This is a genomic window from Paenibacillus sp. N3.4, assembly GCF_008017805.1.
In the GTDB taxonomy this organism is placed as follows: domain Bacteria; phylum Bacillota; class Bacilli; order Paenibacillales; family NBRC-103111; genus Paenibacillus_E.
Map to the genome: position 1 here is coordinate 1 of NZ_VRTT01000011.1, position 115,343 is coordinate 115,343.

The window sequence follows — 115,343 nt, forward strand, 5'->3', positions numbered from 1 at the left end:
TATAACCCATATGCACCTTTTTCACTCCTGCTTCAACCGTGCGTTCCCATATTTGCTCCTGCTTCATAAATCCCATGTTAACTCCTCCTCAGTCCCCTATTCTCCTGCCTGGTCGTTTAAGTCGCTAAGGATTTGGTTAGCAAGCGGGAAAACGATCTCCTCCTCCGACAGTAGTTGTTCCAAGCATACCGAACAGGCTAAGCTAAGCAGCGAAATCGCTTTTTTAAATTTGGTTGCATCTGCTCCTTCGCACTGCTCCGCATCGTGGAGAAAGGAGTGGACGAATCGTTCTACTCGTTTATGATCTTCTTCCAAAACCCAAGTTGAAGTCAGAAAGGTGGGTTCCATCCCCTGATTTGCATATTCCGTAAGGATGGGCAAAATCATCTTTTCCTCCCAGCTTTCATGAGCCTCAAACTGCTGTATGAAAACTTCCATTTGTTTGCAAATTTCTTGAAGCAAGCACTTTGATTCTTCCGCTCCAAGCATGGCAATCATATGCCCTGTCATCTCTTGTACATGGTCAAGGGCTTTTTTTAATGCCTCATGTTCGTCCTTTAAGCGTTCCAGAACCTGCTGAAGATTGTTGTTATCTAACGGCAATCCAAGATCCATAACCATTTAATGACTCCTCCTTTGCTTACCTTGTATAAATTGTAGGCCTTTATTTCAGAAATTGCTGTGAAGAGAATCACAGCCGCTTTATTATTTCGTGATTTTCATCACTGCGGCATAGTCCATCTTGGTTTACCATGAGATTAGGAAGGATTTAATTATGACGATGGAGGTAATGGTTTTGGCTAATGAAGATAATGCTGCTTCAACGACATTGATGTTAAACGCTAAGTTTTTGCTCATTTTAACTGTGGTTATCGCCAACTGCGCGGAGCCGCTAATCCATCAAAATGCAGCTTTTTATTCCCTGTATTTGGGTATTTATACGTTTCATATCCCTATGTTTGTTATGGTAACCGGATATTTTTCTAAAAATTTTCGTCTTGATGTACCCGGGATCAAAAGTCTGCAAATGATTTTTTATCACTATCTGATCTTTCAAAGCCTTTACTCGCTGCTAGATCTATTGGCCTTCCACGCACCCGGCGTTCACTATTCTTTTTTCGTTCCGTATTCGTTATTGTGGTTTTTATTCAGTCATTTTTGTTGGCGTCTCCTTCTTTTGCTCTTTACTAGAATGCGGCATCCCCTTGTGTTTTCGGTTATTCTCGGAATACTTGTCGGATATGCTCCGTTTACCGGAACGATGCTCAGCTTTTCCAGAACCATCGTATTTTTCCCTTTCTTCTTGGCCGGATATTATTTTCACCTCGGTATGGTCCCAAAATCCTTTGCACATAGTAAAAAATGGGTGGGTGTGCTTGGCTTCTTAGCTATTTTGGCCTTTCTGAACAAAATCTCGGTGGACCCCAAATGGTTATACAGCAGTTTCACTTACAGGGAATTGGGATCCACGCAGTGGTATGCAGGCATTTACAGGATAGGCATGTATGGACTTGAGGTAATGGCTTCCCTTTGCTTTTTGATCCTTGTTCCCCGAAAATATACCATCCTTACCGAATGGGGAAAATATACCGTCTACGTGTTTTTGCTGCACGCACTTATTACGAAAACAGCCATTTCAATGGGACTGTTTACACATGTGCACACCACTGTACAAATGATTCTCGTCCTGCTGCTCGCTGTTGGACTGACCTGTTTGCTATCGCAAAAATGGGTACGCCGCTTCAGTCGTCCTCTTATTGAGCCGGATTTATACTTTTGGGAACGATGGATAGCCGGAAAGCACAAAACCTCTAACCCACGATAAGTGGATTAGAGGTTTTGTTTAGGCTGTTGTAATAAGGCCATAAGTACCGTCATTGCGGCGATAAACAAGCTCTGTTTTATTGGAATCCCTGTTAAAAAACAAGTGAAAGTTATGGTCTAGCATATTCATTTGTAGAATAGCTTCCTCGATATCCTCCGGTTTATTGGGAACTGTTTTCATGCGCGCTAATTCAAATGGGGATTCATTTTCTCTGTTTAATGGCTCCACGTTTTCAAATAGGTGAGCTTTAATCCCCGTTTGATGCCGCAATCTTTGTTTGATCTTGTCTTTAAACTTATGGGTCTGCCTTTCTAATTTATCCGCTACGACATCAATAGATGCGTACATATCATCTCGTTTTTCCTCAGCCCGAAGCACAATCCCTTTGCATGTCATCATCACTTCAGCAACATGAAGTTGTTTATGTCCTTGAACAGATAGGGTAACATGCATATCACAAGCTTCTTCAAACCATGATTCCAGTCGTCCCAATTTACGTTCCACATATTCTTGCAAAGCAGGGGTCACTGTTACGTTTTTACCATGTACAATTAGTTTCATACTGTTCATCTCCTATGAGAAAATATGCAAGCTGGTAGCGCGGTGGATGAATTAATGCTGACTCCCGTGATCCCTTATTGCTGCATCTTCTGTCTGGCTTGCAAGAATTCCCGTATCAATGAGCTCCCTTGCTCGGGCCATTTCCCCATCTGTTGGGGTAGGACAATGTTCGAGCGGATATTCTTTCCCCATTTGCTGCCATTTGTAGACGCCCATTCTGTGATAGGGAAGCAGCTCTAATTTTTTCACGTTATCGAGTGTACCGATGAACATGCCAAGCTCGATGAGATCTTTGTAATCATCCGTCCATCCCGGTACTAACACATGGCGAATCCAAACATGTTTATTTATCTCTTTCAGATAATGAGCGAAGCGCTTCATACGATCATTAGGCTGAGCCGTGAGAGCCATGTGCTTATCGGGATTTATCTGTTTCAGATCCAGCAGCACCAGATCGGTCACTTTCAAAAGCTCCTGCGCATAGCTCGGCTCACAAAACCCATTCGTATCCAACACGGTATGCAGCCCCCAACGTCTCTTGCACTCGGCAAACAAACGGGCTAGGAAAGGAGCCTGTAAAGTCGGCTCCCCACCCGTTACTGTAATCCCCCCGCCTGAACGGCGATAGTATTCGAGGTATGGCTCGATCTCTTCCATAATCTCCTCTACATCCATTTGCCTGCCCGTATTCATTTCCCATGAATCCGGATTATGACAGTACTTACACTGGAGCGCACAGCCCTGCATGAAAAGAACAAAGCGGATGCCCGGACCGTCAACCGTGCCAAAAGTATCGAAGGAATGTATGCGTCCTTTCATCGGTTTATTCCCCTCTCTTTTTACATGGTGCCGTGGAAAGTACGATGAATCACATCAAGCTGCTGTTCCCTAGTCAGCTTAATAAAGTTTACGGCGTAGCCAGAAACGCGAATCGTTAATTGCGGATATTGCTCTGGATGCTCCATAGCATCCAGAAGCTGCGCACGATCAAAAACATTAATATTTAAATGATGACCTTGATTTGCCATATATCCATCGAGCATGGAAACGAGATTCGAAATACGCGTTTCTTCTTCACGACCAAGAGCTTTCGGTACGATGGAAAACGTATTGGATATGCCATCCAAGCAATGTTCATAAGGAATCTTAGCTACGGAAGCAAGCGACGCTAACGCCCCTTTTCGGTCACGTCCATGCATGGGATTGGCTCCGGGTGCGAAGGGCTCTCCCGCTTTGCGACCATCTGGCGTACTTCCTGTCTTTTTCCCGTATACAACATTCGATGTAATGGTCAGTACGGACATCGTTGGCACAGCGGCGCGATACGTCTTATGTTTCCTGATCTTATTCATAAATGTTTCTGTTAATTGAACGGCGATTGCATCTACACGCTCATCATTATTGCCATACTGCGGATATTCGCCTTCAATTTCAAAATCGACGGCAATCCCATTTTCATTGCGAACCGGGCGGACCTTCGCATACTTTATCGCGCTAAGCGAGTCAGCGACGACGGATAATCCTGCGATGCCTGTAGCCATCGTGCGTACAATTTCACGATCGTGCAGAGCCATTTCCAAACGTTCGTAGCAGTACTTGTCATGCATATAGTGAATGACGTTAAGGGTATTCACATACAGCTTCGCCAACCACTCCATTACCGTATCAAAATTGTCCGCTACTTCTTCCATATCCAGAATTTCCGAAGTCAAGGGAGCTAATCGGGGTCCTACTTGTATACCCAGCTTCTCATCCACGCCTCCGTTAATCGCATAGAGCAAAGCTTTTGCCAGATTGGCGCGGGCACCGAAAAATTGCATCTGTTTGCCAATGCGCATCGCAGATACACAACAAGCTATCCCGTAGTCATCCCCATAATAAGGGCGCATCAAATCATCATTTTCGTATTGAATCGAGCTGGTTTCGGCCGATACCTTGGCACAGAAAGCCTTGAACCCATCTGGCAATTGAGTCGACCACAGTACGGTCAAGTTTGGCTCAGGGGCAGGACCCAGATTGTATAAGGTATGCAGGAAGCGGAAGGAATTTTTGGTCACCCGCGGTCTGCCGTCCAGCCCCATGCCGCCAATTGATTCGGTCACCCAAGTAGGGTCTCCGCTAAAAAGTTCATTGTAATCTGGTGTACGCAGAAATTTAACGAGCCGAAGCTTCATCACGAAATGATCAACAAGCTCCTGCGCTGCTGCTTCCGTCAACGTCCCCTCACGTAAATCCCGCTCCATATAAATATCAAGAAAGCTGGATACGCGTCCAAGGCTCATTGCCGCGCCGTTCTGCTCCTTAATCGCCGCTAAATAAGCAAAGTACAACCATTGCACGGCTTCAGAGGCATTCATCGCCGGTTTGGCAATATCATAGCCGTAGGTCTTAGCCATCATCTTCAACTCGCCCAGACTGCGGATTTGTTCGGAGAGTTCTTCACGCAGTCGGATAACATCTTCGGTGATCGAATCGACTTCCAACTGCAGAAGATCCTTCTTTTTTTCTTCGATCAGGCGATTTACGCCATACAAAGCAACGCGTCTGTAATCGCCAATAATGCGACCACGTCCATAAGCATCGGGTAAGCCTGTAATGATAGCAGCCTTACGTGCTGTTTTCATCTCCGAGGTATAGGCATCGAACACGCCTTGGTTATGCGTTTTGCGAATATCTGTAAACACGTGTATCATTTCTTCCGGCAGCTTAAACCCGTATGCCTCACAGGCGTCGATGACCATGCGAATGCCGCCAAAAGGTTGTACGGAACGCTTGAGTGGAGCATCGGTCTGTAAACCAACAATTTTCTCTTTATTCTGTGCCAGATAACCCGGCGCATGTGAGGTAATCGTGGACACCGTCTGGACATCGATATCCAATACACCGCCATTTTCTCTCTCTTTGCGAGTTAACATACTGACCATTTGCCATAGCTCATTCGTAGCTTCTGTAGGACCTGCCAGAAAGGAATGATCACCTGTATAGACGGTCATATTTTTGTCGATAAAATCTTTAACATCAATAGATGTTTTCCATTTCCCCTTAACAAACCCGCTCCAGCAACTACCTGTCTGGATATCTTCTTCTCGTATTGCCATGATGGCACCTCCTAGAGTTCGCGGAGCAAACTTACTTCCAAAGATTCAGCTTGTGAGCTTCCTGCACGATTAAAACTTACCGTAAAAAGCGTTTCGATACACATCAGCCAACTCTGTCACTAATGGCATCCGAGGATTCGCGGTTGTACACTGATCTTCAAATGCTCGATCCGCTAAGTAGTTGACACGCGTCTCGAATTGTTCGGGATTGAACCCAAGATCCTGAAATTTTTCAGGAATACCCAAGGTTTTATTCAGTTTACGGATGGCCTCGATAAGGCTATTCACGCCTTCTTCCGTTGTCTTAGCGGGAAGCCCCAGCATACGCGCAATTTCGGCATAACGTTGATCGGCAATGAAGTGATCGTATTTCGGGAACGAAGTGAATTTTGTCGGCTTTTGGGCATTATAGCGAATCACATGCGGCATCAAAATGGCGTTTGTGCGTCCATGAGCAGTGTGGTATTCTCCGCCCCATTTATGCGCCAAGCTATGATTAATACCCAAGAACGCATTTGCAAAGGCCATTCCTGCGATTGTTGAAGCATTATGCATCTTCTCACGGGCCACAGGGTCTGCGGTGGCAAACGATTTCTCTAAGTTTTGGAACACCAATTGGATGGCCTTCATCGCTAAACCATCGGAATAATCATTAGACATAACGGACACATACGCTTCAATCGCATGGGTCAGGACGTCCATACCCGTGTCGGCTACCGCAGTCTTCGGCAAGCTGTACACATAATCTGGATCAATGATCGCTACGTCAGGTGTAAGCTCATAATCGGCAAGCGGGTACTTGGTATTGCCCTTCTCTTTATCTGTAATGACAGCGAAAGATGTCACTTCCGAGCCTGTACCCGAAGTCGTAGGAATCGCCACAAATTTCGCTTTGCGCCCCAGACGCGGATATTTGTAAACCCGTTTGCGAATGTCCATGAATTTTGCTTCAAGGCATCAAAGCTGGTATCCGGATATTCATAGAACAACCACATCGCTTTAGCTGCATCCATCGGCGACCCGCCGCCTAAGGCAATAATGCAATCCGGCTGGAAGCTTGCCATCTGTACGCGACCGCGTTCCACCGTTTCAACGGATGGGTCTGGCTCCACATCAGAGAACACTTCAATATAGACAGGCAGTTGTCGCTTGCGAAGATAATATTCCACACGCTCAACGTAACCGAGCTTCACCATCATCGGATCTGTGACAATCATGACTCGTTTAATATCAGGCATTTTCTCTAAGTACTGCGTAGCGCCTTTTTCAAAATAAATCTTCGGTGGTATTTTGAACCACTGCATATTGACAGTGCGGTAAGCAACGCGCTTCACATTGATCAGGTTCACGGCGCTCACGTTAGAAGTAGTCGAGTTATGACCATATGAGCCGCAGCCTAGTGTCAAGGAAGGTAAGTTTGTATTGTAAATATCACCAATTGCACCGTGAGTAGATGGTGAATTAACAATGATACGTCCAGTTTGAAGCTTATTAGAGAATGCCTGGATGACCTCTGTATCTTGAGAATGTATGACGGAGGAATGTCCCATGCCGCCAAATTTAACTACTTCCGCAGCTCGATCAATCCCTTGCTCAGCGTTCTTCACTTTGTAGCAAGCAAGCACAGGGCTTAGCTTCTCCGCGGATAATGGAAATGCCTCACCGACACCCGCTAATTCCGCAACTAATATTTTTGTCGTCACAGGCACCTTAATCCCAGCCATCTCCGCGATTTTCGGGGCAGATTGACCAACAATAACCGCGTTAACGACACATTTCTCAGCATTAATGACCAACTTAGAAACAGCTTCTGTTTCTTCTTTATTCAAGAAGTAACACCCCTGATCAGCCATCAGCTTCCTTGTTTCCGCGTATACCGATTCCTCAATAATGACAGCTTGTTCAGAGGCGCATATCATACCGTTATCAAACGTCTTCGATAGGATCAAATCATTGACAGCCTGCTGCAAATTGGCCGTTTTCTCAATAAAGCAAGGTACGTTGCCAGGTCCAACGCCCAGTGCCGGCTTGCCCGTGCTGTAAGCTGCTTTCACCATCGAAGACCCTCCAGTTGCCAGAACAAGCGCCACATCTGGATGATTCATCAGCAGTTGAGTTGCTTCCACGGATGGATGTTTCACCCATTGAATGCAATGTTCGGGTGCCCCTGCCTTAACGGCTGCTTCCAGTAATGTTGCTGCTGCCGCGCTGCTTGATTGCTGAGCAGACGGATGAAAAGCGAAGATGATCGGGTTTCGGGTTTTCGTCGCAATTAATGATTTGAACATCGTCGTCGAAGTGGGGTTCGTGACCGGCGTAACACCAGCGATAATACCAACAGGTTCAGCCACCATTTGGTAATTTTCATACGCATTTTCCTCAATCACGCCAACTGTTTTGTTATTTTTGATACTGTGATAAATATATTCCGTAGCGAATAAATTTTTGGTGATTTTATCCTCGTAGACACCACGACCGGTTTCTTCCACTGCCAGCTTGGCAAGAACCATATGCCGATCGATGCCGGCTAATGCCATTTGCTGTACAATGTGGTCTACCTGACTTTGATCCAGCTTAAGAAATTGCTGCTGCGCTTGCTTGGCTCTAGCTACCAGTTGGTTAACTTCGTCTTGAGCAGAAATTTGATCTAATGTTTTCGCTTCCTTGGTTGTCATACTTTCATCCACTCCTCTATTTTTCAATAATGTGTGGCTGTTAACTTGTTGTTCTATCTTTAGATTAAACTTAATCAATAAGCCTCACTATGATAAAAATCACAAACCAAGTGTTTATAAATTCCGTATCCTTGAACACATTATGAATGATTTCACATGATTATTATAAAAAAATACCTATTCTTAATCTCAGAGCATACTGAGAGAATAGGTATTGTTTATGAATATCTTCTTATCTAAGAGCTATTGGTTGACTGGTTGCAACTGCAATACAACGAAACTCATATTGTCCTTCAAATATTTTCAGCTTTGTCAGGTCTCCGACTTTATCATGCCTGCACGCGCAATAAAAATGATACAGCACGCCATTCCAATAAATAACACTAGACTTATGGGCATGAATTTCGTCAAGTTCTCCTTGCTCTCCGTATGGGATTAATGGCTCTTCCCCACATCGCCAATCTGTTAAATCGTCAGATACTGCCAGAGCACTCTGCGCGTGATTGCCATCGAAACCAAAGGCAAAATTTACATGTAGTCAGCAACGTGCTTTTGTCCATGACTTATCCTTTGACAAATATGATGTTTCCATGGGTGCATCACATGAATATCGATCTTCGACATGATGAACCACCTATCTTTCGTATTTTGTAATAAAAACACCTGCCCCCATGGAGGAGCAAGTGTTCAGTCAATCTTGTTATTTCAAATCATTCACAAACTTCAGCAAGTAATTCGCAGCTTCTTCAGGAATTTTCTTGCCTTTCTGCGCGTGGACTTCGTTGATGAAGGCACCAAACTGTTCATGCCGGAGCTTCGTTCCAAGCGAGTTAACAATACCTTGGCTGCCATTGCCGGTGACCCAAGCCTCGACGAGCCGGATCAGGCTATCCACTGTCACCTTGACGATAACAGTGGTTGCCGCCGTTCCGGAATTGCCGGCAGCATCGGTCGCATATGATGAAACGGCATTGTCACCTATGTTCAACAGATAGGCCGGGCTGTTCAGCAAAGGAGCCGAGCGGGAGCTGTAAACAACGCTGGATACGGCGTCCGTAGCGGTGCAGGTGACCGTTACCGTCTGATTGATGGTATATGTTCCCCCTCCGCTGATTTGAACGGTCGGCGCGGTTTGATCGATTGAGAAGGTAGCTGTTTGGGACTGTTCCTTATTCCCAAACTGATCGGTCGATCGGAACGACAGCGTATAGAATCCATCTTCTTTTAAAACAAGCGCGTTCTGATATTTCGTCCAAGTGGCTCCTCCATCTAGGCTGTATACGGTTTCCGTAACGCTGGACTTGTCGTCCGTAGCACTCAGATTTACTTTAACATCGGTGACGTACCAACCGTTCTGCTTCGTCCCTTCCAAAGCGGCTACGGTAATCGGAGGTGTATCATCCGTTACGATCCATTGAACCGTTCTGAATTTATTGGGATCTTTCGTTTCACCAATGCCGGAGCCCCACTCGATATACCCTTTGCGACCGGTGCCATCGTTATCATTAACAAGCAGCGAGAAGCTGAAGGCTCCCTGTTTTTCCGGCTTGATTGGTGCAAGCTCAGACCATGGAAGCGCGAGCTCATAGACCGTAACCTTCTGCACTTCATCACGCGAAACCTGCAAGGAACCGTTCGTTATAAGCTCCCTGACACTGGTATTAGGCGATGAATAACGAAAGATTTGCGGCCCTTGTGGCGTCTGGGATAGCCCGTATTCATACCATCCCAAATTCTCTCCAGGAATACCCGCCATTGCAGCAAACTGGAGACTGTCATTTTTCCAAATTTCCGCTCCGCTTGTAGGCGTGTAATGCACATCGTCTTTGACTGTCGCAGTTAGATAGAAATGATCTGAATCCCAGTTCACCCATACGCTGCCGTCCAAATCCGAGGGTCCAGTATAATTTTGCATTTTTACCGTCCCTTGCGATAATTTAGCGACCGGCGGCGACGCTATGATCGCAGGGTCTGCCAAACCGTCAAGTTGTAATGTTCCGGGAAGAATCGGATTGAAATCCAACTTCCCTGCATAAACGAAAGATGCTTTTCCGTCAAATTGGACAGTCACTTGCGCTTGGTTACTGACACCGTAATTAAAACCGCTCAGCGGAATATCAAACGTCTTGGTGGTGTCTGGGGGAATCACATTGTTCAAATTCTGTGTGCCTGACTGGGTGCCGAACTGCCAATCGGCTTTTCGGACAGTTAGACCTTGCTGTTTGGAAAAGTTCTGAATTTGTATCTTCAATGCTTCAGCCTTCGTATTCACATCGGTAATAACAGGAATGATTCGCGCGCGGTAAGAAGGGAGTGTCTGAATGGCATGCTTCAGTCTTCCGATTCGGTTCCCGTTCACGGTCAAATCGCCTGTTACATAGCGAATGCCTTCCTGTCTCAATCCAGGCAGGGCGAACTGCTGCGACGTATTCTGACCTGCTCCCGCGTACAATGGATATGTCGCTCCTTCCACCGTAAATGAGGCGGCGAGAGGCGATGCGGATGTATTATTCGCTTCTACCTTAAGCGCAACAGGCTCGCCGGTTACCGCCTCTGTCCCCGTCACGGCGAACGTCGAATCAAGCGCAATGCCGTCGATGTCGCTTTGGATGTAAATGGGTTCGGCGGTTAACGTTATATACACCTTGCCGTGAAGCGGTGTGAAGGTTTCCGTGTTCCCCATGATATCCGTGATTTGTATCGGCAAATTCGTTTGAATGGCTGCCTGCACAGGGCTATTAGCCCAGACGATCCTTAGCTTCCGGCCGTCTTTATCAAATCGGTAGCTGGTAATGCCCGTGTCGACGGCTTCCTGTTCAACGAACGAGGCGCCTAGCAATTCTCGAGTCATCGCCCCATAAGCCGCATAAGCGGGTTTTGGCGAGAACTGCCCTTTGAGGTCATCCTGATGGCGAATGAGGCCGAAATTATCTTCGCCATAGTCGGCTTGCATGCCATCATTCATCAAATCATACCAGAATATTTTCTCGACACCGGCACTCAACGCTTGCACATATGCTCGCACCAAATAATCCGCTTGTGCTTTTTCGTCTACTCCCCTTGTGTCGGTATGCCAGCCGACTTCCGTAATCCAAACCGGTTTGTCTTGTCCCTGATTATATTTCCGGATTAAGCTTTGCGCATCGAGCACGGCTTGCAACATGCCATCCGGCGTTCGATTGTACGGATGGATGGAAACGGTGTCCATGTACTGGAGCCCGCCGAGCCGGAATACCTCCTCCATCCAGGGGATGTCTACGTTCGATGCCATTCCGACAACCGTCACGTCCGATCTGGCGGCTTTCACCGTCTCGTAGGTCTTCTTCAGCAGCTTAAAATAATAGTCCGGACGTGAGTCAGCGGGGCCGTTCCCTCGATCACCGAACCCTCCGTTAAACTCATTATAGACTTCCACCCATTCCATCTGGTTGCCATATAGGTCCAGCAAAGCCTTGCCATAATTGGCAAAACCCTGACGGCCTTCGTCCGAATAGGGCGTACTGTCCTGATCGTAAAACGGATTCGTAAAGTCAAGGGTGATGAACGGCTTTAGGCCGTCTTGCTGCGTTTTCCGCATAAAGGCATCGCGGCCTGGCGGCTTCTGGTATTTCCCTTTTTCGTATTCGACATCTACCCAAGTAATTTCGTCACGGAAATTTTTGGATCCGACGCGTTTCAATAATGTACTTAACTCAGGCGTCCATCCAGTACTTGTTCTTGCTAGGTGAGTGGATACCCCGAATGGAGAGTTGTTCGCCAAAGTGGGGTCATCCGAGGCTAAGCGGGCAAACGAAATTTCTGCATTTTTGATCGTTTGACCATCCTTCTTCGCAGCAAGCGAAAGCTTATAATAACCAAGCTGCTGAATAGGAATCGTCAAATTCAATTGCCCATCCTGCACCCCCTCACTGCCTGCCAATACTTGATGATCCAAGTGGTCATATACGCTCCAACTTACAGTATCTCCCCTTGTTACAAGAGGAAAAGCTGCAGACTCGTTCGCCAGAAAGATATTTCCCATTCGGGACTGCTCGATGGATAAATCCGGGAAGGTGGATGTGGTCACGATATTGTCCAAGCGAATGTCTCCGCTCGTTTTGCCCGCGATCAAGCCGGTCTTTTCTAGAATAAATCCGATTCTCTGGGCGGGACCATGCCATACCCCGTCGTTTGCCCCGTTATAATGTAGATAGCTCGTGCCGCTGTTGAACTTAAATATTTCTATTTTTTTCCAATTCCCAGTTGGCGTCACAGCGATTTTCTGCTGATGCACCTGCCCGGTCGAATCCGTCAACAGAACCAGAATGGCAGCAGCATCCGTTGTTTTCACCCAAAATCCAAGCTTCTTTATCTCCCGAGGAGAAAAATTTCTTCCTATCGAAACACTTTTGCCGGTACCGCTAAAATCTCCGCTCAACTTACCCGAAAAGCTTCCCTCCTTAAACACGGACGAATCCCGGACATATTCGCCTTTAGCTCCTGTTCCCAAGGTTGGTTTCCATATGTCAAAGGCGTTCTCGAAATTGCCGATCGCGGAATCCCATAGAGGCTCTTGCTGCGGAACCGTCGCAGATACATCATCGATCCATACATTCCCGCTTATTTTTCCACCGCTCAAACCACTCTTCTCTAACAAAAGCCCGATTCCCTGGGCAGGTCCATGCCACACCCCATCGTTGGCTCCGCCGAAATGAAGATAGCTTGTGCCTCCGTTAAATTTGGTGATCTCCATCTTCTGCCAGTTGGCATTTGACGCCACTGCAAGCTTCTGCTGATGCACCTGCCCGGTCGAATCCGTCACCCGAAGCACGATCGCAGAGGCGTCAGCTGTTTTAACCCAAAATTCAAGTTTCTGTATATCCATAGGAATAAAGTTTTTACTCACCGAGACATATGTGCCGCCGGCGCTAAAATCCCCGCGCAGCTTACCCGAATAGGTCCCCGACCTAAATACGGACGTATCCCGCACATATTCGCCTTTGGCTCCGGGAAACTCGGTTCCCAGGTTAAAATTCCAAAGCTCTTCATCGCTTTCAAATCCGCCAATCGTTGCATTTTGTAACGTATCTGCCGCATAAGCTGTTATATTTCCTAACGATAGTACTCCATTCCAAGACGAGATACACAAAAGCAGGACCAGCATCGAGCTTACTATCCACTTTTTCGTTAACAAATTAACCCACTCCCTCACATGGCACCTAAATGAATACGCTTACCTACCTAGGATTTGAAAACTCTCCGTTACCCCTTCTACAAACTGTCCGCGAGCCTGCAGCACATGCCGGATATGGGCCGCCCGTACGTCGCGCGTATTTTTGGCGTCGTTGCAACCATAATAGCCGCTGCTGTTCCTGCCGCCTCTCCAATGGCGCTGATCCCTGACATCACGCGGTATGAGCTATGCGCTTCATGCGTGCCGCTTATACATCGGGAGCTTAATAGAAGATTGCTAAAGCCTTTCGCAATGATAGAGCGATAAGGGATATGATAATATCCCGCTCCTCCGATCGGTACGAGCTTGGCTCCCCCGCCAAGCGGATCGTGAATATCCAGCTCATAAGCGCAGGCAGCCACCATGTCATCGAAGGTTTTGGCTGAGAGGCAATCTTCCTCCGTCAGCACGTAGTCTCCTGTAACTCGCCGCCCCTCGCGAACCCCCAGCTTAGAAGCCATGAAATCTACCTGTGCCTCGCAAAATGCCGGGTGCTGCCGAATGGCTTCCACCAACTCTCCGGCTTGTTTGATCCCTTCCTTCATGCCCGATTTAATTAAATCCTCAGACGTCGGATCCACTTCCGTTACTGCGGTTGAATTAAAGAGCAGCGCCTTTCCGTCCGGATAAGGAAAACACAATACGCTGAGTCTCGTATTGCTCGTGCGTCCTTCTTCCTTCATTCGCTGATAGATAACAGTAAGCTCCTGCCGAAGCGAGCGGATGCCTCCCCATGTCGTGAATGCCGGAATTCGCAGTAATTCCGGATCAAAGCCGCTCAGCTTGAAGGTAACGGTTGCAGACTGCATTCTCCCATCCAGCTCGCGTCCTATACGGTATTCCGCTCCAGCTAACGCGCTTAGGTTTCCATCGGCCGTAGCATCTAGAAATACCACCCCTCGCACTATTTCTTGCCGATTACCGTCAAGAAGCAGACTTTCTATGGTTCCGTCTTCCACATATACTCGCTTCACCGTTGTACCAGTCCAGACCGTTAACGTCGTTTCAGCCTCCAGCAACGCTTCGTAAGTTGCCTTCAGCTCCCCTTCATCATAAGTGGGGACCATCTCTTCTTCACCGAACAGGCCGATATGGCGATATGCTGAAGGAAAGAGCTCTCGATGAATACCATTATTGATGACTCGACCGCTGTAATCCCTAAACTTGCATACAAGAGAAACCGCGGAATGAACGCCGGTCCCTCCGATTTCATTCATTTGTTCAATGAGAAGCACCTTCGAACGCATACGCGCAGTAGCCAAAGCCGCACAGATGCCTCCTACTCCTGCTCCAACCACAATGACGTCATAATCATGACCTACTTGACCCATACTTCCCTCCCAAGTCTCATTCATCATTATTAAAAAAAGCTACTGACACATGCCTGTATACCCATAGCAAAATAACTCCCTACCAAACCATCATATTTACATGCACGGTTTGATTTCGGAAATCGCTTTCTTTTTTGGGTTGTAGCCTTCACTGTCCCTCGCTCCCGCATGCTCCTTGATCATGCGGGTACCCCTGCATAGAACTCATGACTCACTCTACTTACGATCATTTATGTCCATAATGCCGACCCAGAGTACATCATGCTCATCCGAAAATGTGAAGGTGACCTTCCGGCTGTCCGGACTAAACGATGGATGCGGGTGTCCAGGATGCATCCCACGACAGGGCAGCTCGCATAGCAGCTCGGACTGTTTCGTAGCCATGTTGATAAGCACGATTTTGGAAATACCAGGCTCCTGTGTATCCGCCGCCGCATATCGGCCGTCTGGACTGATGCCCACATGCCAATACCTGTAATCTCCGTTAATGAACTCGTACCGCTCGCCCCCGCGATCCACGAAATATACGCCTGTCGGTTTATCCGGGCTATGCGGATATTTCACGAAGTACAGTCCGCTGCCGTCGAACGCCCACATCTCGTGCCCAACATATTCAACTGGCCGTCCGCTCTCCTCCTTCTTCTGCGAAAAAAGGTTGCGCTTGTCTCCTGTTCGCGTATCGACCACCCAGATCCGATCCGGAATATGCTCCGTAGCGCCCTCATGGGAAAAGAATACCTGACCCGGATCAACTGGATTGATCATGGCATGATTCGCCACCGGATAAGGCCCCTCAAATTGCGGACAAGCTACTTCGCGCACCTCCCCGCTCGCCGTATGGACGGTGCCAATCACCCAATTGGCTTCCCGAGACGAAGCATCCTCGGATGGACGAAGCTGCTCCTTCCAGTAGACGCCAAGCACCTTGCCATCATTCGTAATCGATAGGGGCCCAAAGAACGCGCAATGCTCTTCCAGCTTGCAAATCGTACGCCGTTCCCCGCTCCACGCATCAATTGCATACAACTCATTCTTGTCAAATAGATACAAGATATCATCACACGAAACGACCCCGCGTCCCCATTTCAGGCTTTCCTCCAGCAACTGCACATCACCCGTTTCCGTATCGAAACGCACGATGTTACCTGTCCACGTCTCCCGGTCCATATCCGTGTGTACGATCACATGTCTGCTGTTCGACAACCACGACATCGCCGTATAGTAGTGATGTCCCGTATCACCTCCTTCAGACCCAATCGCGAGGATTGGCAGCCCCGTGATTGTATCTGTAAACGATGTACTCTTCAGCATCGTCCGTACCTCCTGTTGCATTCTTATTCGGCACCATCAACTTCGTCGGTTTCATTAGCACCATCGGCTTCTCTTAGCGACGCTTGCTCCCGCTCCCGATATTCACCTGGGGTAAATCCTGTACTTTTCTTAAAAATCCGCACGAAGCTGTTGACGTTCGTATAGCCGACCGCCCCCGATACATCGCGGATCAGCATATCGGAACCGGCGAGCAACTCCTTCGCTTTCCTCATGCGGATATCCATCAAATAATCAATGAAATTTCTTTCGCTCCTTGAATATGCGGCTCACATGCGACACGCTCAGCTTGAACTCGCTTGCCAAATAATTCAATGATAAATCGCTGTGCATATAGTGGGCGTCAATAAAAGCGGTGATCCGCTCGACAACGTCATTTCGCTCTCTACTGCTTCGTCTCTCCTCAATTAGCACTGCATATCGGCCAAGCTGCTCGATGACGTAATCCGACAACTCATGGATGCTTTTATACTGGCTCAGCAGATCAAATAGTCGATGCGATGGCGCCTCTTCAAGCAGTGTCGGATCGATCTCGCCTACCGCTTTAGCTGCCTTCATCATAAAATGCACAACAAGCTGGCGAATCATATCAGGCGCAGCGCCGCTGCCAGCCATTTCGCCGAACCAACGCTCCGTCTGCTACGTCATCTTCTCGCCATCTGTCAGCCGCAGCGAGTCAACAATCCCATCCGTCATGCCAAGCAAGCGCATAAACTCCCCTCTCGCTGGCTCGCGAATATCTTCGCTGGAGATAATTGTGTTGCCGCCGAGAATCATTTTGTACGACAGTGCCGACATCGCGTCGTGAAACGAATGCTGAAGCGCGCCCAAATCTTGCGTCATGCGGCCTAATCCGATCGAAATCGTCTGTTTGAATTGTTCTTCCACATAGCTCTTGATCATCTCAGCAACCGCCAGCGCCCGCAGTAGATTCGCTTCCCCGTCCTCATCGTCAAAGCTGAGCACGATAACGACCATGCCGTCCCGCGCTTCAATGGCGATCCCTCGGTACTCGGTGTTGATGATCTCCTCCGCCACATTACATAGCGCGTAGCTATATAAATGAAGATCCTGCGGAGTGGCAATCCCCGATTTCCGATCGAACTCAGCAGCCATAGCGATATATTGCATCGCGTGCAGCGGAAATCCGATCGCTTCAAGGCTGGGCAACAGCTCGCCCGGATTTTTGCGCGCGCCGATCAGCGCATCCATCACAAGCCGCCATTTGATAACCGGCTGTGTTTCACGCATTTGCCTGTACATGCGACTGCTGTCCGCCAAAATGTACGACAAGGAAACTTCGATGCCGCTGAATTCGTCGTCTGCCGTATGCTCATCTTTTCTTTCATATACGCCATACGCCTGCAGCTGTTTCGTCACACTCGAGAGAACCCGTTTCACAGGCCGGAACATCCAGCTGTTTAATACCATCGCCATGCCGCCTGCTAGAAGCAGAAGAATGATCGAAATGCCAAACAATGTGTTTCGCACCTGGACCAGCGGCTTACTGAGCTCAGAATCGGACACCACGCTAATGATTTCCCAACCCGTATACGGACTCTTCATATAAAAGACGGTTCTGTTGATCCCATTTATTTTCGTACGGAACTGCCCTTCATCCCGCTCGTTCATTTCTTTCGACCAAAGCAACTCGCCTGTTTGCTTGCCAATCAACAATTTATCAGAATGACTGAGGACCGTTCCTTGCGCATCCGCCAGAAATAAATAACCGAGAGAAGGATTGATCGCGCTTTTGATCAAATTATAAATGGATCGCTCATCGACATTGAAAGCAACCGCGCCTTTCCGGTATCCTTCCCCATGTGTAAGCGGATAGAGCGAATGAGCGTCATGACGTTGTGCCGAATGTTGCCCGATTCGTCGATGGACAGCTTTCGTGTGCCGATCCACTGATAAAAGCCTTTGTATCGCTCGAATGCACTAATCCATTGATAATCGGGGCCTGGATCCGGCGTTTGAAACGAGTTCGTCTGCGACCAGCGCTTCTTCGCATAGGAATACAGATCGATTGAAAAAATGGTATCATTGCTCATCAGCATATCGCCGATTCGGTTGTTGATATTGATCGTATCCTGCTGGTCAGCAGCATCATCCTCCATAAACGTCCTCATATCACGGCTGCGCAAAAATTGCATCGCCTCCGAGTCGATCGCCTTCAGCACCAACAGCAGCTTACCGTTTACCTCGTGGAGCAACGACATGTTCGTTTGCTCGACTTCTGCCTGCAGATGATCGGTCGTGATGAAATAGCCACATTATTTCTTGGCCTGCTTCGTATACAGTTCCGTATAATCCTTTATAATCTGGTCTCCGCCCTGAGAGCGCCACTTCTCCACTTCTTTATTGAAGCCGGCTTCATCAAGGATTCCCATAATGAATTTGACACGGGCATCGGCAATGATCTTGTTCAGCTCCGTTCCCTTCTCCACAGCTGTCTGAGAGATCAGGGGCTCCATCGGGTTGGATACGGCAATTGCCTCGTTGTTTTTCATCATGGTGCGGAATCTATTGTCCGCTTCCCCCTTCCCCTTCCAGATCATCATCGCACCGTCATAGGTAGGCAGTTGCTTTAGAGGAGATACCTCGTTGGCATAAGCAGTCTGGTCAGAGATGGCCGGTTCTCCGTCCGCTCCTTTGGTGTAATGAACACCCTCGATCCCCCACGTCCAGGTATTCAACATTTTGTCATCGACGATTTTGTCGAAGAAACCAAGAAGTTGCTTCAGCTCCGCCTCCGACTTGACTGTGGCTTTTGGGAACACGAACATTCCATTATATCCAGTGGTTGCAAACACCCGCTCTCCCTTAGGTCCCTGAATCCTGCTGACAATATCGATCTTGGCAGCAGGATTGGCTTTCTTCAGCTCGTTTCCTCCTGTAATCACGAAGTCAAGTGTATTGAACAGCATGCCGGCCTTGCCTTGATAGAATTGCTCTTGCTGTTTGCTGACTTTGGTTGCAGCGAAATCTTGATTAATCAGCTTTTCGTCATACAGCTTCTTGTAGAACTTCATGGCTTCCATATTTTCTTTAGTCATAAACTGGGGAACTGCTTTGCCATCCTGAATATCCCATTGGTTGGGCGCTCCGAAGAAGGAGGCGATGGTCTGGAAGCCGGTGAGACCCATGGCGCCTGTGCCGCCAGAATCCTCGGCCTCTACTAGCCCGAATGTATCGTTTTTGCCATTTTTGTCCGGATCGTTTAAGGCGAATCCGCGGATAACCTTGTAGAGATCATCGATGGTCTTCGGTTGCTGCAAGCCCAGATTGTCTAACCAATCCTGCCGGAAGGCGATGCCCTGACGGGCCAGCGCTCTGGCGCGGTACAAACCGTAAACCTTGCCATCCACTGAGATATTTTTCAGTACCTGCTCCTTCGCGTTGTACTTGCTTAGGTTGGGAAACTCCTTGATATAGGGTCCGATCTCCCAGAACATGCCCGATCGCTCCGCATTGATGATTGATGAGGACTTGGTATCCCCAATCATCAGTACCTGAGGCAGATCATTGGAGGCGATGGAGACGTTGACCTTGTCATTGTAAGCAGACGCCGGAACCCAGGTGGTATTGATCTTGGTATTCGTGTATTCCTCGATCTGCTTGACAATCGGATTGTCGGCCTTGGGAGGCTCGGTTGACGAATACTGGTTCATCATCGTGAATGTAAACTTTCCGCTTGGCGTTGCCTTCTGGTTCTTCTCTTCCTGATTGCTGCCGCACGCTGACAAACTGGCAGCCGTCAGGATTGCTGCGAGACCAGTTAGGGCCATTTTGTGATTTAATTGATTCATGTCTTACTCCCCCTCATAATATTGAAGATATTATATTAAAAGATGAACAGGTTCATCCTTTAACCGAACCTAGCAGCACTCCCTTGGCGAAGTGCTTTTGTAAAAATGGATAGACCGACAGAATCGGGACGGTGGAGAACACGATAACCGCCATGTTGATAATCTTGGACGGTGGAGGAGGCGCCTCGCTCATATCGGCCAACCCCTTCTCCGACAGGATCACAATCTGTCTTAACAGGACCTGGATTGGCCATTTCTTTGAATCGTTGATGTACAAAATAGCGCTCAGGAAAGTATTCCAATGAGTTACTGCGTAGAACAGCGAAAAGGTTGCAATCGCAGGCAGAGATAATGGGATGACAATACGGAATAAAATCCCAAGATCATTGCAACCGTCGATCTTGGCCGATTCCTCCAAACCGTCAGGCAACTGCTGGAAGAAGTTTTTGATGATGATCATATTAAAAGCACTGATCGCGCTGGGAATAATAAGCGCCCAGTAGGTATTGGTAAGGTGCAATGCTTTAACAATCAAAAAGGTAGGCACGATACCAGCGCTGAACACCATCGTGAAAATAACCATGAGCATGACGGGACGGCGTCCATACAAATCTTTGCGGGCAAGTGGATATGCCATCAGCACAGTCAGCAGCAGGTTCACAAGTGTCCCAATCACAGTCACCCCAATGGTAACTGTCAGGCTACGAAGCAGTATTGGAGTAGACAAGATGTAACGGTAGCCCGCCAACGAGAATTTCGTTGGAAATACAAGGAAGCTTTTGGATAGCACCTCCTGCTCCGTCGCGAAGGAAATCACTATGATATACATAAACGGGATGAGCATCACAGCCGACACCAACAGAAGGATTGCGACGTTGGTCCAGTCGAACAGACGGGTTCCCCAGCTTCGGTTTTGTTGATTCATAGATTAATACACCCCTTCCCCACCGAATTTTTTGGCCAGCCAGTTTGAGCTGATGACCAGTACAAATCCAACAACCGACTTGAAAAGGCCGACAGCGGTACTGAAACTGAACTGCCCTTGCGTAATCCCCGCCGTATATACATAAGTGTCAAACACTTCCCCGACCTCACGGTTAATCGGATTCAGCATCAGGAAGATTTGCTCAAAGCCCGTGTCCAAAAAGGTACCCAGCCGGAGGATGAAAAGAATAATAATGGTAGAGCGAATGGCAGGAAGCGTCACGTGCCATAGTTGGCGCAACCTTCCCGCACCGTCTATTTTTGCGGCTTCGTATATCTGGGGATCGACTCCTGCCAAGGCTGCAAGGAATATAATGGTTCCCCATCCTGTTTCCTTCCAAATCACTTCCAGTGTGATCATGGTTCTAAACCAGCCTGCGCTTGCGAGAAAGTTAATCTTGCTCCCACCCATTGCCATGATGGCTTCATTCACCAGTCCGCCGTCGATTGTAAAGAAGGTATAGGCTATGCCGACCACCACGACCCATGAGATAAAATGAGGTACGTAGATGAAAGTCTGTATGGCCCGTTTGAATTTCTCTTGACGCACTTCATTAATTATGAGAGAGAGCAGGATCGGTGCGGGAAAAAAGAAAAAAATATTGTACCCGGCCAGCACCAGGGTATTCCTCAGAAGCATCCAGAACGACGGATCATGGAACAGCCGCTCGAAGTGCTTGATGCCAACCCACTTACTGCCGAAAAAGCCCAGGTAAGGCTGATAATCCTTGAAAGCTATGAGAAGTCCCCACATAGGGGCGTATTTGAACAACAGGAAGTAAAGCACCCCGGGAGCCAGCATCCCATACAGCCATTTGTTCCTCCGTATCTGGCGCCAGAAACATTGCTTCTTCGGCTTAGCAGCAGACATTTGAAGCGCAAGATTTCCTTTGATTTGATTCATCTTCAACTCCACCTTCGTGTTTCGTGATTTTTTGTGTGTACCTTCAAGATAAACGGCCGACGTGCGGACGTCTATAATCGAGGGATAATCATCAGGAAAGGTGTTTGTCGCTGTAGAGGTTATAATCATAATCACGTCCAGAATAATCATGAGTCCGAGGCCACGAGAAACCTCTTGTTACCCCTTAACATCAAAATGAAGAAGACCCCCAACGACAGGCAGTGGACCTATCGCGGGGAGTCTTCGGAGTGAAGCGTTCATATTTTGTGATGGCAGTACAATTCCCGGTATTGTCCGGGCGTCATGTTCTCCATCTTGCGAAAAAAACGGATGAAATTCTGAGGGTTGGTGTAGGTTAATCTTTCCGCAATATCCCCGATCTTCATATCAGTCTCGACCAGCCATTGTTTCGCCATCATCAAACGGTAGTTTAGAAGGTACTCGCTGAAGCTGATCCCTTTATCCCTGCTGAACAGCGGCCCCAAATGGTTGGGGTGGTAATTCAATTGCGTCGCGCATGCCTCAAGGGTAAGTTCGGTGTCGAAGCGCTGATGAATCAAATCAGTTATCTGGTCCGATATTTTCTTGGCGTGAGACTTGCTCTGCTGCTCTAGCCTGCGCATGATCGGGGCAATGACGGTATCGCAAAACCAAAGGCGGATTTCCTCCTGGGATTTTAGATCGAGTAGTCTGTCAAAAAGCTGCTTTTCCTGATCGAGTGGTAATTCCGTCTTTGTATCCGCTGTTGTCTCGGACTGTCCAAGCTCGGTCAGCATAGTGTACAGTCTGACCAGTGACATCCGATATTGGCGCCAGTCGGCTTGTTCATTAAAGATCAGTCCAATGCAGCGTTCCAACAGTTTGTCAGCCCTTGTCCGCTCCGCCAGCTTAACTGCATCGTAAAGCTCTTTGGCCGCACGGTGCGGGAACACGCTGGATACCAAGTCATCAGGTTGGACATCATCGATAAACAGAACTGATTCCGGGCCGAAACGAATCCGGTAGCGAAGCGCTTCTAGTGCTTGCTCCGCAGAGACAGAAATATCGATGAGTCGCTTTTGGGGACGGCTGATGCCAATGCTAATTTGCAGCTTTAGGTATTGCTGTACTGTTTTCCTGATAAGCTCCGCCACGGCAAACAACCGGTTCTTGTACTCCACGTCCGTAGTTCCGGTACCTCCCACAACCGTGATCTGGGATTGTTCCAGCAACACAGGATCTAGCCGTTCCTCGGCGGGGATCAGCTCGCCGGCGATATTTGCGATGGCGAAGAGCAGCAGATCACGATCATTTTCATTATACTGGGACCTCTCCAGATCATCGATCTGAATGGCGAGTACGGCATGCCACTCCCAATTGGCATGATAGCCATACTCTTTCAGTCTGGCCGGTAACTGAGACTCTTTCTCCTCACCTCGAATCAGCTTCATGACAAAAAAATGCTTCAGCTCCCGTACTTGTCCCGTAAGCTGGGCTAAGAGGCGGGATTCCGTCTGCAGCATAGATTGCAGCCGATAGCCGATTATGGCAAATTCATCGGTGCGGGCTTCTTCTGGTGGATCTTCGAATCTGTCGGCAATCGTCGCGACCAATTTCCGAACTGGCCGATAGAACGTCCGTGAACCGTACAGTGCCAGCCCGCCGGTTACCAGAACCATGAGCAGGCATACAAACAGAGTAACCCAACCTATAGAGCGGGAATCTCGGGTAATATCTTTTATGGATATGGCAGACACATATATCCAGCCATTGTAACTTGACTTGCGCATGATGACACTTGTGTTGTCCCCGTCAAGCTCTACATTGAATTGCCCTTCCGTTTCGCTTCGTCTTTGCACCCCGGTAACAAGTTGCTCCAAGCCGGATTGCTGCACTTTCTGATCGCTTCGGGACAACAGACGGTAATCCTTATCCATTACCATAATGCTGCCGATCCGGTTATCGGCTGCCAGAAGTCTCGCCAGCTGCGATTCAGCGATGGTCACGATGGCCAGTCCGTTAGCTTTCAGCGAATTCAGCGGAATTTTCTTCACGAGACTAATACTTGGCGAACGCTTGTCCTCGTCCGTTACCCAAAAAGAAAATGAAGGCAGCTTCTCATACCGGAGAAGCTGCTCCAGATTCCTTACATCATCAAATGTAAAAATATTGTTGTTGTCGACGCCCCATTGACCTTTTAAATTCAGTACCGTCATATTGTTTATCGTCAGCTCGAAGGTTTGGCTGCGCACCATGTTCTGGTACATTTCATTATAAACCTGATAATTGGCTGCTGAATAAGGGAGCGACATCGCATTAACTACAAGGGGCGAGCTAATATACTGTGTAACCGAATGATCGATCGTCTTAAGGATCTGCTCCACACGAAGTTGGGTCTGCTGAAGTGTCGCCATGCTACTCTGGTTGACCTTGTCTTGAACTATAGAGGAGGCTTTGTAATATGAGATGACTCCAACGATGATAGCTGGAATAGAGCCGATCAGCAGACTGTACATTAAGAGACGATTGAAATATTTGCTGGAACGATTTTTCATGGCATCTCCCTTGTAAGCAGTTTCGCCTAATTTTTCTCCTATTATAGAGATGAGATTGAAGGAAGTCCATAATCAGGGCATAATCATTAGAAAGGATTATCGGGTTTGATTCGTTATCCAGCAGATGTGCTAATTCGTTCAATTCGTTGATTTTGTATTTCAGATTGTTTAAACTTCATGATAAGAGCGCCTCCTTGATTGTGTTGGGTTATAAGCCCGGGACAAACCCATCATACCGAGGCGCTCCTTTTTGACGAAGGCTATTTCTTAGCCCTAACAGGAATGTTCCCTCGGTTTTAAGGTTTTATCTCACTTTTACTCACTCATTCGCAGGATTCCATTGCCCTGTTAACAGTTGTCGTCCGGATAGTAAGCTTATTAAACTCCGTCGTTCCAATTTAGGACATGAGGGAACAGAAGAAAGTCTTTGGAACATTTCTCCAAGTGCTGTTATTCTGCACGCATACTCCACTTTCTCCTTGGTGCTCACCATCCCATAGGCTCCCGACTTGGAATCGGAAGCATCTCGTACATATTCGCCTTTGGCTCCGGGAAATTCGGTGCCCAATCCTAACTTCCATATATCAAAAGCATTCTCGAAGTTTCCGATCGCGGATTCCCATAGAGGCTCCTGTTGCGGAATCGTCGCCGATACATCGTCAAAATACACGTCCCCGCTTACTTTTCCACCGATCAAACCAGACTTTTCAAGCAAAAACTCTATCCCCTGGGCAGGACCGTGCCATTTGCCGTCACTCGCTCCGTTGAAATAAAGATAGCTTTGCCCGCCGTTATATTTGGATATCTCCACCTTCTGCCAATTGGAGGTTGAAGTTAATGTGATCTTCTGCTGGTGAACCTGCCCGCTCGAATCCGTCACTCGAAGCGAGAGCGAAGCAGCATCCACCGTTTTCACCCAAAACTCCAGTTTTTGCATATCCAAGGGTATGAATCTTTTACGAAGCGTCACATATTTGCCGCCTGTACTGAAATCACCGCGCAGCTTACCGGAAAACATCCCGGATTTGTAAGTAGACGCTTCTCGCACATAGTCGCCTTTAGCTCCGGGAAATTCGGTGCCGAGCCCTAACTGCCAGAGTTCTTCATCGCTTTCAAATCCGCCAATCGTAACATTTTGTAACGGTTCTGCCGCGATAGCTGTCGTGTTACCTAAAGATAGTAGTCCAAACAATGGTGAGGCGGACAAAAGCAGCAGGACCAGCATAAAGCTTACCATCCATTTTTTTATTACCAAGTAAACTCACTCCCTTTTATGGCATCTCAATTAAGAAAGCGTTTCCATTTGTTGTCGAAAATGGCACCTGATCCATGCTTGTTCAGGTCCATCCCACATCTACTGCATGATCAAGGATCATGCAGGCCTATCATTCCTGCTTAAACTGCAATCGTCATGATCCACCCCCCTCTTTTCCACCATGCTACTTGCAGTCGCTAATGTCCATAATGCCAACCCAGAGCACATCATGCTCATCGGAGAATGTGAATGTGATCTTACGGTTATCCGGGCTAAACGATGGATGCGGGTGTCCGGGATGGACCCCTCGGCATGGCAGCTCGCATAGCAGCTTGGACCGCTTCGTGGCCATGTCGATCAACACGATTTTAGAGATGCCGGGCTCTTGCGTATCAGCCACAGCATACCAACCGTCAGGACTAATCCCTACATGCCAATAATTATAGTCTCCGTTAACGAATTCACTCCACTCCCCCTGCTTATCCACGAAAAATACGCCTGTCGGTTTATCCGGACTATGTGGATATTTTACGAAGTACAGTCCACTGCCGTCGAACGCCCAAATTTCGTGCCCAACATACTCGACTGGCCGTCCGCTCTCCTCCCTTTTCTGCGAAAAGAGGTTACGCATGTCTCCGGTTCGCGTATCGACCACCCAGAGCCGATCCGGAATTTGCTCCGTTGCCCCCTCATGGGAAAAGAACACATGATTCGGATCAACCGGATTGACCATAGCATGATTCGCCACTGGATAAGGCTCCTCAAACAAAGGACGGGCTGCTACACATACTTCCCCGCTCTCCGTATGAACAGTGCCGATCACCCAATTGGCCTCCCGGGACGAAGCATCCTCGGGTGGATGGAGCTGCTCCTTCCAGTAGACACCAAGCACCTTGCCATCGTTCGTAATCGATAGTGGCCCAAAGAACGTGCAATGCTCTTCCAGCTTGCAGATCGTACGCCGTTCCCCGCTCCACGCATCAATTGCGTACAGCTCATTCTTGTCGAATAAATACAAAATATCATCACACGAAACGACCCCGCGTCCCCAAGTCAGATCTTCTTCCAGCACCTGCACATCGCCAGTATCCGTATCGAAGCGCACGATGCTTCCCGTCAGCTTCTCCCTGTCGATATCCGTTTGTACAATCAAATGTCGGCTGTTCGACAACCATGTCATCGCGGTAAAATAATTATGAGCTGTATCGCGTCCTTCGCACCCGACCGAGAGGATCGGCAGTCCTGTGATTTTGTCTGCAAACGATGTTCTCGTTAACATCGTTAACACCTCCTATTCCTGCACATGATCCACCCCTCACAGAAACCTTCCCGAAGGGGAATACGAATATGAGAAGTGGATCCACTATAGAACCGCTAATGCGGCATTTACAGCTTCGGCAGCATTATTTCTTCTTGTCATTCGTTCGTGTTACACAGAAATGATTGACCTTCTAACTTACTGTACAGTAACTTTAGAGAGCATTTCCGCGTCGAATTTCTTCGCTGTGGCGTCAAGCAGCGCTTTGACATCCGCATTTTTATTGGTAAATACCTCCTGCATAACGTTAGTCAATGCCCCATAGAGATCCTGTCCGTAATACGAAGGCTCCGGAACGCCTTTCATTAGCTTAGCGACTTGCGCATCGTATCTGTAAACGTTATCCGGATATTGATCGACAAGCGCCGCAATCTTCTTGCCGTACGCTGAATCTACTTTATAGTAAGCCGGTGCCCCGTACAGGTATACTTGACCCTTACTTTTCCTATCTTCCAGAACCTGCTTCAACTCTGCAATTCCGCTTTCCTTAAACAAATCGAACGTCATGTAATCGAATGCCGCTTGCTGCACTTCAGGCGGCTCCTGCGGATTGACGATATCGTAGTTACCGCCCAGCACACCCGTATGGTCACCCCCCTTTACCATCGATGGCACAGGAAGTATTAGTAGATCTTCTTTTTTCATGCCGCCATTATTTATCGCGTCCTCGATTCTATCACCAAATACCATAGCTGCCCGGCCTTGCTTGAACAAATTGTAAACATCACCGAAGTTTAAAGCCCAGTTCTGCGGGAGTGCATCGCCTTCCCATCTTAATTTCTTCATAAACTCCATCGCTTTGACACCGGCATCGGAGTTGAAGGCCGACGTTACTTTGCCGCCGGTTACATTTTCTGTGGTTCCTCCTGCCGCATATAAGAAGTTTGTCCAGTCCCATCCGCCCTCATTGCCTTTAGCCTTCAATGCAAACCCTGCTATGCCTTTGGCAGGATCGGCAGTCGCTTTAGCCGCCGCATAGAAATCATCCCAAGTCCAGTCAGGCGTTGGTAACGGAACGTTCTTGGCAGCAAACAGCTTTTTGTTGATCATGACAGACACAATATAGCCACTTGCCGGCACGGCATACATTTTTCCATCAATTATGAAGGGGGCTGTTAACTTTTCATTGAAATCATTGGCAAACTCATATTTCGCTAGAAACGGCGTCAAATCTGTAAGCCATTTATGTTCCAACAGCGTCTTTCCCTCGGTAGCAGGAATACGGAACCCAGAAGGAGCTTGATGAGCGGCCATCTTGATGCCGATTTCACTGGGCGCATATTGCCAATCGTTCTTTTTAAAGGTAACGTTTGGATATTTCTCCGCAAAACGATCCAGCTTTTTGTTAACAAATTCAATTCCCGTAAGATTGTCCGACTTGGGAAATTGGACGGTCATCGTGATTGGAGCAGCCTTAGTCGACGCACTAGGGCTAGCCGTCGTTCCCCCCGTTGCTGGACTTTCTTTGCTGTTGGTATTTCCGGTATTACTGTTGTTTCCACAACCGGTTACGATCATCGTCAAAGCGATGAACGTCATGATGCTGAGATTTTTTTTCTTGTTTTTCAACTTGTATTACCCCTTCCTATTTTTGAAAAATGACTTGCACCTTCATCATACTTGGACGGATTTTTGAAATCGATGATGTATTCAGGGATTGTGATGATGGATCCACCTGGATTACCCTTTGGTCCCAGAGAGGTTAAGACCATGCATAATGTTTCTCTGAAAGACCAGAAAGAACAGGAGCGGCGGGATCATGATCACGGTCAATACACTGAACTTGACGTTCCAAGACAGATTCAGCGATTGGATGATATTGCGGTACACCACAGAAGCAATCGGATATTTCTCAGGTGCTGTCAGTACGAGAGACGGCCAGTACCAGTCGTTCCAAGTCGAAGTAAAGGAAAATATGAGCAGTGTAGAAAAAACGGGAATTGACATCGGCACCGCAAGCCGATAAAAACAGCGTAATTCCGATGCCCCATCCAATCGCGCCGCTTCGAATAATTCCTTATTGATTCCGTCGAAAAAGCCTTTGAGCAGCAAGATATTGAAGGCGTTAGCACCTGCAGGCAGCCAGAACGCCCAGTAAGAATTGATTAATCCAAGGCTCTGCAGGTTCAAAAAGCTTGGTATCAAGTAAGTTGCGCTCGGGATCATAAGTGTACTCATAAAAAAAAGTGTTATTCCCTTACGCATAGGCAGCTTCATTTGGGAAAGGCTGAAGGCAGCCAGTCCTACAACAAGCAAAGGGATCGTCGCATTCCCCGCAAAAAGGATCAACGTATTCCAAAAAGCCCGAATTAAATCCACATACTTGAATCCCTCTTTGTAATTGCTCCATTCCAGCTGTTGTGGGAAAAAGCTTGGCGGAAATGAGAAAATTTCCTGTTTGGTTTTGAACGAAGAGAGAATCGTTGTTCCAAATGGATACAACATTGCCGCAGCAAGCGCGATAAGTGCAAGCAGCATGATAAAGTATCCGGCACGAACTGAATTCTTTTTGTAATCAAAAGAAGACATGATACTGCGTTCCCGATTGCTCATACTTCTTTGCTCCTTCCTTGGAGGTAGTAGAGTACGACAGACAGCGATGTGAGCACCAAAAACATGAGAACCCCCATGGCTGAAGCTTTTCCATAGTTTAAGTTCGTAAAGGCTTCATTAATGATCTGGTACATATACGTTAGCGTCGCATTGTTCGGGCCGCCGCCTGTCAGCGCAATATGGGTCGTAAAGCCCTGTGACGTGCTGATCAGTTGCAAAATAAATAGGAGCATATAGAGGTGACGAATGCCAGGAATCGTAATATAGCGAATGCGCTGCATAACGCCCGCGCCATCAATTTCAGCAGCCTCGTATAAATCCTTGGGAATGCTCACGATACCCGCCAAATAGATAAGCGTCGTCCCACCGAATCCTTGCCACGTTTCCGCGATAACGATCGAGATCATGGCCATGCTCTTATCCGTCAGCCACAAAAACGGATGACCACCGAACCATGAAACGATCTGATTCGCTGGTCCAAGCGGATCGTACAACCATTGCCACATCCCATAGAGCACCACTGCTGGCACAATATGCGGCAAATAAACGATTAAACGCATGGCCCCTTGGAACCACCGCAGTTCGGATATGGCAATCGATACAATACTAGGTACCCAGAACCCGATCAGCACACATAGAAACATATAGTAGATGGTGTTCCAGACAGAAATACTCAGGATACTGCTCCCAAGCACCTCACGATAATTAGTCAGGCCAATGAATTTGCTGCCGCTTACGAAATCAATGTTCATAAAGCTGTACATGACCCCTTTAGCAATTGGCGTCCAAAGAAACAAACAAAAAACAATAATTGCCGGTAACAGGAAGAGAATACCCCATAAGTAATCCCTGCATTTCTTAATGAACGGATTACCCGTCTGTCTTTCCTGAATCTTTACGGCTTGTGTGGACACCTCCCCACATCCTTTCTACGATTGGTATGCTTCTTATTGTAAAGATAACCGGACATCAATCCCATGACGGCTTCTCCGAACTTTGTGATCAATTCTATTCATTAATAAAACCGCCCTTTTCAGGCGGTTTTGAGATGATTATTCGGTGTATGCGGCTATTTCATCTTCGGACCGGATGACGGGAAGCCTAATTAAGACTTTCGTTCCGCCTTCTTCCCGTGCGGAGTAAGTCAGTCCATATCCGTTTCCAAATCGCAATTGGATACGTTTATGTACATTACGGATTCCAAAGCCCTTGTCAGGATCGGCCGTTCCCGACAGAAGGGAGTGAATCTTCTCCAAATCTAACGGCCGGAAGCCGTTATCCTCAACGGATATAAGGAGTTTGCCCTCCGATACCTGAATGCCGATCCATACTTCCCCCTCCCCGTCCATTTTACCGATGCCGTGGAGAATGCTGTTTTCTACGAGTGGCTGAATGATGACCTTTGGCAGCAAATAGCCCTCTATGCCCTCTTCGACATGAATGTGAAAGTGAAAGGATTGATTATACCGTTTCTCTTGCAGTTGCAGGTACGCTTCAACGTGATTCAACTCTTCGCGAATCGTAATGATTTCTTTGCCTCGGCTTAAACCGATCCGCAGCATCGTCGACAAGTCCCTGACCATATCAGCGACCTCGGGCACGCCTCCTCGGATACCATACCAGTAAACTGAATCTAAAGTATTATAGAGCAAGTGCGGCGTTATTTGAGAATGCATCAAGATCAGTTCGGACTCTTTCTGCTTGATTTCCATGATGTATTTCTCTTTGACCAACTGGTTCAACCGTTCCGTCATCAAATAGAAGTAGCGGTATGAAATACCTATTTCATCTTTTCTATCCTCTTCTGCATACCTTTCCATTTCTTTGCCCGGCACATAGGAACGAGTGAGACTCGCCAGCCTCACCATCGGCCTCAAGACTGACTTACCCAAATAGAACAGGAAGAACAGGATAACGATGAAATAGCAAATGGCCGTAATCTGGATAATTTCCTGTACGTCATTATAAGAGCCTAATAATGAGCTTAATGGAATCTCATATATCAGTCGATTGGCGTATAAAGGGCTGTCATGATAAACATACATATGGCTGTTCGTGATCCACACGTTCGGCAGCAGTTCTTTCCCGTTGTCTGGTATGGAGAAGGTTAATTCATCAGGGGCCGAACCCACAAGTACCGTACCTCTAGCATCGGTTAGGAATTCTCTCGTATGATCCGGTAGCTTAATTGAATTCATTTCCGAAGTCAGCAGACTTTCGATCTCCGTAGCCACTAATATGCTGATCGTATCCCCGCTATTAGAAAGATCCGTGACGGCTCTTAAATAGGCGATGGTTTTCTGCGAGTTTACATTAAATCCGAACTTATCAATATTTTCTACTAAACCTCTTCCATTTGCCTCAGCCGCTTTTTGGAGCCAAGTTCTTTCTTTCAGGTCTTGTACAAAAAAAACGCCCGAGCCCGACACATCGGTAGAAGGGGCAAAGTAATAATTTGTCGGTCGTTTCGTCAATACGAACAGAGAGTATTTCACACTCGTGGAATAGTTGCCTAGCAGCTTTTCTGTTGCAATGTACTTTTGTACGCGCTGTTCCACATTTAATGTGCTATCATCTTTCCATTTCTGCATGAGATCGGAACTTAAGATCGTCACCAGCTTCTGATCAACAGAATCCATGACTCTGTCCATCGTCGCAAGATTTTGTTTATTTAATTCGGACAAAGCTTTCCCCACCTGCATTTTAATCGAAAGGGAAGCCCGATTTGAGGCAAACCAGAAGATGAGCAGCATCGGAATAAAGATGAACACGATGACAAACAGCAAAGCCTTCTTTGTTAATCGTTGCGATTGCACACTTCTAAACAACAATGGTACTCACCATGCCGATCCACTTATATATGATTCAATTCTGGCTGGAACCAATGAAGGGTCCAGTACGTTTATCCGCGAACAGTATTGGGACTCTCCCCGTAGTATCGTTTAAACACACGGCTGAAATGTTCAGGCGATTCATATCCGACCTCGTCCGCAATTTCGTATCGCTTTTTATTCGTGTTCATGAGCAGTTGTCTGGACTCCTCCATCCGTATCTTCGTCACGAACTCCCACACTGTTTGGTCTGTTATTTGCTTGAATAAATAACTCAAATAGTTGGGACTTAAATGCACATGATCTGCGACATCCTGTATTTTCAGCCCTTTGTTCCGAAAATTCCCGCGAATATACGCAATGGATTGCTGGATAATTGCCATATCATGATCGGTCATGGATGTATGAATAAGCCCCGCTGTATCCAACAAAAATTCGGCGAAACGCTTCTTGATTTCGATTCCTGTAAGCGGAAATTGAAAGAACATGATCGGATCAAGCAACTTATACCCATCTCCTACCGTCTCTTTCATCTCTAATAAGGTGGCGTAAACCCGATAAGCGATACTCAGCGGGATGCCCGCAGTTGAATCGTCGCTCTCGAATATGGGCGAGATATCTGAGATAAACCGGCTGACCAGTTCTTTTACATCTTCTAGTTTTCTCCTAGTCTTGACACATTCAATGAATTGATTGGTTGCTTCCTGCCAATTCACCCTCACCACTGCTTCCTTCAAAGAGAAATCCTCAGCATAAAAGACATTGTGATCTTCGTATAGAGCATGCCATTTTATAGCATTAACAGCTTCACGATAGCTCTCAGGCAGTGTCTGCAACCCTAGCCGTAAAAGACTGATGCCGACAACCACCTCCATATGAAGATAGCCTTGGATGTTGGATACAAGTGTCTTCCCAATTAAATTCAGCTTCGAAACATTTTCCGCCCTGTTCTGCGTATAGTCGGACTCATTATACTGCAGAATCGTTACAATCTGATTGCCTTGACCATAAAAGGTTACCGCATTCCAGTCCGCCAATGTCTCTTCAATAATATTGACAGTTGCATACTTCAGCAAGTTTCGATCCCGGAGCGATTGGATCGCTCCACCCCCAAACCCCACACGATCCCAAAAGAGCTCAACGACAAGCATCAAATAATATGGCCCTTCGAGCTTTAACCCAATCTGTTCGAAAATAAACAGATAATCGTCGGAATTCTCCACAGATCCTGTTATGATTTCATTCAATATATGGGAACGCAAGGATGACATACCCGTCATGGAAAACTTATGTTTTAACGAATCTTCCAAAAGCCGTTTATATTTTCCATGCCGCTCCGACAGTTCCCGGCCAACGACTTGAATTAATTGAGGCAGCAGAACGGGCTTGATCAAGTAATCCCTCGCACCCAAACGAATACACTTCTGCGCATATTCGAATTCATCGTGGGCGGATATGACAACAACCGGAATATCTGGCTTTTCGGACAGAATCGATTCCATCAGTTCAATCCCATTCATCCATCTGGATATCCGTCAGAACAAGATCAATGGACTCCATACGCAAATAATCCAAAGCTTCATAACCGTTCCACGCCGTCAATACTTGTGAAATGTTTAAATCTGAACTCTCCAGGAACTCTTTGATGCCTTGGCACACAATCGCTTCATCGTCTACAACCAGCACCGTGTACATGTATGCACCCCTTTGTTCCGATGAATGCTACCCATTGGTTTGGGTGCATCTCTAACCGCAACAGATTGTTATTTTTCATTATGTAGTCAACAACAAGCATTTGTCGATGACTGATCCTTTGATAAATATGATGTTTCCATGGGTGCGCCACAAATATTTGGGTGAGCATCTAGTGCGATGTTCGGGGCATTGCCCGGTTATTTTTACAATAGAGAGTATATCATCAACAGGAATAGCGTGAAAGAGTTACACGAAACATACCTGATAGACCACAAACCCATAAGGATTTCAGTTCAAGGGACGTTGCAGAAAAAACTAGAACAAGAAGGCGGCCCCTGTTTGGGAGCTGCCTTCCTTTTTCGATATGGTCATATTGTTTTCATCTGGGTGAGGCACTAAGCGAATGGGAGGATATCCCCCAAATTAGTCATTCTTCTCATTGAATATCTTCCTCTCCAATTGTTATTGGTTCACTTGTTGCAACTGCAATACAACGAAACTCATATTGTCCTTCAAATATTTTCAGCTTTGTCAGGTCTCCAGGTTTATAATTCCTGCACGCGCAATAAAAATGATACAGCACGCCATTCCAATAAATAACACTAGACTTATGGGCATGAATTTCGTCAAGTTCTCCTTGCTCTCCGTATGAGATTAATGGCTCTTCCCCACATCGCCAATCTGTTAAATCGTCAGATACTGCCAGAGCACTCTGCGCGTGATTGCAATCGAAACCAAAGGCAAAATTCACCCATTGACGACCGTCATATTTGATACAAGGATCGCTGAAAAATTGACTATAAAAGCTGCCTTCCTTTACCGCAAACACGGGGTTGTTCTCATAACGTTCCCAATGGATCAAATCGTTCGAGAAGGCAATTCCCGTCTCTTCCTTCCATGGCCACTCGTCATCTCTCTTGGCATTGTAGAACATCCAATACTTCTCTTCGTGTTCGATGACACAACATTTATATAAACCTGCCTTTTCCCAATCGGCTCCATCTTTGTTTGTAAAGACAGGCTGATCCAGCCTATGCCATTCCAGTAAATTCTCATCCTCTGTCCATGCGAGTCCCATCACGGCTCCGCCTGCTTCATAGCCCTTCTCGGGATAAGCGTGATACATCATCCAATAGCGATTATTGATCTTTTTGAGTCGTGGCAGGTCGTACAAGCCATTTGATTCCAGCAGCATCCACGATCCTGCAGCACCCACATGATCCCATCTTGCATCCGTGCTCAATCGCGGAAGTATAATCGCCTTATGCTCCCATTTGAGCAAATTGGAGCTTGTTGCCAGCGCTGTTTGATAGCCTGTTCCGTCAAACCCGACGTACATCATATAGAAACAATCCTGATGGGCAAAAACAAAGGGACAATCGACGGCTTGCGAATCAAAATGGCCTTCCACTCCTGATCCACTTAATACCGGTCGGTCGAGCTTATAGGGGGTATGAAGCTGTGTAAACTGCTGAATATCGATTTTCGACATGATGATCCACCTGACTTTCGTATAATTTTAACCTTTAAGCGCTCCTGCGGTAACACCCTTAACGATATATTTCTGCAAGATAACATAGAAAATGATTACAGGAATCGCTGTCAATATAATCGAGGTCAACGCTAAATTCCATTCCAAGCTATACGTGCCAAAATAACGATAAACCATTAACTGCAAAGTCATCATTCCAGGCTTCTGCAGCAGCAGAAAGGATAACAAAAAGTCATTCCACACATAAAGCGTATTTAGAATTGCCGCAGTCGTTGTAATTGGAAGCAATAATGGAAAAACAATTTGAAAAAAGGTTTGGTAAATCGAAGCTCCATCGATGCGAGCCGCCTCTTCCAGATCAATAGGAACCTGCTGAATAAAGCCACGATACAAGAAGATGGTAAAGGGTGAAAAGAGTGCAATGATAATCATAATTAAACCAAATTTAGAGTTGGTAAAATGGATATAGGCAGCTAGTTTCACTAAGGGGATCATGATCGTTTGGAAAGGAATCATCATCGAGAGCACAAAAAACATCAACAATACAAACGCCCAACGCGAATTCATTCGTGATATTTTGTAAGCGGCCATCGAGCTTAGCAGCAAGGTTGCGGTTACACTAAAAAACGTAATAATCAACGTATTGAAAAAGGTTTGCAAATAGTTCATGTCATTCCAAACCTTCAAATAATTATCCAGGTTTATTTGCTTGGGCATATCTACAAAGGAGACGAATATTTCCCCAGCCGTTTTAAAGGAATTGGAGACAGCAAATAGGATGGGCACTAGAAAAAGGAGACCTAGAAGGATCGCCGCAATCTCTCTTGTCCAGCTAAGGTGTTTTTTCATAAAGCTACACCTCTCTCTTGTTAAGAATCCAAAATTGCAGACTCGTAATCATCAAGATCATCAAGCAAAATACAATCGACTTTGCTGTACCGGAGCCAAATGAATTATTGGTAAATGCCTCCCGATAAATATTCATCGCTATACTCTGACTCGAATTAGCTGGTCCACCATTGGTTAATGCCAAAATCACATCAAATACTTTAAGTGATTGTGTTGTCGTAATGAAAACATTGGAGATAAATGCCGGAATCATCAAGGGAAGAGTTAGCTTCATGAATTCTTGAAATTTATTTACCCCATCAACCCGCATAGCTTCTTTCAATTCAGAAGGAATGCCCTGTAAACCAGCCAAATAGATCAGCATAGCCAAGCCTACATTCTGCCAAACGGAAACCCCAACAATCGAGTAAATCACCGAATCGGGATTCCCCAGAAAGCTAAAGGTCAAAAACGGAAGATGATGGGTTTTGCCTATTTCAAAAAAAACGGAAGAAAATAAAAACTTCCATAAAAAACCGACCACGATAAGACTCAGCACATTGGGAGAAAAGAATACCGTTCGCAAAAAGGTTCTTGATTTCAACTTTGTGTCCACAAGCAGCGCTAACAGCAATCCAATAAAATTGATAAAAATAAAGTTTAATACGGCAAATTTAGAAGTAAAAATAATAGCCAGCAAAAAGTTTTCATCCGCGCGGAATACTTGCACATAGTTGGCGAAACCAATCCAATGAAAGGTCTTTTGCAATCCATCCCAATCTGTAAAGGAATAGAGCACGGAACCGCCCAAAGGAATGATAAAAAATAATATATACAGCAAACCAATGGGTCCAATAAAAAACGAAAACTCGCTGATTTGTTTAAACCTTCGTGTAAAATCCATTATTTTTTAGCCCAGGAAGCTTGCATCGCTTCGATGGTTTGATCTAGATTTTTCTTTTTAAACATATAGGCGGACATGATCATTTCCGCGTCTGTTCTTGTTCCTCCCGACATATAGACCTGAGCCCATGGCACCACTTTTTTAGCTGCAATATAGGATTGAATATCTGCCGAAATGGGATCGCCTGCTACCTTTACATCTTCAATGGCAGGAATTTGCTGCATGTTGCCATTGGCAATCTGATTACCTTCTTTAGATGTCAGCCAAGCAAACAGTTTTTTGGCTGCATCTGCATGTTTGGAATCGCTGCTTATGGCATAAGACACGTTAATATTTACGCCAAGCTTCGTGTCTTCCGCTTTCTCACTATAAGGAATGGCAGCAAGACCTAAATTAACCTTATCGTTGATTTTCAAAATACTGCTATAAGCCCAGTATCCTTGCTGAATCATCGCTACTTTTCCTTGTGCCAGCAATGCCATCTCTGCATTATAATCATTGGTGGCCATTTTTCCATCTGCATTCGCAAGCATCATATCGATCGTTTTAAAACCATTCTTCAAGGCATCCGATGAAAGCGCGCCTCCGCTTTTAACTTGCTCCGATAATGCTTTAACATCGCTTGCTGTTCCCGCAATCGTGGTAAAAAGCGAATGCGCCAAGGTCCAAGGATCTGCACCTGCCACGGCAAAGGGTGTTATTTCTGCGGCCTTTAGCTTATCAATCGCTTCCTTTAAACCTGTTTGCGTTTTAGGAAATTCAGCAATACCTGCTTTTTTGAACAGATCCTTGTTGTAATAAATGCCCATACCGGATACATCCAACGGTACACCATATATTTTTCCATCGGGAGTGCTCATCTGAGTTTTAATCTGGTCGGCATAATTGCCGATGAAAGGCTCCTTGGCGATATCAACGATATAACCGGCATTGCCTAATTCGAGCAGATCGCCATATTCCCCCATAACAATATCCGGTGCTTGTTTGGCAGCGATTTTGGTTTTAATACACTGTAGTAATCCTTGTCGTTGACGACTAATTCAACTTTAATGTCAGGGTTTTTTTCTGAAAAAGATTTGAATGTCTTTTCCAAAGCTTCACGCTTATCGACATTGAATAAATAAGCGGAAAGTACGATCGATTTTGCCGAGGCAGTTGTGGGGGATTTCGCAGAATCTATTGCTGTTGCTGCCGTATTATCCGATTTTCCACAGCCATTCAACAAAACTGAAGACATGAACAGGCCAATAAGTGTTATCCCTAAAAATTGTTTTTTCATTTTGTCCAACCCCTTTGTCATATAAGAACTATCTTTATCGTACTAGATGGGTGAACGCTGAAATAGATCAATATTAATAAGACAAATAACACGATATTAATGATTACCTTATTTCTTTACACGCTGCTCTCGATATTCCGAAGGCGTTCGACCTAGGGCTCGATGAAACATTTTATTAAAATAGCTATAATTGTCGTATCCCACCAGCATCGCAACTTGTGAGATCAACATATCTTCCTCGACCAGAAGTTCACATGCTTTTTCTATACGCTTAAAATGAATGTAATTGAGTACTGTGGTTTCAAAACGAGACTTAAACCGGTTAGCCAAATATTCCTTGCTCACATAAAAACGATCCGCTAGATCCGCAAGTGAAATGTTCTCCGCATAGTTAAAATCGATATAATCCTTGACTGCGTTAAGCTTATCCGGAATAGCTGTATTTTGAGGGCTATCCCTGTATTGATTTAATACTTTATTGATGAGGTGCACAAATGTATCGCGTGCGACTGTTTCACTAAATTGTAATTGGAAGCAAAAATAAACAGGATCGGTTAATCCACGTTCGTATTCAAGTGATAAATCGAACAGGGCTTCTATATGGTTTCGCAAGCTAGCATATACATGAAACAAAAAATGGGCTGTTACTATATTCGTTTTTGCGGCAAATTGGAATAATTCATCCACGATTATTTTCACTTGATAATGCAGCTCATGTTTAATAATATGAGCAACCCCATGAACAAACTTTGCTGTATGTTCATGGATCAAGTCATTTGTTGGCGTCAAAGCTACGGTAGAACTCTCCATGACAGTTTCTGTATTATGAATGTTTTTAAAGTTAACATGCTGAACACTGTCCTCCAATTTATGTATCAGCAAGGAGACTTCTGAAAAGCTCGCATAGCCTTGATGATTCAACACAAAGGCATCAAGCTTCATAATCTTATGAAAGGCTTTGAGCATACTATTCAAAGGAATAAAGGCATTATGGGAACGCGGCATTAAGATCCAGAACGCGCCATCTAATCTTTCGGAGGGGCCGATCCATGCAGAGCCGCTCTTATGCTCTAATGCTTCTTCTGCGAACTTGCGAATGCCAAATCGAAGCAACTCTCTTTCTTTCTGAAATCGTTCTTCCAGCGTATATTGATAATTTTTAATAATGAGCAATTGTACGGAATATTGAACATGCTGCTGAATTTCCGGTACTTCAGATTTCTCCTTCTCGCTTAATAATTCACCACGATAGATTTTTTGCAGGATGTGATTTCGTTTCTGGTTGAAGGCTTCAAGCTTATTTTGGCTTAACATGACATGAACCTGGGTGAAGGAATCCTCACGCTCCAACTGCTCCAACGCTTTTTCCAGCGCCCTTTTCACATCGTGTACGTCAAATGGCTTTAATAAATAATCAACCACATCATTAGCAATCGCCTGCTTGGCATAATCAAAGTCACTGTACCCACTGACGATAATAACGAGGATTTTCGACCCTTGCTCACGCAGCTTACGAAGCAATTCCAAACCCTTTAATTCTGGCATTACGATATCTAAAAATAAAATGTGCGGGTGTAAAGCAGCGATCATAGCTTCCGCCTGTAGACCGGTTTCTGCTTCTCCAACAATTTCTATATGTTTATCTAATGTGTGTAATAAGCTTACTAATGCTTTGCGTACTTTGGGCTCATCATCCGCAATTAACACCTTGTGCATGTCCAATCCCCTTCCATGAAATAGTAACTTTTGTCCATTGTCCTATCTCACTTTCGATCTGAATGCCAGTAGAACCTGGAAAAGCATGCAAAATCCTTTGCTGCACATTATTCAATCCAATATGCTGTTCAAAATTAACTTTATTCGTGAGATGCAGCGCCAATTGATTCAATTCATCTGTACTCAACCCGATACCCGAATCTATGACAATAATACGAACTTCGTCATCTTCTTCCACAGCTTTAATATGAACGGAGCCCTTGCCTTTACCGGCAACACCGTGAATAAGTGCATTCTCCACAATGGGCTGCAACGATAATTTAACAGTGGGGATGTGTAACAAATGCTCTGCAATATCAACTGAATACGTTAGCTTGTCTTCAAAGCGGTACTTTTGAATGAGCAAGTAATGCTCGATATGTTCGATCTCCCTAGCAAGATGCACGACATCACTGCCCGGCTCAATCGTATAACGAAACATCGAAGATAGCGCTTTTATCATCGTGGTAATGGAAGTTGCACCTGCATCCAACGCCTCCGAGTAGATCGAAGTTAACGTATTATAAAGGAAATGCGGATTGATTTGTGCTTGCAAAGCTTTAACCTGCGCATAAGATTCACTTAATTTAAGATCATATTCATTCTGGATTAGTTCATCAATTTTAAAAACCATCCTATCAAACTGGTTGGCTAAATAACCAATTTCATCTTTTCTGCTTAAGTTTGTATCTTGTTCCTTTACAGAAAAGTCTCCTTGGCCGACATCTTTCATCCGTCTAACCAACTGAGCAACGGGCTTGGAGATTTGCAGGGCAATAAACATAGCCAAAATTATGCCTACTAATAAAAAGAGGACTCCCCAATAGAGAATCGATTTAACTGTCTGCAATGCCGTTTGTTCAAGAATCGATTTTGGAAAGTAGGTAATGACAGACCAACCATACATATTCTTTTCACTTGTAATCTCAATAAAATTCTCCGGCTTATCGACTTCTTTTTGCGTAGAGAAAATAGGTCGATTGTCCGCATTCATAACCACAATTCGCTCATGCTCATATTGATTGCTAAGCAAGTCTCCAAAAAAATTAGCATCCATGCTGACGCCTAAAACTGCCATCGGCTTTTTCACTATAATATCCGGTATCGACCTGCCTATAAAAAAAAGCGGCTGCACCCTGTCACTAGGCTCCGGAGCTGTTGGGAAAATTGTCATCATACCATCTCCAGCTTCAGCCTTGCTGATCCAAGCATAATCCCCTTCATGCACAACAGGTGTGCTTTGAATGGAACGCTCATGCGCATTAATGCTATATAATTTATGTAATGGCCGGACAAACAAATAAACATCACTATAATTATTTAATGAACCGCTCAACACAATTAGTAAATTTTTCACCCTGCTTTGTTGCTCTACCAGATCCGGTTCATCCTTTGCCGGTGCGGTTACATAATTATAAATCTCTGAAGTCTGATAAATACTCATTAGCTTGTTGTCCACATCGGTGATGGAAAGCTGCAACGATTTATTAAGCTGATTGATCTCTTTTGTATGATAGGTGATGAATTCTTCCTTCAACCGTTTTTGGACCGTATTGTAAGTAATAAACAGACTTATAAATAGCGGTGTCAGCGTAGATACCAGGAGTAATAATAGCAATTTGTATTTTATTTTCATCTCATCCCCCCACTATTAGTGTAAAGCATATACACACTTAGTGTCCAAATTCTTTAGGGGAATGCACAGTTAAAAAAGACACCTGCTCCCTGTACAGGGAGCAGGTGTCAAGGATCAATTACTTACTTTCACAACCATCTTCTCACTAACCGTTGCTCCCGCATAATTAAGGAGTTCACATTGATACTCATACGTACCTTTCGGTTTATTGCGGATCACCGTTGTGACCGACTGTGCGCTCGGCGATCGATCAGTAAGCTGCTGCGTATCAATGAGCATGCCATTTTCATACAGGCGATACATCGTACCGTTGGTGCCCCACCACATATTCATGCTGACCTTGAAGTTTCCGCCACCGTTCCAGTTATCATGGGAGAGAACCGGAACTGCCGGTGCTGCCTGCGTGACGGTTACTGTATGAACATCGCTTCTCGTCGTACCCGATGCGTTGGAGAGCTCCGCATAATAACGGTAGGTACCGTTATTCCGGTAAGTAACAGCTGTCACGGTGCTTTGGGCATTCGGGGAATGAGCCGTGAGGGTTTGCGTATCAATCAGGACGTCATTCTCATATAGCTTATACGTACTGCCATTATTTCCCCACCACATGTTCATGGTGACCGAGTACTTGCCATCCATAATTCCCGTGTCGTACCCATTATCATCCGACAAAACAGCTTTTCCAGGAGCATCTTGAGGATTTGGCTTCGTCGAAGGCTTCACCGTAACGACCCCGCTACCCTCGCTGGAAAGGAAATATGTCGCATCATTCCGACTGAAAGTAACTTGTATCGGATAAAGCTTTTCCTGATCCGTGCTGGCCGCCCCCTGGATGGTATAGTCCAGTACCGCTACCCCGTTCACATCGGTAACTGCGGTTCCGATGGTATTCCCGTTCACAGCAAAAGACACGCTTTCCCCTGTAATCGGTTGACCGTTCTTATCCTGAAGCGACGCCCTTAGCTTAATCGTATCGTTAACCTGTCCTTCTGCGTTTGACGCTGCCAATACCGTGCTATGGTACAGCTTGAAAGGAATCGTTTGCTCGGCGGCATGCCCTGCCTGATCAACAGCTTTCACAAACAACGTATGATTCCCGCTGCGGGTTACAGGTGTACCGGATACCCAATTTTCGCCATTCAATGTAACTTGAACGGTTTGCAGATCGCCGTCTTCATCTTTGGCCTTTACGACCGGAATCACTTGATCCGTGTAGCTCTCCCCAGCTGTGACCCCTTCGATGGTTATAACGGGAGGAGACGGATCTTTGATGATCTGAACGGTTCTGAATTTCTTGGGATCTTTCGTTTCACCAATGCCGGAGCCCCACTCGATATACCCTTTGCGACCGGCACCATCGTTATCATTAACGAGCAGCGAGAAGCTGAAGGCACTATTTGTTTCCGGATTAATCGGTGCAAGCTCAGACCATGGAAGCGCAAGCTCATAGACCGTCATCTTCTGTTCTTCGTCTCGCGTAATCTGCAAGGAACCGTTCGTCACAAGTCCCTTGTTGCTGGAATCAGGCAAAAACCAACGATAGATTTGTGGCCCCAGCGGCGTTTGGGATATCCCATATTCATACCAGCCCAGGTTCTCTCCGGGGATACCTGCCATCGCTGCAAACTGGATGCTGTCGTTTTTCCAGATCTCCGTTCCGCTTGCGGGAGTGAAATGAATATCATCTTTGATCTTCGCGGTCAGATAGAACTGATCCCGATCCCAGTTCAACCATACGCTGCCGTCCAAATCCGATGGGCCCGCATAATTTTGCATTTTTACCGTCCCTTGCGACAACATGGCGAGCGGCGGCGACGCTACAATCGCAGGGTCAGCCAAGCCGTCAATTTGTACCGTTCCGGGAAGGATCGGATTGAAATCCAGCTTCCCTCCGTAAACGAAAGATGCTTTTCCGTCAAATTGGACGGTCACTTGCGCTTGGTTGCTAGCTCCGTATTTAAAGCCGCTCAGTGGAATATCAAACGTCTTGGTGGTGTCTGGAGGAATCACATAGGTCAAATCTTGTGAGCCTGACTGGTTACCGAACTGCCAATCGGCTTTCCTGACGGTTAGACCTTGCCGCTTGGAATAGTTCTGAATTTGTATCTTCAATGCCTCAGCCTTCGTATTCACATCGGTAATAACTGGAATGATTCGTACACGGTAAGAAGGGAGCGTCTGAATAGCTTGCTTCAGTCTTCCGATTCGGTTCCCGTTTACTGTCAAATCACCTGTTACATAGCGAATGCCTTCCTGACTCAATCCAGGCAGAGCAAACGGCTGTGACGCATTCTGACCGGCTCCCGCGTACAAAGGATAGGTTGAGCCTTCCACAGTAAATGTTGCAGTCAGCGGCGATGTGGATGCATTATTTACTTCCACACTCAGCAATACTGGCTCACCAGTTACGGCTTCTGCTCCCGTCAATGCGAACGTCGAATCGACCGCAATACCGTCAATATCGCTTTGAATGTAAATAGGTTCGGCGGTTAGTGTCATATACACCTTGCCATTCAGTGGTGTGTACGTTTCCGTGTTACCCATTATATCCGTGACTTGAATCGGTACATTCGTTTGAATGGCTGCCTGCACGGGGGTATTGGCCCAAACAACCCTTAGCTTCTGGCCGTTTTTATCAAATTTGTAGCTGGTTATGCCCGTACCGACGGTTTCTTGTTCGACAAATGAGGCGCCAATTAATTCTCGGGTCATCGCCCCGTAAGCCGCATAGGCTGGTTTCGGCGTGAATTGGCCCTTGGGATCGTTCTGATGTCGAATGAGACCAAAATTATTTTCGCCATAGTCGGCTTGCATGCCATCGTTCATCAAGTCGTACCAGAACACTTTCTCGACGCCGGCGCCCAGCGCCTGCACATAGGCACGCACCAAATAATCCGCTTGCGTTTTTTCGGCTACGCCCGTGGTGCCAATGTGTGTCGGCCAGCCGACTTCTGTAATCCAAAGCGGTTTGTCTTGACCTTGATTATATTTCCGGATCAAGCTTTTCGCATCAAGCACAGCCTGCAGCATGCCATCTGGGGTTAGATTGTATGGATGGATGGAAACTGCATCCATGTACTGAAGTCCGCCAAGCTTAAATACTTCCTCCATCCAGGGGATATCGACAGCTGTTGCCATGCCGACTACGGTGACGTCCGGTCTGGCAGCTTTCACCGTCTCGTAGGTCTTCTTCAGCAGTTTAAAATAATAGTCTGGACGTGAGTCTGCCGGACCGTTCCCCCGATCACCGAAACCTCCGTTGAACTCATTGTAGACTTCCACCCATTCCATCTGATTGCCATATAAGTCCAACAAAGCCTTGCCATAATTGGCGAACCCCTGACGGCCATCGTCTGAATAGGGCGTACTGTCTTGATCGTAAAACGGATTCGTAAAGTCAAGGGTGATGAACGGCTTTAGGCCGTCTTGCTGTGTTTTCCGCATAAAGGCATCACGGCCTGGCGGCTTCTGATATTTCCCTTTTTCATATTCAACATCTACCCATGTAATTTCGTCACGGACATTTTTGGCCCCCGCCCGCTTCAACAGCGTACTTAACTCAGGCGTCCATCCGGAGCTTGTTCTAGCAAGGTGAGTGGATACCCCAAATGGAGAGTTGTCTGCCAGAGTTGGGTCATCAGCCGCCAAGCGGGCAAACGAAATGTCCGTACTCTGAATCGTTTGACCACCCTTCTTCGCAGCAACAGATAGCTTATAATAACCAAGCTGCTGAACAGGAATCGTCAAATTCAATTGTCCGCCCTGCACCGCCTCGGTGCCTGCCAATACTTGATGATCCAAATGATCATAAACGCTCCAGCTTACCGTATCTCCCCTTGTTGTGAGAGGAAAGGATGCAGGCTCTCTCGCCAGGAAGACATTCCCCAATTGGGACTGCTGAACGGCTAAATCCGGGAAGGAACCGGTCGCAACGACATTGTCGAAGCGGATATCCCCGCTTGTTTTGCCGCCGACCAGACCGGACTTCTCCACCAAAAGCCCGATTGCCTGGGCGGGACCATGCCATACCCCGTCGTTTGCCCCGCTGTAATGCAAATAGCTTGTGCCGGCGTTAAAGGTCCACACTTCGATTTTTTGCCAATCGCCGGTAGGTGCCAAGGCAATTTTCTGCTGATGTACCTGCCCGGTCGAGTCCTTCGCCAGCAGCAGGACCACAGAGTAATCGGACGTTTTGACCCAGAACGACAGTTTCTTCATATCTATAGGCGTAGAAAAGCTTCGTCCGAGCGAAACATTCAGCCCGCCAGCGCTGAAATTTCCGCTCAGCTTGCCTGAGTAAGCCCCCGACTTGACCTCGGCCGTATCCCGTATATATTCGCCCTTGGCTCCGCCTTGCGAGGCCAGCGACCATATGTCGAAACCGTTCTCGAAGGTGCCGATGGCGTTCTCCCATACGGTCTCCTGAGGCGGTGCGGTTACCGACACATCGTCTATCCAAGCGTCTCCGCTCGTTTTGCCGCCGATCAAGTTGGACTTCTCCAGCAAAAAGGAGATGCCAATAGCGGGACCGTGCCATTTGCCGTCGTTAGCGCCGCCGAAATGCAGATAGTTCGTGCCGATGTTGAAGGTGCTGATTTCGATCTTCTGCCAATTGGCATTCGCCAGCGCGATCTTCCGCTGATGCACCTGTCCGGTCGAATCAACTACCCGAAGCGTAACCCCGGAGGCGTCGGCAGACTTCAGCCAAAACTCCAGCTTCCGCATGTCCAAGGGCAGAAAATTTTTACTGATGGCCACATATTTGCCGCCCGCACTGAAATCGCCATGTAACTTCCCCGAAAAGGTCCCGGATCTCGGAGCCGACGCATCCCGTCCATACGCGCCTTGAGCTCCCGGAAACTCGGATCCCAAGCTGAAATTCCAAAGTTCTTCATCGCTTTCAAAATTGCCGATCGTTACGTTTTGCAAGGCTTCCTCCGCTTGCACCGTTGTCGCATTTCCTCCCGGCAGAAGTCCGTTCATAGGCAAGGCGGACAAAAGCAGGACCAGCACCAAGCTTACCATCCACTTTTTCATTTCCAATTTCATTCACTCCCTCATTTGTCATTTTCCATCTAATCGGCAATCCTATCACCGGGCCGTTCCCAGAGTTCGACTATCACATGATGGACCAAAATATAAGAAAGCGTTTACATCGGGGCACAAGACTATCAGCTGTTAGAACTTGCCCGGTCGTTTATGTCCATAATGCCGACCCAGAGCACATCATGCTCATCCGAAAACGTGAAGGTGACCTTACGGCTGTCCGGACTAAATGATGGATGCGGGTGACCAGGATGCATCCCACGGCATGGCAGCTCGCATAGCAGCTCAGACTGTTTCGTAGCCGTGTTGATGAGCACGATTTTGGAAATGCCGGGCTCCTGTGTATCCGCCGCCGCATATCGGCCGTCAGGACTAATGCCGACATGCCAATACCTGTAGTCTCCGTTAATGAATTCGTGCCGCTCGCCCCGACGATCCACGAAATATACGCCAGTCGGTTTATCCGGGCTATGCGGATATTTCACGAAGTACAGTCCGCTGCCGTCGAACGCCCATATCTCGTGCCCAACATATTCGACTGGCCGTCCGCTCTCCTCCCTTTTCTGCGAAAAGAGGTTGCTCATTTCCCCGGTTTCCGTATCGACCACCCAGAGCCGATCTGGAATTTGCTCCGTGGCGCCTTCATGGGAAAAAAACACCTGATTCGGATCAATCGGATTGATCATCGCATGATTCGCTATCGGGTAAGGCTCAGCAAATTGAGGATGGGCTGCTTCGCATACCTCGCCGCTGGCCACATTTACCGTGCCGATCACCCATTCGGCACCCCCAGACTCAGCATCCTCGGACGGATGAAGCGCCTCCTTCCAATACACGCCAAGCACTTTGCCGTCGTTCGTTATCGACAAAGGCCCAAAGAACGTGCAATGTTCCCCCAGCTTGCAAATCGTACGTCTTTCCCCGCTCCATGCATCAATTGCGTATAGCTCATTCTTGTTCAATAAATAGATGATATCATCGCACGAAACAACCCCGCTTCCCCAAGTCAGACCTTCTTCCAGCACCTGCACATCACCCGTTTCCGTATCAAAACGCACGATGTTACCCGTCCACGTCTCCCGGTTCATGTCCGTGTGCACAATGAGATGTCGGCTGTTCGACAACCATGTCATCGCGGTAAAATAATTATGAGCTGTATCGCGTCCTTTGCACCCGACCGAGAGGATCGGCAGTCCTGTGATTTTGTCTGCAAATGATGTACTCGTTAACATCGTTAATACCTCCTATTCCTGCACAAGATTCACCCCCCACAGATTCCTTCCCGAAGGGGAATACGAATATGAGAAGTGGATCCACTATAGAACCGCTAATGCGGCATTTACAGCTTCGGCAGCATTATTTCTTCTTGTCATTCGTTCGTGTTACACAGAAATGATTGACCTTATAACTTACTGTACAGTAACTTTAGAGAGCATTTCCGCGTCGAATTTCTTCGCTGTGGCGTCAAGTAACGCTTTGACATCCGCATTTTTATTGGTAAATACCTCCTGCATGACATTTGATTTCTCCCCGTTTGTCATTCTTGTATCCGCGATCCTGGCAGGCATCTAAGGTTAAAACAGCAAGGGGCAAAGCAAATGAATGAACCGTCATCGCCTTGCCCCGCCGGACTTACTTCTTGCCGTTACGTGCCTTATAAGCTTCCGTCATTTCTTCGCTCATTTTGATCACATCAGCGTTGTTTTTCAGACTGGCTGCAAAACTATCCCATGCCGAGATAGGCTCCCGGCCCAAAATGACCTTGGTCTTCATGTCCTGCACTTTTTTATCTAGCTCGGCCAATACCTTCTGCGCGGTTGGCGAGTACAGCCCGATACTGATGTCCGCTACGCTGGTCTTGGCACGCTCGTCCTGGATCTTTTTATAAAGTTCGTTAAGCTTCGGGGGAAGAGAGGGGCCCGAGGTGCTTGCATACGGATCGGACACGTACACAATTTGATTAAAGTCCGGTCCGTTATCCGCCTTCAGCTTCTCCGAATCGGTAACCTTTACGCCGTCCTTCACGGTATAGTGCGTGCCCTCGATACCGTAGGTTTGAAAAGCAAACACATCATCGTTCATCCAGGTATCCACCAGCTTCAGAATCCGCTTCATCTTCTCCTCCGGCACCTTCTTGGGAATGGCTATTATACCCGAGAAGCCCGGTCCCTTCGGATTGTAACCGTTAATGTTCGTAACTGGATAGAAATCTTCCTGCTTAAAGTCCGGAGCAACCAACTTCAGTGGCTCATAGTAACCGAGCACAGTACCGGCTTTTTCCGTCAGGATTCCCGCTTTGCCGGATTTGAACAGATCGGTGACCTGAGTCGGTTTCAGCGAAGCGAAATCTTCCGGAATAAGCTTCTCCTTGTAAGCTTTATTCAAATATTCAAGGGACGAGCGTGTTTCGGGCAGAAGCGGCGTGTATACCAGCTTGTTGTCCTGCAGTTTCCACTTGCCGTTCGTTTTGGTAAAGCTGCTCTCGAGTGGCCCCAGTGATGCCATCTTGTCCGCATCTACGGAAGCCGCGAAGGGAACGGTATCGTTCTTGCCGTTTCGATCCGGATCCTTCTCCGCAAACGATTTCATGACGTTGTACAATTCGTCCGTAGTCGTTGGCACCTTCAAGCCCAGATTGTCCAGCCAGTCCTTGCGGATCATGAAGAAGCTGTCCCCTTCCGAGGGCCGTGGCCGCGGAATGCCGTAGTTGCCGCCATCCTGCATCTTCGTCAGCTCCCAGGCGGTAGCGGAAATTTTGCCGCTCAGGTTCGGATAATTTTTGATGTAAGGCGCAATGTCCCAGAACGCGCCTTGGCTAACCGAATTACGGAATACTTGGCTGAAAGGGTCATTGATATAAATCAGCTCCGGAATATCGCCGGAAGCCAGCGTCACGTTCATCTTATCGTTGTAGCTATTCCCCGACACCCATTGAATTTTCAACTTCGAATTTGTCGCTTTCTCGATCGCTTGCTTGATCGGGTTGTCGTCCGCAGCAGGCGTCGGTGACAACAGAGTCGTCATGATGCTGACCTCAAGCGGCGCTTCTTTGCTGCTGACTGCCGGTGCGGTCGGTTTTCCTGTTCCGGTCTGTTCTGGCTTCGTCGAAGCGGCGTTCTCCCCTGAGCCGCCGGAACAGCCCGCGAGAGCGGCGCTTAGCGCTGTAATGACCGCTGCCGCCGCTGCCTTCTTTTTGAATGATCTTCTTGATTCCATGGTGATCCTCCCCTTAATCTCATTGGCTCAGCCACTTTTGCCCATAATCTGATTGGCTCAGCTAATTTAAAATTAGGCGAACCGCGGCTTGCACGCAATAATATTCTTTTGCATTCGCATTTCCGCATGAATTGCACAAAGTTGCAGGCTTTGCACAGCAAGTGCAGCGGGGAACTTGCGAAGCTGCCGCGCGTTCCCATTCTCTTAGGAGCGATGCATCTCCCGGAATTGGCTCGGGGTGCTGCCCTCGTATTTCTTGAATATGCGGTTGAAGTAAGTATGCTGGTAACCGACGCGTTCGGCGACTTCGTTGATTTTCAGCTCCGTCTCGCGCAGCATGCTCTTGGCGTGTTCGATCCGTATTTCCGTCAAATAGTCGATAAAGTTGATGCCCGCGACGGATTTGAAAGCGCGGCTTAATACAAAGGGGCTGACTTCGAACTTGTCCGCGCACGAATCGAGGGAGATGGCATCCATGTAATGCTCCCGCAAATAAAGGATGGACTTCTCCACGAGCTGCTTCAAATGGAAATCCTGTCTGCCGGTCAGCTCCCGAATAAACACGTCGACGACTTTCTGCTGAAGCCATGCCCGCATTTCTTCCGGTTCCTTGATTAGCGCCAGCTGCTCGAACAAATTGACGCCGCCGAACAATTGGACCGGATTCATTCCAGATTGAAGCACCGCGTACCGAATGCTTCCGAGCAGTTGAAGCATCCCCTGCTGAACGGTTAATTCCGTCGGACTGCTGCCAGACAACGCTATCATGAATTGCCCGATCAGCTCCATCGCTTCGGCTTCCTGTCCGCTGCGCACGGCATGGACAATTTCTTTCTCCAACGTAAACGGGAAGCCCGCGTCCATCTGAGGATTGGCTTTGAACAAGCGGTCCGTCTTAATGATTTGTTGTTCGTCAAGCAGATCGCGATAAACCAATGCCTGTCTCGCCTCCTCGAACAATTGCGATATTTGCTTCACCTGGTTCGTCCACTTGCTGACAGCTATCGTAATCTGCATGTTCAAAATCCGTTTGATCGTTTGCATGGCTTCCTGAGCGAAAGAGTCCAACTCTTCCTCCAGCCAATGGGACGGGTGATCCTCTGGCAAGGACAGGAGCAGCCCGACCGAGAAGTTGTGAAAATTGATCGTCACCGCCTGCTCGTAATGCATTCCCGTCAGTTCTTCAATAATATTCGTTGCCGCGAAAGTGACCAGTTCCTCGTCTCCGACCGAAAACCGGCCCCTCAAGTTAGCAAAGCCTGACAACTGAAACATAAGGACCACGTATTGCCGGTTCTCCGTGCTCCATCCGTAATGTCTGAGCCGCTCGCGAAGATTGTTCTCCTGCAGGGAATAGAAGTAGCCCTGCACCAGTTCCAGGAAAAAACTGTCGCGCAACAGCGGCTGCTGTTCCTTTAATCTGACGCGCAACGATTCGCTTTCTTCGGCCATATGATTCCATCGCTGTTCCAATAAATCGAACTCATCTTTCAGCTCTTCGCCTCTGTCTCCCGAGATCAGCCGGACCAAACGTCCGACAGGAGAATAAATCCGCTTTGACAAAAACCATGACATCAATAAGGCAAGCAGCAGGCCTATGAAGCTGATGATCACAATCCACTTTGAAAGCAGCAGGACGGGCGCTGTGATTGACGTTAACGGTGCCGCGGAAATATAGACCCAGGTGTTGCCGAGTCGCGACATTTCGCCGTAGGAGACGGAATAAGTAGTCTTGTCGTAATCGAACAAAAACGATTCCGATGTGCCGCTATGGCGGGTATACTCCTGCTGCAGGGCGGCAACGAGGCCTGAAGGATTTCCCTTGTCGTGGCCGGACAGCCGCCAACTGCCGTCTTTGGTCATCAGAAGGGTCGTGCCTTCATTGTATGGAGTCAGCGTGTCCAGAAGATTGATCAGTTTATCCTCATTGATCGTAGCCACGATGGCACCGAAAGGCTCCGAACTTCCACCAGGAATTTTATTGACCAGCTTGAGCGTCTCGGCGCCGTTTGCCTTGGCTTGGTGGGAATGCATCATATGCATCCAGAAGAGGGACTTCGGTTCGCTGAACAATGATTCATATGGCAGCAACTCGGGGGAATCGGACAAATACGCAAATTGGTCTTTATTAAACAAGACCGGACGCGGCACGTCGAGAAACAAGTCAACCCGTTTCAGCAAAGGATGCGTCCCTTCCATCACCAGCAACGTCCGGTACAGTTCTTGAACCTTCTCGTAGTCGTAAGCGATGTTTAGATCTCTCAACTTGTCGTCAAATTTGGTGTCGAAAGCCCAGTGGGAGAAGGTTAACTCCAAATAAGCCAACTGGTCAACGATATTTTCCGCCCGTTGTTGAATCTGGCTCTGATGCAGCCGTTGCAGCTCGCTCTCCATCTTGCTTGCGGCCAGCTCGTAAATGCCGATCCCGATAATGAGGCCGGGAATGCTTGCGGCCAGCAGCATCATGGAAAGGCTTTTGCGAAAAAAACGTTTGTTGAACATGCGACTTCCCCTCCCAATCCCGCAAAATTCACTTCAATTTCGACAGCGTCGAGCCTTTATCCTGTATTATAATCCAGGTAGAGGCTCAGTGAAATTTTAGCCTTTGATCGAGCCGACCATCGCTCCTTTGGCAAAGTGCTTCTGCAGGAAAGGATACACCGCAAGAATCGGGACGGTGGCAATGATAACAGCCGCCATCTTCAACGTCTCCGACGGAGGAGATACGGTAGACATCTCGGCCCGAAGCTCCGAGTTGTCCGCATTCAGCAGCATGTTTTGCAGCATCACCTGAATCGGCCATTTTGTCGCGTCGTTAAGATAAATCATCGCGGCGAAAAACTGGTTCCAATACTCGACAGCATAGAATAACCCGAACGCCGCAAGAGAAGGGAGCGACAGCGGCAAATGATGCGGAACCAGATCGTCAAGTCGTTGCACCCGTCTATGGATGCGGACTCTTCAAGCTCGGCCGGTACGCTGTCGAAAAATCCCTTCATTAATATCACGTTCCAGCCGCTTGCCAAAGCGGGGAAGATTAGCGCCCACAGGCTATTGATCAACCCGAATTGGCGAACGACCAAATAGCTTGGGATGATTCCCGGACTGAACAAAATCGTCAGCAGAATGCCAAGCAGAATAACCCTTCTGCCCCGCAATCTCTTACGAGACAGCGCATAGGAGAGCGCGGCGGTCACGATCAGGCTGAACGTTGTGCCCACAATCGCAAGGTAGGCACTCACCCCGATCGAACGTGAGAAAGCTTTCGTAGACAGCAAATATTTATAGGATTCAAAAGACCATTTCTCGGGAAAAAGAATAAAGCTCTTCCGTACGAACTCGGACGAATCGGTGAACGATACGACGAATACATAGTAATCGGAAAAAAGGTAACGAGTGCAACAAGCCCCAGCAGCGTGAAATTCAAGACATTGAACAGCCGTTCGTCGATTTTTGCTTTCACATCGAATCCTCCTAGTATGTTTTAATATACGCCTTCCTCGCCCATTCTTTTGGCGAACCGGTTGGCCAGCACGACCAACAGCAAGCCAACAACGGACTTGAACAACCCCACGGCCGCACTGTAGCTGAACTGCGCCTGCTGAATGCCGACGCGATAAACATAAGTATCGAATACTTCCGCGACTTCCGACACAGCTCCGTTATACATGAGAAATACCTGCTCGAAGCCTACGTCCATCGTGCGTCCCAGCCGCAGAATCATCAAGATGATAATGACATTGCGAATCGCCGGAAGCGTAATGTGCCACATCTGGCGAAGCCTGCCCGCTCCGTCTATTTTCGCCGCTTCGTACACCTGAGGGTCTATGCCGGCCATAGCCGCTAGAAATAAAATCGTTCCCCAACCGCATTCCTTCCAGATGGATTGCAAGGTAAGCATGATCCAGAACATATGCGGATTGGTCAACACGTCGATGCGGCTTGCGCCAAGCAACTCCAATATTTTATTGACCAAGCCTTCGCCCTTGCCGAATAACTGAAAAGTAATCCCCGCAATAATGACCCACGACAAAAAATGCGGCATATAGACGATCGATTGCACCGTCCGCTTGAACACAACGCTCCGAAGCTCGTTCAATAGCAAGGACAGTGCGATCGGAAGCGGAAAAAAGAAAATGAGATTCATCAGGCTGATCGCCATCGTATTGCGAAACAGCAGTATGAAATCCGGGGTGGAGAAAAACCGTTGGAAATGCTCCAGTCCTACCCACTCACTCTTCAATATTCCAGCAAACGGAGAGTAATTTTGAAATGCGATGACCACTCCCCCCATAGGCACATATTTGAATATGAAGAAAAATAAAAGACCGGGCAATGCAAGCAAGTACAAGTATTTGTCCCTGCGGAGATCTCTCTTCAGACCTCGAAGCCAATTCGTCATCCGGCGGCGGCCTGGGGCGCCCTCAGAATTCACGTATGTCTGTAGTTCATTCATTGTTCTACACCCTTTCTTGAACTGGTTTGCTAACGTGCTCGGCATAATCGAAATATTTACCTTCCAACAATCCGATTAACGTATTCGTCACTATAATCTCAACCGTATTTGCACCAATACGCAGTAATTCCGTATTCCCCGTCCAACGATATGGCAACCAAGGGCGGACACCAATGGATTGTCCGTTTACAAATATTTCAGCACAGTCATGAAAATGAGGATCCCAGCCGCTGAAGTTCAGCTCAAATATCGATTCTTCCGGCAATGCCGGTAGCTCGAACGTTCGTCTAAACGATAAATCGCCTGCATAGTAAGGATAACCTTTGTATGGCCCGCCTTGTACGGGCTGCTTAGATAACGATGCCGGACTGAGAACATGCCGCTGCTTATCATCAAACAAAACTTGAAAAGGGCCGGTTATATACAATGCATCGACCAGACCGTCACCGTCTTGACAGATTTCGACTTCGACTTCCAGCAGATTGACACCCACTTGCAGATAATCATTGATTTCATTGGAAATGTTTCTGTGATCATATAGAAAAGTCGGTTGGAAATGGCCCGCATCCAGCAAATGCCCGTTCACTCTAATAGCAGCTGAGCCGGAAATTGCGCCCAGATCCATTAACAAACCACTGTTTTCCAGCAATTCCTCGATGATAAACTCAGTCTCGTAATGAGCCAGCAGCGGGTAGTCCATGCACAATTTCATCGGTGTGCCAAATGTTTGCCACGTGGTAACAGGCAGAGCAGTAGCTTCGGATATGTCAGATAATTGATCGATAAAGGTTTTTACCTGCACACTCGTTCCTTCCGTAAATCCTTCATTCGAACTTTTCTTGCTGCCCATCGTCATCCGGAATGAGTCAAACCGAACAGTATTAGAGAACAAGGGACGCAGCTCCCATAGCGATGACGCATCAATATCCAATTTAAAAGGGTTCGACTTTTCCTTGTCGTCTGCCGGCAGCGTATCACTCAACCCACCACGGGTAATCTCAATCAGCCTGGCACTGTAAGGTTCCATCTGCAAATCCATGTGGCATACACTACCGAAGGAAGCTTGATACATAAGATCGACAACGTCGCCATCATCGAGGGACAACTCCCGAAATACAAATTGGTATACTTCTCCTTCCCCCCATAAATGCGGGTTCACCTGAAGCTTGACATCCCGCAGCGATTCTTCCTGATTGCTTATGAAAACCAGAACCTTGTCTGCGGAAATACGTCTCACCTGCATAAGCAATCCCCATTCGCCACAAACAGGCAGCAAACGAACGGGCAGGGGTTCAAGCTTATTTAGCTGCGCGGAGAGCATCTCCATTACTTGCTCCGTCTCATCTTCAGCATGAAACGGCAGGTGATATGCTGTACCATTCCCCTTGAACCAAATAAGCTGTTCTTCCCGCTGCGGGTGCGGGCTCCAAAATTTTGCTTCCCAGGTCCCAGGTACACCGAAGACTTGCTCCATCCCCGAACGATCAGCAGCCTGAACTTCAATTGATTCATAAGGAAGCTGCCCCATACTGATTACGGCTCCCCCTTGCTCTACAAATTGCTTAATTTTCTCCCATGCGTTGTTTTCCAAATTTGTCATAGGAGGCAACACCAGCAGTGAATAGCAAGCTTTACCCAGCTTGATTTTGCCGCACTCGACTTCCGCTTTCACAAGCAATTCCGGATCAAGATGATCGAAATCTCTGCCATCCTTCGTCATCCGGTTGCAGATGCTCATCCACCAATGCTTTAAATGCTCCAACTGCTCTTTTTCCTCAGCAAGCTCGCCGCTATATGAGAAACCGTGAAACGGATTACCCAATCGCGTCCACAACGATGTCACCGGCTCCAGAACTGCGGCCGAAATTACAGCTTCTCCGGTGCTCATCACATAGCTAATGCGGCCTACATAATCACTAAGCTTGCGGAAATGCTTCCAATACGGGTTTTGCAAAAACTGCGAGGGCGGCGCATCATGCTGGGCAAGCCCGTCTATCGTATAGAAAAAAGCATGGAAATTGAACATATTCGTTCCTTGTGCAGCCATCCGGTCAATCATCCAGCGAGCATCCTGTAATGTCATCGACCAGCCCACACTGTGAAAGCATTCAATCAAATTCCGTTCCCGATTCAATTGTCTTGCCAAAGAACTGACCATTTTGGCATTGCAGCGAAAATTATCCGCTTGCGCATTCAAAATCCAGTCCAGTGACCGACCAAGCTTCTCATGAGCGCTGTCGCCCGCCGGAATATGACTGAATAATTGAGTTGTATGCCGAACAGACGGTACTTCAGATACATATTGCAGCCCATACCGCTCGCACCAATCATGAACTTGCTGATGATACGATTCCCGCAGCAGCAAATGAACGGATTGATAGTAATCGTACCTGATTTTGACTCCTTCAGCTGTATCCGGGTTTATCAGAGCATACAGATGCTCCAACAAATCATATCCGCAGCGTTCCTTAAAATATGCCGGCAATTGGGGGGACCACGGAAGATCACCTAACAATCCGATTTCATCTGTAAACATCCCTTTTATTGTCGTCCCCAAGTATTCACCCAAATAAGCAACATATTTATCATGGGTCAAACGAATAAATGTTGCCATTGCTTCCTTGTTGCAAGGATCTACGAATGTTCCAAAATATTTGAAATCATCCAATTCCTTTTCCTGTACGATTAACACCTCCCATTCTCCAGGCGGAACCTGCCAATCCAGCTTTTGAATAGTTCGGTAAGTAAAAAATCGTTTTTGATTATAGTTCGTTAACCCGGCCTTTTGAAAAATCTGATCGGCCTGATAGTTCCCAATATAAGAGCGAATAGACATCGCCTGGTTCCATTGTGGCGTACCATTAGTTGTCACCGGAGCGGCTTTTGCATATAGAATTCGTGCCCAAGGCAGCTCCAACGACAGATGCTCGCCTCCTATAGCTCGATATGACGTGCGGGCTAATGTATAGTGCTTAGCCTCCGGATGCTCCAAAATCACTTCCCCGCCGGCAATGCCGCTTGGATAAGGATACTCATCATATAACCAAACATGCATTCCACATTCTTTAGCTGCCTCTACCGCAACCCGCACTTTTCGGAACCAGGAATCTGATAAATACGGAATTTTCAGCCCCTGTCTCGCACAAATGAAGAACCCTCCCAAGCCTTGCCTTGCCATTTCATGGATTTGGCAGATTAGTTGCTCGTCCTCCAGTTCCCCATTCCAAAACCAAAAAGGGTGTATGCGGTCATCCGCAGCAGGATTTTTGAATCTTTCCATATCGAATAACATGGTGGTAACCTCCTGATTAAACAATTCAAGCATAAGACGTTCTAACTATATAATGTAGTTTTTCTATCAACAATTAGATTCTCTTGCCTGTTAGTCTTTCTTCAGCTTGGACATTCTTGCATGTCTTCGACATCCTTGCATAAGTGTATTCAATCAAGTAATAATGATTCAGATTGGCCTTCATGTCTCCCTTCGGACCCCGCAATATTTGTATATGGCTGTGCGGCGGATCAGACTTTTGTCTAGCCCCGTCTTTGTCGGCTGGACATCGGTCTTTGCTGCCATCAGCACCTGCTCCTGGAGCTTGTCTCTCCCCCTAAACCGGCAATAGCGAAGTTCGTGGAGCTTCTTTGGCATCCGCGAAACTTCGCTCTATGGTATGGCGGGTCATCTTTTATTTGCCGCTTTGTAAATTCAATTTTTCCAGAATCCCCCGCAAATGCTCGGCACCGCTTGAAATCCTTTCTTCCATTTGTCTTCCGCATTCACAAGCGTATTCCCGGTGTCGAGGTTTACGCCGCATATATCCGCACCGGCGGCTTCAACGACGTGCAAAATATCGAAGGTGGAGTCACCGTGATTCTCGAGATTGATCCGACTGCCGCACTCCTCCAACACCGGTCTCAGACTTCGCACGAAATCGGCACTCTTCGATAAATGCGTGTTCCATGGAACGGGGTGCTTGTATCGTTCGTTATTGCGGCTGATTATACCCGCCAACTCATGCCAGCCGGCTTTGGCGAAGGCTTGAATATCATGGATCATCGCGGTTCTTACTTCGTCCTCCGATTGCTGGAACAGAATCGGGTTGCACATCCCTACAGAAACGTTTATATACATCCCGAGTGAATCGGCATAATCCCTTAAGTGCAGGAGTTCACCCAAATCGCGCTTGCTGCTCAATCCGTCCATGCCGCCAAACTGCACGCCATCCAATCCTCGTTTGTTGGCATAATCTAGACACTGATAAGGATCCAGGTTCAATTCCCGGAGCGTAAAGCTGTCGATTCCTATCCTCAAGGCCAGTCCTCCTTTAATCGTCTGACTACCGCTTTCAACGTGTCGGTTGCAGGGGAAGGCTGACTACCGCCTTCGTTTCCTCAGCCCGATAAGCGGCTTCCGCCACTTCAACCGTTTTACGGCTGTCTATCCCGTCGGTCAAAATTTCCGCCTGTTCGCCTCTCAAGCTTTTCACCCATTGCTCGATGCAGCGCTGATGGCCTGTCAATTCTTTCTTGACGTCAACCTTGACGAAGCTTCCTTCGCCTTTCATGTCATAGTGAAACTGCTTGGATGATCCGTCATGAATTTTGACGTATGTGCCTTTGCCGCTCATAAAATACGCTTCACCCTTCGTACCGGTGACATGATTGAATTCGTACCATAATCCGTCCGGAGCGTGATGCGATTGCGTATACCAGTTTATGGAGAGCAGGGCCAGTGCGCCCGATCGCATTTTGGCCAATACGGCTCCGATGCTTTCCCCTTCCATGCGATCCGGCTCCGTCTTCGTCATGCAAGTCACCTGATCCACTTCGCCTTCATACCATCTGAGCGAATCGATCTGATGGGTAAGACAGCTCATGATGGCACCGCCGCCAAGCATTTCCTTCGATCGTACCCAGCTTCGCTCGGGGAAAACGACGTTCTGATTGTGCTCCAATTTCCAGAATAAAATGTCCCCCAGTTCGCCGGAATCAACCACCCGCTTAAGCGCCTGCCAATCGGAATCGTAGCGCCGATCATGGCAAACGGTAAGCGATACGCCGGCTTTCTCGCAAGCTTTGATCATTCGATCGCACTCTTCCACATTGCGGGCCATCACCTTCTCGGTCAGCACATGCTTGCCTGCTTCCGCAGCCGCGATAGCAGCAGGCGCGTGCAAATAATGCGGAAGAAGAATATCAACCGCATCCACGTCCTTATCGGCCAAAATCTCGGTATAATCTCCTACAATGGCAACATCCTCGCCCAGCAGTCTTCGGATCTCACTGTGGCGGCTTGCGTCAGACTCGGCCACAACGACTTCGCAAAGATCCCCGAGACGTGTATACCCCGGAGCATGTGCAGCCAAAATGCCTCCGCCGCCCAGAATGCCGATCTTCAGTTTAGTGCTCATTTCCGCTTCAACTCCCTCATAATTTCTGTCACGGAAACATTATCTCACCGTGGGATGGAAGGTTGAAATGACAAATTGTCTGATTTTATACACTTTTTGTTCGATGCTTGCTTCATTCCGCTTGATTCGGTTGCGCGTTGCACTATTATAAGTGTAATTAGGACCTCAATTCGTCACGCATTGGCTGAATCTGGACATCACTCTTTTTGACCATTTTCAACTGTTCGACTTTATAGAAACTCCTTATGTCACCTCCGGAGACGTCGGAACTAACATCGGTCGGCTTTAATCCGAAATAACCGCTTTGATGAACGCAGAGCCGATCGACGCCAGCACATCCTTGTACAGGATGGCGCAAGTCAAGCAGCGAATGCTCGCTCTGCTGGAAATTGTTCTTTCTGTCTCCCGATACAAGATCGGAGCTTCGATGTACTTGTCCATCTTCCATTTTCATAAAGAGTTCAAACAAGCTTCCCAAGTTTCTCCGATGCAATATATCAAGCGCAGAGACTGAAGAAGGCGCAATATTTGTTGGCTAATACGGATTTGACGATGGGGGAAATCGCGAATCGGATCGGCTATAATCATGCGTATCCGTTCATCCGATTTTTTAAATCGATGTACGGCAGCGTCCTGGCAAATACAAAAAAGCGCTGACCCGCCTATAGTCCAGTTTGGAACTTGACAATGTCAACACCATATTCCTGTCCAAAAGATTTTTCGACAGAAGCGGCTATTATATTTATATTTTTTTGAACGACCGAGCCATGGTTTAAGGATTCTTTTTCAACTCGATGCCCCCTTTTTAGTTTTATTATTGATTGGACAAAGAAAGGTTGTGGTGCAAAGCTCTAATTCATGATAACGCAACTAATAATGAAGTCATGGGATTGGAGCAACTTAGTATGGAAATCAAATTGGATTTATTTGAATGGAAGCAGTATGAATCGTCAATCATCTTACTAACAGTTCGATGGTATTTAAAATATTGTATGAGCGAGCGGGGATTAGATCTTTCCCATACGACAATCATGAGATGGGTCCATGAGTTTGGGCCCGAAATAGACAAACGAATCCGCCCCTATTTAAGACCCACAAATTATTCGTACAGAACAAACGAAACTTACATCAAAGTCAAAGATCAATGGAAGTATTTATATAGAGCGGTTGATTCTATGGGGAAACGATTGATTCTATGTTATCTGAAAATCGAGATATGCTAGCAGCTAAGCGTTTCTTTACAAAAGCATTCACCTCACCACATAATCAATTCCCACCTGTGATCACTTTGGATAAAAACCCTGCCTATCCACCAACCATACAAGAATTAATAAATGAAATGCTATGCCAAAACCCACACGCCGAAATACAACGGTCAGTCAACGTACTGCTGAGCCGCCTTCATGTATAATACCCTTCCGAAATCATGCTGCTTTGAACGGCTGTTCTAATATTTGCTTCACAGTTGCCGGCCACTTCGCATAATCGCCGCCATAGCAGCTCAGCAGCGCAAACATCCAACGGTCGATCCCAAACGCGATACAACCCGAATGCATCGGCTTATACTCATCATTCAGCACTTCAAAGGGCTTGCATAGCGAATCCTCCATATTATTAAACGAGGCAATAGAGAAAGAGCCGTTACCTTCTCCAGCTTCCACGACCAGTTCATATTTCATATTCCCCATGAGCTGGAGCTGTCCTTTGGCAGTTTCCTCCGAGAAGTAGAAAGGATCGCTTGCCGTCTCAATTCGGCCGCGTAAACCGAGTGATTCAAACAGCGTCCATACATCCTCCATAAATTGCTTCCGTTTCGTCTCAATAAATGAGTTATCACCGAACATGACAATCTCTCTCATGCTAAATTCATTCATGCGGTGCTTCCCTAATCTCCACAAAGCTTCATGCCGGTAACAGGTGCCGCGGGCGGTCAGCAGCAACGGATTGGATAACCGCTTTTCCGAGAGCTCCGCATAGCAATGAAAGCATACGGCAGGAGAAAGCGCATAGGCGCTGAGCCTGGAAATTTCCTCTAAATGACCTGTTTCCCGAACCTTGTTAAGGTCTTGTAAGCGATGGGGGAATTCAGACACCAAATGAATATTTTGAGGAAAGGTGGGGATATAACGACACTTGTGCAGCGTTGCGAGCGGGATCATGGACGGGTAGCTGCGTAATTGCGCGTCATGATGAAGGGATAATTCTTGTAGAATGCGATCGATTTGCTGGAACAACGTAACGGCCAAGTCTCTTCGCACCGAGCCGTCAGCGGTGAACAAATAATCAATCGGCTGCATCTCCTCATGCCATGGGGACACTTTCTCTTCGCTCTGAATGTAAGTGCGGCTGCCGATGATCCGGTTGTGCCGTTCCTTCTCCATTAAATAGGCGATCGTTCCCTCGATCGTTCCCACATCGGCGCCCGGAAGCATATCGACAACGATGTCTTGAGTTTGAGCGTCAAGGCGACAGTCTGAGATGCCCTCTATACTATACATTAATTTCGAAAGCAGCGACTGCGCTTGCTTCACATTTAGCTTCCCTTCAGTTGGATACGTTTTGATCATTACACATGCACCTTTCTTTCATTTAATATTTAAATGGACACATCGCGCTGCAGCTCATGCTTTATAAGCCAAGCGAGCTCTTTCTCCAAGTACCGGAACGGTTGATCTCCAAACCATTCAATTGCTGCCGTATATGTGCTGTTGTCACGATCCAATTGCTCGATAATCGGCGTATAATCGATTACACCCTCGGAAAGCGCTGTCAAGCCATTTCGATCCCCGCTTGGAGAATACACGTTATCCGGCGCGAACACACCCAGCTTATCGCGGCCAGATATGTTTTTCAGGTGATAGTTGATCGTCCATCCCTTCAAAGCCCGATAGGCGTACAACGGATCGCTGCCCAACTCCCATATATGCAAAAAATCAAGATTGACGCGAATATGGGAATGAGCCGCCTCATTCAGCAGACGGAGCGTGGACGACAGGGTATCCGCTAAAGTGTTCGGATGCGTCTCGAGCACGAGGTAAACACCGTTCTCAGAAGCAAGCTGGGCAAGCTCCTGCAACCTTGTTACACATCGTTCCCAAACTCTCGGACTAGCCACGTCGCTCGACTGATTCCCTGCAAAAATACGAAGCTTATTGGTACGAAACGTTTGGGCAAGGGAAAAAAGAGAGTTCCCTCGTTCTAATACCGCCGACGTTTGATCGTCCTCTGCGAATAAATCGATATAATCGCTTACCATCGAAATTCGAACGCCCCTGGCTTCCATCTTATCCAATAGGCGAGATACCTCATGCTTTGGGTTGCACGAGAGCGCCCTCGCGTGAATTCCCCACAATTCAATCCCGGCGAAGCCTTTCTCACAGGCAAAATGAACCAGATCGTTAAAGGAAACAAGCTCATGCCGGAAGGAAATGGAACATAACGAGTAATTCAAACCACACACCTCCAATCCAATTTTCCTCAGGCCTTTCGCAATTTTTTATAACGTTCTGAGAATAGCTCCTTCTCTTGGATGTAAACTTTCACCGGAACTTGATAGTCCTCCAGCTTGCCTTGGCAAAAGATTCTTACTCTTTGCTTAAGCTCCTTAGCATCGATCAGATGGTCGGTATTGACAACAGCACAAACCACATGACCCAACAAAGAACTAGGCTCTCCCTTGACGGTAACATCCCGCACCTCGTCCATTTGGAGCAAGACATCCTCCACCTCGACAGGATATACTTTCCTTCCGCCTACATTAATGATTTCAGAGCATCGCCCGAAAATCCGCAAGTACTCTCCATCCACGCTGACTTGATCCTGCGTATTAAACCAGCCTTCTTCATCAAACGGGTTAGGCGCATTCAGATATCCGACCATTGCCGTCTTGGAGCGGATATGAAGTACACCGTCCACGATCTTCGTCTCTATCCCTTCCCCTCCGATTTTCAGCCAGGGAGATCCGGAATCCTTCGACTTGGCTCGCAAAATGCCGAGCTCCGATAAGCCATACGTTTGTCTCAGTTCAATGTGAGGGAACTGACTGCGCAATTGCTGCAGCGTATAGTCCGGCATCACCTCTGTACCATACGTAATCATATGAAGTGAAGACATATCGAATTGCTTATACGCTTCCGTCATCAACAGCATGTTCAGAAAGCTTGGCGAGGTAGGCAATAACTCTACGCGATGCTTCTCTATCAATGCACAGATCTCTGAAGGCGACCGGCTTGGAGGCACAATGATAGTACCTCCATTAGCCAACGTATGAAACAAGGTGTTGATTCCGCCAATATGGTCAAAAAGCAGAAATGACAAGGTACGCAAGGTATCCCTTGATACCTTATACCGTTCAATTAATTGCGAAATATCATGAAGAATCGCCTTAGGCGCACCTGTAGTTCCTGATGTAAAAAGGATCATACCGGCCTGCCCTTTCAGAAGAAACTGCTCCAGAAGTCCCGTATGGGCGCTGCGCTCATAATTTTCAATCCGGTAGCTGTCACCCTCGAAGTGAATCGATCTGTTGACCTGAGCGATATCGTTTAACTCCTGAAGTCTGTGTCTTACGCTAGCAGATATAGGAACAATCACATTGCCGTTTGCAATCAATGCCAAAATCGCTCCGCTGACAGCGGGAGAATAATCTCCCTCTAACAAAATCACCTCTCCGGAACATATCTGGCGGTTCTTAATGATACTGCTCCAGTTAATATAATCGTCCAACAATCTGCCAAAGGTTACGGAATTACCCGCAAAAACCATAGATTCCTGATTAGCAAACTCGGATATTTTATCTAGCAGCCATCCAATTGCCAACGCACTCGTTCCTCCTTCGCTAGGGCGGCAAGTCCAAGCTTATTGCGCTGCTTGTATAGCCATTCGCTCCAGCACATATTCTTGAAGCAGCTTGTACTTGCTTAAGATCGGCGTCGTTATTTCTTGCACGTGGATCGTCATGTTAAATTCTTCTTCCAAATCGGCAAAAAGATTAACAATGAGAATGGAATCCAGCGCCAGATCGTCCACAAGATCAGTCTCGGAAGTTATCTCTTCCGCCTCTATCGTTTTCCTCGTGTTCCGAATAAGAATTTCTTTTAGTCGTTCATCGAGGCTCACACTCATTGAGCTCCCTCCCTTACGGCCAGATGCAGCCATTCCAAAAATTGCAGTTCGATGCGTTTGAGCTCCTGAATTCGCTGCAAAATAGAAGGTATCGCAGCCTGACTGTCTTGCCCGCTCTTGTATTTCAGCAGCAGGAAATTAACCGTATTCCATGTGGACAAAATCGCTTCGATTTGTCGTTGCCCTTCCTCCTCGTGTGCTTCGCCCAAGTCGGCAATATCCCGGTATGTGTTCCATACCAGGGTACGGAGGCGTCGAATGGAGGAAATGGTCTTCGTATTGATGACAATCCAATCGTTTCTTCGACGGACAGTCCACTCGGAGGAATTCAGTATATCCTCCTCAAAGTGCTCCAATGCCCGAATGCCGTCATGGCGGTTATTAAACCAATGCTGCCAAGCTCTCACCTTCATTTCGTCGGAGCTGCCTTCAGGAACGATCGGATCCGATTTGCTCATTCGCTGTCTTCTATACAGCGTCAAAATCTGCTCGGTACAATAAACCAAGCATGACTCCAAATTAGGCTCCGAGAAGGGAACCGCCGACTCTTCCAGTACGAAATAGTGCATTTCGTTGCGCCCTAGGCGAATAGCGCTTGCGTAAACAAACTCATCCGGACTTAAGGTTACGACCGCATTGACGACCGGGTCCGTTACGAGATAGCGCTCCTGCTGTTCATCCCAACCGTAAAGAAGGATCGAATGCTGGAAGCCGCTCTCCTCCATGCCCAAGTAAGAGTGCGGGAAAAACTCAAGCTTTGACGCTTGGCATAAGCAAATCGCACTGTGCCCGCTGCGAATATGGCGCCTCAGCAATTCCTCATTGCCTTTGATAAACGTCATTTTCAACCCATAGAAGTATTCCAACGGCAGTTGCCGAGCATCCTTTCCCGATAGCAGCGTTTTGAATTGATAGCTCAAATTCCAATAATCCAACAAAATCTTCCGGTAATCTTTTCCCTGAATATTCAAATAGGTCAGAACGCAGGAAGTGAAGCATTCCATAAATGCCAAGTTGATATTATGCTCATTCTTTACTTCCATGACTTGCTGCGCCATTGCTCATCCTCCTTTATATCCTCGCTGGTATGGATGCGATTAACTTACCTATACGATTTGGAGCAATTCCTGGTGCTTCACCATCTCCATATAGGTACCGCAGCGAGTCATTAACACGTCATGTGTACCGGAATCGATGACGGTCCCCTGTTCCATCACATAGATGATATCGGCGGACGCGATGGATTCCAACTTATGTGTGGAGATCAACACGGTTTTATTCTTCATGATTCGGTATATCGTAGACAACACTTGTTCTTCCGTGTTTCGATCAAGCGCTGACGTTGGCTCATCAAGGATTAATATGTCCGGTTTCTTAATAATTGCACGGGCAATAGCCACTCGCTGCCGCTGCCCACCAGACAACTGAAAGCCTTGATTATCCAGCTTTGTGTACATACCGTCAGGTAAATTGTCTACGAATGATTTCAAATCTACTTCGCACAAAGCCTCGTACACCTCGTCTTCTGTCGCGTCGAGCTTACCGAGTCTCACATTGTCGAACAGCATCCCTTTGAATAAAAAGGATTCCTGTGAAACAAAGCTGATTTGACGAGATATCGCTTGGCGCGACCACCCTGCCAGCGTATTGTGACCGATACGGACATCTCCGGCGTCAACAGGCATAAATCCCTGCAAGGTTTTAAATAAAGTGGATTTCCCGGAACCGCTTCTTCCAACAAAAGCGGCAACCTGGCCTCTGGTTACCTCTATCGTAACCCCTTTCAGAATAGAGACCCCTTCATAGGAAACATACAAGTCCCGACACGAAATAAAGGGTTGTCTTTCTTCCACATAAGGGCTGATCTTTACAACTTCCAGAGCTGCAGCTGTTTGTAAGGCGGAATCACGAGCACTAGGCATCTCAGGCTCGCTTTTGCTTAAGCTGACATGAGCCTCAGTCGGGGTATGGAGGAATTCTTCGATCCGGGACATGGACGCTTCGCTTCCAAGTAAATCGCTGATCAAATAATTCATATTCTGGATGGGATTCAAAACAGCCTGAATGTACTGTACAGCCGCTACCATCATGCCAACCGTGAAGACGCCAGCCATCACCTGACCGCTGCCAAACCCATAAAGCAGAGCGACAGTTATCGCGATGACCAAGGAACCGGTTCGACCGGAAAGCTGTCGGAACATCCCCTCACGAATGCTTACTCTAACAAGATCCTTATATATCAATTCATTGCGCTGTTCCTCCCATTCTTCCAAACCATAAGTCCTTATTTCACGAGAACCTTGAATACTCTCGAATAAATAAGTGCCTATTTCTTCGTTATGGGTGCGGAGCCTGTTGACTGCGTCCTTGATCGGTCGTCGGTATAAGCGGGGAATTCCCATAACAAATGGTATGCTGCACAGGGCAACAAGTCCCAACCGCCAGTCCATTATAAAAATAATTACAAGTGACACTAACATTTGTAGCCATTGTCTGGTTAATTCAACGGCAAGAACATTTATGAATTTGGACGTCGTAGAGGTGTCTATTCCCATCAGCGCCATGTATTTTCCAACACCGTTTTTTTCAATTTCCGTTAAAGGAATTTGGCGAATATGCCGCAGCACCGTACTTCGTAAATCAAGCGTGTTGCGTGCCTCCAAGTAGCGAAAGATGCTGAAACCGATCACGGTTAACACAGCGGACACGATAGTTATCGCAAGCGATGAGCCCAGTATGGGCACTAACCAATCGACTTGTTTGCCGATGAGTACCTTATCAATAAAACGGGAAATCAGGAACGGTTGCAGCAAATCGAAAAGTAAACACAACATGGTCAACGAAAAAGCTAAACCCGTTAACCACCATCGAGGATTAACATAACGAATCAAACGAATGTACATCTTAAGGCTGTTCATCGGCGCAACACCTCGCCAGCCGCTGTAGCAGAGCTGCTTCGCCATTCTCTAAAGGCTTGGAGTAGCTCTTTTCGCACCGCCAGCTCTAACTTGTGAAGAATTTTGCCCTTCGCCGCAAATAATGTTAAATCAACAGGCTTATTCTGAATTTGATATCGTGTCAATGTCAACATCAGACTTTCCCATCCCTTAATCAACTCTGCAATCGTAGAAGTCGTCCTGGCATGTTCGTTTCCTAAGACTTCGGATACATATTGCAAAGCGTAATGATAGCCGCCGTATCGTTTGGCAATAACCCCCACTTCCTGAATGGAGGCAAAAAACGCCTTGGGCACATAACCGCCGTTCCTTTCGACCGAGGTACGAACAAAATTTTCTACCTCAACCAATAATCTGCCCGGTAATAATTGTATTTCGGATTCAAACAGTTGGAAGATCGTTTGTTCATCTGCCCCTCGGAGAGCGCTAGTATCGATCGTCAATCCTTTGCCGAATTTTTTGAAGCCGAATGACTCCCATAACTCCTGATGTGAAATACAGCCTTCCCAACCGAAATAAGGATCTTTAATCCGCCATTCCTGTTCCTCACGCTGTTTAACGATCACATAATGCGGAGTATGCTTGGAGCGATACTGATTTGAGTAAGACAGGTAAAATAAATCGACTAAAATAATCGAAGCTTTTCCCGTATTTCTGCCTTGCATAAGATTCGTCAATATAGAAAAATTTTCATATTTCCCGATAGTTTCATCATACCAATGCTCGCAGGAGTTGCCGTAAAGCATGGCAAACTTACTGTTCCAATCCTTGGGATCCACCGAATCGCTAGAATAAAAAATCCCGTTCTCATTCGCCTCGAAATAAGCATCCCATACGCCAACATAAAGCGGTCGGAAATCAAATCGGCCATCCTCCTCAAGAATCGAGGCATAGCAGTCCAACAAACAGTGAACTTGACCGATCTTTTTCACAAACTCACACCTAATTTTTGATTGATTTGTTCACCGATCACCTTCAGCGTTGCGAAATTCTCCGTCAACAGCTCATCGTCATCAAAAGCAATTTCGTAATTCAGCTCAATTTCCACAATCAGTTTAATGATTCGTACAGAATCCATTCCCGCTTGCTGAATGAGCTGATCATCTTCAAGTTCCTGCTCCAGCGCTGGATTCTCAGTTAAGTTTGCAATCGTTTTACGCAAAAACCCCATAATTTCTTGTTCTTTTGTTAGCTGGATCAAATGGACAAACCACCTTTATTGTTTGTTTAGTGTAAAAAACGCCTTGATTTCGTTGGCAATCATCGTCACTTCTTCTTCCGTCAGCGCAATATGCACAGGCAGCGACAAAATCTCGCTCGCATAAGCCTCCGCATGCGGGAAAGATCCAGCAGCATACGCAAGAAACGAGTAAGCTGACGTAAGATGAACGGGAGTCGGATACTGTACCGCTGTTAAAATACCTTTTTTCTGCAAATGTTTCTTAAGCGCTTCCCTTTGTCCGTTTTTCGCTCGAATTACGTAGAGATGATATACATGACGGCTATCATACAGCCCCTTCTGAACAAAAACATCATGGATATCCTGTAAATGCGTTTCATACCAATCCGCAATGGCACGCCGCTTATCAGACCATTCATCCAGATAAGGCAGCTTCAATTGCAAAGCACTCGCTTGAAGCGAATCCAAGCGACTGTTAAATCCAGGGATATCGTGCTGATAACGAACTTCCCCGCCATGACTCCTTAGTTTGCGCAGCTTGGTCAGCAGCTCGGGCGAGGAAGAAACGATCATCCCCCCATCTCCTAAAGCGCCCAAATTTTTGTCCGGATAAAAGCTGAAACACCCCATAATCCCCCAGCTACCGGCTGCTTTCCCATCTAAGCTGGCTCCAGCAGCCTGCGCACAATCCTCTACAATTTGAATTCCGTTCTCTTCTGCCCACGGCAACCATTCGCGAAGGTCAACCATTTGTCCATACAGATGTACGGGAATAACTGCTTTCGTTCGAGGGGTTACACTTGCTTTCACCTGCTCAAAGTCGATCAGATAGGAGTCGTCGCAATCGACAAGAACGGGCCTTGCTCCTGTCTGATGGATCGCGCCGACAGTAGCAATAAACGTGTTCGTTACCGTTATGACCTCATCTCCGGGTCCTATCCCTAGTGCCTTCAGCGCTAAGAACAGAGCATCCGTCCCATTGCCGACTCCAACCGCTCCCTCTACTCCCGAATAAGCTGCGAAGGAGGATTCGAATTTAGAGACAATAGGCCCACTGACAAATATGCCGCTATGGGCGATTTGTGTTACTGATTGAAGCCACTCCTCACGTATAATATTAAATTCATACTGTGGGGCCGAGAACAGGATTCCCATGTGCCAACTCCTTATTTTGCTGCGAACGACCGCGTATTTTATCCAGAACCTTCATCGTTTCAATGGCTTCTTCCAGTGTAATAGCCAGCTTGCCGCCATTCAGAATGCAATCGGCAAAGGAAGAATAAATGGGAAGTACGCCTGACTTCGCCTGCCCCTCCAGCTTCAACTCACGGATCGGCTTGCCTTTCTCATAGAGAAAAGCCTCACGATCTGACATAATTTGCAGCGTAGCCTGATCTCCTCCAATTATCCAGAGCGGCGATGGCACATTGGAGGCAAAATTAATGTCCATTGACATTATCACTTGCTGTTCGGTGCTCATCGTCGCATGAACATAATCATCGACTTCGCCCTGCTGCCAGCGCAAATTGTTCATGCTCGCATGGATCTCCACACACGACCCGAGGCCTAAGTTCAACAATTGATCGATAAGATGGACGCCCCAGTCGAGCAAAGCGCCTCCCCCATAAGCTTTCTCATTTCGCCAGGCCTGATGAAAGGACTTCACGCCGAAAGCGGCACCGGAGCCGAACGTGTGATATCGCCGTTCAACGAAGAGGATATCCCCCAAAGTACCTTCAGCAACTATTTGCTTAGCCAGTAAAAAATCACTGTCGAATCTCCGATTATGAAACACCGTGACGCTTTTTCCCTCTTGATCCGCAATCGCCTTCAAATGAATCGCCTCTGCGGCATCTAGGGTTACAGGCTTTTCTATTATCACATGCTTGCCATAGCGCAACGCTTGTGCCGCAATCTGATAATGGCTGTTGGGAGGCGTTGCAATCAAAACAGCATCAATCTGAGAATCAAGCAGCTCCTCTAACTCTGAGTAGATGGGAAACCCACGTTTAGCGGCAAGAGCCAGACGTTGGGGCGTTACATCAAAGATCCCGCATACTTCGATTTCAGGCAATTGTTTCAGCAACGGGAGATGAATCAGCTCTGCGATTCTACCGAATCCAATAATGCCTAGCTTTACTGTATCTATCATCGCTTATACCGCAGCTTGATGAAGACTCATAATGAATTCAACCAAAGAACCTACCGTAAGGAATGTTTCCGGCTCGACGCCGACTTCAGGCACAACGACATGAAACACCTCTTCAATATAGACAACCAATTGAAGCACCATGATCGAATCGATGTTCAAATCTTCGTACAACCTGTCCGAATCTTGCAACCGTTCTGGTACTCCCTCAAGTTCCAAATTTTCCACCATTACCGTTCTCAATTCTTTCATAATCTCTAATTTTTGCAAATCCATTATGATCTCTCCTGTTCCTGTAATAGTTTTCGACTTACTTTGCCTGAAGGCATCTTCGGAATTTCAGCTACCACCTCAATGACGCTTGGCACTTTAAAGGCAGGGAGCTGGTGCATACACCATGAACGAACGTCTTGCGCTTCGATAGGTGAAGCTGCAACTACTAGCGCCCTGACGGCTTCTCCCCATATCTTATGATCCGTCTTTACAACGACAGTTTCACGGATACCCGGCATACGTCCGATCACCGCTTCCACCTCGGATGGAATGACCTTCAAGCCGGATACATTAATTAGATCGTCCAGCCTTCCATACATTTGCAGAAGACCAGTCTCCGAGTTCATACGTCCTAGATCCTTTGTAGCGATAACTTTCGGGCCGCCGCCTAAAGTCACCATAATCTCTCCCTTCCCATCCTCAGCCTCGTGATCATTGGGACGAATTGATATCTCAAGGTGACCTAGGGGCTTGCCTACGTCAGTGTGCGAGGACGGATGCTTGCTAACGGAGATGCAGCCGATTTCTGTGCAGCCGTATTGCTGCCAAACTTCATCCGATTGGACCTTCATACGGTTCAACAGCGTCTCGGATGGTGGCGAGCCTGATATGACCACCTTATGGCAACCAACCTTGCCTATCCCCAGAGCATCCAGTACATTGTAAATAAAGGGCACAGTGTAGACGATAGGGTCTTTGGTCGTTTTAATCATATGCAGGGCAAACTTTGGATTTTTATCCTGCACAATCGTTGGCTGGATTCCTCTTGCCCATGAAGCGAGCGTTCCTGTAATGAGGCCAAACGAGTGCGACACGGGTACGAGAATAACTGGCTGCTCATAGGGCATTTCGCCAAACAAGCGATTGTAATGTTCGATCTCTTGATCGACCAGCTTCCAGGAACGGGCTATCAATGTGGGAGCTCCGTCGTACCCGAGCTGTATTGAAGAATTGAAGGTTCATAGGAAATCGATGAAGCACAAATAGCAACAGCCGTCTCCCAATTCTCAAACAGCAGATACGAGCACTCGCCTTTTCTGGCGATTTCCCTGGCCGTTTCGAACGGAGTGTCGGCATGCATCAACAGCACGGAACCTCCGCGTTCCCGAAGGTATATCACAGCTCCCAGTAACTCAAAGCATGCTTCAGACAAAGCGCATACCGTTTCCCTTCCGGATTTCGATAGGGCTCCATTTGTCCCATCTGATCGAACAATAATCTGAACTCATCTTTGTCGTATTTCCGACTGTCAATTGTAAGCATCTTCTACCACCTCTTAACAAATAAAGCAGATAATGATACATTGGTTACAGAATAATCATATACACTTGGAATCTATTTCTATTTTACTTAATAGAGATTCCAAGTAACAATCATCAATTATTAAGAAAATAGAGGGTTCTTCAGATGTTGGTAAATGAGAAATCCATTATGATGCTGCAATTTGAGAAAACGCTTCCTGCGCAATTTATTGAATTTCATTCCTCTATTCAGGAAGAAGATAGCCCGAATTTCCAATTAATTTGGCCTGCGGTTACAAGCGATCAAGAAGTCACCCATGTGTCCATCGTTGCGCCCCATGTACGCATTCGGCTAGAGGACTTTTCCTGCCAGCATTACTGCATACGCTTTCAATCCGCCTTTCTGGAAGCTGCTTGCGGCATCATGCCAAGGACAAATGTGTTGCGAATACTGGCCTCCTCTAATGCCCAAAACACCTTATCCCTGCTGTTCTCCTTGGTTAACCAGTTTAACAAGCAATGGCATGTAAGCATTTCTTGCGCAATTACTTCCTTACTCGGTGAACTGCTCGACCAACTTCCCGAGAAACAGAAAACAGAGCCGGCCTTGCCAAAGAAAAGTCAATCCGATGGGTTAAAAAGCGCTCGGGCAATTCTCTACGCAACCCGATATATGAAAAAGCATATGAGCAATCCTCAGCTATCCTTACAGAATATAGCGAATGCGATTGGCTATAATTCCAATTACTTTTGTCAGGAATTCAGCAAAATTTTTTCAGTATCGCCTATTCGGTTCTTAAATCATTTACGTGTCCATCGCACGTTACAACTATTGGAGCAATCGGAATTGAGCGTGAACACGATCTGTTCATTAGTCGGATTTACCAATCCAAGCCGGTTATCAAGCATGGTGAAAGCCGCTTCCGGCATGACTCCTCTAAAATTTCGACGTTCCAAGAAAATGCAATCCATTTAGAGAAGAAGGAGACTATCAATGTCAACCGTATTGTTTTTGAATGGGCCGGCTAGCGGTCACGTTTATCCTACTTTAGGTGTAGTAGAGGAGTTAATAGCGGAGGGGGAACAAGTTGTTTACGTATCTGGGGAGGAGTTTCGAGACAAGCTTGAGCGGATTGGAGCGACGTTTGTCTCCTATGAGAATTTTCTCCATCAAGACGATCCTTTTCATACCAATAAGCATTATTTATCGTTAGTTATCAAAATATTATCTTCCTACGATACCATTCTCCCCTGTATATATGAGCTGGCCGAGCAATACTCTTTCGATTACATCATCCATGACTCCATGTACGGATGCGGCAATGTTGCAGCCGATTGGCTGTGTATTCCCAACATCGCGACCTGCACTTCATTTGTCCTTGCGGAACGATTGCTCAATGACAACTCAGGGAATCGAACGAAGTTAAAAGATAACCTGCTGCTCATGAAAGAATTCTCCACGCTATCGAAGCGAATTTGGAGCACTTACCGTATCGGACGAAAAGTAGACATTAACGATATATTTTTTAATGAGGGGAAACTGAACCTCGTGTTTACATCGGAGTATTTCCAGCCGCAAAGCGAGACCTTAGAATCTCATTACCAATTCGTTGGACCTATTCTGACAGACCGCTATGACCCCCCCCTTTCACTGAAGCGAAAAGAGCAGCAGAAGCTGATCTATATCTCGATGGGCACCATGTTTAACGATGTGAAAGCATTCTATCAGCAGTGCTTTGAAGCGTTCGCTTCCTTGGATATCCATGTTGTTCTATCGGTAGGTAAACGAATCGACATTAAGGAACTTCGAGACATCCCGGATAACTTCACGGTCCTTCCGTTTGTTTCACAATTGCAAATCCTCAAGGAAGCCGATTTATTTATCACCCATGGAGGAATGAACAGCGTTAACGAAGCGTTATACTACGGGGTTCCCTTACTCGTCATCCCCATGGCTGCCGATCAGCCTATTGTGGCCGGTCGCGTTGCCGAGCTGGGTGCAGGCAAGCAATTGGATAGAGACGCCTTGACAGCCGATTTGCTGTATGAGTCCGTGAAAGAACTGTTGCATGCAGAAGCATATCGGACGAATAGCTCGAGAATTGGAACCAGCTTGCGGGTAGCCGGAGGGAAAAAGAAAGCGTTGGAGCATATTCTGGCATTCAAACGGTCTCATGGGATCACAAACTAATGTTTACTAATCATATGCATAGCCTCGATACCCTTCAACGTCTGTTCTGCAATGTAAACGTTTTGAAACCAAGCATCTGTTTTGTGATACAATAAACCCATATTATGGGAAAATATTTATTGAAAAATAAGGTCGAGGTGATATAATTTTAAAAACACTTGGAATTGCATTGCCGTTTAGATTTGTTCAGAAAGTCCTATACTTTACTTAGAAAGTTGTGGTGACATCCAAAATGAATAAATTAATTCTCCCAGTTAACCAGCCATACATTGCAGTGATGCCTGAGCACGCTCATGTGTTTGCAATTCTTGGCGATTACGAGGCTTTTAAGCCTTGGTGTCTGAGCAATTTCATTCAAGTATTTAATAATGGACTTGAAGCCAAGAGTTTAATTAGATTTTATGATGACCACCGTTTATTGACTTTTTGCCCCTGGATTCAAGGTCAGTTGCTAAATAAACTTTCTGTTGAGTACTGGCATAGTCATATTATTCATTTTTTGAAAGATTGTATCGACCAAGGTTATTATGTCGTTGCCCTCTTGGATAGTCTCTTTATTAAAAGTTTTAAAGGAATTACGGGAAATCGTCCTCATCTAACCATGATTTATGGCTATGATTTGATGGAAAAAACCTTTTATATTGCGGATTTTTTCGAACATAAATATGAATTCTCACATGCAACATTTGAAGAAATCGAACAAGCTTATACAAGCATAGAATATGATCAGAAAAGTCATTACACAGCCAATATTATTCTTATGACGAAGAGACAAGCCTCTAACTACTCATTTGATATTCAAAATGTAACCACTTTACTTATGGATTACCTAGATTCCAAAAATACATCACGCTTTTTTTCCATGTATTCAAATAATTTGAATCCCGCAAAGTTTGGTGTAAGCACTTATAATAATTTACTTTCTCTCATAGACACTAGTATTGATTCTAATTATTCATATATAGATAGACGTCCATTTCAATTACTAAGTGAACACAAACACCTTATGCAAATTCGCACTAATTACTTGATAGAGAATGGATATATGGATAGAAATGATAAACTCAGCGAAGAGTTATCACTGATTATCAATGAGTGTTTAATCATTCGAAATTTAATACTAAAATATAATATGACAAAATCACAAAAAATCCTTGAGTCTATAAAACCAAGAATCATGAATGTGATACAAACCGAGAAGTATGCACTTGAACAATTAATAGATCAAATAAAAAGAAATAACTACATTGACGTATAGATTATTTATCTAACAACCAAAGCACAATCCATATAGATTTAATAGGAGCGTGTTGCGGAACGATCTTGAACAGATCGCTGCTGTGCAGCAGCTAATTGAATTGCTCCCGCCCGAAAAGGCCAGTCTGCTAAGGCAAACTAGCCTTTTTTCTTAATCAACTATAGATTTGCTCTTTTCGCAACTTTTCTTTCCGCACTGTGAATCCGTAACGCGGTCTATTTTATGATTCCCTTATCCTTCAAAAAATCATGCGCCACTTTTTGCTCTTTTAAACCTTCCGAATCTACTTTGGCATTAAGCTCCTGCATGGTTCCCTCATCAAGTTTATCTTGGAGTTTGTTCAATGCTTGAGCAATTTGCGGATATTTCGTCAGAATGTCCTGACGCACCAACGGCCCGGCATGATAGGGGGGGAAAAAGGATTTGTCATCTTCCAATACGGTTAAGTTGTTCAATTTGATTTGACCGTCCGTGGAATAAGCATCAATGACATCCACACTATTGTCTGTCAAAGATCGATACATAATGCCATGATCCATGCCTTTTACATTTTTAAAAGCCATGTCATACACTTTTTCTAATCCGGGATATCCATCTGGACGATCCAAAAATTCGAATTCGCTGCCTAGAATAAGTTGATTCGATACTTTAGCAAGATCAGAAAACGTTTTCAGCTGATACTTATCTACCGTTTCTTTTTTCACCGCTAAGGTATACGTATTATTAAAGCCAAATGGTTCGCCGAAAACAAGATGATCTTTTTTCAACAATTCCTTTGTTTTTTGCAGCGTTTCTTCGGCATTACCTGTCTTCTCCTGATAGTAATTGGAAACGATGGTTCCTGTATATTCCGGATACATTTGAATATCGTTGCTCAAAAGAGCCTTCCATGCCACGTTAGAGCCGCCCAAATTAAGTTTGCGTTCCACTTTAAGATCGGTTTGATCCTCAATGACATCTGCCATCAAATGAGCCAAAATGATATTTTCAGTATAGTTTTTGGATCCTATCGTAATCGATTCTTTCTTGTTAGCTGAGCTGCATCCATTCATTACAATAGCTAAAATACCTACGATACTTACAATGAGTATGTGTTTGATTTTCATTTTTCCTCCGCTGATTTGAAATTATATTTTTAAACCTCTGGGCGTCGTCAACTTCTCCAGCCCTCCCAGCAAATAATCAAGTACAATCGCCAGTAGAGCGGCAGGCACAGCACCTATAAGTATTAAGGCATCAATATTTCTTTGAATACCGATAAAAATGAAATCCCCGAGCCCTCCTGCTCCAATAAAAGCTGCTAAGGTCGCTGTACCCACATTGATGACTGTCGCCGTCCGAATGCCGGCCATGATGACACTTAGCGCCAAAGGAATCTCGATTTTGAACAGGATTTGCCCATTTTTCATCCCCATTCCTTTCGCCGCTTCGATCAAAACTTTATCCACATCCTGAATGCCCGTATACGTATTCCTGACGATGGGTAACAAGGAATAAAGAAACAAAGCGGCTACCGCTGTTTTCATTCCAATTCCAAACAATGGAATCATAAAGCCCAGCAGGGCTATCCCGGGAATGGTTTGCAAGATTCCCGTTCCTCCCAAAACCCAATTTTTCAAGAAGGGTAACCGCGTCACGGTAATTCCCAATGGAACACCTACCGCGATAGCAAGTGCCATCGAAATGAGTACAAGTTCCATATGCTGAACCGAGGCAACCCCTAAATCTTCCCAACGCATCGAAAATTGCGCTATCAACTGTTCCCATAACGTTTGTTTCATAAGTTCTCCTTTCTTCCTGCCCAATGATCAGCGAATGCGGTTAGCAAGCTTGACCTTGTTACAACACCAATAATTTTATTGTTTTGCCCCACGACTGGGATGACACCATACTTAGCATCTGTGATGGCGATTAACGCATCTTTGGCAGTTGCTGTTTCCTCTAAATAAGGAACGGCTGGCTGACTGATTTCCTGAATGGATTGAATGTCCTCCATGTTCATTTGCAGATCATAAGCAGAAACAATGCCCTTCAATACCCCTTTGTCATCGCCAATAATCAACGTATCCGTCCGCCGCTGTCTCATAAAGGTTAGCGCTCTGGCTGGTGAAAGCGATGGAATCGCAGTCGCCGGGTTCTCTCTCATAATATCTTTAACGGAAATAAGCTCAGGATTTTGGTAAATACGATTCTTTCCAATGAATGTCTCTACAAAACCATGTGCAGGCTCTTTTAGCAGCTTATCCGCTGTGTCCAGTTGCAATAAGGAACCGTCTTTCAGCACGGCAATTCGATCGCCTAACTTCAAAGCCTCATCCATATCGTGGGTAACAAATACGATGGTTTTGTTGACCGTCTTTTGAAGTCTAATCAGTTCATCCTGTAGCTGTTCTCTCGTCAGCGGATCCAAAGCCCCAAAAGGTTCATCCATGAGCACGATTTCCGGATCGGCTGCCAAAGCGCGGGCAACACCAACCCTTTGTTGTTGTCCCCCAGACAATTCTCGGGGATATCGTCCGGCAAACAGACTCGGTTCAAGACCGATCATATGCAGTAATTCATGCACGCGATCCTTCTTCTTCGCTGCCTTCCAGCCTTTCAAATGCGGGATCAGAGCAATATTCTCTTCAATCGTATAATGTGGGAAAAGTCCTGCTTGCTGAATCACATAACCGATATTTCGGCGCAGCTCAACCGGATTCGCTTTTGTGATGTCTTGTCCGTTAATCGTTATCGTGCCTTCAGTATGCGGCATTAATCGATTAATCATTTTCATCGTTGTCGTTTTACCACAGCCGCTTGGACCTATGAAAACAATGAATTCTCCCTTTGCTATTTCGAAATCCATTGATTTTACCGCTTGATATCCGTTCGGATACGTTTTACCGACTTGTTCAAATTTAATCATATTAACCTCCTACTGAACTTATTGAAGTCCCTACTATAACAAAGATGAACACAACTGACAACCCTATACATACATTAAAGTTGTATGTTACTATTTGTATCACACAATGATGAAGCCCTATTTTATTAAGGAAATTAATTATACTAATGAAGCACAAAAAAGCCTGTTGAAGAATATCAACAGACTGAAATGAACATAATAAGGTCGCTTTTTCTATGATTCGTTTTCTACATCATTGTTAATAAAAGAATGGGTTCGTTGATAAGTCTGACCATCACCAACTACAACCAGAATGTCATGTTCTCTAAGAATAACATGAGGTCCAGGGGAAATACCTACCTCTGTGCCTCGGCGTAATGCAACAATCGTTGCACCTGTATTTTGCCAAAATTGAAGCTCGGAAATGGTTTTCCCCACAACATGAGAGAATTCATTTACCTTTATTTCTACTGGATTGTAGATCTTCAGATTTTGAAGACGGTCTGAATAATTAATAATTTCATTAAGAATCATGTCAAATTTATGATCCATCTTCTTCTTTTCATCTAGCAATATTTCTAATTCTTGTTTAAGCGAATAAACGGACTTCAAGTAGTTGTTTTTTGTTATATAGTCATATGCCTTTTGATCAGATAAAACAATGATTTCTTTGCCTTGTGAGACAGAAACAATGTTTTCATCCTTTAGCAGACCAATAGCTTTGCGAATTGTTTCAGGTGAAACATGATATTGGCTAGCCAATAGGGAGCGTCCTGAAATTTTTCTTTGTATGGAAAATTCACCACTTACAATCCTTTGAGCAATATCTAGCGCTATAGATTTATAACCAGAAACTTCTTGCATGTTTTATTCCCCTGCCCTTTTTGATATAAGCAACTTCAATCACTTGCAAACACTTACATTATATCAAATTTTCCACCCAAGTATGCAGGCAAGAAAGACCACACAAGACGTTTTCATACTGAAATAAAACAAAGGAGCCTCTGAAGGTACGATAACGTTTTATTTGGACTGGATAGCGGGAATGACTTTGCTCGTTTTTTGATATTCAGACGGAGTAAGGCTCGTGCACTTTTTGAATAGCTGACTGAAATATTTGGAATCCTCGTAACCGACACGTGCACCGACCTCCGTTACGCTTAGAGTTCCGGTCTCCAGCAATTGTTTCGCCGTTTCCATCCGGATTCCTATGAGATAGTCCATGTAATTCATTCCCAATTCCGCTTTAAACAAGCGGGATAAATAGCATAGGATTCGAAGCAGATTTTTCGATATAGTCTACCCATTTGACCATCATCTCATAATTTTCCTTCAATACGCGTACATCGCCATAATTATTGTAGAGTACCCAAGGAACAATGATGCAAGCGTCTCCCCAACCGGCGGAAGAATCGGTCGACATCAGGTCGGCGAGTAGCGCATATCCCTTCAGATAAGGTACAACAATCGGCACCTGTCCGTCTTCCCTCTGCTCGACAGCGGCATTACGCAACCAGCGAGTAAGGAAAGCATTGACATCCATATTGAAGCATGCCGTCGGAGCGAACACTTGAATGTCGCCTGTCCATCCCGCGCGTTCTCGTTGGGGGCAATCCGTCGGGATAGAAAGCATGTTTCCTCGTTGGCTCCATTGAATATTGGTCTGCAGCCGATTGATGCGTTCATCCGAGCATACGAAATCTCCCGTCAACCCTAGATCGGACGAAAGCACAATACCGATAAAATCATTCACGTCAATTTTACCCGGATAGCCGGCTACTTTGACATAGCGGAAGCCATGGAAGGTGAAGCGCGGTTCGTAGACCTCATCATCCGCTCCTTTAAGCACATAAATATCCTTCTGATCTTTAAATCTGCCTATAATATTGTTCAAAAAGTTGCCCTGCTCGTCCAAAACCTCGCTGTGTTCAAGCGTAATGATTGTGCCTGCGGTTCCACGAACTCGCATGCGTACTCTTCCGGCAATAACTTGTCCGAAATCGACAATCGTTTCGCCCTTGGGCGTAATTAGCAGACGGATTGGCTTGACATTCATGATAACCCTAACCGGTTCTCCGTAAGCTGCAATCAAAGAACTTCGGTCATGCTGCACTTCGTGGACAGCGATCCAGCAGCTGTCATCATAGGCAGGCAAGCTCCAATCCTGTTTCTCCAGACGCGCATCATATCTCTCGCCAATGAAGAGATCAGAATATACTAGCGGTCCTGTTGAGGAAACGAACTGTTTATCCGTGATGACGGTTTGTCTACTTCCATCCTCATATTCAATTTCCATTTGCATGAGCAGTGCTTGTCGGTCGCCGTACTGGCAGTTATCGCCCATCAGGCCCACTCTTCCCGCATACCAACCATCTGCCAGTATCGCCCCGATCACATTGACTCCTGTGGTTAGCAGCTCAGTTACATCATAGGTCTGATATTGCAAGTAGCGGTCGTAAGCGGTCATTTCAGGGGCTAATTCCTGATCGCCGACGCGTTTCCCGTTAAGCTCTAACTCATAAATACCATGGGCTGTGGCATATATGCGCGCACGTCTAATTCCCTCCCCTGTCGAAAAGCGTTTGCGAAGCATCTGACAAGGATGGAGATTTTCATAGATGGTCGGCACTAAGCCCTTGGCCCTATCGTAGAAATTCATCGGCTGTTCTTCGATAACCGACCGCTGCTCCGGCTCGATCCATTTGGCCTCCCAGTCTGCCGGGCTTAGCAATCCCATTTCCCAATAAGCCGCTTCACTCCATGACGAGACATCTCCTCGTTCGTCCCATACGCGTACCATCCAATAATAACGATGTCTGGAAAGCAGAATGGGGCCGTCATACTCGTAATTAACAGAACTGTCGGACTCAACCTTTCCTGTATCCCATAAGGTCCCGGTAGCGTTGAAGATACTAATCTGGTATCCCGTTTGCCATACGTTCCTCCGTGATGCATGCAAAACCCAACTGAAACGGGGAGAAACGATGTCTATGCCGATCGGGTTATTCATATACTCGCATCTTAAATTTCCGACTTCCACTTCACGTGATAATGTCATTGTGCAACCTCCCATATCGTGTCTGATTTATGTTGTTGAGACATTAAGGTTGTTTGGGGTTCCATTCAATTATAATAAAGTCGCTGCTAGGAGGGCTTCCGGTTATTTTGACCGAATAGGGGGGATAAATTTCCTTTGGGGTTGTCACACTTGGGAAAAACGACAAAAAAGGCAAACCCTATTCCGGCTGCCCTTTGATTCAATGAACATTATTTTTATAATCGGTTGGTGAAAACCCCGTATACTTTTTGAAACATTGACTGAAATATTGCGGATTGCTATACCCAACTTTCTCAGCAACCTCATAAGATTTCAAGCCGCTTATCCGGAGCATTTCGATAGCTGCTTTCATGCGGCTTTGCAGCAAAAAGTCACTGAATGTTATATTTTTTTCTTTCTTGAAAAGAATGCTCAAGTAGGTCGGACTGATATGTACATAACGAGCAACGTCCTGAAGCGAGAGCCCTTCCATGCCAAAGTTGTTCTCTATATAATCAATTGCTTTATGTACCATACTTTGAGTTTGAATCTCGCGTTGACGGTTCGAAATGTCCATGAAACGGGCCGTCAATTGACGAATCGAATCGAAGATGTCCTGAACGGTTTGGAATCGTTCTAACTCACTGTAATACGAGTAAAAGGACTCTAGACTATCCTTAAACTTCGCATTACGTTTCACGATTTCTTCCAACTCTTTGAACATAAGTAGACTAATTTCAATGCCGATCAGGCGGACCTGCACGAGAGAGACGAATTTAATTTCAAGCACTCTTTGTTCAATGTTATCTAGAATGGCATGAGCTTCTTTTTTGAGCCCTAATTTTACTTTCATGACAAATTCGTTCTCTAATCCGTTTAATATGATTTCTGTCGAACTAGTGGGAGGAAGACCGGTGTCTCCTACAGTTAACACCCTATTGGTTCCAATCATATGCCGGAACTCAATAGCCGCCTTCGCGTCGCGATAAGATCGCGATACGTCACCGGGATTGTCATAGATGAAACCGATACCGACTGTCACCGTCGTTTTCAGAAATTTTTCTACATTCGCTCGAATCGTCTCTGCTATTTGTATCGAGATCTGTTCAATCAGGTCCTGCTTCCCTTCCCCATAATAAATAATGACAATTTCCCCATCATCGGAATCAAAAACGATTCCCTCATATTCGCTTAAAACCGTTTCCTCAGCAACGTTCAAGATACAGTATTTTAACATTTCTTTGCCAAAACGATTCTGATAATCAGGGTAGCTGTAATCGTCTGCTTTTAATAAGATAACCACATATTTGGCCTTAGGAAGGTTGAAATTGAGAAATTCGCTATGGGAACGGATGTCATCATCGGACAACTTTTCTTTAATCATTTTCCCGAAAAATCTTTGACGCAACAGCGGCATGCCTTCTATGACTTTCCGCTTCATTTCGTTTTCATATTCAAGCTCGGCCATTGCCCTTTTCGCCGTATCCAAAAGCAGTTGATTATCAACAGGCTTTAATAAATAATCGAAAACCTTTAGTTTCAGCGCCCGATGCGCAAGCTCAAACTCATCAAAGCTGGTCAACATAATAATTTTAATATGCGGAAATTTTTCTTTCACAGCTTCCGTCAATTGGAATCCATCCATATAAGGCATGCGGATATCAGTGATCAAGAGGTCCGGTTGCATTGCCTTTATTAAGCTCAAGCCTTCTTCACCATCTCTAGCGGAACCAACGAGTGTAAATCCATGTTGTTCCCATGGGATCGTGAGTGACAGCCCTTTTCGAATAATGCTGTCGTCATCGACAATTATCACTTTATTCATCCAATCTACCCCCTTTCTGTGTTATCTATAAACCGGGATTTTGACCGTTACAATGATACCGCCACCAAGTCTATTTTCGTACATAAGCCCATAAGATGGCCCATAGTTCAGCTTAAGCCGCTTATTTACATTACCGATGCCAAAGCCTAATACACTGTCGCAATCCGCTTCCTCATTTAAACAGAGATTAATTGCTTTCAACTCTTCTTCCGACATGCCGTTGCCGCTATCCTCCACATACAATCTTACCTCCTGATTGACGAAATGCCCCCAAATGCGTATCAAACCTTGTCCCCGGCTTTGCTTCATGCCATGATAGATGGCATTTTCAACCAGTGGCTGCAACGTCAGCTTAACAATATTACATGGCATAACATCATCTTCAATATCCACTTCATAAATAAAATCTTCGCCATATCGCATCTGCTGAATGTATAAATAATTCCGGATATGCTCGATTTCCAAGGAAATAGGAATGATCTCACTCCCTTTATTTATACTAATTCTATAAAAGCTAGATAAAGCAGACACCATTTTACTGGCATCTTTATTTTCTCCCATTTCACAAAGCTGCTTAATCGAAAATAATGTATTGTACAGAAAATGCGGTTTAATCTGTGACTGCAGCACAGCCAGCTCCGCTAATCTTTTTTTCTCCTGTTCGTCCTTAACTTGCATTAACAAATTTTTGATTCTAAGCATCATTCCTGAATGCCTCTGCTTAGTACGCCAATTTCATTGGAAGGTACCTTAGTGTAAAAAATGGCCAGGTTTCCCTCTTCAATCCGATTCACTTTATGTGTCAAATTAGTTAGAGGCTTTGTAATGATATGGGCAATCATATTTGAAAGAAAAGTAGCAAAAATAATGACTAACAGCATCACGGTAACGATTACCCATCCGATGGAGTTCACTTTGTTGAAAAGCTCAACTTCCGGCACAATAGCAGCGACCTTCCATTTATTTAAGCTTAGCGTATCGTATACAATCAACATTTTTTCACCGTTTTTACTCTTAATATTAAATTGTCCTGAAGGTTTTTCCATTGCCATTAGTTTGTTTTGTAAAACTGTTTCATCGATTTGGTATCGCTTTTCTATATTTTTAAAACTCATAACCTCATCGTCGCTCACAACGCACAGGTATCCATTGGTACTGATCTTGGCATTATTCAATAAATCGCTAAAAAAGCGGCTCTTCAAATTCATCATGAAAATGCCCTTTGTTTGCGATTTATCTTTACCAAACATGCGGTAGGCACTGACCACCTGAGGTGTATTTAAGACATCTTCATCATGTATATTAAGCCATTTAATTACCGAGAGGCGCTCGCTGTCTAATTTAGAATTGTAATCATTCAAGGAAATATCAACGCTTGAGGTTAATGAATTATGCTTGTACATAGATACTCGTCCTTCATTGTAATAAAACAAAACAGAGTCCAGCATCGAGTAACGTTCAAAATAAGAATCTAATGCCTTATTCATAAAAATGTAATCCTCAGGTTCTAGAGATGCATAAGGATCATCCGTCCGATTCATAATGGAAATCCATTCAGATTTATTTTCCAAGCCTATTAACTCCACAATAAAAGCCGTTAATTTATCGCTTAATATGCTTTTTGTTTGGGCTATTGTGTCGTTCAAGTTGGTGTACGCATTTTCTTTCAACTGTTCAGACGCCAGAATAAAAGAGATCGTCCCTGTGACTAGTACAAACACAATGATGATTGGGATAAAGAGCCAAATGATCGTCGATTTTAATGAACGAAATACCGGCAATGAGATCTCCCTCTTTTCATTACAACATTTGGGGAGAGCGAATAATCGCTCACCCCAAATGTTGAAAGTAACTTTATTTATTTCTTCAAAGATGCGTCATAGTCTGCTTTTGCTTTCTCCATCGAAGTTGCCCAGCCTTTAAGGAAGTCGTCAACACTCATTTTACCGGTAAGTACTCTTTGGAAATCCGGCTCGAGTTGTTGCGTCGTAATCTTCGTATAATCCGGCAGATGGAAAGGAAGTTTCAGCGCAACGGTATCCTTGTCAGCAAGCACTTCTGCGCCTTGTTGTATATGCTGCGTGTTTTTCACGTAATCGCTCTTGAGCGCATCGGTGTTGGTTGGCATTTGACCAATATTTTGGTTCCAATAGGTTTGGCTGTCAGCATTCATCAGGAAGCTTAAGAATTTCCAAGCTTCCTGTGGATGCTTAGAATTTTTAAACATAACTAATCCATTTGCAACTGGAACGACAACTCTTTTGCCATTAGCGGCTTTCGGTGGAATAACACCTGCAAATTTGTCTTTTCCTAGATTGGTTACGTGATCATTGAAGGAACCAAAATTATGTTGAATCATAGCAGAAGTTCCCGTATCAAACGTAGCGTTCATTTCTTTATTGCTGTTTGTCACGTCACTTACAGGGGTATTCTTTTTATACAGTGCCGCGTATTTGTTCAAAAACTCAGCAATTTTCGGATCTCTTACCGTAGCCTTGCCATCAGGCGTAAAATACTCTGTGATACCGGAATACGCATAAATCATAGAAGTAAGCTGATTGATACTTCCGGAACCTCCACGAATGCTGAAACCGTAACGGTTATTTTTGATATCCGTCAGTTTCTCCGTATTGGTGAAGAAATCATCCCAAGTTGTAGGCGCTTTCAATCCAGCATCCTTTACCCAATCTGTGCGATACCACAGAATGTCCAGAAACATCGTATGCGGGAGATAATAAAGCTTATTGTTCGCAGATAAGCCTCTGTCGAACTCCACCATATTTGTAGCGATTTTATCTTTATCGCTCCAATCCTTGAAATAGGGATCGAGCTCCTGCACAGCTCCTTTCGCCACAAAATCGGATAACCATACCATATTAATACCCGCTACATCGGGCGTGTCGTTAGCAGCAATGGATACATCATACTTTTGCTTGGCACCGCTTGCCGGGATTCCCACATATTCAACTTCGATGTTTGGATTCTTGGTTTGAAAACGCTTAATAAGTTCTTCATAAAAAGGAGTTCGGTTTGGTCCAGGGTTCTCATCCCAGAAGGTAAGTTTTACTTTTTCTGCTGGTTTGGAGGGTTGAGTTGATGTCGTTGTAGTTGGCGTTACAGTTGGTGCTGTTGTTCCATTCGTAGTTGAACCTCCGCCATTGCCGCATCCTGTTAGGGTCAACGATACGGCCGAGCCAATTACCATTAACATTTTAAGACCCTTTTTGTACATGTTAACATCTCCTTTTATAATATCAATATATGCTAAATCTCTTTTCAAATAAAGCCTTGAAGAGAGAATTAGTTTAACATGACTAACCTTTTACTGCTCCTGCACTGATGCCTTGCACTAAAAATTTTTGAACATAGGCGAACAAGATTGCGGCTGGCAGTAAAGCAATTACACTTCCTGCGGCTAATGCGCCATATTGAATGTCATATTCACCCTGCATGTACCGAAGCCCCACTGGAAGTGTGAAGAGCGCCTTTTTGCTAATGAGCATGAGTGCAAACAGAAATTCGTTCCAGGAACCGATAAATGTATAAACCATGGTCGCCACAATACCTGGCACAAGGATCGGAAAAATGACTAAGAATACGGATTTCAATCGACTGCATCCATCAACCATAGCCGCTTCTTCAAGCTGCTCAGGAATGTTAGTAATAAAACCGCTCATCAATATAGCATTGAAAGGAAGTTGAAACGTACTGTTAATAATGACCAGTGCCAATAAATTGCTAGTCAGATGCAAACTTCTGAAAATCTCGAACATCGGAATAAGAAGCATCGCTCCCGGAATAAATTGGGTGCATAACAACAACAGCATGAAAAGCTTTTTGCCTTTGAATTTAAATCGGCTGATTGCGTAGCCTACCAGGATGGAGCAAACTAGCACAATGAGTACAGTCAAGGCCGCAACAATTAAGCTATTGACGAAATATTTGGAGAAACCTACATTATTCCATGCGATCAGAAAGTTTTTAAACGTTGCGGGCATCGGCAAGTACTTGATCGGAAGCTTGGTAATATCGCTTTCTCTCTTAAATGCGGTGACGAGCGCCCAAAATAATGGAAATAATGTGAATACCATCGCCAGCAGCATCGGTACATATAATAAAAATGTTCTTTCCATTAACCTAGAAAGGATTGGAGTTGGTTTCATACTTTGCGCGTTTTTCATGCTTACTCTTCCTTCCCGTATCCGCTTAATTTTAAGTAAAACACTGCAAACAGCAACAGAATGATAAAGCCAATTACTGTTAACGCCGAGCCGTAACCAAAGTCTTGCGCGACAATTGCTTGTTTGACGATGTACATCGGAAGTGTTGTCGTTAAATCAATAGGTCCGCCTGTACCATTCGTCATAACAAATATTAAATCAACATTATTGAATTCCCAGACAGCTCTCAGCAGAGTTGTTAATATAATTGTTGTTTTTAAATACGGGAGCGTAATATGAAGGAAGGATTTCCATCTCCCTGCTCCATCTACCACTGCTGATTCATACAAATCACCTGGGATCGTTTGCAAGCCGGCGAGCAATGCGATGGTGAAAAAAGGGATGCCTCTCCATAATTCAGCTGTTACTATGGCAGGAAATGCCGTGTGTATTTCAGAAAGCCATGCAATTTTATGATTAATAATACCTAGCTTCATTAATAAATCGTTGAGCGGTCCTATTTGTTCGTTAAATAGGATTTGCCACAAGGTCGAGGTTACAACCCCGGATATGGCCCAAGGCAGAATGGCTGCCGATCTGAATAGTCCGCGAAATTTAAAGGCTTGATTCAACATGAGGGCAATTCCTAATCCGAAAAAGAGCTGCAGCGCGACCTCTACGAATACCCATTTAGCCGAAACCCACAATGTTGAAAAAAACAACTTATCCGATGTGAAGATAGCTTTAAAATTATCGAGCCCAATAAATCCATTCTCGTAAGCTTTCGTGGGATTAAACTTTTGAAAGCTGAAATAAAATACATTCCCAACCGGGTAGAACAGAAAGACGATAATCAAGACAATCGCCGGCGCGATCAAGATGTAAGGCAACCACTGAATGCGCTGCTTCTGTTTTTTTACAATCGTCCGGTTTATAACGTTAGATTGATTTGTACTCACTGGGTTTCCTCCGCTTCAAGTCTTTTGAGTTTCAATTGAATCCGTTTCTATATTCCAATTGTAGGGCAGATATGCTCTGTGGAGAATCAAATATCATTATCAGAATGTTTAAGATTATTAACAGATAAATGAACTATAGATGTTCCATAAGTTTGTATAAATAAAAAATAGTGGAACGGGAAATATCCCCGTTCCACTATTTTTTATATTGCCGACAAACCGATTTAGTTTATTTTCGTTAGGCCAATGAAGTCGAAGGATGGACCATTAGCGATAGCCGAAACCGTGAATGTAAAAGTGTGACTGCCTTGAGTCAAAGTAGTATTGCCGACATTTGTTAAGTACATCCCTTGTACATTCGAATTTGCTACTGTCTCATCTACCGAGCCTACTACATTGGATACAGTGTCCACCGTGAGCTGCATACTAGTTCTATTCGTATTACTTTTCTTAGAACCGAATAGTACAGTGTACGTACCAGCCGTTGGAATGTTAATAGTAAAGCTGAGGGTTTGACTAACAACGAGCGTTTTTTCGGTAATTCTTGTAATCCGTTGATTCTGTTTCTGTTTTAGCTTATGCTTCATAGTGAATGCTTCTTTTCGTATGTGGGTTTTTGTTCGGCCAGAACATTTCCCAGTATACTAGAGGCGCTTTTTTCATTCAAAGCTCAAATTACTTTATTACAGGAATGGCTCCTTGTTAGATCTACAGTATTGGATATTTTACCATATTCTTCTCGATTTGGGGAGGACGAGATTACAGATATGCTTTCGAGATTATGAAAAGGACGCCTCAATTAGAGACGTCCTTTTCGAAGTACTTGTAACTGATGTTTTTTTGTTCGCAATTACTAATCAACCCGTATGGCTAATAGTATTAATTAGTTTTAGTGAGGGCAATAAAGTCGAAGGATTGGCCACTTGCAGAACCCGCAACTTTGAACCTGAACATGTGGCTGCCTGCGGTCAAATTAACGCTCCCAATATTTGTTGAGTACATTCCTTGGTTTGCGGTTACCTCATTTACCGCACTACCCACATTGGTTCCATCAACAGATAGTTGCATCGTATTTCTACCGGAATTACTTTTCTTTGAACCGAAAAGCACATTATAGGTACCGGCTACGGAAACGTTAATCTGGAACTCGATGTATTGATTTGCTGCAGTAAAATTCACCTGCAAATGTGAATTGTTTACCGCACTATTTCGGTCATGATTACCAGCCGTATCATCATTCCCCATGTTTATAGTGTTACTATTGGATGTAGTAATAGTAATATCTGGGTTAGCTGCGTATAGGTCATGTACTACGTCCACTAAGTTGATGGTATAAAATGACGGGCTTGACAAGCCATCCTGGGGAGTTACCTTCAACAGATCCCCTGTTTGAAGAAGAGCATTGCCGGTCTTAACAGCGTAGACTGCATCCATTACGGAATACGACTGGTTCGTTGCGTCAGACGATTCAATCTCAGCCAAAAGATTTGCTGCGGTTATGCCGGTATAAGCAAGAATTGTTCGATCTGAATTATATAATGTTGCGACATGAGGATGTGATGCTGTTTTTACTTGAGCATACGTACTTGATGCTGAAGCTGCAATTGCAATCGTATAAGTGGCAGTTGTCGTGCCGTCTGCCGCTTTAACGACTAACTTATCCCCATTCACTGCGTTCCCGGTAGTCTTTGCAGTTCCGGTAGCATTTGTAGTTGAATACGTTTGAATCGTTCCGTCTGTCGATTTCAACTGACCTGCTATAGTTGTAATAACTGTAGTGGTTCCTGACGTCGCAATTCTACGGTCTGCGTTATTTACAACAATGACTGTAGTATTGCCTGTATTCAGTTGCAAGTTCGTAGTAGGGAAAGCGATCAAATAATCCTTGTGCGCTACCCCGTCAGCTGCCGTAACCTTCAGAATATCACCTGTTACAAGTACATCAGTAGATACTTTAGGCGTGTTCCCTGAATCAGTAACAACGTAATTCTGCGGAGATACATCCGTGGAAACGATTTGTGTCAACAAATCTGCAACGGTCGCACCTGCTACGATGACAACGGATGCTGCATTAACAGCGTACAATTTCGCATGAGACGAATTCAAGGCAATACTCGTATTGTTGCTAAGCGCCCGTGCGACATCGATCGTATAAGGGACATTAGTTGTTCCATCAGCCGCCGTTACGACCAGTTGATCTCCGGTAACAAGCGCACCCGTTGGTTTTGATGTGTTGCCAGCATCCTTGATGGAATAACCTTGAGTCGATCCGTCAGTCGAGACGACTTGAGTTGTGACATGTGCTACCGTTGTATTGGAAGTTACATTCACGGTTTTGCCGCATTATCAACTGCCGTCACATTCGGATGAATTGTTGCCATTTGAATGTTGGTGTTTGTGCTTGGTGAAACGTTGATGTTATAAGTTACTGTCGTCGATTTGTCAGACGCAGTAACGACCAACTTATCTCCGTTAACGAGCGTTCCTGCACCTTTCAGAGCGTTGCTTGAATCCTTAACGACATAAGTCTGCGTTGAGCTATCCGTAGCGCTAATTTGAGCTGTAAGTTGGGCTACGATAGTCCCGTATACAGTTGTAACCGTATGGGCTGCCGTATCGACTGCCGTCACATTAGGATGCGTAGCATTTAGTTGAATGTCCGTATTGCTGGATCCTGTTGCAGGTGTTGTTAATTCAAATTTAATATAGTCGATGACGACAACGCCTGTGGTCGTAACTACGAATCTCACTGGATACGTACCTGCAGTAGCGAAAGTTACTTGACCGAGATCAACTGGAATAAACAGATTTGCTGTAGCATTCATCTCATTGACCGGCGAACCTGTCGCCACTCCATTGACATAAGGCTGAACCGTAGCTCTTCCAGAATTACTAGTCTTATATTGGAAAGATGCGTTATAGGTTCCTGCTGGGACGAGCACGTCGAATTCAATCCATTCACCAACAGCACTTGAACTTGTTTGTAAATAAGTGATTCCATTTGTTGCTGAAGTTGATAGTGTTGTAACTCCGCTGCTTTTCTTCACTTTAGATAATACATCTGCAGCTTTAAGCAGCACGATATCAGTCGGTTCAGGATTCGGTACAGTAATCGCATACTTCTTCGTTGTTGTCCCGTCCTCCGCAGTGACGACCAAGATATCTCCTGTCTCTAGTATTTGACTTGCAATCTTTGCAGCATTACTCGAATCCGTTACAGAATAATTCTGTGTCGTACCATTGGTGGATTCGATTTGGTTCAATAGATTGGAAACAAGTGAACCGATTAATATTGTTACCGAATTAGCTTTTGTATCAATAGCCGTTACATTAGGATGTCCGCTTGCAACCACTTGAATTGCAGTATTACGGATATCTACAACAATTTGATAATCCCTCTTCGTTGTCCCGTTCTGAGCGGTGACGACTAAGATATCTCCTGTAACAAGTATTTGATCTGCGTTCTTAGCGGCATTAATCGAATTCGTTACAGAATACGTCTGTGTCGTACCATTGCTGGACTGGATTTGGCTCAAAAGATCGGAAACAAGTGAATTGCCTTTTAACGTTACCGAATTGGCCGATGTATCCACCGAAATTACATTCGGATGGCTTGAAAGCATTTGAATTGCAGTACTTGTGACATCCACTACTAAGGTATTCGGATAAGTCTGTTTGGTTGGCACAGTTACATTGTTCACGGCCGCAAGTGAAGTAAGCCCATTGCCCCATGTATCCTTGTAGTAAGAAGAATTCTTAATTGTAATATTACTTGAATTCCTGAGCTGTATGACATTTGGATTACCAGTCCGCTGACCATTTTCATATTATCAATGGTGGCATCTTGAACATCATCCAACACGATGGCATATCGATCATCATTTTTCTCGAAATTTGTTGTGACATTGGTGAAAGTAAGGCCTTTCACATGTTTTGCCCAGAAGCCATAGGATGGTTGTTCCCCGATGTCGCCGATGTTGTACTTCCCTACACCCATCTCTGGAGGACTAATTTCTGAATCAGCAAAACTATTTCCACCTTTGACTAAAACAGCAACATTTTCAAAGTGTAAATTCTCAATATAGCCGATGTTGCGTCCGTCCGGAAGAGTCGGTCCGCCATCGCCGACCTTATAACCTGCAATGATTGGCGATGCCTTTGTCGTAGAAACTCCGCTATATGGAACCCATCTCTTGGATGGATTACTATATTGACTTCCTTGATAAACCTCTTCAATATTAACATCTTTGATGTTTACATTTCTTACATATCCGATATTTACATTTGTGCTTAACAGTTCGTCTCTCTGTTTACCATTTTCCATCCATTTCATTCTTTTAGCGTCGCCGCCGATCACACGTCCCCTATTGGAAATTGAAATAAAGAAAGGTGCCCGAGTGCGTCTCATTTCTGACTTATGGTGTACTGTACCTGTGTAACCATAATTCAAATAAATATTCTCGACATGACCGCCATCATTCGTAGAAATTGAAAATCCGGCTTTATTCCCTGCCAGTACATAAATATTATCCACATAGGCGTTCTTAATATCGTCTACGGTTTCACTACCGATTTGGAACAGGTTGCAGTTGGTGTCGCCGATAATGTTACGAACCCAAAAATCAGTTGCAGGTTTTGTAAAGCCTAGTGAAGAGTCGCTGCCCGGCTTTACAATATCATCGGAAGTACCTTTGGCATAGATGTTTTTCGCATAAACATGGCTGGTCTGCATGTAATCAAAGACATCTCTGGCGCTGCCGCTTGCATCCTTGCCATAATAAAAGTCGTGCGTGTTGACATAATCCGAACCGGTTGCCAGCATAGCAAAATGGCCCGCTTTATCCACTCTGAGCATATTGCTGATGTCTGTTTGCTTTACTTCATTTGTGCCATCAGCATTAATGCTTTTAATATAATAGGGTTCGTCAGTGGTAGGTGAACTTGTCTCTTGATACCACAGGTCAAGTCCGTTATCCAAACCGCCAAATTCAACGTTCGTACACAACTTTACCGTAAGCATCTTATCTGAACGACTGCCTGCAGCATTATTCATGACATTGTCACTGGTCGTCAGATTATTATTGCCTGTAATTCTGCCATTACCTATAATCTTGATATTATCTAATCTTTCACCAAAGAACATAGTGTTTCTAAAATAAGTATGACCTACATCTTGCTTGGTCATGTAATTTTCAGGATTTCTGTATGGCCCCGTGTCCGTTGCGGATGTACCAGCGCGATATGCTAAATCTGAGAAATAAGCTGACTCCGGAGCATCGCCGCCTTTTAAAGCAGAGATGGTCGCATCATTTTTGACATACAGGTATACATTACTTTGCAGATGAACGGTTCTCACATTAAATGTGCCACCTTCAAACAGCAGGGTACCGCCGCCTAAAGAATTCAGATACAAAATGGCATTATCAATGGCTTGCGTGTCATCAGCTGAACCATTACCTTTTGCACCCATAAGCCTAGCGTTGAATTTACCTGTATAAAATTTGGCAAAATTAGAGTCTCCCTTATTCTCGCCGCCAGTAATTGCAAGCTTAAAGAAATACTCTGTATCCGGAGTAAGGTTAGCAACCTCCACTTCATTGCTTGTTGCACCAACTACAGCACTACTGGCTGTCCAAGTTACTCCCTTATCCGTTGATTGCATCAAGTTAATGGAAGTGGCATTCTTAGCAGCACTCCAACTGAACTTTGCCTTTGTATAAGTGTCAGCGGTTTCCTTATAAGTAAGGCTCTTATCCAAAACTCGATTAAAGTTGCTTACTGTATTTACTACATTTAATCTAACTGCGCCCGAGGGGCTTGTTAATACTTCCGGCTCAGCTGTCTTGTAGGAAGCTTCAAAATCATAGCTGCCTGCGCCTATCGTCACATTTTCAAAGGTAATTTGAAGGTCTGCTCCATTGGCCGGTCTTAAATCAAGTCCTTTAAATGTGATGACCTGGCTTCTGTCACTATTGTCAACAATTGCAACTGTACCCACCTGTGGGAATCGGTATCCTGCACCCGTTCTGCCTACAGATTGTGTCGCAAGTCCGGAAAGCTTTACATCACCTCTGCCAATGACATTAACCTTTGTGTTATCCATCGTCGAATGGATACCATTCGGAACCTTGAGTACAACCTCTGCTGCTGGACTTCTCATCCCTGCAAAGAAATTCAAAACGACGTTTGATGCAGTATTTGCAGTCATTTCGCTATTTACTAGCTGCAAGTCACCCCTTAACGCGCCTTTGATAACATTTACCTTATAATCGTGAGAATCTGGTCCTGAGCTGACAGTTAAAACGTCATCCTGTACTAATGAAGAAGACACGTTTTTAGCCGTCCCGCTTGAACTCTTGACTGCATAGGTCTGAACAGCAGAAGTCTTAGAAGTAATTTGATTGAATAGTTCCCCCACTGTTTTTAATGTCAATGTGGTAAGACCATCAGCAGGTGTATCGGGTGTATCGACTGTGTAAATATATGTGTTGCCTGATGTAATATTTATTGAATTACCTGTTATTTCACTAACATAGTTATAAGCAAGGTCTTTCAATTGGATGTCCGTATTACTCACACTAGTTCCCGCCGGTACAACTACCGCAATGCTTCCTGTACTTGCTTTAGAATTATCGGAAGTTCTTGTTACTTCCAATACAAGATTCACCGTTGTTTGTGCTGTTGGAGGAACAATCGTTCCATTGAGTGCAACAACACTTGTATCGCTTGATGTCTTGATCGCTACGGTAAATCCTGCTGGCACAGTTGGCAGTGCTAACTCAGCAGCATCCTTCGCTGGTGCTGCAATCGTCGTAATAGTCCCTGCAACTTCTGCCGCTGTTTGTTGGACTACGGATTTCGCAGGTACCACCACCGCAATGCTTACGGTGCTTGCTTTAGAACTATCGGATGTTCTTGTTACTTCCAATACAAGATTCACCGTTGTTTGTGCTGTTGGAGGAACAATCGTTCCATTAAGTGCAATAACACTTGTATCGCTTGATGTATTGATCGCTACGGTAAATCCTGCTGGCACAGTCGGCAGCGTTAACTCAGCAGCGTCATTCGCTGGAGCTGCAATCGTCGTAATTGTCGCCGCAACTTCTGCCGCTGTCTTGCTTATGGGTTGACTTCCGTCAGACGACGTTCCTCCGGATGAACCTCCTCCAGATGGTGTTCGTGCAGACACATCCGTTTTCACGCCATCCGCTACGGAGACATGTGCCGGCTTCGATTCTATTTTTACGCCGTCCGCATTGATTATAGCGTTTTCAATATTGCCCGTCCCTTTAACCTCCGCCTGTGCATCCGCTTTGAAGTTCGTCACAGTTGCTTTCTCACCCATTTGTACGATCGTACCTGCAGCCAATTTTTGAATATCGACATTGACCACATTCCCGCCCATAAGTTCAACAGACGTCTTAGACTGGATGTTTAATTGATTCACGTTTCCGCCGCTAACCTTCACACTTGAACCGACCGCACTCTCCTTCACGTCGATTTTATCGACGGAACCGTCTATCACCTGGACAGTCACACCGGGGACTTCAACCGAAACGCTGGTAAAGTTGCCGTCCAATTTAATCTCTTGATCTGCAGACAAAGACCCAACAACTTGGACATTTCCAAAGCCTTTACCGTTATTATTTTCTGTTTCCAGCTTTGCACCAGATTTCAGCTGAACATTGGGGATATCTGTTTGACCTTGTAAGACAATACGCACTTTGCCATCCTGTTTGAGAACCATTAATTGACCTTCAAGCGTTGATTTATTGATGACGATACTATGCTCGCCGCCTCCACGCACAATGGTTCGACCTTTGACTATTACATTCTCCATGGACATATTACCGTCGCCCAAACCCTGTGTCATGTATAAGTCGCCTGCAATGACCATATTTTTTAAATGTACATCTTTTGTATTAATCATCAAATTAGTAGAGATATTGCCTGAATACGTATCCGCTGCGTTTTTCAATTCTCCAACCATGCTATCTATCATTTTGATAAATTCTGCTCTCGTGATAGAAGCCAGTGGATCAAAAGCGCCATTTTCCCGCCCCGACACATATCCGCCTTCAAGCAAGGCATTGATAGCTCCCTTGCTCCAGCTTGCTATACTGCCTGCATCGGTGAAACGATCGGAAGCTTTTTTATCCTTAGCTTGCAGATCGAATGCCTGAGAAAGAATAACTGCTGCCTCCTGCCGACTGATCGAGGCATCCGGCCTGAAATTGCCCTTCTCATCGCCGGTCACAATCCCCGCCGCCACAGCTTTCGAGACGTCCTCTGCATACCAAGCGTTAGATGCAACATCAGGGAAGGAACGATTCACTTTATCCGTATACCCAAATACCCGGTTCACTAAGGAGACAAACTCAGCTCTGGAAACTGAAGCATTAGGTTTGAACGTCCCATCTGCATAACCTTTAACAATACCCTTTTGAGACCATCGATTGATCTCCTTGTTCGCCCAGTGATTAGCAGTGTCTACGAATGCCAATGCACTTACAATAGTGTCAGCATTGACCGCTGCTGTCGCTGGCTCTGCTGCTGCAACCGCACCTACGGTTGCTGTAGAAAATAACATGGATAGGATTTGGATTCTCGCAAGCGCTTTCTTGGTGTTCTGAAGCATTTGGTATCCCCCTTTGATGTAATAATCCTATTATAAAGAGAAGCACCTGCTTAGAGTGTTTAATATTTTAATAGAATTGTTTAAGATCTTTTCAAATTGCTCTGTTCCTCCTACTTGAGATATTGTCCCTATTTCCCTGTGAGCGTGCAGAAAAACCTTCGTTTACGTGTTATAAACGAAGGTTCTTTCATATGGTGATCATCTCTTGTATTCGTTAAATCAGCCCATACTTCACCCGCACGAGCGGCACCTACGAACATACGTTTCATTTCTTCATCACTATTCAATATGCCATTCAAAAAATTGCATCATCGTGTGATTACGTTCCATTCGTTAGGCTCCTTTCGATCATGCTACAACCTGCAATCCGTTGGGGATGAAGCTGAGACAGGTGTAGACACATCATTAATACGTTTAAAAACTATGTATATGGGATAAAAGGATAATAATCTTCTATTCTATTAATAAACGTTTTCTGAAACACTGAATCTTACTTCTATAAACTAATAGTTAAACATTCATAGTTATGTTAACCTTAATAAGCAGCACTGAAATTGGCAGAATTTTACTAACTATACGATTATCTCGTTAATTTGGTCTTTTGACGATGACCTGGGGATTTCAATAAAAATACGAAAAGGGAGAGTGTGCTATGTCCATGAATAGCAAATTTGCGAAGTTTTTTTTCACGCTATTAACATTCTTGATAATTCTTGCGATTATTTTTATGACATCCAAAATTAGTTTTGTCTTTAAACCCATATTTTTAATATTTAATATTTTAATTATTCCATTTATGTTAGCGGGATTTTTTTACTATCTTCTACGCCCGCTCGTGAATTATTTTGAGATAAGAAAAATTCATAAAACCGTTTCCATAATCCTCATTTATATTGTTCTCTCCGCAATTGCCGTTATCTTTGTCATTATTATCTGGCCGCATCTGCAAACACAAATTGAAAATTTTATTAAAAGCGCTCCGCAACTGATTAAAGGATTTCAGGTTCAAATCAATAAGATACAGGAATCACGACTTGTTTCCATGTTTGTCAGCAAGGATTCTGATATTTCCGCTAAATTATCCGAGTATTTAAATGCTGCGATTACTACCGCCTCAAATTATGTTTCAAATGTACTCTCGATCATTACTAACTTTGTGATTGTCATTGCAACAGCACCGATTATTCTTTATTACTTATTAAAAGAAAGCTCGCATATACCTGAGTCTATTCTTCATCTTATTCCAAAACGTTATCGTAAAGATGGAAAAGAGGTTATTGCGGAGGTTGATGCCGCTTTAAGCGGTTTTATAGTAGGACGTGTGATTATTACATGCTTGCTTGGTGTCCTATTATATATCGGTTTTATGATTATTGGCTTGCCTTATGCTTTACTTCTAGCTGTCATTGCCACGGTGCTCAATATTATTCCTTATATCGGACAGTTCCTCGGTGCTATTCCTTGTTTAATTGTTGCGTTTATTGATGCTCCCTCTATGATTATTTGGGTAATTATCGTAACGGTCATTGCTCAACAAATTGAGAGCAGTTTTCTATCGCCGCACATTTACGGCAAACGCTTGGATATCCATCCATTGACAACTATTATTCTATTACTGGTGGCCGGTGACATTGCAGGGATTTTAGGCGTTATTCTAGCTATCCCCGCTTACATGGTTGTAAAGATTATCTTAGTGAGAATATATCGCTTATTCTTAGCAGATAAAATCGAAGAGCTGATAGAATGATTCAGCGATCGCATCTCTCCCATTTGAGCGTATCTTCATCTATGGGAGTCCTAGCTTTATTCTTTTTTCAATAAAAAAAGGCTGCCAGTAACGGCAGCTAAACGACAATAATATGTGTGTTCGACTTATTTGTCTAAGAATTCTCCGAGCCTCGGAAGTTCCTCATTCCAATTGGCTGGTTTGGTGCCTTTTGCAAATAATCGACGGGTAAATGATCGCCGCGGGCAGTAAATTGTTACAACAGGACGGGTTGACCTTCTTGAAGAGACTTATACCCAGCTAGCGCGACAATCGCCGAATGCCATCCATCTTCGCCAGAGATGGGAACAGCTTCGCCTCTGAGAAGCGCATGCACAAAATCTTGGATCATGTACGCATCCATATCATCCCCCCAATAGTCCCATACACCTTTACCGATTGTGCTGCTGTAGAGCTCGTTCTTTTGGGCGAGTCCGTCAACTGAAATGACGCCTTTGGTACCGACGATTTCCATAGTCACATCTCCCCACGTCGGGAACGGAGCTCTCCTTGACCAACTCGTATCCAGCACCCCGAATACGCCATTTGCTAATTTCACATGAATCATACCTGCATCCTCCACAGCCAGATTCTCTTGAAACAAAGCCGCTGCATATGCATAGACTTCCTTCACCTCAGAACCCGTGAACCAATTTATGAGATCCATGACATGCACCGTATGGTCCAATAAAGCGCCGCCCCCAGAAAGCTTGGGATCAACGAACCATCCACCTGGGTAGCTGCCCCGGTTTGTACCTTTGATGGCGACAATTTGGCCAATATCTCCGCGATCGACCGCTTCCTTGGCTTGTATCACGGCCGCCAGGTATCGGCACGGAAATGCCGTCATTAACTGTACATTGTTTTCTCGGCATGCGTGATCATATGCTGCATATCGTCAGCGGTTATGCCGAGCGGTTTTTCGCAAAGCACATGCTTTCCTCTTTTCGCCGCCTCGATGGTAATCTCGGCATGATACACATTTTCTGAACAAATGATAACAGCATCCATATCTGAAGCTAGCAATTGCCGATAGTCTTCGTAATAAGGCAGTTGATACTGATTTATGAGAGAATCCACACGACTTTTAACCCGATCAGCAATCCCTACTATCTCTACTTCAGGTAAAGAAAGCAGCGCATGGAAATAAGAAAATGCATGTCCGTGTGCAAAGCTAATCATGCCGACTTTAAGTTTTTTCATGTATTCTTCCTCCTAATAGATCTGATTTTGTTCTTCATGAAAGGCTTAGTGGCAGGTGAACGGCTTTCCCCGTCTTCACGCTTTCACGTGCGGCCAGCGCCAGTTCCAACGCTTGATAAGCATCTCTCGCGGAAACAATAGCTTCCGTTCCTTCACGAATGCTCGCGATGAAATGCCGAAGCTCCAACTCATAGGGGCTTTGGAATCCTGGGCTTTCCGGCACCGTTACGAAAGCACTTGCTTCTGAGGCCGATGAAACCTTATGAATTTGCAGGGAGCTGCTTTTCATACTGTTCGCCATTACAATACCTTCGCTTCCCGCAATCTCCGCTTTCGTCTGAAACGGTCCGGGAAACCCCCAGTTTGCTTCCACATTGGCAACGGCACCCGTTTTGAACTGGAGCGTGACCAGCGCATAATCCAACTGATCATCACTGCGGTTTAATGCGTAAACGGTTTTGACCTCGCCGAGCGTCCATCTCAGAAAGTCCAGGTCGTGAATCATCAGATCCACAATAACACCGCCGCTTTTTTCAAGATCGTTGTACCAGGCTTTCGTTTTCCCAGGGTGACCGCCAATGCGACTGGCATGGGCGACGCAAGCCCTGCCTAATTTCCCACTGTCCAAAGATCGTTTCATACCCACATAATCCGGGAAAAAGCGAACGACGTGTCCGACGAACAGGCGAACATTGTTTTCATCACAACAGCGAATCATCTGATCCGCATCCTCCAGACTAAGGGCGATCGGCTTCTCGCAAATGACGTGTTTTCCCGCCTTAGCCGCCTGGAGCGTATATGTTTTATGCAAAAAACTTGGAAGTGCTATGCTGATTACATCAAATTCGGCCTCTTCCAGCATCTTCTCGAAGGAACTATAAGCGAGAGCCCCTGTTTCCTCGGATAATTCAAGGGCCAGTTCCAATTGCTGGTCACAAACACCCGTCAACTCCACGTCCTTCATCTTCGCATACATGTTGGCATGGACACGTCCTAACCCACCGCAACCTAATACAGCTACTTTCATAGTTCCATCTCCTTCACTTGATATATACGTGCGCTTAGGAAAATGATACAGTCGAGAAAGACGCAAGTATATGCGGCAATTCATCAGATTTGTATCCATATTCGTCCTAAAAAAATTGAGAGGTTGTTACTGTGGAAATATTTCAAGAACCAATCCCTTATCAGAATCCTCAATTATGCATAAAAGTATGGAAATTTACGCATATGGGTTCCGAGTCAGACGATCTCGTGCGGTGGCACTATCATAAAGAAGTGGAGTTTATCCTTGTTTTGGATGGTATCCATTGCATGAATACACCAACGCAAGCTTATGTATTAAAGCCGGGTGAAGTCATCGTCATTGGTTCCTCTCAGCTTCATAGACCACTGACCATTGCCGGACAGTCCGCAACTTTCCTGGTCCTTCACATTGATCTACAACCGTACTTCGACCCTGCAATGATGCACTATACAAGACACTTCATGGAAGTGTTGAACCCACTTGAAGAATTGAACTACATCTTTCGTAAGTTTCCGCATGTGCAGCTTGAGGTCGGTACAATTCTACTCCGCATACATGAGGAAGTGATGCAGAAAAAGAAAGGTTACGAAATCGCAGTCAGCATGCACATCAAGCATTTGCTTCTAATCCTGCTGCGCAATGACGACCAGGAGCTTCTGCTCGCGCATGAGTATGTCGATGCGGACGTTTTTCGTCCAGTTTCCGCCTACATTGAGGAGCACCTTGATGAAAAAATTAATATGGCGGATGTTAGCAAAATCGTAGGAATGAGCTATGCGTATTTCTCTAAATATTTTAAGAAGAAGGTTGGCATCTCTTTCACTGATTTCGTCAACCGGAAGCGAATCGCCAAAGCGGAGAGAATGATCGCTATCGGCAATAAGAACGTAACGGATATTGCCATAGCAGTGGGCATTGAAAACATGGCACATTTCTACGAGCTGTTTAAGCGGTTTAGCGGCTGTACCCCAAGGCAGTATAAGCAGAAAATGCGGGGCGGTGAAGGACGGGAAGCAGGTTATGATTACGTATAAGATAAAAACAGGGCTGTTCTCAACATCATCTTGCGACGATTTTGAGAACAGCCCTGTCTTTACAAGGAGTTAAACAATCTCTTTACGGTTATGAATGCTTGTTGTTTCGTGTAAACAGAATTAAGGTTAAAAGAAGTTGTTGACCGAGTGTGCTATGATGGTTAAGTTGACGCCAAAGAACCACATATTTGTGGTTCTTCTTTTTACTGAACTGAAAACAACATGGTTGCTGCTTGTAAACCGTGCAACGCGGGACCGGGTATTTTATCTGCCTCAAAGCCTTAAAATTTCGCCTAAGTTCCATAATGACCTGGAATTCCGTATGAATTTAATTTTTCCTTCGCTCGTCCCAAGAGCCCGAATTTCAGCATCGTCTGTATTGTCGGTGGTCGGGGCACATATCATCAGCTTGGTAACGTTACCAAAAAGGATTGCTCTTTAAAAAAATATAGGTTAAGATTAATAAAATGGTCTCAAAGGATGTGCCAATTTGTCAAAGAAAATAACCATTACCGATATCGCCAAGAAAAGCGGTGTCTCCGTTACAACGGTTTCAAGGGTTTTAAACAATAGTCCGTCAGTATCTCCGGCTAAGAGGGAACGAATCCTGCGGATTATTGATGAATATAACTATACGCCAAGTATTTTTGCCCGTGGGATGATTAATCATAAGACCAAAAACATTGGTGTAATGCTCCCGGATATAACAAACCCTTACTTTGCGTCATTCTTTCTTCAAGTGGAGCACTTTGCATTAAGCAACATGTATGCGACTATCCTATTCAATACAATGTATACTAAAAATCATCAAAAATACGAAACGCCGCTTAGTGAAGCAGATTATTTCAAAATTATTCTTGAAAAACAGGTGGATGGCGTTCTTATTCTTGGAGGGCAGATCGATAAAGAAGAGATTTCTCCTGCATTTATTGAGGCAATCAATGAGCTCCACCGCAATGTGCCGGTTGTCGTTGTCGGCTCCAAAATCGAAGGCTGCAATTGCTTATTCATTGAACGAAACTCCAAACAAGGCATCACATCACTAGTTCATCATTTCAAGGCATTGGGACATTCTAACATTGGCTTCATCGGCGGTGAACCAGGCATTAGGATCACCACTGCAAGAATTAATGCATTCAGACAATGTATGCGTACCTTTGGCAAAGAACCGCTAGAGAGCCATATAGTCATGTCAGACTACTACGCCCCAGACGGCTATCAAGCGATGAAACAGTTGCTGGACGACAATAATAATCAGTTACCAACAGCCATAATTGCAATTAACGATATGGTTGCACTAGGTGCTATTCGGGCAATGAAAGATGCTAACTTAAGCTGTCCAGAGGATATAGCCATTGCCAGTTGCGATCAGTTTCTACATAGCGACTATTTCACTCCGAGACTGACAACAGTGGATCAGCACAATGAGTATTTGGGCAGAATGGCCGTCATGCAATTGATTAGTGCCATTAATGGTTCCATAGAATCAATCAGCGTAGAACACATGCCACAACTAGTTATTCGGGAATCCTGCGGGTCCATCACCCGTTCCTAACCCCGCTCTCCTTACAGCATCCATATCGGAACAAGGAATAACTCTTGCTCCGACATGGATGTTTTTTTATTAGAAAGACCTAGCCTGCGGCTAGGTTCTCTACAATTGTGCACTCGGGGATGAATAGGCAAGCAAATTGTGCTTATTTCCGCTTACTTCGCGGCATTTCGTGAGATAAGACCACACAGCGTACTTTTGTGCTGCATTTTCTTACTTTCTGCGCGCATGAACGAACATCTTGTATGCCACACATCCCCATTGCCTTACGCATAATCCCCCGGCTGGGTTTTGCTTTTCATCGCAACTCCGAAATCCGTGTAAATTCGTTGTGTCAAATCAATTCCTCGGGCTCCTGCAATATGATGCGCCAAAATTTGAAAAGGAATGATCATGAACAAAGGAGCCATGTACTCATCTAAATCCACATCCAGTCCCAAAACACTCACATCTGTAGAGGCATCCAACGTTACGGTATACGTATATGGGGTAATATTGCTTTCATAAAGTTGCAGCAGCTTTATCCGCTCCTTAATCGGGCTTTCCGTTTCTATGAAGAAAATACGATGCTGCGGATTGACCTCGAGATAAGGACCATGCATGAAGGCTTCAAGGTCGATTCCTTGCGAAGGAAGACGAACTGTCTCTGAAAATTTGGTTTCAATTTCTTTTGCAGTACCGACCGTAGGACCGTACCCTATTGCCGTAAACCTTGGCGCACTAGCCAACTGTACCTTATGCTTCTCAAAAAAAGCTTCCGTTTTGGTAATCACGTTCGGAATTGCCATAGAAGCTTTTCTAAACTTAGCCAAGTAGGCCTGCTCCTCCGATTCTGTGAGCCTCCCCATCGTCACTGCTGTCCGTAGTCCAGCGAGCATCAAGGTGAGAACAGTTGCTATAAATCCTTTCGTCACGTAACCGACGCGTTCCTTGCCGCATCCGATATCGATCGTTACGTCAGATACTTCCGAGATGGCCGTTGTGACATCACTTGTAAAGGCAATAGTTTTTAGACCTGTCTGTTCACGGATGCGCGCCATGGCTCCGATCGTCGACGTGCTTTGTCCACTTTGCGAAATGCCCAGGACTAGATCGCAATGCGGGCTTACTTTGTCGTAATGAGTAAAATTGAAGGGTTCCTTGATGTCAATTCGAACATCGGCAACCTTTTCAATGTAGTATTTGGCGCTTAGTGCGGCGTTAATGCTTGACCCGGTCGCTAAAATAAGCCATTCCTTCTTGTTTTGGGAGGCCAGTTCCGCAAACAAGCCAACATTTTGCGGATAGGCATCCAAAATATCTGCAGTTACAGCCTGTTCTTCATGAATATACGTCATCATGGTTGGTTTCATTGAATGCTCCGCCTCCTATATCCTACCATCACACTTTCATCGCTTCTTGGTAACGTTACCATATTACCCTTTTACAGCACCGGCTGTCATCCCTTGTACTAATTGTTTTTCCAGCAGCGCATAGAACGCCAGCACAGGCAGCAGGGCCGTCGTAAGCGCAGCCATCTGCAGCGTTTGAAACTTCGTCTCTGTACCGGCAAAATTCGCAAGCCCTAGCGGAATTGTCTTCAACCCCGATTTACTAATCAATACAAGAGCAAACAGGAATTCATTCCAATTGTAAATAAAATTAATAATAATGACCGTGGCCAAAGCCGGACGAGTCATCGGCAGTATGATCGACCAGAAAATTCGGTAAATACCGCTGCCATCGATGATTGCGGATTCTTCGATATCCTTGGGAAAGGACTTCATAAATCCAACCAAAATAAAGATCGTAATAGATAGATGAAAAGCGGTATTCGGCAAAATAAGTGAAAGATGAGTATCCAATAAATGAAGTTTCTTCATAATCGTGAAGATTGGAACCAATGTAGCATGAATAGGTATGGTCAACCCGATGATAAACAAACCGTACACCCAATTGGACAATTTATAGCTGAATCTGGCTATAAAATACGATGTCAATGCACCCAGTAGTACAGTTACAACAATGGATATGGCGGTGACCAATATACTGTTCCAGAAATATACGCCGAGATTAGCTACTTCCCAAGCCGCTGTGTAGTTGTTAAAATTCCAATGTTTTGGCCACCCTAGCGGATTAATCGAAAAATCGTTTTCAGATTTGAAGGAATTCATCACCATCCACAGAATGGGCAAAATATTAACCAGACCGGTAATCAATAAAATGAAATGAAAGCACATGAGCTTTAATCGCGATGTTTGCATACATCCTCCTCCACCAGTCGCCTAGCTGTTGCGTCGAGTAATCAAGTTAGCAGAATAGATGACAATTAGACTGAACAGCAAGATCAGGATGGACACTGCGCTCCCGTAACCGAAGCTCATATTCTGGAAAGCGCTGTTGTACATATAAATAGTCATCACGTCCGTATTATGCGCAGGACCTCCTGCAGTCATTACGAAAACCAGGTCGAAAACACGGAAACTGTTGCTAATCGCAAATACGACTGTTACCCAAATAGTTTCCTTGAGCATCGGAAGCGTCAAATACCAGAACTGTTTCCAGCCAGTTGCCCCGTCCATTACCGCTGCTTCCTTGACTTCTTCTGCAATGTTTTGTAAAGCTGCCAAGAAAATGACCATATAGAAGCCATAATTCTGCCAAATATACGTCAAACTGATCGATGGCATTCCGAACAACGGACTGCCCAGCCAATCCCGAGTCCAACTGTCCAATCCAAACATCAATAAGACGCTGTTCAACAAGCCAGCTTCATTCCTGTATACCATGCCCCATGTAAGGGATACAATTGCCGTCGAAATAACGACGGGTACGAATAGCATGGACCGGTAAATCTTGAGCCCTCTCAGAGAGCGGTTTAACAGCATGGCAAACAACAGCCCCAGCGGCAGTTGACCGAATACACCGGTTAGCAGCATGAAGATATTGTTCTTCACCCCGGTCCAAAAGACCGGGTCCGTCAAAATGGAAATAAAATTATCCAGCCCCACAAAACGCATAGAACATGCCGACGAATAAAATCCATCCTGTTCTTCTCGTTACTTGCATATGCAACCTCTTCTCACACTAATAAATATGGAATTCTTATTTGCCCAGTTTATCTACCGCATCCTGCATTTCCTTAGCCACTTGCTCTGCAGTCTTTTGCTTGGTTGTTATGGCCTGAATGCCGTTCATTAATACATCTTTTACAGTTGTGTGCATTGTACCGTCAAAGACAAGTGCAGAACCATTTTTGGTCAACTGCATAATTTCCTTTAAATAAGGGTTCACATCCGCTGGGATTTCCACATTAGCCGGAACAATGATGCCTTGTTTCAATAAATCCTGATATAGTTCAGGCGCATAGAAAAACTTCAAGAACTTGAATGCTGCTTCCTTCTTCGCTCCGCTCAGTTCCTTGTTCAGCCCGATCCCATACTGAATTGCGCCCGCGCTGGCGGTAGGATCACCCTTGCCACCTTCAACAGCAGGGAACAAGGCAATGCCGATATTCTCAGCTGCGGCTTTGTCCGAATTGGCGACTCTGAATTTCGCGTCGATGGTAGAACTTGTCATAGTCATAGCTGCTTTTTTCTGAAGGAAGTAATCCTGTTGCTGAACCTCATCCATGGTGTTGATGTCTGCGTTGAAAGCGTCGATTTTAACGAAGTCGTTTAAAACTTCTAACGATTTTACATAACTGGGGTCGGTAAATTTGGCTTCTCCCTTATTGACCTTCAGCAGAAAGTCACTGCCGGTAAGCCGATCTTCAACGGCAGACATAAAGGTAGATTCCATCGGCCATCTATTTTTATTGCCCATAGCCATCGGCGTTACGCCGGATTCTTTCAATTTTTTCATCATCTTCAGGAAGTCCGCGTATTTTCCAGGAAATTCATTGTATCCAACCTTGGCAAGCATGTCTTTATGATAGTAAATAATATCTACAAAAGTCCGCTTAGCCGGGACTGCATACTGTTTCCCGTTCACCTTATAACCGGCAAGAGCTTGCTCCGGTAACAGGCCCTTCCATGTACCCATAATTTCATCAATTGGCATCAGCACATCCGCCGCAATAAAAGGGTCCATTTCAACCCCTGGGAACAAAACAAACATATCAGCAAGCTTTTGCCTGCAGCTTGCGTACGGAGTTTAGTGATATATTGACCCGATGGTACATCCTGCTCTTCGATTTTGATATTTGGGTTCAATTCCTTGAACTTCTGAATCCGTTCCTTATACAGCTTATTGTCGACATTGGGACTGGACCAGTTGTACTGCATAGTGAGGGTTACCGGCTTATCCGCAGCCTCTTTGTTGCCAGCGACTTCATTCCCGTTACTGGGAGCAGCCTCTCCGCAGGCCGTCAAGGTAAAGACTCCGGTAATTGCTGAAATCGCAAGCATAGTTTTCATGTTCCAAGATGTCATATGAACAACTCCCCTTATTTGTTTGAATGTACTCAAGCCCATTGCTTTGTGAGCAAGATGACATTACCGCTTTTCCTGCTCATATAAATCGGCTAGCAAGGATAACCATTTACCAGCCAAGCCTACCCAAACTTCCTTGTAAGTCGCGCTGTTCATTTGCGGCCAGTAAGGAATATCCTCGTTCTCGAACGTTTGGACGCCGACCGGGATTTCACCGACCATTTCACCACTTAATACCGTATATTGCTGGGCAAAGTTATAACCCTCTCCATACATCAGAGATTGATTGAACGGATTTTTGCCAATCATCCACTGCAGTTGGCTTTCTGCAATAACCAGCAGCTCCCGATCCCCCAGCATCAAGCCCGCCAAGGAAGCAGCCTTGCCTGTCGATAGCACAATCGCCGTATTTCCCTTAAAAGAAAACCAGACCGGAAACCGTTTTAGATAATACTCTTCATTCAGACGGTATCCTTGTTTAAGCTGTTCCGTATAACGTTCCGTGGCTTCCTCACCAACCAGCAGATGCTGCAATTCGAAGCTTTCACTCTCCTTGTGCTCATCCACATGGTAAATACCGCTTGATATCATTGGATACGGCGCAGTAAAAGCAGTTAAAAACTTCACATACGCCCCGTAATCTTGAACGGATTCTAGCCAGCTTGCTCTTTTGGAATGGTTCGGCTGTGATTGAAGAATCTCGCTAAAGGCCATCATATACATATGTTCTCTGGCTTGATGGTTGAAATGCTGGACTACCTGCTTAGTCGTATTACGGTAAAAGAAACCTGTTACCACCTGTCCGTCATCGGTGCGAATGCCTGGCCGCTCTTGAGAATCCACCACATAATCCAGGTAGTTTACAGCCTTATGAGCGTATATCTCATCGCCTGTCATTTTGTATATCAGGGAGGCTGCCCATGACGCCGTAGCCATAAACAAGCTTTCCGAAGTCATATACGTATGTTCCCAGAAGATTGGTTTGGATGCGAACCCATTCGCTTCAAATTGTTCAACCGCATATTGAAAATCTTGAATGGCACACGATATGAGCTTATTCTTCAATATGTCTCCTTCATTCATGAACATCGCGATCTGCGCTTCAATCCCAGAGCAAATAAAATTCTCATACGGGTTATTGTGCACGCGTGCCTGCATATCGTCCATATTGCCGATGATGCCATCCGACCAGATACGGATGCCTGCGCTCGTAGCCCGGTATCCATCACCAAATCGGGTTTTTAATATAAAATCTACGCCCCATTCCCCTTCTTCAATTAGACGAAGATAGAGCGGCATATTATGATCCTTCACCTGATTCGCCATCTCGTACAATGAGCAAGCGACCTCTGCTGTCTGTACGAGCTGTTGGGAAACGTCCCCGGCATCATGCCATCCGCCGTTGAAGATGATCATTCCATCCTTATGTCTGGCCAAAATATCTTCATGGCAGCTTCCGTGAATACCATGCACAGGACAGCCGCAGCGCTCGCAAAAAATAAAATTGAGCGATTTCCATATGGAGTCTTCCCATCGATCTGCGAAGCTACCGATTTCAAAAGGCTTGGATTCCAAATCCCCGATTTTTACGGTATACTTCCCAATTTCTCGAAATTCAGAAAAGTCCACGATGGAAAAGGTCCCGATGGTTGTAGTCACAGGTTGCACATTACCTGCAAATTTCTCTGCTCCTGAATCCACCTCAATGACTGAAAACGTTGATTCCTGACTCTCCGCCAAAATCATGGTTTTGGGATGATCTGGATGATATCCGTTGTGAGAGAAGACTAGGTCTATGTTTCTTGGCTGCCACCCTTTTGAAATATCCGGATTCTCCACTCGTTCCACATATACATTTTTGATCATATACGTTAGATTGTCTCCAGTGGCTCGATCCTTACCGTACATATCGTAAAGGAATTTCAGTTCTGTGATTTCATCCCTCGGCAAATCGGGAATTTCCATTGTACAGAAGTTCCACTCCCGATTTTTCAGATTGATGACATTAAAGCCCTCACGATTGTACACATCAGGAATTTTGATTTTTCCGTCGTTTCTAAGTGCTACTTTAATGTGCGGGTTAGCCATCCCAGGGCAATCCGGGTAAATTTCGAATGATATTCGGTTGAAGTCCTCCCAGTTCACATGATCAAAGGCTCGAAACACGGCTACAGGGCCGTATGTACTGTAATCGCCGTCACTAGGCGAGCCTTCAGGCCAGCGGTCCATGATGGATGGAGAGGTCAGCTCGAGCGTATGGTTAGCCAACATCCGGAAGGACCCTGCTCCTTTATGCATCCATACATCTGCGCTCGTTGTAGAATCGAGAATTGCCGTTCTGTGCATGATCTTCTTCTTCTGGCTTGCCAATTCCAAAGAATTGCTCACATCTACCTTTAAGGGTTTATGTAGCCAGTTAGAATATGCGATTTCACGCTGAATCTTAGTTGCCATATAACTCACCCCTACACTTCATGCTTACAGGCCAAGTCAGTGCCGAGTAAAGCAGCACCTTTTAACCCGATCAAACCATCTTCTATAGTCGTTTTCCTCACTCCGTTTAGAACGAACCTCATGGTATTAGGCTCCAAACGTTTCTGCAGCTCTTTAATAAACCAAGTGCCGCTCGTTACCCCACCACCTAAGATAATGGTATCTGGGTCGGAGAATCTGACCATGTTCATGATCGTTTCCGCAACAGCTTGCAGAGCTGCATCAATCACTGCGATAACCAGAGGATCTTCCTGATCATAGAGTTTAAATAATTCAGCTACTTCAATGCGGCCTTGGTCAGGAATGATCACCCTAGAAGTCGGATAACCGGGCTTTAGTGCCACAATCCGATTATGTATCCCCAAACCTGAAGCGAGCAGCTCGACACAGCCTTTCCGGCCGCAGACACATTGAATATCACTATCATAATCGGCTACATGATGTCCGACTTCCCCAGCATTGAAGTGCCTGCCTACAACCAGATCACCGTCAATCACACAACCAGCTGCTATCCCCGTCCCGATATTCATATAAATGAAATTATCAGAAAACCTGCCGCAGCCCCATTTTTTCTCCGCAAGCGTTGCGCAATACACATCATTTCCAATTGCGCAAGGAAGCGAAAAGAGATCTTGAATTTTTTTAGCAACCTTAATAGCCTGGCTTTTCTTCGGATCAATCTCCAACCAAGTACCATTTGCCGTGTCCACCCGACCTACCACCCCGATTCCGATGGCTATCGGTTCATAAAGCAGGCCGACACTTTCGATATAATCCCTCAGTCCCGAGACAATAGCCTCGAACGCTTGCTGCTGTGAAGTTACTGTGGACGGATATACTCTCGACCTCAGCACTTCCCCTTCAACAGAGACCTCCCCGATTAATATTTTGGTTCCACCTAAATCAACAGACAGTACAGATCCTCGCACAATTTCCCCTCCAAATTTGGTAACGTTACCAAAACACATCATGGTAGCGCTTCTTTCTTCAGGATGATCATAACAAAACCGCAATAAAGTGTCAATCCACTACATGCTATTACGCTCAAAAAGATGGTAACATTACCAAATCTGAATGCTGAGAAAATCAAACGCGGATGCACATAGTGCTCCTGATTGTTCAGCAAATGCTGTGCATACATGACGGTTAGCTTCGAAGCCGGATCGATGATGGCCAAGCAGCCGGCAACACCACTTAGCCAAATTCACCGAGCGGGCTCAGCGATCCGCTGTTTGCTCTGGAAGCGTGGGTTCTGACCCCCAGCCCATTGCCGTAGCCTCATCCCATGTTTTCAGTCAGCCAATAATACCATGAGGGAAGTTTTTGCACCAAGACCGAAAAGGGGCAGTCCCCACATATCCCTAATTTCATAAAAATCATTATCCAGTGGTTCCATGGATATCTCGCTCCTACCACATTAAAGTATCCTAAATTTCGTTGCTTTTGTATTCAATTAGATACTCTGTTTTTTATTGAAAAAGAAAACCTTAATTAAGGTCCTCCATTCGTATACGAGCGTATACGCTACGCTATCGTCCTATCGTTTTCAGTTAGTTCAGTCATGTTTTTAGTTACCTCAAATATTTTATTCGCTTATATAACCTGCCTTTAACAAGGCTTGAAGATAGTATAGAAATTCTTGATTTTCTAATACACATTTCTCTGAATCAATCCCTTTAAATACAACAAGCTCATTAACTAATTTGTCGCTCGAAGTGGACATCCTATTTTTATTCTACTGCCATTCGCTTGTCGGTCGTTGACTACTTATAATCGTATTGCTGCATTTTTTTGAGCAAAATATCAGATGACACATACGGCATCCCCACACTTAGGCGGGTGATTTCCTCACTACTTCCTGTGTTAATGCCTTCTTTTGTTGTAAAAAATAAAGAAAATCCAAGCTGTTTCGCATCCTCAACAACCGTCTGATTGTATTCCCCTAATGGGAAACAGAGGAATGAAAGCTGATTGTGAAGCTTGGTCTTCAAAAACGCCTCTCCTAACAGCAAATCCCCTCTCACACGCTGCTTCCTCTCTTCTTCAGATTCCATTCGTTTCTCATTTGGCAGGAAGATCCGATTGGTCAATGGGGGAACTAAATTGCCTGCCTCATCACGTTTTTTCTGATGAAGATCATACGTATGCGAGTAAAAGCTAAAGCCATCGCGTTTCATTTCAAGGATTTGACTCCAGGTCAGAAATGGCAAGGAAGGATTGTCGGAATCAACATCACTCACAATAACAAAATTCGTCGCTGGATACCCCATCTGCTTAAGCAAAGGATACGCCTTTTCATAAAAAGACCGGTATCCATCATCAAATGTGATCACAACCGCGTTCGGAGGTAACGTCTTCCGATGTGCATGGAAACAGGCATAATCTTCAATAGAAATGACATTATAATGCTTTTCTTTTAAAGCCTGCAGATGCTGTTTAAATTTGTTGGGTGTAATTGTGATGAAAGATTCCTGATCATCCAGATGATGATAGGTTAAAAACAGAGCTTTGTTCGTATAATGAATCGATTTCGTGTCAATCGGCGAACTGATGGATGCACTCACATGTGTAGTCGAACAAATCGAATCCAACGGGCTTCCCTGCTGCCCCACCTGTGTCCAGCCCCCCGTGAGGAGAAGCATTAGAAGGAAGTAAGCATTCAATCGTGATCAACCTCCCCTAGCAGCTCCAAATTCATCCCTAAAATTTACTCACTGGTTCAGCGATTAGAACGCATTTAGGGAGCAACTTGTACCCCTGTTATTTATACATGACACAAGAAAATTCCTTCCTAAAACAACAAAGACAGAGATACCCCTAGGGTATCTCTGTCTTTGCTGAAAAACGTCTTCTAAATACCTGCAAAATATTCAAAATTAGATTCGTACTGTTAAACATAATCGGATCAAGCGGAGACTCGATGGAACTAATGAGGTCCTAGTTGGTCACATGTTTTCTAGTTCGATGAATGTCAGATATATGTAATAGGGTTTAGGAATTCATTCTGCCACCCTTCTTTCTAGTAATCGCATGATCTAGTAACTAGTCATCCAACTTTTCGAAGATATCTGCTCCATCTACATCTATGACAACGTTTGTAGCATTAAAATATCCCTTCCACGTATTCACTTCTTCACTCACCATCAGATGAGCTTAAGTGCCTACATAAAGGGGATAATCAAAGAACTCTCTTCTATATTATATGTCTTTATTCATCATCATTTCGAGAATAAGCTTGTCAATTTCCGTAGTTGCTTCATTCCCAATACGGCAAAAGTTATCAATTGTCCTCTCGGCGTCTTCTTCGATAAATCCATTCGTCGAGGAAATGGCCATACCTTTTGAAGCGAGAAGCGCAGATTGCACCGCTGCACTCGTACAGGTCGCTACTTTCATCGCGCAGCCGCCTTTTGCTCCATCACACATCATGCCAGTCACATTCCCAAGCATGTTCTGGATGGCTGCTCTAATCTCCGTTTTCCCACCACCAAGCAAATAGGTAATGCCGCAGCTTGCTCCCGTACCCGATACCGTAACTCCGCATAATGCGGATAATCGGCCGAACTTGGATTTGATATGGATAGTGACGAAATGGCTCAAAGCAACGGCACGAATGAGTTGTTCCTCCGATGCGCCTAACTTTTCAGCTGCCGCGATAACAGGGTTTGTCGCTGCAATGCCCTGATTGCCGCTACCGGAATTCGCCATGACTGGCATCGTGGATCCAGCCATACGAGCATCCGATCCAGCGGCTGCAAGAGCCATGGCATGCGAAGTCAGATCGTCGGATAATATTCCTTTTGCCACATTTTCCTTAATCGTTTTCCCAACTTCAAGCCCATAGGCATGCGCCAAACCATCTAAACCTGCCTTGCGGTTCAATTCAATACTTTGCTTGACCAAATGGAGATCTTCAAGATTGACTGTATTCACGAAATCCACAATAGTGTCTATCGTTAGCTCGTTCCGATCCTCTTTGGAACTCTTAAAGCTGGCATTCGCGCAGCCACCTGTATCAACAACCTGCCCGTCGACTTC

87 protein-coding genes and 6 pseudogenes (1 of these 93 running past the window's edge) are annotated in these 115,343 nt (G+C 45.5%); 9 read left to right on the top strand and 84 right to left on the bottom strand.

The genetic code is table 11. The features are described from left to right. Nucleotides 1–96: 96 nt before the first annotated feature. Complete coding sequence (locus tag FU659_RS07905; RefSeq protein ID WP_147947065.1) at nt 97–621, bottom strand: hemerythrin domain-containing protein; 525 nt, start codon at nt 619–621, stop codon at nt 97–99. Between the two features lie 154 nt (nt 622–775). Here FU659_RS07905 and FU659_RS07910 point away from each other — a divergent pair, with 154 nt between their 5' ends. Beyond that, complete coding sequence (locus FU659_RS07910) at nt 776–1,825, top strand: acyltransferase family protein (protein ID WP_147947066.1); 1,050 nt, start codon at nt 776–778, stop codon at nt 1,823–1,825. 18 nt (nt 1,826–1,843) lie between these two features. On the opposite strand, the gene hpf is transcribed toward FU659_RS07910, so the two are convergent. The 41 genes and pseudogenes from hpf to FU659_RS36275 all read right to left on the bottom strand — a co-directional run bounded on the left by hpf (nt 1,844) and on the right by FU659_RS36275 (nt 60,381). Then, on the bottom strand, nt 1,844–2,386 hold the full coding sequence (hpf, locus tag FU659_RS07915) for a ribosome hibernation-promoting factor, HPF/YfiA family (RefSeq protein ID WP_147947067.1): 543 nt from the start codon (nt 2,384–2,386) through the stop codon (nt 1,844–1,846). A gap of 51 nt (nt 2,387–2,437) precedes the next feature. After that, nucleotides 2,438–3,205, bottom strand: coding sequence for a pyruvate formate-lyase-activating protein (gene pflA, locus FU659_RS07920; protein ID WP_147947068.1), 768 nt, complete (start codon nt 3,203–3,205; stop codon nt 2,438–2,440). A gap of 20 nt (nt 3,206–3,225) precedes the next feature. Further along, on the bottom strand, nt 3,226–5,484 hold the full coding sequence (gene pflB / locus FU659_RS07925; RefSeq protein ID WP_147947069.1) for a formate C-acetyltransferase: 2,259 nt from the start codon (nt 5,482–5,484) through the stop codon (nt 3,226–3,228). 69 nt (nt 5,485–5,553) lie between these two features. Continuing rightward, nucleotides 5,554–8,159: pseudogene (adhE, locus tag FU659_RS07930) on the bottom strand (bifunctional acetaldehyde-CoA/alcohol dehydrogenase). Between the two features lie 700 nt (nt 8,160–8,859). Then, nucleotides 8,860–13,332, bottom strand: coding sequence for an OmpL47-type beta-barrel domain-containing protein (locus FU659_RS07935; protein ID WP_147947070.1), 4,473 nt, complete (start codon nt 13,330–13,332; stop codon nt 8,860–8,862). Between the two features lie 77 nt (nt 13,333–13,409). Beyond that, entirely contained in the window at nt 13,410–14,729 is a 1,320-nt protein-coding gene (locus FU659_RS07940; protein WP_147947071.1) for an FAD-dependent oxidoreductase, read from the bottom strand. Between the two features lie 189 nt (nt 14,730–14,918). Beyond that, the gene (locus FU659_RS07945; protein ID WP_147947072.1) at nt 14,919–16,013 is read right to left on the bottom strand and encodes a hypothetical protein; all 1,095 of its coding nucleotides are present in this window, start codon (nt 16,011–16,013) and stop codon (nt 14,919–14,921) included. A gap of 23 nt (nt 16,014–16,036) precedes the next feature. Next, nucleotides 16,037–16,258: a helix-turn-helix domain-containing protein gene (locus FU659_RS07950; RefSeq protein ID WP_147947073.1), complete on the bottom strand. Its 222-nt coding sequence runs from the start codon at nt 16,256–16,258 to the stop codon at nt 16,037–16,039. A gap of 7 nt (nt 16,259–16,265) precedes the next feature. Next, a complete protein-coding gene (locus FU659_RS07955; RefSeq protein ID WP_147947074.1) occupies nt 16,266–16,646 on the bottom strand; it encodes a cyclic nucleotide-binding domain-containing protein in 381 nt (126 codons plus the stop codon). Nucleotides 16,647–16,670: 24 nt separating this feature from the next. Further along, complete coding sequence (locus FU659_RS07960) at nt 16,671–17,792, bottom strand: hypothetical protein (protein ID WP_222708499.1); 1,122 nt, start codon at nt 17,790–17,792, stop codon at nt 16,671–16,673. Continuing rightward, complete coding sequence (locus FU659_RS36270; RefSeq protein ID WP_222708500.1) at nt 17,789–18,253, bottom strand: hypothetical protein; 465 nt, start codon at nt 18,251–18,253, stop codon at nt 17,789–17,791. Before FU659_RS36270 ends, FU659_RS07960 begins: the two co-directional genes overlap by 4 nt. Before the next feature lie 54 nt (nt 18,254–18,307). Beyond that, entirely contained in the window at nt 18,308–19,843 is a 1,536-nt protein-coding gene (locus tag FU659_RS07965; RefSeq protein WP_147947076.1) for an extracellular solute-binding protein, read from the bottom strand. A gap of 52 nt (nt 19,844–19,895) precedes the next feature. Continuing rightward, nucleotides 19,896–20,768 carry a carbohydrate ABC transporter permease gene (locus FU659_RS07970; protein ID WP_147947077.1) on the bottom strand — a complete coding sequence of 291 codons (873 nt, stop codon included), beginning with the start codon at nt 20,766–20,768 and terminating at the stop codon, nt 19,896–19,898. Between the two features lie 3 nt (nt 20,769–20,771). Next, the gene (locus FU659_RS07975; RefSeq protein ID WP_147947078.1) at nt 20,772–21,731 is read right to left on the bottom strand and encodes an ABC transporter permease; all 960 of its coding nucleotides are present in this window, start codon (nt 21,729–21,731) and stop codon (nt 20,772–20,774) included. 257 nt (nt 21,732–21,988) lie between these two features. Further along, a complete protein-coding gene (locus FU659_RS07980) occupies nt 21,989–24,265 on the bottom strand; it encodes a helix-turn-helix domain-containing protein (RefSeq protein ID WP_147947079.1) in 2,277 nt (758 codons plus the stop codon). A 319-nt stretch (nt 24,266–24,584) separates the two neighbouring features. Further along, entirely contained in the window at nt 24,585–25,520 is a 936-nt protein-coding gene (locus tag FU659_RS07985) for a hypothetical protein (protein WP_147947080.1), read from the bottom strand. 184 nt (nt 25,521–25,704) lie between these two features. Then, nucleotides 25,705–26,799 carry a hypothetical protein gene (locus FU659_RS07990; protein ID WP_147947081.1) on the bottom strand — a complete coding sequence of 365 codons (1,095 nt, stop codon included), beginning with the start codon at nt 26,797–26,799 and terminating at the stop codon, nt 25,705–25,707. Between the two features lie 177 nt (nt 26,800–26,976). Further along, on the bottom strand, nt 26,977–28,407 hold the full coding sequence (locus tag FU659_RS07995; RefSeq protein WP_261807681.1) for an ABC transporter substrate-binding protein: 1,431 nt from the start codon (nt 28,405–28,407) through the stop codon (nt 26,977–26,979). A 111-nt stretch (nt 28,408–28,518) separates the two neighbouring features. Beyond that, nucleotides 28,519–29,391, bottom strand: coding sequence for a carbohydrate ABC transporter permease (locus FU659_RS08000; RefSeq protein WP_147947082.1), 873 nt, complete (start codon nt 29,389–29,391; stop codon nt 28,519–28,521). Continuing rightward, nucleotides 29,388–30,305, bottom strand: a complete 918-nt coding sequence (locus FU659_RS08005; RefSeq protein WP_261807682.1) for a carbohydrate ABC transporter permease — start codon at nt 30,303–30,305, stop codon at nt 29,388–29,390. The genes FU659_RS08000 and FU659_RS08005 overlap by 4 nt, the downstream gene beginning before the upstream one ends. A gap of 138 nt (nt 30,306–30,443) precedes the next feature. Beyond that, nucleotides 30,444–32,219, bottom strand: coding sequence for a cache domain-containing sensor histidine kinase (locus FU659_RS08010; RefSeq protein ID WP_147947083.1), 1,776 nt, complete (start codon nt 32,217–32,219; stop codon nt 30,444–30,446). Between the two features lie 74 nt (nt 32,220–32,293). Then, a complete protein-coding gene (locus tag FU659_RS08015; RefSeq protein WP_397355318.1) occupies nt 32,294–33,502 on the bottom strand; it encodes a helix-turn-helix domain-containing protein in 1,209 nt (402 codons plus the stop codon). 132 nt (nt 33,503–33,634) lie between these two features. Continuing rightward, a pseudogene (locus FU659_RS08020) lies at nt 33,635–33,917 on the bottom strand (response regulator); the annotation flags it as partial. 436 nt (nt 33,918–34,353) lie between these two features. Further along, complete coding sequence (locus FU659_RS08025; RefSeq protein WP_261807683.1) at nt 34,354–35,409, bottom strand: glycoside hydrolase family protein; 1,056 nt, start codon at nt 35,407–35,409, stop codon at nt 34,354–34,356. 27 nt (nt 35,410–35,436) lie between these two features. Continuing rightward, the gene (locus FU659_RS08030; RefSeq protein ID WP_147947086.1) at nt 35,437–36,258 is read right to left on the bottom strand and encodes a carbohydrate ABC transporter permease; all 822 of its coding nucleotides are present in this window, start codon (nt 36,256–36,258) and stop codon (nt 35,437–35,439) included. Between the two features lie 4 nt (nt 36,259–36,262). Further along, nucleotides 36,263–37,141 carry a carbohydrate ABC transporter permease gene (locus FU659_RS08035; protein ID WP_147947087.1) on the bottom strand — a complete coding sequence of 293 codons (879 nt, stop codon included), beginning with the start codon at nt 37,139–37,141 and terminating at the stop codon, nt 36,263–36,265. Beyond that, nucleotides 37,141–38,106, bottom strand: coding sequence for an ABC transporter substrate-binding protein (locus FU659_RS08040; protein WP_261807684.1), 966 nt, complete (start codon nt 38,104–38,106; stop codon nt 37,141–37,143). The genes FU659_RS08035 and FU659_RS08040 overlap by 1 nt, the downstream gene beginning before the upstream one ends. Continuing rightward, entirely contained in the window at nt 38,076–38,420 is a 345-nt protein-coding gene (locus FU659_RS08045) for a type 2 periplasmic-binding domain-containing protein (protein ID WP_147947089.1), read from the bottom strand. Before FU659_RS08045 ends, FU659_RS08040 begins: the two co-directional genes overlap by 31 nt. 108 nt (nt 38,421–38,528) lie before the next feature. Next, nucleotides 38,529–40,136, bottom strand: a complete 1,608-nt coding sequence (locus FU659_RS08050) for a response regulator transcription factor (RefSeq protein ID WP_147947090.1) — start codon at nt 40,134–40,136, stop codon at nt 38,529–38,531. After that, nucleotides 40,111–41,811: a cache domain-containing sensor histidine kinase gene (locus FU659_RS08055; RefSeq protein ID WP_147947091.1), complete on the bottom strand. Its 1,701-nt coding sequence runs from the start codon at nt 41,809–41,811 to the stop codon at nt 40,111–40,113. Before FU659_RS08055 ends, FU659_RS08050 begins: the two co-directional genes overlap by 26 nt. Nucleotides 41,812–41,925: 114 nt before the next feature. Beyond that, the gene (locus tag FU659_RS08060; RefSeq protein WP_147947092.1) at nt 41,926–46,860 is read right to left on the bottom strand and encodes a chitinase N-terminal domain-containing protein; all 4,935 of its coding nucleotides are present in this window, start codon (nt 46,858–46,860) and stop codon (nt 41,926–41,928) included. A gap of 122 nt (nt 46,861–46,982) precedes the next feature. Next, nucleotides 46,983–48,089: a TolB family protein gene (locus FU659_RS08065; RefSeq protein ID WP_147947093.1), complete on the bottom strand. Its 1,107-nt coding sequence runs from the start codon at nt 48,087–48,089 to the stop codon at nt 46,983–46,985. A gap of 400 nt (nt 48,090–48,489) precedes the next feature. Continuing rightward, complete coding sequence (locus FU659_RS08070) at nt 48,490–50,073, bottom strand: type 2 periplasmic-binding domain-containing protein (protein ID WP_147947094.1); 1,584 nt, start codon at nt 50,071–50,073, stop codon at nt 48,490–48,492. A gap of 204 nt (nt 50,074–50,277) precedes the next feature. Next, entirely contained in the window at nt 50,278–52,575 is a 2,298-nt protein-coding gene (locus FU659_RS08075; protein ID WP_147947095.1) for a helix-turn-helix domain-containing protein, read from the bottom strand. A 96-nt stretch (nt 52,576–52,671) separates the two neighbouring features. Beyond that, a pseudogene (locus FU659_RS08080) lies at nt 52,672–53,536 on the bottom strand (carbohydrate ABC transporter permease). Between the two features lie 21 nt (nt 53,537–53,557). Beyond that, entirely contained in the window at nt 53,558–54,529 is a 972-nt protein-coding gene (locus FU659_RS08085; protein WP_187273980.1) for an ABC transporter permease, read from the bottom strand. 4 nt (nt 54,530–54,533) lie between these two features. Next, the gene (locus FU659_RS08090; RefSeq protein WP_187273981.1) at nt 54,534–57,821 is read right to left on the bottom strand and encodes a glycosyl hydrolase; all 3,288 of its coding nucleotides are present in this window, start codon (nt 57,819–57,821) and stop codon (nt 54,534–54,536) included. Between the two features lie 180 nt (nt 57,822–58,001). After that, nucleotides 58,002–58,203 (bottom strand): annotated as a pseudogene (locus FU659_RS36905) (transposase); the annotation flags it as partial. A gap of 32 nt (nt 58,204–58,235) precedes the next feature. Then, nucleotides 58,236–58,841, bottom strand: a complete 606-nt coding sequence (locus tag FU659_RS08095; RefSeq protein WP_187273982.1) for a sugar phosphate isomerase/epimerase family protein — start codon at nt 58,839–58,841, stop codon at nt 58,236–58,238. A 34-nt stretch (nt 58,842–58,875) separates the two neighbouring features. After that, nucleotides 58,876–59,940 carry a Gfo/Idh/MocA family protein gene (locus tag FU659_RS08100; RefSeq protein ID WP_147947099.1) on the bottom strand — a complete coding sequence of 355 codons (1,065 nt, stop codon included), beginning with the start codon at nt 59,938–59,940 and terminating at the stop codon, nt 58,876–58,878. A 285-nt stretch (nt 59,941–60,225) separates the two neighbouring features. Beyond that, nucleotides 60,226–60,381: a hypothetical protein gene (locus FU659_RS36275; protein ID WP_222708501.1), complete on the bottom strand. Its 156-nt coding sequence runs from the start codon at nt 60,379–60,381 to the stop codon at nt 60,226–60,228. A gap of 51 nt (nt 60,382–60,432) precedes the next feature. Between FU659_RS36275 and FU659_RS08105 the strand changes: the two genes are divergently transcribed. Both FU659_RS08105 and FU659_RS08110 read left to right on the top strand, forming a co-directional pair. Next, a complete protein-coding gene (locus FU659_RS08105; RefSeq protein WP_147947100.1) occupies nt 60,433–60,597 on the top strand; it encodes a helix-turn-helix domain-containing protein in 165 nt (54 codons plus the stop codon). Between the two features lie 248 nt (nt 60,598–60,845). Continuing rightward, nucleotides 60,846–61,279: pseudogene (locus FU659_RS08110) on the top strand (IS6 family transposase); the annotation flags it as partial. An 85-nt stretch (nt 61,280–61,364) separates the two neighbouring features. On the opposite strand, the gene FU659_RS08120 reads toward FU659_RS08110, so the two are convergent. The 14 genes from FU659_RS08120 to FU659_RS35245 are packed head-to-tail and all read right to left on the bottom strand — an operon-like array spanning nt 61,365 to nt 72,886. Further along, entirely contained in the window at nt 61,365–62,507 is a 1,143-nt protein-coding gene (locus tag FU659_RS08120) for an aminoacyl--tRNA ligase-related protein (RefSeq protein ID WP_147947103.1), read from the bottom strand. A 29-nt stretch (nt 62,508–62,536) separates the two neighbouring features. Next, a complete protein-coding gene (locus FU659_RS08125) occupies nt 62,537–63,391 on the bottom strand; it encodes a sugar phosphate isomerase/epimerase family protein (RefSeq protein ID WP_187273987.1) in 855 nt (284 codons plus the stop codon). Nucleotides 63,392–63,417: 26 nt separating this feature from the next. Then, nucleotides 63,418–64,758, bottom strand: a complete 1,341-nt coding sequence (locus FU659_RS08130) for an ANL family adenylate-forming protein (protein WP_147947105.1) — start codon at nt 64,756–64,758, stop codon at nt 63,418–63,420. A gap of 39 nt (nt 64,759–64,797) precedes the next feature. Further along, nucleotides 64,798–65,064: a phosphopantetheine-binding protein gene (locus tag FU659_RS08135; RefSeq protein WP_187273988.1), complete on the bottom strand. Its 267-nt coding sequence runs from the start codon at nt 65,062–65,064 to the stop codon at nt 64,798–64,800. After that, nucleotides 65,061–66,122 (bottom strand): hypothetical protein, encoded by a 1,062-nt coding sequence (locus FU659_RS08140; protein WP_147947107.1) that lies wholly within the window; start codon nt 66,120–66,122, stop codon nt 65,061–65,063. The genes FU659_RS08135 and FU659_RS08140 overlap by 4 nt, the downstream gene beginning before the upstream one ends. A gap of 48 nt (nt 66,123–66,170) precedes the next feature. After that, nucleotides 66,171–67,982, bottom strand: coding sequence for an ABC transporter ATP-binding protein (locus tag FU659_RS08145; RefSeq protein WP_222708502.1), 1,812 nt, complete (start codon nt 67,980–67,982; stop codon nt 66,171–66,173). Then, nucleotides 67,979–68,953, bottom strand: a complete 975-nt coding sequence (locus FU659_RS08150) for a DUF6005 family protein (protein WP_147947109.1) — start codon at nt 68,951–68,953, stop codon at nt 67,979–67,981. Before FU659_RS08150 ends, FU659_RS08145 begins: the two co-directional genes overlap by 4 nt. Further along, nucleotides 68,950–69,222 carry a phosphopantetheine-binding protein gene (locus FU659_RS08155; protein WP_147947110.1) on the bottom strand — a complete coding sequence of 91 codons (273 nt, stop codon included), beginning with the start codon at nt 69,220–69,222 and terminating at the stop codon, nt 68,950–68,952. Before FU659_RS08155 ends, FU659_RS08150 begins: the two co-directional genes overlap by 4 nt. Before the next feature lie 15 nt (nt 69,223–69,237). Then, a complete protein-coding gene (locus FU659_RS08160; protein WP_147947111.1) occupies nt 69,238–70,356 on the bottom strand; it encodes a DegT/DnrJ/EryC1/StrS family aminotransferase in 1,119 nt (372 codons plus the stop codon). Further along, nucleotides 70,325–71,353: a Gfo/Idh/MocA family protein gene (locus FU659_RS08165; RefSeq protein WP_147947112.1), complete on the bottom strand. Its 1,029-nt coding sequence runs from the start codon at nt 71,351–71,353 to the stop codon at nt 70,325–70,327. Before FU659_RS08165 ends, FU659_RS08160 begins: the two co-directional genes overlap by 32 nt. Before the next feature lie 3 nt (nt 71,354–71,356). After that, the gene (locus FU659_RS08170) at nt 71,357–71,626 is read right to left on the bottom strand and encodes a phosphopantetheine-binding protein (RefSeq protein WP_261807685.1); all 270 of its coding nucleotides are present in this window, start codon (nt 71,624–71,626) and stop codon (nt 71,357–71,359) included. Beyond that, nucleotides 71,626–72,537: an AMP-binding enzyme gene (locus FU659_RS08175; protein ID WP_147947113.1), complete on the bottom strand. Its 912-nt coding sequence runs from the start codon at nt 72,535–72,537 to the stop codon at nt 71,626–71,628. The genes FU659_RS08170 and FU659_RS08175 overlap by 1 nt, the downstream gene beginning before the upstream one ends. Beyond that, nucleotides 72,534–72,707 carry a hypothetical protein gene (locus tag FU659_RS35240; RefSeq protein WP_222708503.1) on the bottom strand — a complete coding sequence of 58 codons (174 nt, stop codon included), beginning with the start codon at nt 72,705–72,707 and terminating at the stop codon, nt 72,534–72,536. Before FU659_RS35240 ends, FU659_RS08175 begins: the two co-directional genes overlap by 4 nt. 32 nt (nt 72,708–72,739) lie before the next feature. Then, nucleotides 72,740–72,886: a hypothetical protein gene (locus tag FU659_RS35245; protein WP_187273990.1), complete on the bottom strand. Its 147-nt coding sequence runs from the start codon at nt 72,884–72,886 to the stop codon at nt 72,740–72,742. Between the two features lie 144 nt (nt 72,887–73,030). Between FU659_RS35245 and FU659_RS08180 the strand changes: the two genes are divergently transcribed. The 3 genes from FU659_RS08180 (at nt 73,031) to FU659_RS08190 (ending at nt 76,313) form a co-directional block, all read left to right on the top strand. Then, a complete protein-coding gene (locus FU659_RS08180; RefSeq protein WP_147947114.1) occupies nt 73,031–73,840 on the top strand; it encodes a helix-turn-helix domain-containing protein in 810 nt (269 codons plus the stop codon). Between the two features lie 18 nt (nt 73,841–73,858). Further along, the gene (locus FU659_RS08185; RefSeq protein WP_147947115.1) at nt 73,859–75,055 is read left to right on the top strand and encodes a macrolide family glycosyltransferase; all 1,197 of its coding nucleotides are present in this window, start codon (nt 73,859–73,861) and stop codon (nt 75,053–75,055) included. Between the two features lie 232 nt (nt 75,056–75,287). Next, a complete protein-coding gene (locus tag FU659_RS08190) occupies nt 75,288–76,313 on the top strand; it encodes a cysteine peptidase family C39 domain-containing protein (RefSeq protein ID WP_147947116.1) in 1,026 nt (341 codons plus the stop codon). A gap of 215 nt (nt 76,314–76,528) precedes the next feature. Here FU659_RS08190 and FU659_RS08195 read toward each other — a convergent pair whose 3' ends face one another. The 17 genes from FU659_RS08195 to FU659_RS35250 form a co-directional block, all read right to left on the bottom strand. Beyond that, nucleotides 76,529–77,419, bottom strand: a complete 891-nt coding sequence (locus FU659_RS08195) for a glycine betaine ABC transporter substrate-binding protein (RefSeq protein WP_147947117.1) — start codon at nt 77,417–77,419, stop codon at nt 76,529–76,531. 21 nt (nt 77,420–77,440) lie between these two features. Continuing rightward, the gene (locus FU659_RS08200) at nt 77,441–78,094 is read right to left on the bottom strand and encodes an ABC transporter permease (RefSeq protein ID WP_147947118.1); all 654 of its coding nucleotides are present in this window, start codon (nt 78,092–78,094) and stop codon (nt 77,441–77,443) included. Then, on the bottom strand, nt 78,091–79,221 hold the full coding sequence (locus tag FU659_RS08205; protein ID WP_147947119.1) for an ABC transporter ATP-binding protein: 1,131 nt from the start codon (nt 79,219–79,221) through the stop codon (nt 78,091–78,093). The genes FU659_RS08200 and FU659_RS08205 overlap by 4 nt, the downstream gene beginning before the upstream one ends. 213 nt (nt 79,222–79,434) lie before the next feature. Beyond that, complete coding sequence (locus FU659_RS08210; RefSeq protein ID WP_147947120.1) at nt 79,435–80,064, bottom strand: GntR family transcriptional regulator; 630 nt, start codon at nt 80,062–80,064, stop codon at nt 79,435–79,437. A 159-nt stretch (nt 80,065–80,223) separates the two neighbouring features. After that, nucleotides 80,224–80,424, bottom strand: a complete 201-nt coding sequence (locus FU659_RS08215) for a helix-turn-helix domain-containing protein (RefSeq protein WP_261807686.1) — start codon at nt 80,422–80,424, stop codon at nt 80,224–80,226. Nucleotides 80,425–80,446: 22 nt separating this feature from the next. Beyond that, on the bottom strand, nt 80,447–82,258 hold the full coding sequence (locus tag FU659_RS08220) for a family 78 glycoside hydrolase catalytic domain (protein WP_187273991.1): 1,812 nt from the start codon (nt 82,256–82,258) through the stop codon (nt 80,447–80,449). 199 nt (nt 82,259–82,457) lie between these two features. After that, entirely contained in the window at nt 82,458–84,062 is a 1,605-nt protein-coding gene (locus FU659_RS08225; protein WP_147947123.1) for a response regulator, read from the bottom strand. A gap of 21 nt (nt 84,063–84,083) precedes the next feature. Continuing rightward, nucleotides 84,084–84,767, bottom strand: coding sequence for a sensor histidine kinase (locus FU659_RS08230; protein WP_147947124.1), 684 nt, complete (start codon nt 84,765–84,767; stop codon nt 84,084–84,086). Then, the gene (locus FU659_RS08235) at nt 84,764–85,732 is read right to left on the bottom strand and encodes a sensor histidine kinase (RefSeq protein ID WP_147947125.1); all 969 of its coding nucleotides are present in this window, start codon (nt 85,730–85,732) and stop codon (nt 84,764–84,766) included. The genes FU659_RS08230 and FU659_RS08235 overlap by 4 nt, the downstream gene beginning before the upstream one ends. Nucleotides 85,733–85,920: 188 nt before the next feature. Further along, nucleotides 85,921–87,294, bottom strand: coding sequence for an ABC transporter substrate-binding protein (locus FU659_RS08240; RefSeq protein ID WP_147947126.1), 1,374 nt, complete (start codon nt 87,292–87,294; stop codon nt 85,921–85,923). Between the two features lie 82 nt (nt 87,295–87,376). Next, nucleotides 87,377–88,243 (bottom strand): carbohydrate ABC transporter permease, encoded by an 867-nt coding sequence (locus tag FU659_RS08245; protein WP_261807687.1) that lies wholly within the window; start codon nt 88,241–88,243, stop codon nt 87,377–87,379. A 2-nt stretch (nt 88,244–88,245) separates the two neighbouring features. Beyond that, on the bottom strand, nt 88,246–89,181 hold the full coding sequence (locus tag FU659_RS08250) for a carbohydrate ABC transporter permease (RefSeq protein ID WP_147947127.1): 936 nt from the start codon (nt 89,179–89,181) through the stop codon (nt 88,246–88,248). A 224-nt stretch (nt 89,182–89,405) separates the two neighbouring features. Then, nucleotides 89,406–89,768 (bottom strand): carbohydrate-binding protein, encoded by a 363-nt coding sequence (locus tag FU659_RS08255; protein WP_147947128.1) that lies wholly within the window; start codon nt 89,766–89,768, stop codon nt 89,406–89,408. A gap of 292 nt (nt 89,769–90,060) precedes the next feature. Further along, nucleotides 90,061–91,512, bottom strand: coding sequence for a carbohydrate-binding protein (locus tag FU659_RS08260; RefSeq protein WP_147947129.1), 1,452 nt, complete (start codon nt 91,510–91,512; stop codon nt 90,061–90,063). Continuing rightward, on the bottom strand, nt 91,509–92,882 hold the full coding sequence (locus FU659_RS08265; RefSeq protein ID WP_147947130.1) for a carbohydrate-binding protein: 1,374 nt from the start codon (nt 92,880–92,882) through the stop codon (nt 91,509–91,511). The genes FU659_RS08260 and FU659_RS08265 overlap by 4 nt, the downstream gene beginning before the upstream one ends. After that, nucleotides 92,879–97,819: an S-layer homology domain-containing protein gene (locus FU659_RS08270; protein WP_147947131.1), complete on the bottom strand. Its 4,941-nt coding sequence runs from the start codon at nt 97,817–97,819 to the stop codon at nt 92,879–92,881. Before FU659_RS08270 ends, FU659_RS08265 begins: the two co-directional genes overlap by 4 nt. 128 nt (nt 97,820–97,947) lie before the next feature. Then, a complete protein-coding gene (locus tag FU659_RS35250; protein WP_222708504.1) occupies nt 97,948–98,106 on the bottom strand; it encodes a hypothetical protein in 159 nt (52 codons plus the stop codon). A gap of 365 nt (nt 98,107–98,471) precedes the next feature. Between FU659_RS35250 and FU659_RS08275 the strand changes: the two genes are divergently transcribed. After that, nucleotides 98,472–99,566, top strand: a complete 1,095-nt coding sequence (locus tag FU659_RS08275) for an AI-2E family transporter (protein ID WP_147947132.1) — start codon at nt 98,472–98,474, stop codon at nt 99,564–99,566. 235 nt (nt 99,567–99,801) lie between these two features. Here FU659_RS08275 and FU659_RS08280 read toward each other — a convergent pair. Both FU659_RS08280 and FU659_RS08285 read right to left on the bottom strand, forming a co-directional pair. Continuing rightward, nucleotides 99,802–100,787, bottom strand: a pseudogene (locus FU659_RS08280) (Gfo/Idh/MocA family protein). Nucleotides 100,788–100,821: 34 nt separating this feature from the next. Then, nucleotides 100,822–101,814 (bottom strand): Gfo/Idh/MocA family protein, encoded by a 993-nt coding sequence (locus FU659_RS08285; RefSeq protein ID WP_147947133.1) that lies wholly within the window; start codon nt 101,812–101,814, stop codon nt 100,822–100,824. Between the two features lie 131 nt (nt 101,815–101,945). On the opposite strand from FU659_RS08285, the gene FU659_RS08290 reads away from it, so the two are divergent. Next, nucleotides 101,946–102,848 carry a helix-turn-helix domain-containing protein gene (locus FU659_RS08290; protein ID WP_147947134.1) on the top strand — a complete coding sequence of 301 codons (903 nt, stop codon included), beginning with the start codon at nt 101,946–101,948 and terminating at the stop codon, nt 102,846–102,848. A gap of 490 nt (nt 102,849–103,338) precedes the next feature. Continuing rightward, nucleotides 103,339–104,403: a LacI family DNA-binding transcriptional regulator gene (locus FU659_RS08295; RefSeq protein WP_147947135.1), complete on the top strand. Its 1,065-nt coding sequence runs from the start codon at nt 103,339–103,341 to the stop codon at nt 104,401–104,403. A 263-nt stretch (nt 104,404–104,666) separates the two neighbouring features. Here the strand turns inward: FU659_RS08295 and FU659_RS08300 are convergent, their stop codons facing one another. The 9 genes from FU659_RS08300 to FU659_RS08345 all read right to left on the bottom strand — a co-directional run. Then, on the bottom strand, nt 104,667–105,752 hold the full coding sequence (locus FU659_RS08300; protein WP_147947136.1) for an SIS domain-containing protein: 1,086 nt from the start codon (nt 105,750–105,752) through the stop codon (nt 104,667–104,669). Nucleotides 105,753–105,815: 63 nt separating this feature from the next. Beyond that, on the bottom strand, nt 105,816–106,643 hold the full coding sequence (locus FU659_RS08305; RefSeq protein ID WP_147947137.1) for a carbohydrate ABC transporter permease: 828 nt from the start codon (nt 106,641–106,643) through the stop codon (nt 105,816–105,818). A 21-nt stretch (nt 106,644–106,664) separates the two neighbouring features. After that, a complete protein-coding gene (locus tag FU659_RS08310; RefSeq protein WP_147947138.1) occupies nt 106,665–107,399 on the bottom strand; it encodes a carbohydrate ABC transporter permease in 735 nt (244 codons plus the stop codon). Between the two features lie 85 nt (nt 107,400–107,484). Further along, nucleotides 107,485–108,471, bottom strand: a complete 987-nt coding sequence (locus FU659_RS08315) for an extracellular solute-binding protein (RefSeq protein WP_187273992.1) — start codon at nt 108,469–108,471, stop codon at nt 107,485–107,487. Further along, on the bottom strand, nt 108,441–108,812 hold the full coding sequence (locus tag FU659_RS08320) for an extracellular solute-binding protein (RefSeq protein WP_187273993.1): 372 nt from the start codon (nt 108,810–108,812) through the stop codon (nt 108,441–108,443). Before FU659_RS08320 ends, FU659_RS08315 begins: the two co-directional genes overlap by 31 nt. Nucleotides 108,813–108,875: 63 nt before the next feature. After that, nucleotides 108,876–111,266 (bottom strand): glycoside hydrolase family 9 protein, encoded by a 2,391-nt coding sequence (locus FU659_RS08325; protein ID WP_147947141.1) that lies wholly within the window; start codon nt 111,264–111,266, stop codon nt 108,876–108,878. 11 nt (nt 111,267–111,277) lie between these two features. After that, the gene (locus tag FU659_RS08330; RefSeq protein WP_147947142.1) at nt 111,278–112,234 is read right to left on the bottom strand and encodes an ROK family protein; all 957 of its coding nucleotides are present in this window, start codon (nt 112,232–112,234) and stop codon (nt 111,278–111,280) included. Nucleotides 112,235–113,068: 834 nt separating this feature from the next. After that, entirely contained in the window at nt 113,069–113,968 is a 900-nt protein-coding gene (locus FU659_RS08340) for a polysaccharide deacetylase family protein (RefSeq protein ID WP_147947143.1), read from the bottom strand. A gap of 535 nt (nt 113,969–114,503) precedes the next feature. Further along, a protein-coding gene (locus FU659_RS08345) for an L-cysteine desulfidase family protein (protein ID WP_147947144.1) crosses the window boundary here: on the bottom strand, nt 114,504–115,343 show its 3' portion. The gene runs 441 nt beyond the window's last position; 840 of the gene's 1,281 nt are visible here — the last part of the coding sequence; its start codon lies off the right edge, out of view; the stop codon is at nt 114,504–114,506.

Bases quoted from the DNA above. Each gene is read 5' to 3' on its own strand.
- FU659_RS08075 (WP_147947095.1), bottom strand. From the start codon at position 52,575: ATGTTCAACAAACGTTTTTTTCGCAAAAGCCTTTCCATGATGCTGCTG.
- FU659_RS08070 (WP_147947094.1), bottom strand. From the start codon at position 50,073: ATGGAATCAAGAAGATCATTCAAAAAGAAGGCAGCGGCGGCAGCGGTC.
- FU659_RS08180 (WP_147947114.1), top strand. From the start codon at position 73,031: ATGTTGGTAAATGAGAAATCCATTATGATGCTGCAATTTGAGAAAACG.
- FU659_RS08120 (WP_147947103.1), bottom strand. From the start codon at position 62,507: ATGATCAAAACGTATCCAACTGAAGGGAAGCTAAATGTGAAGCAAGCG.
- pflA (WP_147947068.1), bottom strand. From the start codon at position 3,205: ATGAAAGGACGCATACATTCCTTCGATACTTTTGGCACGGTTGACGGT.
- FU659_RS07965 (WP_147947076.1), bottom strand. From the start codon at position 19,843: ATGAATCAATTAAATCACAAAATGGCCCTAACTGGTCTCGCAGCAATC.
- FU659_RS08135 (WP_187273988.1), bottom strand. From the start codon at position 65,064: ATGAGTGTGAGCCTCGATGAACGACTAAAAGAAATTCTTATTCGGAAC.
- FU659_RS07945 (WP_147947072.1), bottom strand. From the start codon at position 16,013: ATGCTGAAGAGTACATCGTTTACAGATACAATCACGGGGCTGCCAATC.
- FU659_RS08050 (WP_147947090.1), bottom strand. From the start codon at position 40,136: ATGCACAAGGTGTTAATTGCGGATGATGAGCCCAAAGTACGCAAAGCA.
- FU659_RS08275 (WP_147947132.1), top strand. From the start codon at position 98,472: ATGTCCATGAATAGCAAATTTGCGAAGTTTTTTTTCACGCTATTAACA.
- FU659_RS08160 (WP_147947111.1), bottom strand. From the start codon at position 70,356: ATGGGAATCCTGTTCTCGGCCCCACAGTATGAATTTAATATTATACGT.
- FU659_RS08230 (WP_147947124.1), bottom strand. From the start codon at position 84,767: ATGATGCTTAGAATCAAAAATTTGTTAATGCAAGTTAAGGACGAACAG.
- FU659_RS08210 (WP_147947120.1), bottom strand. From the start codon at position 80,064: ATGCAAGAAGTTTCTGGTTATAAATCTATAGCGCTAGATATTGCTCAA.
- FU659_RS07975 (WP_147947078.1), bottom strand. From the start codon at position 21,731: ATGAATCAAATCAAAGGAAATCTTGCGCTTCAAATGTCTGCTGCTAAG.
- FU659_RS08035 (WP_147947087.1), bottom strand. From the start codon at position 37,141: ATGGATTTTACACGAAGGTTTAAACAAATCAGCGAGTTTTCGTTTTTT.
- FU659_RS08300 (WP_147947136.1), bottom strand. From the start codon at position 105,752: ATGAAACCAACCATGATGACGTATATTCATGAAGAACAGGCTGTAACT.
- FU659_RS07940 (WP_147947071.1), bottom strand. From the start codon at position 14,729: ATGATGAATGAGACTTGGGAGGGAAGTATGGGTCAAGTAGGTCATGAT.
- FU659_RS07905 (WP_147947065.1), bottom strand. From the start codon at position 621: ATGGTTATGGATCTTGGATTGCCGTTAGATAACAACAATCTTCAGCAG.
- FU659_RS08045 (WP_147947089.1), bottom strand. From the start codon at position 38,420: ATGAAAAAACAATTTTTAGGGATAACACTTATTGGCCTGTTCATGTCT.
- FU659_RS08305 (WP_147947137.1), bottom strand. From the start codon at position 106,643: ATGCAAACATCGCGATTAAAGCTCATGTGCTTTCATTTCATTTTATTG.
- FU659_RS08190 (WP_147947116.1), top strand. From the start codon at position 75,288: ATGAATAAATTAATTCTCCCAGTTAACCAGCCATACATTGCAGTGATG.
- FU659_RS08170 (WP_261807685.1), bottom strand. From the start codon at position 71,626: ATGGATTTGCAAAAATTAGAGATTATGAAAGAATTGAGAACGGTAATG.
- FU659_RS08200 (WP_147947118.1), bottom strand. From the start codon at position 78,094: ATGAAACAAACGTTATGGGAACAGTTGATAGCGCAATTTTCGATGCGT.
- FU659_RS08140 (WP_147947107.1), bottom strand. From the start codon at position 66,122: ATGGCGCAGCAAGTCATGGAAGTAAAGAATGAGCATAATATCAACTTG.
- FU659_RS08025 (WP_261807683.1), bottom strand. From the start codon at position 35,409: ATGTCGAAAATCGATATTCAGCAGTTTACACAGCTTCATACCCCCTAT.
- FU659_RS07950 (WP_147947073.1), bottom strand. From the start codon at position 16,258: ATGGATATCCGCATGAGGAAAGCGAAGGAGTTGCTCGCCGGTTCCGAT.
- FU659_RS08215 (WP_261807686.1), bottom strand. From the start codon at position 80,424: ATGGACTATCTCATAGGAATCCGGATGGAAACGGCGAAACAATTGCTG.
- FU659_RS08315 (WP_187273992.1), bottom strand. From the start codon at position 108,471: ATGGACCCTTTTATTGCGGCGGATGTGCTGATGCCAATTGATGAAATT.
- FU659_RS08185 (WP_147947115.1), top strand. From the start codon at position 73,859: ATGTCAACCGTATTGTTTTTGAATGGGCCGGCTAGCGGTCACGTTTAT.
- FU659_RS35245 (WP_187273990.1), bottom strand. From the start codon at position 72,886: ATGCTTACAATTGACAGTCGGAAATACGACAAAGATGAGTTCAGATTA.
- FU659_RS08220 (WP_187273991.1), bottom strand. From the start codon at position 82,258: ATGACATTATCACGTGAAGTGGAAGTCGGAAATTTAAGATGCGAGTAT.
- FU659_RS08285 (WP_147947133.1), bottom strand. From the start codon at position 101,814: ATGAAAGTAGCTGTATTAGGTTGCGGTGGGTTAGGACGTGTCCATGCC.
- FU659_RS08320 (WP_187273993.1), bottom strand. From the start codon at position 108,812: ATGACATCTTGGAACATGAAAACTATGCTTGCGATTTCAGCAATTACC.
- FU659_RS08205 (WP_147947119.1), bottom strand. From the start codon at position 79,221: ATGATTAAATTTGAACAAGTCGGTAAAACGTATCCGAACGGATATCAA.
- FU659_RS08100 (WP_147947099.1), bottom strand. From the start codon at position 59,940: ATGAGCACTAAACTGAAGATCGGCATTCTGGGCGGCGGAGGCATTTTG.
- FU659_RS08270 (WP_147947131.1), bottom strand. From the start codon at position 97,819: ATGCTTCAGAACACCAAGAAAGCGCTTGCGAGAATCCAAATCCTATCC.
- FU659_RS08195 (WP_147947117.1), bottom strand. From the start codon at position 77,419: ATGAAAATCAAACACATACTCATTGTAAGTATCGTAGGTATTTTAGCT.
- FU659_RS08065 (WP_147947093.1), bottom strand. From the start codon at position 48,089: ATGTTAACGAGTACATCATTTGCAGACAAAATCACAGGACTGCCGATC.
- FU659_RS08255 (WP_147947128.1), bottom strand. From the start codon at position 89,768: ATGAAGCATAAGCTAAAACAGAAACAGAATCAACGGATTACAAGAATT.
- FU659_RS07955 (WP_147947074.1), bottom strand. From the start codon at position 16,646: ATGGCTGGCAGCGGCGCTGCGCCTGATATGATTCGCCAGCTTGTTGTG.
- hpf (WP_147947067.1), bottom strand. From the start codon at position 2,386: ATGAAACTAATTGTACATGGTAAAAACGTAACAGTGACCCCTGCTTTG.
- pflB (WP_147947069.1), bottom strand. From the start codon at position 5,484: ATGGCAATACGAGAAGAAGATATCCAGACAGGTAGTTGCTGGAGCGGG.
- FU659_RS36270 (WP_222708500.1), bottom strand. From the start codon at position 18,253: ATGTCGTTGCTCCACGAGGTAAACGGTAAGCTGCTGTTGGTGCTGAAG.
- FU659_RS07910 (WP_147947066.1), top strand. From the start codon at position 776: ATGACGATGGAGGTAATGGTTTTGGCTAATGAAGATAATGCTGCTTCA.
- FU659_RS08040 (WP_261807684.1), bottom strand. From the start codon at position 38,106: ATGGGGGAATATGGCGATCTGCTCGAATTAGGCAATGCCGGTTATATC.
- FU659_RS08060 (WP_147947092.1), bottom strand. From the start codon at position 46,860: ATGAAATTGGAAATGAAAAAGTGGATGGTAAGCTTGGTGCTGGTCCTG.
- FU659_RS08000 (WP_147947082.1), bottom strand. From the start codon at position 29,391: ATGAGCAATCGGGAACGCAGTATCATGTCTTCTTTTGATTACAAAAAG.
- FU659_RS07990 (WP_147947081.1), bottom strand. From the start codon at position 26,799: ATGTTAACGAGAACATCGTTTGCAGACAAAATCACAGGACTGCCGATC.
- FU659_RS08240 (WP_147947126.1), bottom strand. From the start codon at position 87,294: ATGTACAAAAAGGGTCTTAAAATGTTAATGGTAATTGGCTCGGCCGTA.
- FU659_RS08015 (WP_397355318.1), bottom strand. From the start codon at position 33,502: ATGACGGGTATGTCATCCTTGCGTTCCCATATATTGAATGAAATCATA.
- FU659_RS08245 (WP_261807687.1), bottom strand. From the start codon at position 88,243: ATGAAAAACGCGCAAAGTATGAAACCAACTCCAATCCTTTCTAGGTTA.
- FU659_RS08090 (WP_187273981.1), bottom strand. From the start codon at position 57,821: ATGTTATTCGATATGGAAAGATTCAAAAATCCTGCTGCGGATGACCGC.
- FU659_RS08165 (WP_147947112.1), bottom strand. From the start codon at position 71,353: ATGATAGATACAGTAAAGCTAGGCATTATTGGATTCGGTAGAATCGCA.
- FU659_RS07970 (WP_147947077.1), bottom strand. From the start codon at position 20,768: ATGAATCAACAAAACCGAAGCTGGGGAACCCGTCTGTTCGACTGGACC.
- FU659_RS08085 (WP_187273980.1), bottom strand. From the start codon at position 54,529: ATGAATGAACTACAGACATACGTGAATTCTGAGGGCGCCCCAGGCCGC.
- FU659_RS08325 (WP_147947141.1), bottom strand. From the start codon at position 111,266: ATGGCAACTAAGATTCAGCGTGAAATCGCATATTCTAACTGGCTACAT.
- FU659_RS36275 (WP_222708501.1), bottom strand. From the start codon at position 60,381: ATGGACAAGTACATCGAAGCTCCGATCTTGTATCGGGAGACAGAAAGA.
- FU659_RS08030 (WP_147947086.1), bottom strand. From the start codon at position 36,258: ATGAAAAAACACCTTAGCTGGACAAGAGAGATTGCGGCGATCCTTCTA.
- FU659_RS07980 (WP_147947079.1), bottom strand. From the start codon at position 24,265: ATGAAAAATCGTTCCAGCAAATATTTCAATCGTCTCTTAATGTACAGT.
- FU659_RS08225 (WP_147947123.1), bottom strand. From the start codon at position 84,062: ATGAATAAAGTGATAATTGTCGATGACGACAGCATTATTCGAAAAGGG.
- FU659_RS08145 (WP_222708502.1), bottom strand. From the start codon at position 67,982: ATGAACAGCCTTAAGATGTACATTCGTTTGATTCGTTATGTTAATCCT.
- FU659_RS08055 (WP_147947091.1), bottom strand. From the start codon at position 41,811: ATGAAAATAAAATACAAATTGCTATTATTACTCCTGGTATCTACGCTG.
- FU659_RS08310 (WP_147947138.1), bottom strand. From the start codon at position 107,399: ATGCGTTTTGTGGGGCTGGATAATTTTATTTCCATTTTGACGGACCCG.